General features: G+C 51.5%; 113 protein-coding genes (2 of these 113 only partly in view). 59 read left to right on the top strand and 54 right to left on the bottom strand.

Annotated features, from left to right (window positions below):
• From cheD to RGU70_RS08160, 9 genes are all read left to right on the top strand, one after another.
• Positions 1–509: the 3' portion of a chemoreceptor glutamine deamidase CheD gene (gene cheD, locus RGU70_RS08120; RefSeq protein WP_322208892.1), read on the top strand. The gene continues 97 nt to the left of window position 1, outside the view; 509 of the gene's 606 nt are visible here — the last part of the coding sequence; the start codon falls outside the window, past its left edge; the stop codon is at positions 507–509.
• Between the two features lie 242 nt (positions 510–751).
• Positions 752–1,828: a chemotaxis response regulator protein-glutamate methylesterase gene (locus tag RGU70_RS08125; RefSeq protein ID WP_322208893.1), complete on the top strand. Its 1,077-nt coding sequence runs from the start codon at positions 752–754 to the stop codon at positions 1,826–1,828.
• 277 nt (positions 1,829–2,105) lie between these two features.
• Positions 2,106–2,510, top strand: a complete 405-nt coding sequence (gene cheY, locus RGU70_RS08130) for a chemotaxis response regulator CheY (protein WP_322208894.1) — start codon at positions 2,106–2,108, stop codon at positions 2,508–2,510.
• A 10-nt stretch (positions 2,511–2,520) separates the two neighbouring features.
• Entirely contained in the window at positions 2,521–3,174 is a 654-nt protein-coding gene (locus RGU70_RS08135) for a protein phosphatase CheZ (RefSeq protein WP_416186557.1), read from the top strand.
• Between the two features lie 394 nt (positions 3,175–3,568).
• Positions 3,569–4,768 carry a flagellar biosynthesis protein FlhB gene (gene flhB, locus RGU70_RS08140; protein WP_322208896.1) on the top strand — a complete coding sequence of 400 codons (1,200 nt, stop codon included), beginning with the start codon at positions 3,569–3,571 and terminating at the stop codon, positions 4,766–4,768.
• Complete coding sequence (gene flhA / locus RGU70_RS08145; RefSeq protein ID WP_322208897.1) at positions 4,768–6,858, top strand: flagellar biosynthesis protein FlhA; 2,091 nt, start codon at positions 4,768–4,770, stop codon at positions 6,856–6,858. Before flhB ends, flhA begins: the two co-directional genes overlap by 1 nt.
• Complete coding sequence (gene flhF / locus RGU70_RS08150; RefSeq protein ID WP_322208898.1) at positions 6,855–8,510, top strand: flagellar biosynthesis protein FlhF; 1,656 nt, start codon at positions 6,855–6,857, stop codon at positions 8,508–8,510. The genes flhA and flhF overlap by 4 nt, the downstream gene beginning before the upstream one ends.
• On the top strand, positions 8,503–9,348 hold the full coding sequence (locus RGU70_RS08155; RefSeq protein WP_322208899.1) for an antiactivator of flagellar biosynthesis FleN protein: 846 nt from the start codon (positions 8,503–8,505) through the stop codon (positions 9,346–9,348). Before flhF ends, RGU70_RS08155 begins: the two co-directional genes overlap by 8 nt.
• A 5-nt stretch (positions 9,349–9,353) precedes the next feature.
• Entirely contained in the window at positions 9,354–10,088 is a 735-nt protein-coding gene (locus tag RGU70_RS08160) for an RNA polymerase sigma factor FliA (RefSeq protein WP_322208900.1), read from the top strand.
• Positions 10,089–10,242: 154 nt separating this feature from the next.
• On the opposite strand, the gene RGU70_RS08165 is transcribed toward RGU70_RS08160, so the two are convergent.
• From RGU70_RS08165 to flgA, 3 genes are all read right to left on the bottom strand, one after another.
• A complete protein-coding gene (locus RGU70_RS08165) occupies positions 10,243–10,719 on the bottom strand; it encodes a flagellar protein FlgN (RefSeq protein ID WP_322208901.1) in 477 nt (158 codons plus the stop codon).
• A 98-nt stretch (positions 10,720–10,817) separates the two neighbouring features.
• Positions 10,818–11,171 carry a flagellar biosynthesis anti-sigma factor FlgM gene (gene flgM, locus RGU70_RS08170; protein ID WP_322208902.1) on the bottom strand — a complete coding sequence of 118 codons (354 nt, stop codon included), beginning with the start codon at positions 11,169–11,171 and terminating at the stop codon, positions 10,818–10,820.
• A gap of 272 nt (positions 11,172–11,443) precedes the next feature.
• Complete coding sequence (gene flgA / locus RGU70_RS08175; RefSeq protein ID WP_322208903.1) at positions 11,444–12,169, bottom strand: flagellar basal body P-ring formation chaperone FlgA; 726 nt, start codon at positions 12,167–12,169, stop codon at positions 11,444–11,446.
• Positions 12,170–12,370: 201 nt separating this feature from the next.
• Between flgA and flgB the strand changes: the two genes are divergently transcribed.
• From flgB to flgL, 11 genes are all read left to right on the top strand, one after another.
• On the top strand, positions 12,371–12,793 hold the full coding sequence (flgB, locus tag RGU70_RS08180) for a flagellar basal body rod protein FlgB (protein WP_322208904.1): 423 nt from the start codon (positions 12,371–12,373) through the stop codon (positions 12,791–12,793).
• A gap of 5 nt (positions 12,794–12,798) precedes the next feature.
• Positions 12,799–13,203 (top strand): flagellar basal body rod protein FlgC, encoded by a 405-nt coding sequence (flgC, locus tag RGU70_RS08185; RefSeq protein ID WP_322208905.1) that lies wholly within the window; start codon positions 12,799–12,801, stop codon positions 13,201–13,203.
• Positions 13,204–13,217: 14 nt separating this feature from the next.
• Positions 13,218–13,931, top strand: coding sequence for a flagellar hook assembly protein FlgD (locus tag RGU70_RS08190; RefSeq protein WP_322208906.1), 714 nt, complete (start codon positions 13,218–13,220; stop codon positions 13,929–13,931).
• 39 nt (positions 13,932–13,970) lie between these two features.
• Entirely contained in the window at positions 13,971–15,653 is a 1,683-nt protein-coding gene (locus tag RGU70_RS08195) for a flagellar hook-basal body complex protein (RefSeq protein WP_322208907.1), read from the top strand.
• A 131-nt stretch (positions 15,654–15,784) separates the two neighbouring features.
• On the top strand, positions 15,785–16,525 hold the full coding sequence (gene flgF, locus RGU70_RS08200) for a flagellar basal-body rod protein FlgF (RefSeq protein WP_322208908.1): 741 nt from the start codon (positions 15,785–15,787) through the stop codon (positions 16,523–16,525).
• Between the two features lie 28 nt (positions 16,526–16,553).
• Positions 16,554–17,336, top strand: a complete 783-nt coding sequence (flgG, locus tag RGU70_RS08205) for a flagellar basal-body rod protein FlgG (RefSeq protein WP_322208909.1) — start codon at positions 16,554–16,556, stop codon at positions 17,334–17,336.
• 105 nt (positions 17,337–17,441) lie between these two features.
• Complete coding sequence (locus RGU70_RS08210; RefSeq protein WP_322208910.1) at positions 17,442–18,113, top strand: flagellar basal body L-ring protein FlgH; 672 nt, start codon at positions 17,442–17,444, stop codon at positions 18,111–18,113.
• A gap of 85 nt (positions 18,114–18,198) precedes the next feature.
• Entirely contained in the window at positions 18,199–19,269 is a 1,071-nt protein-coding gene (locus RGU70_RS08215) for a flagellar basal body P-ring protein FlgI (RefSeq protein WP_322210738.1), read from the top strand.
• A 12-nt stretch (positions 19,270–19,281) separates the two neighbouring features.
• A complete protein-coding gene (gene flgJ / locus RGU70_RS08220; RefSeq protein WP_322208911.1) occupies positions 19,282–20,247 on the top strand; it encodes a flagellar assembly peptidoglycan hydrolase FlgJ in 966 nt (321 codons plus the stop codon).
• 79 nt (positions 20,248–20,326) lie between these two features.
• Positions 20,327–22,612, top strand: coding sequence for a flagellar hook-associated protein FlgK (flgK, locus tag RGU70_RS08225; RefSeq protein WP_322208912.1), 2,286 nt, complete (start codon positions 20,327–20,329; stop codon positions 22,610–22,612).
• 133 nt (positions 22,613–22,745) lie between these two features.
• A complete protein-coding gene (flgL, locus tag RGU70_RS08230) occupies positions 22,746–23,861 on the top strand; it encodes a flagellar hook-associated protein FlgL (protein ID WP_322208913.1) in 1,116 nt (371 codons plus the stop codon).
• Positions 23,862–23,964: 103 nt separating this feature from the next.
• On the opposite strand, the gene fliR is transcribed toward flgL, so the two are convergent.
• From fliR to fliF, 13 genes are all read right to left on the bottom strand, one after another.
• On the bottom strand, positions 23,965–24,762 hold the full coding sequence (gene fliR / locus RGU70_RS08235) for a flagellar biosynthetic protein FliR (RefSeq protein WP_322208914.1): 798 nt from the start codon (positions 24,760–24,762) through the stop codon (positions 23,965–23,967).
• 32 nt (positions 24,763–24,794) lie between these two features.
• On the bottom strand, positions 24,795–25,064 hold the full coding sequence (gene fliQ, locus RGU70_RS08240; protein WP_322208915.1) for a flagellar biosynthesis protein FliQ: 270 nt from the start codon (positions 25,062–25,064) through the stop codon (positions 24,795–24,797).
• A gap of 141 nt (positions 25,065–25,205) precedes the next feature.
• Positions 25,206–25,928 (bottom strand): flagellar type III secretion system pore protein FliP, encoded by a 723-nt coding sequence (fliP, locus tag RGU70_RS08245; protein WP_322210739.1) that lies wholly within the window; start codon positions 25,926–25,928, stop codon positions 25,206–25,208.
• A 52-nt stretch (positions 25,929–25,980) separates the two neighbouring features.
• Complete coding sequence (gene fliO / locus RGU70_RS08250; RefSeq protein ID WP_322208916.1) at positions 25,981–26,427, bottom strand: flagellar biosynthetic protein FliO; 447 nt, start codon at positions 26,425–26,427, stop codon at positions 25,981–25,983.
• Entirely contained in the window at positions 26,424–26,885 is a 462-nt protein-coding gene (gene fliN, locus RGU70_RS08255) for a flagellar motor switch protein FliN (RefSeq protein WP_322208917.1), read from the bottom strand. Before fliN ends, fliO begins: the two co-directional genes overlap by 4 nt.
• Positions 26,886–26,894: 9 nt before the next feature.
• The gene (fliM, locus tag RGU70_RS08260) at positions 26,895–27,890 is read right to left on the bottom strand and encodes a flagellar motor switch protein FliM (RefSeq protein ID WP_322208918.1); all 996 of its coding nucleotides are present in this window, start codon (positions 27,888–27,890) and stop codon (positions 26,895–26,897) included.
• A 109-nt stretch (positions 27,891–27,999) separates the two neighbouring features.
• Positions 28,000–28,536 (bottom strand): flagellar basal body-associated protein FliL, encoded by a 537-nt coding sequence (fliL, locus tag RGU70_RS08265; protein ID WP_322208919.1) that lies wholly within the window; start codon positions 28,534–28,536, stop codon positions 28,000–28,002.
• Between the two features lie 163 nt (positions 28,537–28,699).
• Positions 28,700–30,049, bottom strand: a complete 1,350-nt coding sequence (locus tag RGU70_RS08270; protein WP_322208920.1) for a flagellar hook-length control protein FliK — start codon at positions 30,047–30,049, stop codon at positions 28,700–28,702.
• Between the two features lie 51 nt (positions 30,050–30,100).
• On the bottom strand, positions 30,101–30,556 hold the full coding sequence (gene fliJ / locus RGU70_RS08275) for a flagellar export protein FliJ (protein WP_322208921.1): 456 nt from the start codon (positions 30,554–30,556) through the stop codon (positions 30,101–30,103).
• Between the two features lie 35 nt (positions 30,557–30,591).
• On the bottom strand, positions 30,592–32,004 hold the full coding sequence (gene fliI, locus RGU70_RS08280; RefSeq protein ID WP_416186490.1) for a flagellar protein export ATPase FliI: 1,413 nt from the start codon (positions 32,002–32,004) through the stop codon (positions 30,592–30,594).
• Positions 32,001–32,732 carry a flagellar assembly protein FliH gene (locus RGU70_RS08285; protein ID WP_322208922.1) on the bottom strand — a complete coding sequence of 244 codons (732 nt, stop codon included), beginning with the start codon at positions 32,730–32,732 and terminating at the stop codon, positions 32,001–32,003. Before RGU70_RS08285 ends, fliI begins: the two co-directional genes overlap by 4 nt.
• Complete coding sequence (gene fliG / locus RGU70_RS08290) at positions 32,732–33,724, bottom strand: flagellar motor switch protein FliG (protein WP_322208923.1); 993 nt, start codon at positions 33,722–33,724, stop codon at positions 32,732–32,734. Before fliG ends, RGU70_RS08285 begins: the two co-directional genes overlap by 1 nt.
• Positions 33,717–35,522, bottom strand: coding sequence for a flagellar basal-body MS-ring/collar protein FliF (fliF, locus tag RGU70_RS08295; protein ID WP_322208924.1), 1,806 nt, complete (start codon positions 35,520–35,522; stop codon positions 33,717–33,719). The genes fliG and fliF overlap by 8 nt, the downstream gene beginning before the upstream one ends.
• Before the next feature lie 370 nt (positions 35,523–35,892).
• Here fliF and fliE point away from each other — a divergent pair, with 370 nt between their 5' ends.
• Entirely contained in the window at positions 35,893–36,204 is a 312-nt protein-coding gene (fliE, locus tag RGU70_RS08300) for a flagellar hook-basal body complex protein FliE (RefSeq protein WP_416186491.1), read from the top strand.
• Positions 36,205–36,298: 94 nt separating this feature from the next.
• Here the strand turns inward: fliE and RGU70_RS08305 are convergent, their stop codons facing one another.
• The 10 genes from RGU70_RS08305 to lexA all read right to left on the bottom strand — a co-directional run bounded on the left by RGU70_RS08305 (position 36,299) and on the right by lexA (position 46,485).
• Positions 36,299–37,051 carry a flagellar brake protein gene (locus RGU70_RS08305; RefSeq protein WP_322208925.1) on the bottom strand — a complete coding sequence of 251 codons (753 nt, stop codon included), beginning with the start codon at positions 37,049–37,051 and terminating at the stop codon, positions 36,299–36,301.
• Between the two features lie 81 nt (positions 37,052–37,132).
• The gene (locus tag RGU70_RS08310) at positions 37,133–37,417 is read right to left on the bottom strand and encodes an EscU/YscU/HrcU family type III secretion system export apparatus switch protein (RefSeq protein ID WP_322208926.1); all 285 of its coding nucleotides are present in this window, start codon (positions 37,415–37,417) and stop codon (positions 37,133–37,135) included.
• Positions 37,410–38,600, bottom strand: coding sequence for a flagellar hook-length control protein FliK (locus tag RGU70_RS08315; protein ID WP_322208927.1), 1,191 nt, complete (start codon positions 38,598–38,600; stop codon positions 37,410–37,412). Before RGU70_RS08315 ends, RGU70_RS08310 begins: the two co-directional genes overlap by 8 nt.
• A 1-nt stretch (position 38,601) precedes the next feature.
• The gene (locus tag RGU70_RS08320; protein ID WP_322208928.1) at positions 38,602–38,943 is read right to left on the bottom strand and encodes a flagellar protein FliT; all 342 of its coding nucleotides are present in this window, start codon (positions 38,941–38,943) and stop codon (positions 38,602–38,604) included.
• A gap of 38 nt (positions 38,944–38,981) precedes the next feature.
• The gene (gene fliS / locus RGU70_RS08325; RefSeq protein WP_322208929.1) at positions 38,982–39,419 is read right to left on the bottom strand and encodes a flagellar export chaperone FliS; all 438 of its coding nucleotides are present in this window, start codon (positions 39,417–39,419) and stop codon (positions 38,982–38,984) included.
• 26 nt (positions 39,420–39,445) lie between these two features.
• Positions 39,446–41,206: a flagellar filament capping protein FliD gene (gene fliD / locus RGU70_RS08330; RefSeq protein ID WP_322208930.1), complete on the bottom strand. Its 1,761-nt coding sequence runs from the start codon at positions 41,204–41,206 to the stop codon at positions 39,446–39,448.
• A 251-nt stretch (positions 41,207–41,457) separates the two neighbouring features.
• On the bottom strand, positions 41,458–41,856 hold the full coding sequence (locus RGU70_RS08335) for a flagellar protein FlaG (RefSeq protein ID WP_322208931.1): 399 nt from the start codon (positions 41,854–41,856) through the stop codon (positions 41,458–41,460).
• A 99-nt stretch (positions 41,857–41,955) separates the two neighbouring features.
• A complete protein-coding gene (locus RGU70_RS08340) occupies positions 41,956–43,044 on the bottom strand; it encodes a flagellin (RefSeq protein ID WP_322208932.1) in 1,089 nt (362 codons plus the stop codon).
• A gap of 609 nt (positions 43,045–43,653) precedes the next feature.
• On the bottom strand, positions 43,654–45,618 hold the full coding sequence (locus RGU70_RS08345) for a tetratricopeptide repeat protein (RefSeq protein ID WP_322208933.1): 1,965 nt from the start codon (positions 45,616–45,618) through the stop codon (positions 43,654–43,656).
• 207 nt (positions 45,619–45,825) lie between these two features.
• Positions 45,826–46,485 (bottom strand): transcriptional repressor LexA, encoded by a 660-nt coding sequence (lexA, locus tag RGU70_RS08350; protein ID WP_322208934.1) that lies wholly within the window; start codon positions 46,483–46,485, stop codon positions 45,826–45,828.
• A 256-nt stretch (positions 46,486–46,741) separates the two neighbouring features.
• Here lexA and rpsF point away from each other — a divergent pair, with 256 nt between their 5' ends.
• From rpsF to RGU70_RS08385, 7 genes are all read left to right on the top strand, one after another.
• Positions 46,742–47,110 (top strand): 30S ribosomal protein S6, encoded by a 369-nt coding sequence (rpsF, locus tag RGU70_RS08355; protein WP_322208935.1) that lies wholly within the window; start codon positions 46,742–46,744, stop codon positions 47,108–47,110.
• 26 nt (positions 47,111–47,136) lie between these two features.
• On the top strand, positions 47,137–47,466 hold the full coding sequence (gene priB / locus RGU70_RS08360; RefSeq protein WP_322208936.1) for a primosomal replication protein N: 330 nt from the start codon (positions 47,137–47,139) through the stop codon (positions 47,464–47,466).
• 15 nt (positions 47,467–47,481) lie between these two features.
• Positions 47,482–47,766: a 30S ribosomal protein S18 gene (gene rpsR / locus RGU70_RS08365; protein ID WP_322208937.1), complete on the top strand. Its 285-nt coding sequence runs from the start codon at positions 47,482–47,484 to the stop codon at positions 47,764–47,766.
• Between the two features lie 37 nt (positions 47,767–47,803).
• Positions 47,804–48,256: a 50S ribosomal protein L9 gene (rplI, locus tag RGU70_RS08370; RefSeq protein ID WP_322208938.1), complete on the top strand. Its 453-nt coding sequence runs from the start codon at positions 47,804–47,806 to the stop codon at positions 48,254–48,256.
• Between the two features lie 226 nt (positions 48,257–48,482).
• Positions 48,483–49,871: a replicative DNA helicase gene (locus RGU70_RS08375; RefSeq protein WP_322208939.1), complete on the top strand. Its 1,389-nt coding sequence runs from the start codon at positions 48,483–48,485 to the stop codon at positions 49,869–49,871.
• Positions 49,872–50,034: 163 nt separating this feature from the next.
• Positions 50,035–50,661, top strand: a complete 627-nt coding sequence (locus tag RGU70_RS08380; RefSeq protein WP_322208940.1) for a DUF47 domain-containing protein — start codon at positions 50,035–50,037, stop codon at positions 50,659–50,661.
• Positions 50,662–50,777: 116 nt separating this feature from the next.
• Positions 50,778–51,785 carry an inorganic phosphate transporter gene (locus RGU70_RS08385; protein ID WP_322208941.1) on the top strand — a complete coding sequence of 336 codons (1,008 nt, stop codon included), beginning with the start codon at positions 50,778–50,780 and terminating at the stop codon, positions 51,783–51,785.
• Between the two features lie 176 nt (positions 51,786–51,961).
• Here the strand turns inward: RGU70_RS08385 and RGU70_RS08390 are convergent, their stop codons facing one another.
• From RGU70_RS08390 to RGU70_RS08435, 10 genes are all read right to left on the bottom strand, one after another.
• Positions 51,962–53,644, bottom strand: coding sequence for a PhoH family protein (locus RGU70_RS08390; protein ID WP_322208942.1), 1,683 nt, complete (start codon positions 53,642–53,644; stop codon positions 51,962–51,964).
• 392 nt (positions 53,645–54,036) lie between these two features.
• Positions 54,037–54,540, bottom strand: coding sequence for a peroxiredoxin (locus tag RGU70_RS08395; protein ID WP_322208943.1), 504 nt, complete (start codon positions 54,538–54,540; stop codon positions 54,037–54,039).
• 20 nt (positions 54,541–54,560) lie between these two features.
• Positions 54,561–55,505 (bottom strand): polysaccharide deacetylase family protein, encoded by a 945-nt coding sequence (locus RGU70_RS08400; protein WP_322208944.1) that lies wholly within the window; start codon positions 55,503–55,505, stop codon positions 54,561–54,563.
• A 111-nt stretch (positions 55,506–55,616) separates the two neighbouring features.
• Positions 55,617–56,672, bottom strand: a complete 1,056-nt coding sequence (locus tag RGU70_RS08405; RefSeq protein ID WP_322208945.1) for a bifunctional UDP-4-keto-pentose/UDP-xylose synthase — start codon at positions 56,670–56,672, stop codon at positions 55,617–55,619.
• A gap of 88 nt (positions 56,673–56,760) precedes the next feature.
• Positions 56,761–57,678, bottom strand: coding sequence for a formyltransferase (locus RGU70_RS08410; protein WP_322208946.1), 918 nt, complete (start codon positions 57,676–57,678; stop codon positions 56,761–56,763).
• Positions 57,675–58,622, bottom strand: a complete 948-nt coding sequence (locus RGU70_RS08415; protein WP_322208947.1) for a glycosyltransferase — start codon at positions 58,620–58,622, stop codon at positions 57,675–57,677. The genes RGU70_RS08410 and RGU70_RS08415 overlap by 4 nt, the downstream gene beginning before the upstream one ends.
• Before the next feature lie 82 nt (positions 58,623–58,704).
• On the bottom strand, positions 58,705–59,826 hold the full coding sequence (locus tag RGU70_RS08420) for a DegT/DnrJ/EryC1/StrS aminotransferase family protein (protein WP_322208948.1): 1,122 nt from the start codon (positions 59,824–59,826) through the stop codon (positions 58,705–58,707).
• 58 nt (positions 59,827–59,884) lie between these two features.
• Positions 59,885–60,256 (bottom strand): EamA family transporter, encoded by a 372-nt coding sequence (locus RGU70_RS08425; protein WP_322208949.1) that lies wholly within the window; start codon positions 60,254–60,256, stop codon positions 59,885–59,887.
• Positions 60,253–61,980, bottom strand: coding sequence for a glycosyltransferase family 39 protein (locus tag RGU70_RS08430; RefSeq protein ID WP_322208950.1), 1,728 nt, complete (start codon positions 61,978–61,980; stop codon positions 60,253–60,255). The genes RGU70_RS08425 and RGU70_RS08430 overlap by 4 nt, the downstream gene beginning before the upstream one ends.
• Complete coding sequence (locus tag RGU70_RS08435; protein ID WP_322208951.1) at positions 61,977–62,372, bottom strand: Mth938-like domain-containing protein; 396 nt, start codon at positions 62,370–62,372, stop codon at positions 61,977–61,979. Before RGU70_RS08435 ends, RGU70_RS08430 begins: the two co-directional genes overlap by 4 nt.
• 213 nt (positions 62,373–62,585) lie before the next feature.
• Between RGU70_RS08435 and RGU70_RS08440 the strand changes: the two genes are divergently transcribed.
• Positions 62,586–63,815 carry a pyridoxal phosphate-dependent aminotransferase gene (locus RGU70_RS08440; RefSeq protein WP_322208952.1) on the top strand — a complete coding sequence of 410 codons (1,230 nt, stop codon included), beginning with the start codon at positions 62,586–62,588 and terminating at the stop codon, positions 63,813–63,815.
• A gap of 92 nt (positions 63,816–63,907) precedes the next feature.
• Positions 63,908–65,218 carry a homoserine dehydrogenase gene (locus tag RGU70_RS08445; RefSeq protein WP_322208953.1) on the top strand — a complete coding sequence of 437 codons (1,311 nt, stop codon included), beginning with the start codon at positions 63,908–63,910 and terminating at the stop codon, positions 65,216–65,218.
• A 210-nt stretch (positions 65,219–65,428) separates the two neighbouring features.
• On the opposite strand, the gene RGU70_RS08450 is transcribed toward RGU70_RS08445, so the two are convergent.
• From RGU70_RS08450 to RGU70_RS08490, 10 genes are all read right to left on the bottom strand, one after another.
• Positions 65,429–65,857, bottom strand: coding sequence for a surface-adhesin E family protein (locus tag RGU70_RS08450; protein ID WP_322208954.1), 429 nt, complete (start codon positions 65,855–65,857; stop codon positions 65,429–65,431).
• 181 nt (positions 65,858–66,038) lie between these two features.
• A complete protein-coding gene (locus RGU70_RS08455; protein ID WP_322208955.1) occupies positions 66,039–66,635 on the bottom strand; it encodes a hypothetical protein in 597 nt (198 codons plus the stop codon).
• 108 nt (positions 66,636–66,743) lie between these two features.
• Positions 66,744–67,547 carry a hypothetical protein gene (locus RGU70_RS08460; protein ID WP_322208956.1) on the bottom strand — a complete coding sequence of 268 codons (804 nt, stop codon included), beginning with the start codon at positions 67,545–67,547 and terminating at the stop codon, positions 66,744–66,746.
• Complete coding sequence (locus RGU70_RS17670; RefSeq protein WP_416186492.1) at positions 67,504–68,079, bottom strand: hypothetical protein; 576 nt, start codon at positions 68,077–68,079, stop codon at positions 67,504–67,506. The genes RGU70_RS08460 and RGU70_RS17670 overlap by 44 nt, the downstream gene beginning before the upstream one ends.
• On the bottom strand, positions 68,069–68,842 hold the full coding sequence (gene sctJ, locus RGU70_RS08465) for a type III secretion system inner membrane ring lipoprotein SctJ (RefSeq protein WP_322208957.1): 774 nt from the start codon (positions 68,840–68,842) through the stop codon (positions 68,069–68,071). Before sctJ ends, RGU70_RS17670 begins: the two co-directional genes overlap by 11 nt.
• Before the next feature lie 2 nt (positions 68,843–68,844).
• On the bottom strand, positions 68,845–69,135 hold the full coding sequence (sctI, locus tag RGU70_RS08470; protein WP_322208959.1) for a type III secretion system inner rod subunit SctI: 291 nt from the start codon (positions 69,133–69,135) through the stop codon (positions 68,845–68,847).
• 65 nt (positions 69,136–69,200) lie between these two features.
• Positions 69,201–69,467 carry an EscF/YscF/HrpA family type III secretion system needle major subunit gene (locus RGU70_RS08475; protein WP_322208960.1) on the bottom strand — a complete coding sequence of 89 codons (267 nt, stop codon included), beginning with the start codon at positions 69,465–69,467 and terminating at the stop codon, positions 69,201–69,203.
• A gap of 96 nt (positions 69,468–69,563) precedes the next feature.
• Positions 69,564–70,781, bottom strand: coding sequence for a PrgH/EprH family type III secretion apparatus protein (locus RGU70_RS08480; protein WP_322208961.1), 1,218 nt, complete (start codon positions 70,779–70,781; stop codon positions 69,564–69,566).
• A 125-nt stretch (positions 70,782–70,906) separates the two neighbouring features.
• Entirely contained in the window at positions 70,907–71,575 is a 669-nt protein-coding gene (locus RGU70_RS08485) for a response regulator transcription factor (protein WP_322208962.1), read from the bottom strand.
• 56 nt (positions 71,576–71,631) lie between these two features.
• Positions 71,632–71,826: a hypothetical protein gene (locus tag RGU70_RS08490; protein ID WP_322208963.1), complete on the bottom strand. Its 195-nt coding sequence runs from the start codon at positions 71,824–71,826 to the stop codon at positions 71,632–71,634.
• 362 nt (positions 71,827–72,188) lie between these two features.
• Between RGU70_RS08490 and RGU70_RS08495 the strand changes: the two genes are divergently transcribed.
• From RGU70_RS08495 to RGU70_RS08510, 5 genes are read left to right on the top strand one after another with little or no spacing between them, the layout of a single operon-like run.
• Complete coding sequence (locus RGU70_RS08495; RefSeq protein ID WP_322208964.1) at positions 72,189–72,932, top strand: helix-turn-helix domain-containing protein; 744 nt, start codon at positions 72,189–72,191, stop codon at positions 72,930–72,932.
• Positions 72,929–74,656, top strand: coding sequence for a type III secretion system outer membrane ring subunit SctC (gene sctC, locus RGU70_RS08500; protein WP_322208965.1), 1,728 nt, complete (start codon positions 72,929–72,931; stop codon positions 74,654–74,656). Before RGU70_RS08495 ends, sctC begins: the two co-directional genes overlap by 4 nt.
• Complete coding sequence (locus tag RGU70_RS08505) at positions 74,643–75,143, top strand: HrpJ domain-containing protein (protein WP_322208966.1); 501 nt, start codon at positions 74,643–74,645, stop codon at positions 75,141–75,143. The genes sctC and RGU70_RS08505 overlap by 14 nt, the downstream gene beginning before the upstream one ends.
• A gap of 8 nt (positions 75,144–75,151) precedes the next feature.
• A complete protein-coding gene (locus RGU70_RS17675) occupies positions 75,152–75,505 on the top strand; it encodes an HrpJ domain-containing protein (RefSeq protein ID WP_416186558.1) in 354 nt (117 codons plus the stop codon).
• A gap of 17 nt (positions 75,506–75,522) precedes the next feature.
• Positions 75,523–76,668: an IS30 family transposase gene (locus tag RGU70_RS08510; RefSeq protein WP_416186493.1), complete on the top strand. Its 1,146-nt coding sequence runs from the start codon at positions 75,523–75,525 to the stop codon at positions 76,666–76,668.
• Between the two features lie 32 nt (positions 76,669–76,700).
• Here the strand turns inward: RGU70_RS08510 and RGU70_RS08515 are convergent.
• Positions 76,701–77,788 (bottom strand): IS3 family transposase gene (locus RGU70_RS08515; protein WP_322208968.1). Its coding sequence is split into 2 segments (ribosomal slippage): positions 76,701–77,536 and positions 77,536–77,788, totalling 1,089 coding nucleotides; the frame shifts between segments, so codons are not numbered across the junction.
• 113 nt (positions 77,789–77,901) lie between these two features.
• Here RGU70_RS08515 and RGU70_RS08520 point away from each other — a divergent pair.
• The 16 genes from RGU70_RS08520 to RGU70_RS08595 all read left to right on the top strand — a co-directional run bounded on the left by RGU70_RS08520 (position 77,902) and on the right by RGU70_RS08595 (position 96,471).
• Positions 77,902–79,047, top strand: coding sequence for an IS30 family transposase (locus RGU70_RS08520; RefSeq protein ID WP_322208969.1), 1,146 nt, complete (start codon positions 77,902–77,904; stop codon positions 79,045–79,047).
• Positions 78,980–80,743, top strand: a complete 1,764-nt coding sequence (locus tag RGU70_RS08525; RefSeq protein ID WP_322208970.1) for an FHIPEP family type III secretion protein — start codon at positions 78,980–78,982, stop codon at positions 80,741–80,743. Before RGU70_RS08520 ends, RGU70_RS08525 begins: the two co-directional genes overlap by 68 nt.
• 21 nt (positions 80,744–80,764) lie before the next feature.
• Positions 80,765–81,172, top strand: a complete 408-nt coding sequence (locus tag RGU70_RS08530) for a hypothetical protein (protein ID WP_322208971.1) — start codon at positions 80,765–80,767, stop codon at positions 81,170–81,172.
• Positions 81,169–82,458 carry a type III secretion system ATPase SctN gene (sctN, locus tag RGU70_RS08535; RefSeq protein ID WP_322208972.1) on the top strand — a complete coding sequence of 430 codons (1,290 nt, stop codon included), beginning with the start codon at positions 81,169–81,171 and terminating at the stop codon, positions 82,456–82,458. Before RGU70_RS08530 ends, sctN begins: the two co-directional genes overlap by 4 nt.
• Positions 82,448–82,912: a hypothetical protein gene (locus tag RGU70_RS08540; RefSeq protein WP_322208973.1), complete on the top strand. Its 465-nt coding sequence runs from the start codon at positions 82,448–82,450 to the stop codon at positions 82,910–82,912. Before sctN ends, RGU70_RS08540 begins: the two co-directional genes overlap by 11 nt.
• Complete coding sequence (locus tag RGU70_RS08545) at positions 82,891–83,871, top strand: hypothetical protein (protein WP_322208974.1); 981 nt, start codon at positions 82,891–82,893, stop codon at positions 83,869–83,871. The genes RGU70_RS08540 and RGU70_RS08545 overlap by 22 nt, the downstream gene beginning before the upstream one ends.
• Positions 83,868–84,800 (top strand): FliM/FliN family flagellar motor switch protein, encoded by a 933-nt coding sequence (locus tag RGU70_RS08550; RefSeq protein WP_322208975.1) that lies wholly within the window; start codon positions 83,868–83,870, stop codon positions 84,798–84,800. The genes RGU70_RS08545 and RGU70_RS08550 overlap by 4 nt, the downstream gene beginning before the upstream one ends.
• 6 nt (positions 84,801–84,806) lie before the next feature.
• On the top strand, positions 84,807–85,487 hold the full coding sequence (locus tag RGU70_RS08555) for an EscR/YscR/HrcR family type III secretion system export apparatus protein (RefSeq protein WP_322208976.1): 681 nt from the start codon (positions 84,807–84,809) through the stop codon (positions 85,485–85,487).
• A gap of 13 nt (positions 85,488–85,500) precedes the next feature.
• Complete coding sequence (locus tag RGU70_RS08560) at positions 85,501–85,758, top strand: EscS/YscS/HrcS family type III secretion system export apparatus protein (protein ID WP_322208977.1); 258 nt, start codon at positions 85,501–85,503, stop codon at positions 85,756–85,758.
• Between the two features lie 17 nt (positions 85,759–85,775).
• Positions 85,776–86,552, top strand: a complete 777-nt coding sequence (gene sctT / locus RGU70_RS08565) for a type III secretion system export apparatus subunit SctT (protein WP_322208978.1) — start codon at positions 85,776–85,778, stop codon at positions 86,550–86,552.
• A gap of 1 nt (position 86,553) precedes the next feature.
• Positions 86,554–87,621, top strand: coding sequence for an EscU/YscU/HrcU family type III secretion system export apparatus switch protein (locus RGU70_RS08570; RefSeq protein ID WP_322208979.1), 1,068 nt, complete (start codon positions 86,554–86,556; stop codon positions 87,619–87,621).
• Between the two features lie 194 nt (positions 87,622–87,815).
• Positions 87,816–88,382: a type III secretion system translocator chaperone SicA gene (gene sicA, locus RGU70_RS08575; RefSeq protein ID WP_322208980.1), complete on the top strand. Its 567-nt coding sequence runs from the start codon at positions 87,816–87,818 to the stop codon at positions 88,380–88,382.
• A gap of 36 nt (positions 88,383–88,418) precedes the next feature.
• Positions 88,419–90,257 carry a type III secretion system translocon subunit SctE gene (gene sctE, locus RGU70_RS08580; protein WP_322208981.1) on the top strand — a complete coding sequence of 613 codons (1,839 nt, stop codon included), beginning with the start codon at positions 88,419–88,421 and terminating at the stop codon, positions 90,255–90,257.
• Positions 90,258–90,319: 62 nt separating this feature from the next.
• Positions 90,320–91,570, top strand: coding sequence for an IpaC/SipC family type III secretion system effector (locus RGU70_RS08585; protein ID WP_322208982.1), 1,251 nt, complete (start codon positions 90,320–90,322; stop codon positions 91,568–91,570).
• A gap of 93 nt (positions 91,571–91,663) precedes the next feature.
• On the top strand, positions 91,664–93,025 hold the full coding sequence (locus tag RGU70_RS08590) for an IpaD/SipD/SspD family type III secretion system needle tip protein (RefSeq protein ID WP_322208983.1): 1,362 nt from the start codon (positions 91,664–91,666) through the stop codon (positions 93,023–93,025).
• A gap of 128 nt (positions 93,026–93,153) precedes the next feature.
• Positions 93,154–96,471 (top strand): hypothetical protein, encoded by a 3,318-nt coding sequence (locus RGU70_RS08595; RefSeq protein WP_322208984.1) that lies wholly within the window; start codon positions 93,154–93,156, stop codon positions 96,469–96,471.
• 290 nt (positions 96,472–96,761) lie between these two features.
• Here RGU70_RS08595 and RGU70_RS08600 read toward each other — a convergent pair whose 3' ends face one another.
• From RGU70_RS08600 to RGU70_RS08610, 3 genes are all read right to left on the bottom strand, one after another.
• Entirely contained in the window at positions 96,762–97,904 is a 1,143-nt protein-coding gene (locus tag RGU70_RS08600; protein WP_322208985.1) for a hypothetical protein, read from the bottom strand.
• Positions 97,850–99,193: an IS1380 family transposase gene (locus RGU70_RS08605; protein WP_322208986.1), complete on the bottom strand. Its 1,344-nt coding sequence runs from the start codon at positions 99,191–99,193 to the stop codon at positions 97,850–97,852. The genes RGU70_RS08600 and RGU70_RS08605 overlap by 55 nt, the downstream gene beginning before the upstream one ends.
• A gap of 116 nt (positions 99,194–99,309) precedes the next feature.
• Positions 99,310–100,278 (bottom strand): hypothetical protein, encoded by a 969-nt coding sequence (locus RGU70_RS08610; RefSeq protein WP_322208987.1) that lies wholly within the window; start codon positions 100,276–100,278, stop codon positions 99,310–99,312.
• Between the two features lie 315 nt (positions 100,279–100,593).
• On the opposite strand from RGU70_RS08610, the gene thrC reads away from it, so the two are divergent.
• The 5 genes from thrC (at position 100,594) to RGU70_RS08635 (ending at position 105,456) form a co-directional block, all read left to right on the top strand.
• Positions 100,594–102,102, top strand: coding sequence for a threonine synthase (gene thrC / locus RGU70_RS08615; RefSeq protein WP_322208988.1), 1,509 nt, complete (start codon positions 100,594–100,596; stop codon positions 102,100–102,102).
• Between the two features lie 14 nt (positions 102,103–102,116).
• Complete coding sequence (gene glp, locus RGU70_RS08620) at positions 102,117–103,340, top strand: gephyrin-like molybdotransferase Glp (protein WP_322208989.1); 1,224 nt, start codon at positions 102,117–102,119, stop codon at positions 103,338–103,340.
• Positions 103,340–103,594 carry a molybdopterin converting factor subunit 1 gene (moaD, locus tag RGU70_RS08625; RefSeq protein WP_322208990.1) on the top strand — a complete coding sequence of 85 codons (255 nt, stop codon included), beginning with the start codon at positions 103,340–103,342 and terminating at the stop codon, positions 103,592–103,594. The genes glp and moaD overlap by 1 nt, the downstream gene beginning before the upstream one ends.
• Before the next feature lie 12 nt (positions 103,595–103,606).
• Positions 103,607–104,056, top strand: coding sequence for a molybdenum cofactor biosynthesis protein MoaE (locus tag RGU70_RS08630; protein WP_322208991.1), 450 nt, complete (start codon positions 103,607–103,609; stop codon positions 104,054–104,056).
• Between the two features lie 83 nt (positions 104,057–104,139).
• On the top strand, positions 104,140–105,456 hold the full coding sequence (locus RGU70_RS08635) for an Nramp family divalent metal transporter (protein WP_322208992.1): 1,317 nt from the start codon (positions 104,140–104,142) through the stop codon (positions 105,454–105,456).
• Here the strand turns inward: RGU70_RS08635 and RGU70_RS08640 are convergent.
• The 4 genes from RGU70_RS08640 to RGU70_RS08655 form a co-directional block, all read right to left on the bottom strand.
• Complete coding sequence (locus RGU70_RS08640) at positions 105,441–106,334, bottom strand: HlyD family secretion protein (protein WP_322208993.1); 894 nt, start codon at positions 106,332–106,334, stop codon at positions 105,441–105,443. The two genes, RGU70_RS08635 and RGU70_RS08640, sit on opposite strands and share 16 nt — an antisense overlap.
• Before the next feature lie 178 nt (positions 106,335–106,512).
• On the bottom strand, positions 106,513–106,713 hold the full coding sequence (locus tag RGU70_RS08645) for a DUF1656 domain-containing protein (protein ID WP_322208994.1): 201 nt from the start codon (positions 106,711–106,713) through the stop codon (positions 106,513–106,515).
• Positions 106,703–108,943 carry an FUSC family protein gene (locus tag RGU70_RS08650; protein WP_322208995.1) on the bottom strand — a complete coding sequence of 747 codons (2,241 nt, stop codon included), beginning with the start codon at positions 108,941–108,943 and terminating at the stop codon, positions 106,703–106,705. Before RGU70_RS08650 ends, RGU70_RS08645 begins: the two co-directional genes overlap by 11 nt.
• A complete protein-coding gene (locus tag RGU70_RS08655; RefSeq protein ID WP_322208996.1) occupies positions 108,940–110,427 on the bottom strand; it encodes an efflux transporter outer membrane subunit in 1,488 nt (495 codons plus the stop codon). Before RGU70_RS08655 ends, RGU70_RS08650 begins: the two co-directional genes overlap by 4 nt.
• A gap of 319 nt (positions 110,428–110,746) precedes the next feature.
• Between RGU70_RS08655 and RGU70_RS08660 the strand changes: the two genes are divergently transcribed.
• The 3 genes from RGU70_RS08660 to RGU70_RS08670 all read left to right on the top strand — a co-directional run.
• A complete protein-coding gene (locus RGU70_RS08660; protein ID WP_322208997.1) occupies positions 110,747–111,679 on the top strand; it encodes a LysR family transcriptional regulator in 933 nt (310 codons plus the stop codon).
• Between the two features lie 119 nt (positions 111,680–111,798).
• Positions 111,799–114,384, top strand: a complete 2,586-nt coding sequence (gene clpB, locus RGU70_RS08665; protein ID WP_322208998.1) for an ATP-dependent chaperone ClpB — start codon at positions 111,799–111,801, stop codon at positions 114,382–114,384.
• Between the two features lie 226 nt (positions 114,385–114,610).
• Positions 114,611–115,343, top strand: partial view of a diguanylate cyclase gene (locus RGU70_RS08670; RefSeq protein ID WP_322208999.1) — the 5' end (the start) only. 950 nt of this gene lie beyond the right edge of the window; the window shows 733 of its 1,683 coding nt (coding positions 1–733); it begins with the start codon at positions 114,611–114,613; the stop codon falls past the right edge of the window.

Consider the following 115,343-nt stretch of genomic DNA (forward strand, 5'->3'; position numbering starts at 1 on the left):
TCACGCACAAGGACATGATGATTGTCACGGTGCTGGGCTCCTGCGTATCGGCTTGCATCCGCGATCGTGTCAGTGGCATCGGCGGCATGAACCATTTCATGCTGCCCGATGGCGGTGACGCCGATAGTCCGGTTTCCGCATCGATGCGCTACGGCACCTATGCGATGGAAGTGCTGATCAATGATTTGCTCAAGGCTGGCGCACGGCGTGAAAATCTGGAGGCCAAAGTATTCGGCGGCGGCAATGTATTGCGCGGTTTCGTCGCTATTAACGTCGGGGAACGCAACGCCCAATTCGTGCGCAGTTTTCTGCGGGCGGAGCAGATTAAAGTGGTTGCGGAAGATCTGAACGATATCCATCCACGCAAGGTTTATTTTTTCCCGCGAACCGGCAAGGTACTGGTCAAGAAGCTCAAGCAGATGAACAACAATACTCTGGTCAACAGGGAACAGGATTACGCCAGCCGTCTGCAAACCAAGCCGGTTGGTGGCGAGGTCGATTTGTTTTAGCGGCGGTACGATGATCCGGCACTGCGAAGCTGTCCTCGGGATATGAAATTTGGCCCTGTCAGTTGATTCTTCTGGTGTCGCTGAAGTTACGGCTTCCAGGCATCAGGCGCGGTAAAAAATAAGGTCCCCTGCTATTGCTGGCAGGCATTCACCGTATTGCTAGAAATAACAACCAAACCCGGCAGCAGGCAAAGCAATAAGCAGCGCCTGCTGTTCACAGAACGAATGAAATAACACGCACAATGAAAATCAAAGTACTGATCGTCGATGACTCCGCATTGATCCGCGGCTTGATGAAAGAAATTATCAGTAGCCAGCCTGATATGGAAGTGGTCGGCGTTGCGCCTGACCCGATCATCGCGCGCGAACTGATCAAGCAGACCAATCCGGACGTATTGACGCTGGATGTTGAAATGCCAAGAATGGACGGTCTGGATTTCCTCGAAAAACTGATGCGTTTGCGGCCTATGCCGGTAGTCATGGTGTCTTCTCTGACCGAGCGAGGATCGGAAATTACCTTGCGTGCGTTAGAGCTGGGAGCAGTCGATTTCGTCACCAAGCCCAAGATGTCGATTCAGAGCGGTATGAAAGACTATACCGACATGATCGCAGACAAAATCCGCGCCGCCGCCAAAGCCAGTATTCGTCCACGCAAGTTGCCGTCGGCCAGCGACAGCAAGTCCGGCGACGGACCCTTGCCACAAATGCGCAACCTGCTCGCCAGTAGCGAAAAACTGATCATCATCGGTGCCTCCACCGGCGGTACCGAAGCGATCAAGGACGTGCTGTTAAAGATGCCGTCCGATTGTCCGGGGATTCTGATCACGCAGCATATGCCGGAGGGGTTTACCCGATCGTTCGCACAGCGGCTGGACAATCTTTGCAAGATCTCCGTCATCGAATCCGCCGGCGGCGAACGGATACTGCCCGGACATGCCTATATTGCTCCAGGACATTCGCATCTTAGACTGGTTCGCAGCGGTGCCAATTACATGACCCAACTCGATCAGGGGCCGCCAGTCAACCGGCACCGGCCGTCGGTCGATGTTTTGTTCGAGTCAGCAGCAGCGCATGCCGGTAAGAACGCGGTGGGAGTGATTCTGACCGGGATGGGCAAAGATGGCGCACAAGGTATGTTGAGTATGCACAATGCGGGTGCCTACAATTTTGCGCAGGACGAGGCTTCCTGTGTGGTGTTCGGCATGCCCAAAGAGGCCATTGCCGCCGGCGGTACCAATGAAGTAGTGCCACTGCAAAACATGGCGGCCAGGGTGATTGCGCATCTGAACGAGCATGGCGGCCGGGCCTTACGCGTTTAGGATAAGTCCGAATGGAAATGGGCGATTATTCTAAATAATTACTTCTAAACATGTGATTTGTGCGAAATAAGTTTTTCTTTTTAATTTTGACCGCATTATTCACGTTTCTGGCGTGTTCAAGTTTCCATTCCGGCGCGCCGATGAGATAAAATCTCGTACATTGACTAAATAATGTAGCAATGCTCAACCGGCACGAATGCCGTAGCCAAGCTGATGCTGTGTACGCCGCAATTGGTTTTTTGAGTCCCACCTAATTTGAACACTGGAGTTAACCGCTATGGCCGGTCCGAATACTAAATTTTTAGTGGTTGATGATTTTTCCACTATGCGACGCATTGTCCGCAACCTGCTCAAAGAACTTGGCTATACCAACGTCGATGAGGCAGAAGATGGCGCGATGGGCTTGTCCAAACTCAGAGCCGATCAGTTCGACTTTGTGATTTCTGACTGGAACATGCCAGTCATGGATGGCTTGACCATGCTCCAGAATATTCGCGCTGATCCCGCGTTATGCAAATTGCCGGTACTGATGGTGACTGCTGAAGCCAAAAAAGAAAACATCGTCGCCGCTGCACAAGCGGGCGCCAACGGCTACGTGGTCAAGCCTTTCACTGCGGCAACGCTGGATGAAAAGCTCGGCAAGATTTTTGAAAAACTCGCTGCGGCCGCTGCTGCTCGCTGACATGGTAACGCTGCCAGAGGTAACCATCGCTCCTGCTTCGGCTTCAGAGGGTTTGGACGCCGCTGGTAAGGGTGCAACGCAAGCCGATCTGGTGATACGGGTTGGCCAGATGACCCGTAATCTGCATGAGAATCTGCGCGGGCTGGGTTTCGACCACATGCTCGAAAAAGCCGTTAACGACATGCCCGACGCGCGTGACCGGCTCGAGTATGTGGCGCGAATGACGCAGCAGGCTGCAGAAAAAGTATTGGGCGCTACCGAAGCAGCTTTGCCGTTGCAGGACGATATCGGTAGCGGAGCGAGCGCATTGATTGATGCCTGGCAAGCCGCCGGCGCATCCGGTGCGCAGTCGGACCTGGCAGTCAGGACCGTGCAATATTTGCAGCAAGCACGGGACAATGCACAGCAAACCCGTCAGCAGTTGCTCGATATCATGATGGCGCAGGATTTCCAGGATTTGACTGGTCAGGTGATCAAACGGATCACTGAAGTGGCGCATGGCATTGAGCAGCAACTGCTGCAATTGCTGGTCGACTATTCGCCTCCCGACGCCCGACGCGACGACACTGGATTGCTGAACGGGCCGCAAATCGACCCTCAAGGCAAGGATGTGATTGCGGACCAAGGTCAGGTCGACGATTTGCTGGCCAGCCTGGGGTTTTAAGGCATTGCTCCGCAATATTCTTGTCGACTTTTCCCTTGCCTGTTGCATGCGCGCTTAGCCAGAATCGACGCTGATCGGCATGCATGAAGGTCTGCAAACTGCAGACCGGGCCGTCGCTCCAAAAAAAATCCCACCATATTGCATTTTTCTCTCGCGAAGAGCGGGGCGTTTTGCGCCTTATTCACTCGATGCGGACTTGGCATATCAGCGATAATCGTATCTGATGACCTAAGGGACACCTGCTTAAGCTGTGCATGGCGCAATATCAGGGCTGTGAAGTTTGTCGCACTGAATGCGATCTTACTTTTTGCCTTACTTTGCAGCACTCGTCAGACTTCAGCAGAGGTTCCCCAACATGAATCAGAAGCAGGGCATCGAATAAAGGGAGTCGGCAATGGCCGGAGATAGCGATCAGGAACGGACCGAAGCCCCCACGAGTAAGCGCCTCGAAAGCGCCCGCTCCAAGGGCGACATCCCTCGTTCGCGCGAAATGGCTACTTGCGTGCTGCTGCTCATCGGCGGAAGCGCTGTCTGGATGTTTGGCGACAAACTGGCGCTGAGTCTCAACCACACTTTGGTATCCATGCTGTCGTTTGAACGGGAGCAGGCGTTTGATACCGGCATTTTGTTCGGGCGGATAGGTGGGGATCTGACAGAAGTCATGGTCGCCTTAACGCCATTGGCGTTCCTGATGTTGCTGGCGTCGGTCGCATCGCCGCTGATCATGGGGGGCTGGCTGTTTTCTACCGAGGCGCTGGCACCCAACTTTGGGCGACTCAATTTTTTCAATGGCGTCAAAGGCATCATCTCGCTCAACTCCTTAGTCGAGTTAGGCAAGAGCGTGCTCAAAACCGTTCTGGTCGGCGGTGTCGCCTGGTTGGTGATCCGCAACAACATGGATGCCGTCATGGGTCTGGCCGTCGAGCCACTGAAAACCAGCAGCTCCCATATGGGAGATCTGCTGTGGCGCTGCTTTTTAACGATGGCGGCGGCATTGCTGGTGATTGCCGCGATCGATGTGCCTTACCAGCTCTGGAGTTACGCAGAAAAGCTGAAAATGTCGCGTCAGGATGTCAAGCAGGAACAAAAAGATGCGGATGGTAATCCGGAAATCAAAGCCAAGATTCGTGCGGCACAACGGGCCATGGCGCGCCGTCGCATGATGTCCGAGATCCCGACTGCCGACGTTGTTATTACCAATCCAACTCACTATGCCGTCGCGCTCAAATACTCCGATGGCGAGATGCGCGCGCCAAAAGTGATTGCCAAGGGTTCCGATGCAGTCGCTGCGAGAATTCGCGAACTGGCCGGCGAACACCGGATACCGCTGATGGAAGCACCGGCTTTGGCACGGGCCTTGCACGCCCATGCTGAAATTGGCGATGAAATTCCCGAGGCCTTGTACACCGCTGTCGCCGAAGTCCTGGCTTACATCTTTCAATTGCGCACGTTCAGCCAGTACGGCGGTAATCGCCCTAATGAACCAGGTGAACTGGCCGTGCCTCCCGAACTTGATCCGCTGAATCCGGCCGCAATCGCTGCCGCTGCTGCCACTGCCGCCGCTATTGCAACAGCTACCGGGCCTGTCCGCTAATGGCAACTCGCCGCCTTACCCTCCCGACATGGATGCCGCCGCTCAAGGGCGGCAAGCAACTCGCAGCGCCGATACTGATCATCATGATGCTGGCAATGATGATCCTGCCGCTGCCCGCATTTGCGCTCGACATCCTGTTCAGCTTCAATATCGCCTTGTCTGTCATCGTGCTGCTGACCAGCCTTTACACGGTCAAGGTACTGGATTTCATCGCCTTTCCGGCAGTATTGCTGATCAGCACCATGCTGCGACTGTCGCTCAACGTCGCCTCTACCCGTATTGTTCTGACCGAAGGTCACACCGGGCCGGACGCCGCCGGTAAGGTGATTGAGGCGTTCGGCCATTTCCTGATCGGCGGTAACTACACCGTCGGTATCGTCGTCTTTATCATTCTGACCATCATCAACTTTACCGTCGTGACCAAGGGTGCGGGTCGTATCGCCGAAGTGGGCGCACGCTTCACGTTGGATGCGATGCCAGGTAAGCAGATGGCAATCGACGCCGACCTGAACGCCGGCCTGATCGGTGAACCGGAGGCGCGGCTGCGCCGCAAGGAAGTCTCGCAAGAAGCCGAATTTTATGGCGCGATGGATGGTGCCAGTAAATACGTGCGTGGCGATGCGGTCGCCGGCATTATCGTGACCGTCGTCAACATCGTCGGCGGGCTGGTGGTCGGGATGGTGCAGCATGACCTCGACTTTGCGTCGGCGCTGAAAAATTACACTTTGCTCGCCATCGGTGATGGTCTGGTCGCGCAAATTCCCTCGCTGATTATTTCGACCGCAGCCGGTTTTGTGGTCTCGCGCGTAGCCAATGATGAAGACGTCGGCGGCCAGCTGGTTAATCAGTTATTCGCCAAACCGCAAGTGCTGTACATCACGGCCGCGATCATCGGCGGCATGGGCTTGATTCCAGGAATGCCGCACATTGCTTTTCTGTTGTTGTCGATGGCGATTGGCGGTTCCGCCTATCTGGTCGGCAAGCGTATCGCCGCAAAAATCGTGCCGCCTCCGGTCGCACCCAAAGCGGCTGCGCCTGAAATGGAAGACGCCACATGGGAAGACATCGTTCCTATCGATACGCTCGGCATGGAAGTCGGCTACCGTCTGATTCCGCTGGTCGACAAAGCGCAGGGCGGCGAGTTATTGCGCCGGATCAAGGGGATTCGTAAAAAATTCGCACAGGAAGTCGGCTTCCTCTCGCCGCCGGTGCATATCCGCGACAACCTGGAACTGAAGCCCTCGGCGTACCGTATTTCGCTCAAAGGCGTGGAAGTGGGTAAGGGCGAGGCCAATGCCGGCCAGTTTCTGGCGATCAATCCGGGGATGGTGACCGGACCCTTGCCGGGCGTCACGACCACCGATCCGGCATTCGGTCTGCCTGCCATCTGGATCGACAATAGCTTGCGCGAACAAGCGCAAACCATGGGCTATACCGTGGTCGATGCCGGCACAGTGATTGCCACCCATCTGAATCATTTGATCAATAGCCACGCAGCAGAATTGCTGGGGCGGCAAGAAGTGCAGCTACTGATGGACCATCTGGCCAAGGATTCGCCGAAACTGGTGGAAGATCTGGTGCCGAAAATGCTTTCGCTGGCGACCTTGCAGAAGGTACTGCAAAACTTGCTGATCGAAGGCGTGCATATCCGCGACATGCGCACCATCATCGAAACGCTGGCCGAAAACGCCGTGCGTGTGCAGGACCCGAACGAGCTGACCATGCTGGTGCGGATTGCGCTGGGACGAGCGATCGTGCAGCAGATTTTCCCGAACGAAACGGAATTGCCCGTGATGACCCTGGATATCAAGCTGGAGCGATTGCTCCTGCAAGCCCTGCAAGCCAGCGGTGCTGAAAGCGGTGGTATCGAGCCTGGATTGGCCGACACGCTGATAGTGCAGGCCGAACAGGCAATGCGTAAACAAGAGGGATTGGGACATACCCCAGTATTGCTGGTGCCCGGACCGCTGCGACCATTGCTGGCCAAGTTCTTGCGTCGCGCATTACCACAAGTAAAAGTGTTATCTCATTCCGAACTTCCTGATTCAAAAACGATTAAAGTGACAAGCCTAGTTGGAGGCCCTGCATGAATGTTAAGAAATTCGTCGCAAATTCGTCGCGAGAAGCATGGCGGCATGTTCGCGAAACGCTGGGCTCCGATGCGGTGATTCTGTCGAATCGCACCAACGAAGACGGCGTGGTTGAAATTCTGGCCATGGCCAATGAAGACATGTCGTCGTTCGTGGTGCCGGCGATGGAAAAAGCGCAAGTTTTCCGGCGCGCCACACCCGGCGCGGAGCAGAGCGCCGCGAGTGCTGCTGCGGCGGCCAAAGCCGCAGCACTGACGGCGGCAATCGAACCTGCATTTACCCAGCCGCCGGTTTCTGCCGCTTCGGCTGTGGCAAAAATCGCCGCTGCCAAAATTGCCGGTGCATTCATGTCCTCGCCTAGCCGTGTTGAAGAGCGCAATGCACAGGCCGCGCGCGCGGAAGAGAGCGAAAGGGCGGACGTATGGCGCAGCCGGGGAGCCAGCCGGGCGGCGCAAGAGCAAGCGCCTGTGCAGAAAACACCGATGCAGCAAACGCCGCTGCAACAGGCTTTCTTATCTCAGGCTCCTGAACCAGTGATCCCGGCGCAGGGAGAGGCGCGACAACACATCCCTTTACAGCAAATGGCCGCAGAGGCCGCACCGGTCGAGACCGCTGGCGCGGCGCTGAATCTGGCGGCGCAACTGGCAGCGGCTGCGCTGTCGCCTAGCAAGGATTACGACGGCAATTTCGGCGAAGTGATGAGTGAAATCCGCTCCATGCGCGGGGCCTTGGAAACGCAGCTGGCGGAAATTTCCTGGGGCACGACGCAAAAACGCGAACCGCTCAGAGCAGCGATTCTGCGCGAAATGCTGGCAGCCGGGTTTAGCGCCAGCCTGTCGCGTTTGCTCACTGAAAAATTGCCGGTCGATTTCCAGATGAAGGATGGTTTGTCGTGGGTCAAGACGATCTTGGCGCGCAATCTGCTGACCTTGGATAACGAAAGCGACATGCTGGAAAAGGGCGGCGTCTTCGCGCTGGTCGGCCCCACCGGTGTCGGTAAAACCACGACCACGGCCAAGCTGGCGGCGCGTTGCGTCATGCGACACGGACCCGGCAAACTGGCCTTGATTACCACCGATGGTTATCGTATCGGCGCTTACGAACAATTGCGCATTTACGGCAAAATCCTCGGCGTGATGGTGCATTCGGTGAAAGATGAAGCCGACCTGCGCATCGCGCTCGAAGAGTTGCGCAATAAACATACGGTGCTGATCGATACCGCCGGTATGGGACAGCGCGATCAGATGGTGCCGGAACAGGTGGCAATGCTGTCGGCTGCCGGCATGGGCGTCAAACGCTTGCTTTGCCTGAATGCGACCGCTACCGGCGGCACCCTCAACGAAGTCGTGCGCGCGTATCAGGGTAATGGTCTGGCCGGTTGCATCGTCACCAAACTGGACGAGGCAGCGACCATCGGCAATGTGCTCGATATCGTGATCCGTCAGAAGCTCAATCTGTTTTATGTCGCTAACGGCCAGCGTGTGCCGGAAGATTTGCATGTCGCCAACAAGTTGTATCTGGTGGATCGCGCTTTCAAACTGAAACGCGAAACCGCGCCGTTTGAATTTCAGGATGCTGAATTGCCGGTGATTGTCGGCCCGACCGCGCGTTCCATGCAGGATAAAAGTTTGCGCGAGGTGAATCTTGGCTAACATCGTGATCGATCAGGCGGAAGGTTTGCGGCGCATGTTGGAGCGTCCCAAGCCACGTATCTTCACTTTTCTGTCGGTCTTGCCGATTGCAGAAAAAAATAGCACGCTGATTAATCTGGCGGGTTCGCTGGCGCGTTCTGGCAGCAATGTGCTGCTGGTCGATGCGCTGGATTCGGGCATTGCCAGCAGCGCTTTATCGCGGCTCAGCCATCCGGCACCAGCGTCTTTATTGGACGTGGCCACACAGCGCCACGCGCTTGACGATGCCGTGCGCATGACACCGCAAGGTTTTAATATTGCCCGTCTGAGCGGGCCGGTGGCATCGCTGGGTACGCATCCGCTGGCGCTGCGTTTGTCGCAGATATTCAATACCCTGGTGGATCGTGTCGATCTGATGCTGGTCAATGCGGAACTGGATGAGGAAGATGGACTGCCGCTTTCCACTATGGAAGCGGGTGAAATCATTATCCAGGTCACGGGCAATTCGGCATCGATCAAAGCGGCCTACGTTTTGCTGAAGCGTCTGAACGAGAAACTGGGACGGCGGCCAGTGAGTTTGCTGGTGACCGGTAGTTCGGATCGGGATGCGCAAACGGTGTTTGCCAATATGTCCAAGGCGGCCAGCCGGTATTTGGCGTCGCAATTGCGGTTTTTGGGGTCGGTACCGGCCGATATTCACTTGGCGCGTGCTGCGGTATTGGGCCGGTCGGTGGGGGATGCGTTTCCTCGCACGGCGGCGGCGCTCGCCTTCAATCGTCTTGCGGAGCAATTCAGTGCGCCTTTTATCGCCGCATCGGCTTATGACATGGACCTCGGCCCTGTCTCTATCGGAGTATGACGTTCATGTATAACGTCAATGGCAAGGTGGGCAAACCTAATCTGCTGGAGCAGCATGCTCCTCTGGTAAAAAAACTCGCCCATCAAATGAAGGCCAAGTTGCCGCCCAGCGTTGAGGTAGACGATCTGATTCAGGCCGGGATGATCGGTCTGCTGGATGCCGTTAACCGTTATGAAGATACGCATGGCGCGCAATTCGAAACCTATGCCGTGCAGCGCATACGCGGTGCCATGCTCGATGAGTTGCGCAGTACCGACTGGCTGCCACGGAGCATCCGGCAAAATACGCGCAAGATCGAAAATGCAATTCAGGCGCTGTTGCAGCAGCTTGGTCGTCCACCGCAAGAGCAGGAGGTGGCCGATCACCTCAAGATGCCGCTGAAAGACTACCAGGAGTTGTTGGGCGATTGCGGTGGCCACCAGTTAATTTATTACGAAGATTTTCACGATGGCGACGGTGGTCATGAGCATTTTCTGGATCGACATCAGACGGGGGAATCCGATGATCCCTTGCAGAGTCTGGTTGATGAAGGTTTCCGCGAGGCAGTGGTCGATTCCATTCGGGCCTTGCCTGAGCGCGAAAAAATTCTGATGGCACTTTATTACGAGCAAGAGTTGAATCTGAAGGAAATTGGTGCGGTGATGGGCGTGTCGGAGTCGCGCGTCTGTCAATTGCATAGTCAGGCGATTGCCCGCATGCGAAGCCAGTTGCGGCAAGACGCCTGGACCGGCGCAGCTTAACGACTCGGTGCTGTTTGCTGGATGGATTGAGCGCGGCCTGCCACATCGAAGCAGGGACATGCTGGTTTGATGTATTACGTGAGTGGCAGCTTGCGATGGATAACAAAAAAGAGCGCAATGCGCTCTTTTTTTATGCTGCTTCGGTATGGGGGGTTTAGCCTATGCCCAAAGTGCGACCACCCGGTTTCAGGTTGGATTGCCCGTCTGGACCGTAGAAATTGCTGCCGCCGAGGGGTTTGCCTTGCAGAATGTCGAGGGTGTTTTGATTGAATGCCAGTTGCTTGCTGATCAGCATGCCATTCAAACGATTCAGTTCACGCGCAGCGGTCGCTGTTTCCAGAATTTGCTTCCAAGTGGAAAGAATGTCGGCGTTGCCATCCTGATCGATCCAGCTTTGCATGCCTTGTTCAGACGCTTCGAAACCCAATGATTCCAGAATGGTGTGGCGCTTTTCCGCGAAGTGCGCCATCAATGAGATCGTTTCTGCCTTGATGGTGATGATTTCCGGCGTCAGTGCATTGTTTGACTGCAATAACGCGACTTGCTCTTGTTGCAAAGAGGACAGTAAACCCAGCGTCGCTTGCTGTTCTTCTTTTAATAAGCTGGCGGGGGTGTCTGTCTTATTGGGCATGGCTAAAAGGGAAACCTATGACTAAGGACTAAGTACTATTGCCGAATGACTATTGACGAATAACTATTGCCGAATGACTATTGCATCCGTCGCATCCTTCAGGCGCGCGCGCCGATCAGATCCTTGACTGTTGAGAGCAAACCAGCCGCTACTTTTTCAGGATCAATCTTGAATTCACCGTTAGCAATGGCGGTCTTGATCGCAGCGACTTTTTTCGCATCGAAACTGGTGCTGCTGGAAACCTGGCTACCCAGCGCCTGATACTGGCTCGATAACTTAACGCTATCTTTCGCAGGTTCTTTGGTGTCAGTCGTTTCCGGCGCGGAGGATGCAGCCGCAGCTGGGGCGTCGTTGCCGACGGGCGCATTTTTGGCATTGTTGCCGTTGATGCGAACCTGAGCTATCCCGGACTGCGGATAACTGGTGTTTTGGAGGGAATTATCAATGCTCACAGCGTGTCCTTGTCTGGTTAAAAGGTAACCAAGCTACGTATTGTCTTTTTTATCGACCAGTTTAACGAGAACTTTAGCATTAATCTGGATTTACCCAATATAAAACAGAGGGTTACAGCAATATTCCACGCACAATTTCATACCTGCATCATACCAGACATTAAGATACGCCAGAATTTGCTCACCCCATGCGTTAAACAGAGGCTCTTTTCTGCTCAATTTTGAGATGTATGTATTCCAGAAATGGAAGCTGGCCTATTTTTACCGAATTCTCAATAAGGAATTTCGATGATCCCGCCGGGACGGACGACACCGCTGATGACTTGTCCGTTGGGAGTTCTGACCTGCGCCGACTGGCCTTCGACGGCGTTCGATATGGCGTGTCCCTCCACCGTGATTTGAAAACCGGGGCCGTTGGACACAATGTGAACGGACTGGCCCTGCTGCACTGCCCACTGTGTGCGCAATGCATCTTGTCGCAACGGGGTGCCGGCGTTCATGGAAATGGTGGTAGTGCGTCCGATTGCCTGAGTTTCGTCAGTCAGCACGTTGTTCGGCAGGACTGCCAGATCGCCCTTGAGGCGGCTAATGTCGCGCTCCGTGATCATTTGTCCTTGTCCCAGGGAGGAGGTGGTCACCAGATATTCGGAGATGACTTGCACATTGGCCGTCATAAAAATGGTCCATGTTGCCGACCCTGTGCAGCGGATGCCAACCGTGGTACGTCCCCAGGGGCGACTGCCGTTGGGTGAAAAAGCGTCGGGCGCAGTGCATGGCGGCAAGTTGCGTCGCGCGTCGACAGGATTGACCGTGACTTTGACATCGCCGGGTAATCCAATCGATTTATTGCGCAAAAAACTTTCTGCGATGCGTTGCAATTCGGCCAGATCCTGCCGGGGTGCCGGGTTGTTTTGCGCCATCAATGCCGGCGAAAGCAGGGCCAGAAGTATCCCGAAAATGGGTGATTTCAAGCGCAGCGGAAGAGTAATTAATTTCATATGACGAGCCTTGGCGATCAATAACCTGGCCCCATGGTCAGCCAGGAGAATGGTACTTATCGGCACAGTTGTTTAAACCTTGAACAGGACATGCTTTTCTACCTTTATCCAGCGATCACTTCCGAATGTGGCTTGTATGATCCAACGTATATAAATCCACATGAATGACGATATTGTCAGTTGCTGGTATGGGAGAGTGTGATGGTGGCAAAGCTAGATAGTTATTTGCAATTCAATGAAAAAGCGCTGAATCTGCGCGCAGAGCGCCAGCAGATTCTGGCGTCCAATATCACCAACGCCGATACGCCGAACTATAAGGCGCGTGACATTGATTTTTCCAAGGCTTTGCAAAATGCCATGACGCCGCCCGCTAATACTTTGCCGCCGGTTGAGATGACGCGCACCTCGAGCGCGCATTATGCCGGCAAGCCGACTGGCGACGGTAGCATTGACGGATCGCCCTTGTTGTACCGGCCATCGGCACAGGGCAGCATTGACGGCAACACCGTGGACATGAACGTGGAAACGACACAGTTTGCTGATAACGCTATCCGCTATGAGGCAGCAGTGACCGCCGTTAGCGGGCAGATCAAAACTCTGACCAGCGCAATTCAACCGGGTTAATCCTCATGTCTCTTTCCAATATTTTCAATGTCGCCGGTTCCGGCATGAGCGCGCAATCGCAGCGGCTTAACGTCGTCGCCAGCAATCTGGCAAATGCCGATAGTACAGCTGGCCCCGATGGGCAAGTGTACAAAGCCAAACAAGTCGTGTTCAGCACGCTACCGTTTGGCAGCATTCAATCGAGCGGTGTGCAGGTCGATAAAGTCGTGGAAGACCAGTCTGCACCAAAGATGGTCTACGACCCCAAGCATCCTCAGGCGGATGAAAATGGTTACGTTTCGATGCCCAATGTTAATCCGGTCGAAGAAATGGTCAATATGATTTCCGCTTCGCGCTCGTATCAGAGTGATGTTGAGATCATGAATACCGCCAAAACTCTGTTGATGAAAACACTGACCATCGGTCAATAACCAAGGATTTTCCCATGTCATCTGTTTCCAACTCCCTGCTGGCTAGTGTCAACAATACAAGCGCTGCAGCCGCTACGAGCGCTTCGACTAGTTCCAGCAACGCTGTTCAGAACGAGTTTCTGACCTTGCTGACGGCGCAACTGAAAAATCAGGATCCGAGCAATCCGATGTCCAATTCAGACCTGACTACGCAAATGGCGCAGATGTCCACGGTCAGCGGCATCAGTCAGCTCAATACGACGCTGTCTTCGCTGATGACGAATCTGCAATCCTCGCAAGCGCTGCAAGCCACCAACATGATTGGTCACGGCGTATTGGCAGCAGGTTCATCGGTCGCGTTGACGACGAACACCACAACAGCCACCGACGGCACAAGTACCAGCACGCAGCAGGGCATCATGGGCGTCAATCTCGCGGGCAGCGCTGACGCTGTGACGGTGAGTGTTCAGGATGCTAACGGCAAGACGATTCATACTGCGAATCTCGGTCAGCAATCTGCGGGCGTATTGCCGATTACCTGGGATGGCACCACGGACAGCGGCACCAAGGCTGCGTCAGGCAACTACACGTTCACCGTAAAGGCAACCTCTGGCAGTACCGCAGTGGCTGCAACGCCACTGTCGTACGGAACGGTGGCCAGCATCTCTCAAAGCAGCACCGGCGGCGCCAAGCTGAATGTCTCGACGATCGGCTCCATCAACATTTCCGATGTCCTTCAAACCTTTTAATTTGGCCATCGTGATAACGAGCGTCAAGGGGAAAAAATAATGAGCGGTTTTCAACAAGGTTTAAGCGGCGTCAATGGCGCAGCCCAGCAGCTGGATGTGATTGGTAATAACGTTGCCAATGCCAGCACGGTCGGTTACAAATCATCGGCAGCGCAGTTTGCCGACATGTATGCCAATTCAGTCAATCTTTCCGCCAATAGCGGTGTGGGTATCGGGGTTGCTAATGCCAACGTGGCGCAGTCGTTTACCCAGGGTAGTCTGACCAGTACCAGCAACCCGCTCGACATTGCCATCAACGGCAACGGTTTTTTTCGGATGGTTGCCAGCACGACAGACCAAACACCTCTGTACGCCCGTAACGGCCAGTTTCAGCTGACCAAAGATGGCTATATCAATAACCCGACCGAAAAAGGCGCACTGCTGACCGGCTGGGCGCAAGGCGTGACAGGCGGCGATCCGACCCCCTTGCAGATCAACACCGCCAATATTCCGGCAACGCAAACGACGAAGGTCACGACATCGCTGAATCTGGATTCGCGTAACTCCACGCCGACCACCTCACCTTTCAGCGCCACCGATCCGACCAGCTACAACAGCACGACCGGCGTGACCTTATATGACAGCCTGGGCAATACCTATAATGCGCAGACGTATTATGTGAAAAATCCCGCCTCTAACGGCACCACAACCTGGGACGTTTACACAACGGTTGACGGTACGGCTTATCCGGCGGCTGGTACTGCGGCAGAAACCACCTATAACGCGAATAACCTGAATCTCAGTTCCAGCGCGGCGGTGATTACACCTGCCTCGCCGTTTCTCGGAACGACCGCCGGTACCGATTACAACAACGTTCATCAGACGGTTGTCTATGACAGTACGGGAACTGCGACAACCCTCAATACATTCTTCGTCAAGACCAGCGCTACGACATGGAAAGTATATGGTTCTACCGGCACCACCTTGCCCGGCACCATATTGAATGCTGGCGCGGCGCTCGGTACGCTGACCTTCGACAGCACCGGCGCGCTGACCTCGTCCACCGTCGCCAATCCCCAATTGGGCGGGAGCTTTTCGACGAACGGTATTGCCATGGACTTTACTGGCAGCAAACTGTCGACCGGCGCTTTTTCCGATACCGTCACGCAGAACGGTGTTGCTACCGGCGGCACGGCGCAGGCCCGTACCGGACAGCTGACCTTTAACTCCTCCGGCCTGATGACCTCGTCTTCGATGGCCAATCTGCAACTGACTCCGCGTGCCGGTGCCTCATTTGCTCCGGCCGGTATCGCGCTCAATTACACGGGTACCACGCAGACGGGTGCCGCTTTTGCGACAGTGGCGCAAGCGCAGGATGGTACCGCCCCAGGCGTGCTGAGCGGTTTCAATATCGGGCAAGACGGTGTCATCACTGGTTCTTATTCCAACAGCCAGACCAAGGCGCTGGGTACTGTGCTGCTGGTCAACTTTGCCAATCCCAACGGCTTGCAGTCACGAGGCAATAACTTGTACGGCGCTACTGCCGCTGCGGGCGTCCCCCTGATTGGCCAGCCGACGGCCGGTGGACTGGGAGCGTTGCAATCGAAACAAACTGAAAGTTCGAATATCGATCTGACTTCCGAACTGGTCGGACTGATTGTCGCGCAGCGTGTGTATCAGGCCAATGCCCAATCGATCAAGGCGCAGGATACGGTATTGCAATCGGTGATCCAGATCGCATAAAAAGGCGACGCATAAGAAGGCGACGCGTAAATCAGCGTCGTCAGGGCAGAGTGCTTCATCCCATTTTTTCCGCAGGATCGACCAATGGCGAAAGCTGGTCAGCTTGCTTAGCCTTGAACAGGAAATAAACAATGGATCGTTTGATCTATACCGCCATGACGGGTGCCAAGCAAACGCTGGAGATGCAAGCCAATGTCTCGAACAATCTGGCGAATGTGGCGACCAACGGTTTTCGGGCCGAACTGAATACTTTTCGTTCCGTACCGATTGTCAGCGATGGTTTGCCAACCCGCGCTTTTGTGGTTAATGCCACGGTCGGTTCCGACTTTACCGGCGGGCCGATACAGCAGACCGGACGCGCGCTGGATGTGGCAATACAGGGTGATGGCTGGCTCGCAGTAGAAACGTCTAATGGTTCAGAAGCCTATACCCGTAGCGGCAGTCTGAAAATCGATGCAACCGGCGTGTTGCAAACCACCGCAGGATTAAATCTGGTGGGTGAAACCGGGCCGATCACTATTCCACCCGATGTGAATGTAGCAATCGCTGCAGACGGTACCGTCTCTTCGATTCCTAATACCGGTGTGCCGAATGCCGTCAATATTCTCGGCCGCATCAAAATGGTCAATCCCGATCCTGCCACCCTCAAGCGCGGCGATGATGGTTTGTTTCGCGTCGATGGCCCCGACCCGGCTGATTCCGATCCCAACGTCACGCTGGCATCCGGCGCATTGGAAGGCAGCAATGTCAACACGGTCGAGGCGATGGTCAACATGATCAATTTGTCGCGTCAGTTTGAAATGAACATGAAAGCCCTGTCAACCGCCGAAAGCGATGCAGCCAAGGCTACACAATTATTATCGCTGAGCTAATGAATGCCCTGCATTCTGGAGAAATTTTATGATTCGTTCCCTGTGGATTTCCAAGACCGGTCTGGATGCGCAGCAAACCCAGATGGATGTGATTTCCAACAATCTGGCCAACGTCAGCACGAACGGTTTCAAGAGCTCGCGCGCCGTATTTGAAGATTTGCTTTATCAGACAGTGCGTCAACCCGGCGCACAATCTTCGCAGCAGACGCAATTGCCTTCCGGTCTGCAATTCGGTACCGGTGTACAGCCGGTCGCGACAGAGCGGATTTTTACCCAAGGAAATTTACAGCAGACCAGCAACTCCAAGGATCTGGCCATTAACGGCGCAGGTTTTTTCCAGGTGCTGTTACCGGACGGCACCACCGCCTATACGCGCGACGGTGCTTTTCAGACAGATAGCCAGGGCCAACTGGTCACCGCCAGCGGCTATACCGTTCAGCCGGTCATCACGATTCCCGCCACCGCGCAATCGCTCACGATCGGTGCCGACGGTACGGTCTCGGTGACTTTGCCCAATGCCATTACCAACACCACTGTCGGTTCCATTCAGTTGGCGACCTTCATCAACCCGACCGGCTTGTCCAGCAAGGGCGGCAATCTGTATCAGGAAACGGCGGCTTCTGGCACGCCGAATACCGGCACGCCAGGTACCAACGGCGCAGGCACGCTGACTCAAGGCTATGTGGAAACATCGAACGTCAACGTGGTGGAAGAGCTGGTCAATATGATCCAGACCCAGCGTGCGTATGAAATCAACAGCAAGGCGATCACCACTTCCGATCAAATGCTGTCCAAGCTGTCGCAGATGTAAGTAGTGATTCAGGCAATCCGGGAAATGCAGACAATTCAAATGGCCACCTTGCGTGGCACCGCAGCGGCGAGGCACAGTATGAGCAAACATCTTTCTACGACATGCATGAACGGCAGGCAGCGCGCTTGCGCTGTAGCGGTCATCGCACTGACAACGATGTTGCTCGCCGCCTGCAATACCGTGCCGGAATCGATCGTCACTTCCGAACGCACCGCCAAGCCATCGCCTTCATCACTGGCACCCGCCAACAATGGCGCGATTTTTCAATCCGCCGCTTATCGCCCGATGCTGGAAGACCGGCGCGCACGGCTGGTCGGCGATACGCTGACCATCGTCATTGCTGAAAACACAACGGCCGTGAAGGCCGCTGGTAGTTCAGGCAGCAAAACGGGTTCCGTCGTCGCCGCTGCACCGTCCGTGTTGGGCATTCGCATCAATGAATTGAGCGCGTCCGGTTCGAGCGCCAACTCGTTCGCCGACAAGGATGCCACCTCGTCCAGCAATACGTTCACCGGCACCATTGCCGTGACCGTGATCGACGTGATGAGTAACGGCAATCTGCAAGTGGCCGGCGAAAAGCAAGTGGCGCTGGACAAAGGAGTGGAGTATGTCCGTTTCTCCGGCGTGGTCAGTCCCGACATGATCGGCGCAGGCAACACCGTGTCCTCGCTGCAGGTGGCCGATGCGCGAGTGGAATACCGTACCAATAACCGTATCGATGCTGCTTCTGTGATGTCATCGCTCTCCCGCTTTTTCCTGAGCGTGATGCCGTTCTAGTTTTTGAAAGACACTGATGAAATTTTCTGACCACAACGCATCGCTGCGCCGCATTCTTCTCTCTTTGCTGGTTTGCACAGGGACCATGCTCACCGCTGGCGTCAGCCAGGCAGAGCGCCTCAAGGATCTGGTCAGCATCCAGGGCGTTCGGGAGAATCAACTGGTGGGTTACGGACTGGTCGTCGGTCTCGATGGCAGCGGCGATCAGACAACACAAACGCCGTTTACCGTGCAGAGTGTGGTGAGCATGTTGCAGCAACTGGGCGTCAATCTGCCAGCGACCGCCACGGCCAGCATGCAACTCAAAAACGTGGCTGCGGCCATGGTGACGGCATCGCTTCCCGCCTTCGCGCAACCCGGACAGACCATAGACGTGACGGTGTCGTCGCTCGGTAATGCGAAAAGTCTTCGTGGCGGTACCTTGCTGATGGCCCCGCTCAAAGGTGCCGATGGTCAGATCTATGCGATTTCGCAAGGTAACATTCTGGTCGGTGGTGTGGGTGCCGCAGCGGCCGGCAGCAGAACAGTAGTCAACCATCTGAGTGTGGGACGCATCACCGGCGGCGCGACAGTTGAACGTGCAGTGCCGACTCAGTTGGGCCAGTCCGACATCATCAATCTGGAATTGAAGGACAACGATTTTTCTACTGCCAGCCGGGTGTCGGACGCGGTGAATCAGCGCTTCGGTTCGAGTACCGCCATGGCACAGGATGGCCGTGTGATTCGGGTGCGCGTACCGCCCGGCAGTGGCGAACGGGTAGCCTTCCTCGGCGCGCTGGAAAGTATCGATGTGACGCCTGGTCGCTTGCCCGCCAAGGTAATTCTCAACGCACGCACCGGCTCGGTGGTGATGAATCAATCAGTCACGCTGGATACCTGTGCGGTATCGCATGGCAATCTCTCCGTCGTGATCAACGCCGATAACAGCGTGAGCCAGCCGAATGCACTCGCCGGCGGTCAGACTGCGGGCGTGCAAAATGCTTCGATAGCCATCACCAAAGATCCAGGCAAGGTACTGCTGCTCAAGGGCGGTGCTTCGCTCAATGACGTCGTCAAAGCGCTCAATGCGATTGGTGCCTCGCCACAGGATTTGCTGGCCATACTTGAGGCAATGAAAGCGGCCGGGTCCTTGCGCGCCGAGCTGCAAGTCATTTAACCGGGGTTTGCCATGGTCAATAACATTAACGATAACAAGGCGCCAGAAAGTCTGGCCATTGATGCCAACGGATTGAATAAACTGCGCTTGTCGGCGCAGCAAAATTCTCCTGAAGCCATCAAGGGCGTGGCCAAGCAGTTCGAAGGCATGTTCCTGAACATGGTGATGAAAAGCATGCGTGACGCGACGCCACAGGATGGTCCTTTCGATAGTCAGCAATCGAAAATGTTTACGTCCATGTTAGACCAACAACTGAGCCAGTCTCTGGCGCAGCGCGGCGTGGGTCTGGCCGAAGTATTGATCAAGCAACTTTCCAATAAAGCGAACATGCCGACCGGACTGGAGCAGGGCGATGAGCCGTCAGCTTCCACGCCTTCGCTGCTGGATCACCATACGATGAGTGAACTGGACAAAGCCCGGCTGACACCGCACTCCGGTGCCATGACCGGTAATGGCAGCGCCGACGCCGACGGCAAAAACAATGCGCATCAAGGCCGCAAAAAAAACCAGCCACGGGCCGCGCATGTCGAAGCTTTCCAGTCCCGGCTGCAAGCCGATGCGGAAGAAGCGAGCCGTACGACGGGCATTCCCGCCACGTTCATGCTGGCGCAGGCCGCGCTGGAAACAGGTTGGGGAAAACGTGAAATTTTTACGCGTGATGGCGGTACCAGCCACAATCTGTTCGGCGTCAAGGCGACCGGTAACTGGACCGGCAAGGTTGTCGAAGCGAACACGACGGAATACGTCAATGGCGTGCCGCATCGCAAGCTGGAAAAATTCCGCGCCTACGATTCTTACGCCGATGCCTTCCGCGATTACGCGCAGATGTTGCGCAGTAATCCCCGTTATGAAAAAGTCCTGGCCAACGCTCAGGACATCAATGGCTTTGCTCACGGCCTGCAACGTGCCGGATATGCAACCGATCCGCATTACGCCGACAAATTAACGCGCATCATCCGCCAGTCGCTGGCGGTGTAAGTTTTTGTATCGGCGCTCAAGTTTTGCGCCGATATGCCGTTAAAACAACCACATACGTCACGTCTGAAAAGAAATAATTATGGGTACAAATATCCAGGGCATTGGTATCAGTGCGCTTGCAGCAGCGCAGGCAGCCATTGCTACGACCAGCCATAATATTTCCAATGCAACTGTTGCCGGTTACAACCGTCAGGTGGTCGAGCAAAGTTCCGCTGGCGCCATCAACTACGGTTCTGGTTTCGTCGGACAGGGTACGCAAATTGCCGACATCACACGGGTCTACGATCAGTTCACCAGCAAGCAGGTATTGACATCCCAAAGCACCTCCAGTGCGCTGAGCGCCTATGGATCGGAGATCGGTGCGATTGATAATCTGTTGGCCGATAGCTCTGCCGGTCTGTCGCCTGCCCTGCAATCTTTCTTTACCAGTTTGCAAGATCTGAGTTCCAATCCGAATGCTGCTGCTTCGCGCCAGTCGGTACTGTCGAACGCCCAGACGCTGACGGAAACGCTGCACAGCCTGAACGATCAGATGGTGCAGAGCCGTAATAGCATCAACAGCCAAATCACTTCCAGCGTCACTTCGATCAATTCTTACGCGCAGCAGATCGCACAACTTAATACCTCGATTGCACAAGCCACCACGAGTGGCGGTCAGCCGCCTAACGATTTGCTGGATCAGCGCGATGCGGTAATCGCCAGTTTGAACAAGGTCGTCAAGGTCAGTACGGTCGCGCAGGATAACGGTGCTTATAGCGTCTTTATCGGTACCGGACAGCCACTGGTGCTGGGAGCGAGTGTTTCAACCCTGACCGCAACGCCTTCGATCGCTGATCCTACCCGCCTTGAAGTCGCCTACAGCACAGGCAATAAAAATGTGATTTTGCCCGATGCCAGCATCTCTGGCGGCACACTTGGCGGATTACTGGATTACCGCAGCAGCACGCTGGATGCCGCACAAAATTCACTGGGACGGATTGCGGTCGCTTTGACGCAATCATTCAATGCGCAAAACAAGTTGGGTCTGGATCAGAATGGCAACCCCGGGGGAAATTTCTTTACGGTGGCCGATCCGGCTGTCACTGCTGGAACAAACAATTCCGCAGGAGTGCTGACGGCTAAAGTGACTAATGCCAGCCAGCTCTCGACCAGCGATTACACCATGAAGTTCGACGGTACGAACTTCACGATCAACCGCACCAGTGATGGCACTAAGACCATTTTTGCCGCACCGGTGTCTGCGCCGACAACCTTCTCACAAGTGGTTGATGGCGTCACCTTTAGCGGTGATGCAGCGACCATGAGTGCCGGCGACAGCTTTCTGGTACAACCCACCATCAATGCCGCCGGTTCCATGACAGTGGCGCTAGCCAGCACGCAAAATATCGCGGCTGCAGCGCCTATTACTACCGGCATAACGGCGGTCAGCTCGATCAACTCGACCAACGGAACTCCGGGAACGCCGAATACCGGCACGGGTGTGGTGAGTGGTGGCGCGGTGGATTCGACAGTTTTGTCGCCCGGTACCACTTTCACCTACACCTATGCTTCCGGGACCGGTACTCTGGCATTGACGCAAACGCCGGCGACGCCTGTTCCCGGCGCGGTTACCGTGACGGACACCAGCGGTAATGTGACTAATTTTGCCGCCGGCGCTGCCATTACTTATTCCGCCGGTGCGACGATCAGTTCCGGCGGCGCCAGTTTTATCCTGAGCGGCACTCCGGCCAATGGCGATACGTTCAATCTTGCGCCGACCACCGCCAATACTGGCAATGCGACCATTAGCGCAGGCAGTATTGATAGTTCTTATCTCAGCGCACCTTTAACGTCGACCTCGACATTTCGCTTTAACAGCACTGCCAGCACATTGATCCTGACCCCGTCCGCTGCGACCAGCGTGAAGGATGTGAATGGCATCGTAACGAACTATGCTTCCGGCGCTGCAATTGCTTATTCGCCCGGCGCAACGTACACCACCGGCGGTGCCAGCTTTACTATCACCGGCCAGCCCAGCAATGGCGATACGTTTACTTTGGGGCCCAATGTCAGCGGCGTGAGTGATAACCGGAATTCAGAATTGTTGTCCGGGCTTCAGACCAGTAATCAGATAGGCAATACCACATTCCAAGGTTCTTATTCGCAACTGGTGAGCCAGATTGGTAATAAAACCAATCAAAATAATGTGATGCAGACCGCTGAAACTACCCGCTTGAAGTTGCTGACTGCGGAGCAGCAATCGATCAGTGGAGTCAATCAGGATGAAGAATTAGCCAAGCTGGTGCAGTATCAGCAAGCCTATCAGGCCGGTGCCAAGATCATTCAGGCCGCCAGCGACATGATGACGACTTTGTTTAATCTGTAAGTGAAGTAAAGCGGAACGAAAAATGTGCGGTGCTGTTTTTTGCCCGGCAATTTTCTGATCGTTGCCAGGATCCTCGGGAGTGTTGAAATTTTTTCCCCGCAGGCGGCTCGAAATCTGTTTCAAGGAAAATATCATGCGTATCAGTACCAACATGCTGTATCAATCCAGCATCAGCGAAGTCAACAGCCTGCAAGCGTCCATCTTGAGGCTGACGCAGCAGACCACTCAGGGCAAGGTGCTCAATCCTGCTGACGATCCTGTGGCTTCGGCGCGTGCGCTGGACTTGTCGCAGACGCAGGCCTTGAATGACCAATACAAGACCAACCGACAAAATGCAACCAGCTCATTGGCGCAAGTCAGCAGCACGCTGACCAGCGTTACCAGTTTGCTCACCGACATTCACAGCTCCGTTGTGAATGCAGGTAATGCCTCCTACTCGAATTCTGATCGCCTCACGCTGGCAAATCAGGTGACGGCCAACATGCAACAAATGATGGGTTATGCCAATACCACAGATGGATTGGGTAACTTTTTGTTTTCCGGTTACAAAAGTACGACGACACCGTTCGTCACTGATTCCACCGGCGCGGTGCAATATCAGGGCGACCAGGGTTCGCAAACCCTGCAAGTCGATTCCACCCGCCAGATGGCGGTAACAACGTCGGGACAATCGATCTTTCAGGCGAACGGTCAGGATACGTTCAAGACGATCAATAGTTTGATCAAGGTATTGTCGACCCCGGTGACGGCAGCGGCTAATTCTGCCGATGCCGCCGCAGCCGCCGCATTGCCTACCGCAGTGACCTACCAGACAGCGCAGGCCGCAGTCGATGCGAAAGATCCGGCAGATTTGACTGTGCCTACCTATGACACCTTATTTTCGCAGGCAGCTACGGCCAAAGCGGCGGCAGACCTTGCCGAAGCGGCGCGCACGCCGGTAGCCGGCAGCAACACGGCACTGACCCGCGCCCTCGGCAAGATAGGCACCAGTCTCGATGCGCTTTCCACCAGCGTGAGTGCAGTGACGGCAGGAGTGGGGTCGAATCAAAAAGAACTGGCGACGCTGGATGAAGTCGGTAGCGCCAAGGCAATTCAATATCAGGCCACCGTTAATAATCTGATGGGTTTAAATCCCAGCGATCTGACGGACACCGTAAGCCAGTTGTCGCTGCAGCAGACTTATCTGCAAGCGGCGCAGAAAGCATTCACCACCACGAGCAGCCTGACGCTACTGAATTTCCTGAAGTAATGGTCTGAAGTAAGGGCCTGAAATAAGGGTCTGAAGTAAGCGTCTGAAGTTCTTGGCTTGATCCGGTGCATCCCAGGCAGTATCAGGGATGCATTTTTTTTGTTCAGGGCTTGAAGACAATCGGTGGCACCGAACCCAGCATGCGCACCATCTCTATGCCGCTTTGCAGGAAGTGTTCCAGCGGCGTAATCATGTAAGGCAAGGCCAGCGCAATCAGCGTAAATCCCGCCGATAGGGTGATAGGGAAGCCGACCCCGAACAAATTCAGTTGTGGCGCAGCGCGCGTCAAAATGCCCAGCGCCATGTTGGTGATCAGCAGTGCCACGAGGACCGGTAACGATAATTGCAAGCCCATACTAAATACCAGTCCTCCCCATAATGCGAGCTGATGGAAACCCTCCGCAGTGACCGGTGCGGCGCTGATCGGCAGTGTCTGAAAGCTGTTGGCCAGCGTTGCCAGCAGAACCAGATGGCCGTTGATGCTCAAAAAGACCAGTGTTGCCAGCAGCGCGATCACCTGGCTGATGGCGGAGGTGCGGCCTTGTGTGCTCGGATCGAAAAATACGGCAAAACCCAGACCCATGGTGGAACTGATCATTTCGCCGGCCCCTTCGACGGCGGCAAAGACGATGCGCATCGCCATTCCCATCGACAGGCCAATCAGAAATTGCTGCGCCATGATCAGCAAGCCCGCCATCGATCCCGGTTCTATTGCTGGAAAGCTGGCGATGGTAGGGGAAATGATGAGGGTCAGCGCCACGCCTAATAACAACTTTACTTGCATAGGCACGGTGCTGTTGCCGAACGGCGGTGCCAGTGCGAGCAGGCCGAGGATGCGTGTGAGCGGCCAGACGAATGCCGCAACCCATGCGTACAGTTGGGCGGTAGTGACGCTGATCACGAAGGGGGCCGGGCGGTAGGTGTCAAAGCCGGCTACTGCACCATGGCGGGGATGCCGCTAAACATCAGTCGCATGTAGTCGAGCAGTAGCGATAGCATCCACGGCCCGGCCACAATGAGCGCGATAAACACGCACACCAGCTTGGGAATGAACGACAGGGTCGATTCATTGATTTGCGTAGCCGCCTGGAAAATACTGACGGCCAGACCGACAACCAGTGAAGTCAGCAGCATGGGTGCCGCCACCATCAAGGTGACTTGCATGGCCTGACGGCCCAGTGTCATGACGCTCTCGGGGGTCATAAGAATCCTTGATCGTTAATAAGACTTACAGGACTACAGGATTTACGCAAAAGACCGCTGACGTTGTTGCCTCGCCTTGCCGCACCACTTGTACTGCCTGCGGCAATGCGCCTAGTCCGCAGCCTTTTGCGTAAGTCCTGGTTAATAAAAACTTTGCGCCAGCGAGCCGATCAGCAATTGCCAGCCGTCCACCAGCACGAACAGCATCAGTTTGAATGGCAGAGAAACAATGGCCGGCGACATCATCATCATCCCCATCGACATCAGAATACTGGCGACCACCATGTCGATAATCAGAAAGGGGATAAAGATGGAAAAGCTGATCTGGAATGCCGTTTTTAATTCGCTGGTGACAAACGCCGGGATCAATATTCGCAGCGATACATCTTCGGGGCCTTGCAGCGCCGGCGTGCGAGACAGCTTGGCATACAAGGCCAGATCTGCCTGACGCGTTTGCTTCATCATGAATTCCTTGAGCGGCGCAGAACCCTTATCCATCGCCTGGAGCATGGTGATTTTGTTGTCGGAAAACGGCAGGTAGGCGTCGGTATAAATCTTGTCGAATACCGGTCCCATCACGAACAGTGTGAGAAACAGCGACAGTCCGACGATCACCTGATTAGGCGGTGTGCCGCCGGTGCCCAGTGCCTGACGCAGCATCGAGAGGACGATCACGATGCGGGTAAAGCTGGTCATCATCAGGAAGGCTGCCGGGATGAATGACAGCGAGGTCATCAGCAGCAGTGTCTGAATGCTCAGGCTGTAGGTTTGTCCGCCGCCGGCAGTCGGGTTGCTGGTCAGTGCCGGCAGACCCTGTGCTGCCGCAGTCATGGGCAAACTAAGCAGCAGGGCAAGCCCTGCCATAGCGATCAGCTGGAGAAAAAGAGGTGCGGCAGAGCGGTGGGAAAACGGCGTGCTAACGGTTGGCATTGCGTTTTTCTATGGTCTGTTTCAGCCAGGCTGAAAAATTATTTGGTGCCGCTGTCGATGCTGCCTCGGCTGCCGGTGTGGCACTGCCGCGCGGCATGGTGCTGAGGAGATTGACCTGGCCCTGGGCGACGCCAATGACGATCCATTGATCCGCGACTTCGATGACCATCACGCGTTCGCGCGTGCCGACGCTGGCTCCGCCGACTACTTTGACGATGGCAGTGCCTTGCAGTCTGGTGATGCCGGAGCGTTTGAGCAGCCAGGCGATTCCGGCCATTAAGGCCAGCACAATCGCCAACCCCATCAACATCGTGAGCAGGCTGGTGGTCTCGCTGGGTGCGCTGGCATCGGCGGCGCAGGCACTGCCGGCGGCCAGTGTGAACAGCAGGGCACTATTGATACAAGACGTGCAGCGCAGTACAAACGGCTTCATCTGTTGATTTTCCTAATCCGTTCAGCAGGAGTGATGATGTCGGTCAGGCGGATACCGAACTTGTCATTGACGACGACGACTTCACCTTGTGCAATCAGGCAGCCATTGACCAGCACATCCATCGGTTCACCCGCCATGCCCTCGAGTTCCACGACAGAGCCCTGCGCCAGTTGCAGCAGATTTTTGATCGCAATTTTGGTGCGCCCCAATTCCACCGTCAGCTGTACCGGAATATCGAGGATGAAGTCGATATCGTTGGGCGCATTGGTTTTGTAATCCGAGGCGGCGAAATCCTTGAAAACAGTCGATTGGGCCGCCTGTGCCTTCATGACCTGAGAGTCCATTTCTTCGGCGTGCGTTTTCTTTTGCAGCTCTTCAGCCTGCGTCTGCTCGGCAATCGCGGCGCCCCATGGGTCGTCTTCGTCGATTTCTTCTTCTCCGACAATATTGTCAGCCATGCTTCTCTCCTAGAGATCTTCTTCCGGTGAATCGTTATGATTGACGGATAATAATTTTTCCACACGCAGGGCATATTGCCCGTTCAATTGCCCGTAGCCGCATTCCATGACGGGGACGCCATCCACTTTTGCGGTCACTAATTTTTCAGTGACGAGCGGGATGACATCGCCGACTTGCATGTTGAGCAGATCGGTAAAGGTAACGCGTGCGGTGCCAAAATTGGCGATCAGTTCTACTTCCGCGGTCTGAATCTGCTGTTTCATCAGGCGCAGCCAGCGTTTATCGACTTCCAGTGCCTCACCTTGCAAGCTGGTGGTGAGGCGGTCGCGCACCGGTTCGATCATGGAATACGGGGTGCAAATATGCACTTCGCCGCTGACCGGGCCGAGTTCCACCGAGAAGGTGGTTGCCACCACGACTTCATTGGGGGTAGCGATGTTGGCGAACTGGGTATTCATTTCCGAGCGGATGTATTCGAATTCAATCGGGTACACCGGCTCCCAGGACTTGGCATAGGTTTCACAGCAGATATCGAGCACGCGCATGATGATGCGTTGCTCGGTCGGCGTGAATTCACGCCCTTCGATCCGGGTGTGGAAGCGGCCATCGCCGCCAAACATATTGTCGACCAGCAAAAACACTAACTGGGGATCGAACACGATCAGACCGATGCCGCGAAAGGGTTTGATGTGGACCAGGTTCAGATTGGTGGGTACCACCAGATTACGGATGAATTCGCTGTACTTGATGACTTTGACCGGGCCGACTGAAATTTCCGATGTGCGGTGCAGGAAGTTGAACAAGCCGATGCGGAACAGTCGGGCAAACCGTTCGTTGATGATTTCCAGGGTCGGCATGCGACCACGGACAATACGTTCCTGCGTTGCCAGGTTGTAATTGCGGACCGCAGACGGATCTTCCTCGACGACAACGTCGTCGCTCTCGCCGCTGACTCCTTTGAGGAGTGCATCGACTTCTTCCTGTGAAAGAAAATGTTCTGCCATGATGCCGCTGCTGCCTACAAGTTAAAGTCCGAATCGGAACTGGCTAGCTCTCAATGATCGCTGCACAGCGCATATTGAGAGGTGGCTCAGGTTACAGCAGTTAATCCCCTTACTGTTGCTGGACTACAAAAGAGGTGTAGAACACGTCGTTAATGCCAGGGCCTTTGGTCGCGCCGGCAAAAGGCTTGTTGAGAACATCAAGGATATCTTCGGTCAGTTTTTCTTTGCCTTCGTTCGTCAGGATGTCGGACGCTTTTTTGCTGGACAGCACCATCAGTAAACGGCTGCGTACTTGCGGCATGAATGTTTTGAGCATTTCGCTACCTTCTGCTGTAGCGACCTGGAGGGTGATTGCCACTTGCAAAAACTGGTCTCCGTTTTCCTGCTGTAAATTGACGACGAAAGGTTCGATCACGGCAAACACCGGAGCCTGACTTTCCCCTTTCTTTTCTGAGGCGTGTTCTTCCGCGCCTTCTTTCTTGTCTTTCCCTGATCCCATCATCATGAAGGCAGCAGCGCCGCCGCCGGCGAGTACAACCACCAGGCCGATGATGATGAAAAGTAATTTTTTACTCGATTTTTTCGGGGCGGCATCATCGCCTTCGCCACCCTTGGATGCTGTTTTTGCTTTCGGGCTGGTGGCCATCTAACTATTTCCTTTCATGCGGGTTGGCGAATGCAATCACTCGTTTCGTTATTTGATAACGGCAAGGAATTGCAGATATTGAATAATCTTCAATAATATTCAATATCCCGCATGGCCATGATGTTTTTTTTCTTCGATTTTGACATGTCGATACAAGGCATCATCATACAAATGTATCTACCAATCCCAGCCGGCTATTAATCGGTTGTTGCGTCGTGATGATTGTGTCGTCATCACCGTCCGCATCCGAAGAGCCGCGGCCGGATGAAGATTGTCGCGCTTGCTGCTGATTGCCCGAACCTTGTTGTTGGTTCGGCATGCCGCTGCTGACGGTGGCTTGCCCGAGCTGAATACCAGCCTGGTCGAGCATTTCACGTAATTTGGGCATGGCGGCTTCCAGTGCCTGGCGTACTTCTGGCTGGGCGGCGGTAAAAGTGGCGTCGGCCTGAGAGTTGTTGACGTGAATCACGACTTGCAGCGGGCCCAGATCCGGTGGGTTGAGCGTCAGCGATGCGCTTTGCATTCCGCCACTGGTCATCCAGACTATTTTTTGGCCGAGCGCCTGATCCCATGCAGGACTGCCGACGGTGGGCGTGAGCTTTTCAGTCGGTTGATTGAGTGCCTGACTGAGTCCGCCTGAGGCTTGCTGGAATACCGGGATCATTGTGGCGTTGCCAGGTGTGGTGTCCGTTAGATTCGCTGTTGGCAGTGCGGCTTCGCTTGCGAGGCTGGCGGTGGCTTTGGCGCTGGCAGCGGCAAAGTCTTGCAATCCGCTGTTGGCGACGGCGGTCGCTGTCGCTAATGTTGCTGCTGGTAATGCGGCGCTGTTTTTGGCATTGGTGGCGCTCAGATCGGCGGTGCTTGGCATGAGGTTCTTGGCATCCGTGGGCGCGGCAAGCAGAGTCGGATCGGTTTTTCCTTTGCCCGCCTCTGCACTGGCGGCCGCGGCCGCAGCTGCGGCCAGACTCGCGCCGTTTAACGCTGCCGGATCCGGAAGGCCAGCTTGCGCAAGTGCATCACCGGTTTTTGGTGCGGGCGCGGTAACCGGGTTATTTGTCAGATTGGCCACCAGCGCAAGCATTTGCGCGGATGCTGCCTCGGCAGTTTGCGCATCCGTTGCAGTGCTGTTGGTTTTGTCTGCCGTCGAGGCGGATTTGTCAGACGCCGATTTTGCAGAAGTGCTGGCACTACCTGTCTTTTGATTGCTGCTCGTGTTTTGCGCTGTGCTGTTGTTGGTGGTCGCGTTATTGTTTTTGTTGGCATTCGCGGTGGCGCTGTTGTTTTGGTTGTTGTTGACGGCGGTGTTGTTGTTTTGGTTATTGTTGTTCGCGTCGTTATTGTTGTTGCTGTTGTTATTTGCGTTTGCGCTGGCGTCGCGTTGGGTGGATTGAGTCGATTGGTTTGACAGTATCTGTGAAAAGCTCGCCTCCGGCGCAATTGCCGGGCTGGATGGTGCCGTGCTCGTAGCAGAAAAATTAGCAACGATATTCAGGAGCGGTGTAGTGGTAGTCATGGTGGTCGCCGTGGCAAATCCTGCCGTTGAAATTGGTGTCGCGCTCAGGCCTTAGGCCTGACGGTTCTTGCTGCTGTAAAACGCCATTCTTGAAGCGTGCTCGTCGGTTTGTTTCTGGTCCAATTTGGATTCGCGCTGTTGCGCGCTCAATCGTGCTCGCGTTGCCAGAGTGTCATAGGACATGCGTTTTCGTTCGCATCCTTGCCAGACTGTGCGCGCCTCACTAATCCTTAGTTTTGCCGTTTCCACCAGGCTGTTTTGCCCGTTGATCGCCACTTCTATCTTTTCGATGAAGAGCTGGAAATTGCGGTATTGCATCGGCGTCAATCCCGCCTGCATGCTTTCCTGGAAGCGCAGGCCATAGTCATCCCGATATTGTTGCAGGACAGATAATTTTTGCTGCGCTTCATCCGCTGCGCGAATACATCTGCCGAGCCGTTTAGTGGCTTCGTCAGTGTCTTTGGTCGCTAGGTCTATCAGCGTATCGAGTGTGGAAAGGGCTGCCATGGTGCTGCAATTATAGGGGAGCGCTTCCGCCTCGATCACTGGAACAGAGAGGTAAGTTGCCCCAAGCTCTCGCTAACATCGGCACGCTCCGAGATCGCTTGTTGCAGGAATGCTTCAATTTTTGGATGCAGGGCAATAGCCTGATCCAGCAGCGGGTCGCTACCCGGGCTATAGGCGCCGACGCTGATGAGGTCGCGGTTGCGTTCGTAGCGGGAATACAGCTGCTTGAGCCGGCGGGTTGATGCCTGGTGTTCCGGTGAGGTAATGGTGTGCATGGCCCGGCTGATCGATTGTTCGATATCAATGGCGGGATAGTGCCCGCTTTCCGCCAGGGTACGGTTGAGAACGATGTGGCCGTCGAGAATGGCGCGGGCGGCATCGGCGATGGGATCTTGTTGATCGTCGCCTTCTGTCAGCACGGTATAGAACGCGGTGATGGAGCCGCCGCCGGTAATGCCGTTCCCGGCACGTTCGACCAGCACCGGTAATTTGGCAAACACCGAGGGTGGATAACCTTTGGTAGCGGGCGGTTCGCCGATGGCGAGGGCGATTTCACGTTGCGCCATGGCGTAGCGGGTCAGCGAATCCATGATCAGCAGCACGTTCTGTCCCTGATCGCGGAAATACTCGGCGATGGCGGTGGCGTAGGCCGCGCCTTGCAGACGCATCAGCGGCGGGGTATCGGCCGGGGCGGCGACTACGACAGAACGGGCCAGTCCTTCGTCGCCCAGAATCTGTTCGATGAATTCTTTGACTTCGCGACCGCGTTCGCCGATCAGGCCGACAACGATCACATCGGCGCTGGTATAGCGCGCCATCATGCCGAGCAGCACACTTTTGCCGACGCCGGAGCCGGCAAACAGGCCCATGCGCTGGCCACGGCCGACGGTGAGCATGCTGTTGATAGCGCGCACGCCGACGTCGAGAATGTCGGTGATGGGAGCGCGCAAGAGTGGATTGGCGGCACGCACGCCCAGCGGTGCGGAGACTTCGGTGTGCAGCGGGCCGAGTCGATCCAGAGGGCGGCCGGCACCGTCGAGCACGCGTCCTAGCAGTTCAGGGCCGACGGGCAAACGCCGGCTATGCTGATCAGCGCGCTGGGTGCTGTGGGTCATGGGTCCGGTACGCGGCGGCGGTTTTTGTGGTTCTACCGCATAGACCGGAGTACCCGGAACGATGCCTTCGACGTCGCTTTGCGGCATTAAAAACAGCCGGTCATTCTGGAAGCCGACCACTTCGGCTTCAATCAGCGAGCCGTTGGGCAGCGGTACGGTGCAAGGGCTGCCGACAGGCAGTTTGAGTCCTACTGCTTCCATCACCAGTCCGGCCACGCGCGTGACCCGACCGCAGATTTGCATGGTTTCAGTCATTTTGGCGAGGCTGCTGCAGTTGTGCAGATAAGCCTGCCAGCGGCTGCTGTGTGACAGTACCGGTGACTCCTGGCTCATGGGCCAAGCCAGTCGGATTCTTTGGAGAGGGAAGTGGCCAGTCTTTGCCAGCGGCTAGGCAAGCTCGCGTCGATGTGGTTGCTGGGCGTTTCGATGCGGCAACCGCCTCGTTCCATGTCGATGTCATCGGCAATGCGCCAGCCGGTTTGCAGCAATTCTGCACCCATGTGTTCGCGCACCAGTACCGCATCTTCGGGACTGAGATAAAGCAGGGCGGGTTGTTGCAGGATGGGAATGGTTTGCAGCGCGGCGCTGATCAGTGGCAAGACCAGTTCAGGTCGCACTTTGAGCGCTGTTTTCAGCATGGCTTTGGTGAAGTCGAGCGCCAGGTCGAGCATGTCGGGCGCGATCATTTCGCTGCAATGGGCGACTTCGCTGCTGAAGGTGTTGGCGATATGACGGAAGTGCTGGAGGATTTCGTCCATTTCCATGCGCCCTTGCGCCATGCCTGCTGCGTAGCCTTCTTCGTAGCCGTTGGCATTGCCTTGTTCCATGCCCTGAACATAGCCGAGCTGGCGCGCCTCATCGTGAATGGCGGCGATTTCTTCTGCGGTAGGAGCGGGCAGGGGTGGTTCAACGACTTGTTCTGCAAGCAGTTCGGCAGCGTCTTCCGGCGTGACTTCTTCCTGTGTTCCTGCTTCGGGTTTTCCACTCTCTTCCAGCGACGCCATTTCCCAGCGCTGATAGGGTGTCATCAGTTCTTTGGAGAGGATGTTGGGTCCACGCATTAGACGAAGGAGTCCTCACCTTTGCCACCCAGTACGATTTGTCCTTCATCGGAAAGGCGACGTACGATTTGCAGGATGGCTTTTTGCTGGATATCGACTTCGGACAGGCGTACCGGGCCTTTGGATTCCAGATCTTCACGCATCATTTCCGCTGCGCGTTGCGACATGTTGCTGAAGAATTTTTCGCGCAGTTCCTGGGAGGCGCCTTTGAGCGCGACGATCAGCGATTCGGATTGCACTTCGCGCAGCAGCAGTTGGATGCCGCGACCGTCGATGTCGATGATGTTGTCGAAGACGAACATCTCATCCATGATTCTTTGCGCCATTTCTTCGTCGTAGGCGCGCAGATTTTGGATGACCGAGGTTTCGTTTTCGCCGCTCAGGAAGTTGAGAATTTCGGCTGCGGCGCGCACTCCGCCCATTTGTTGTTTCTTCAGACTTTCATTGCCGGTCAGTAATTTCGTCAGCACGTCGTTGAGTTCGCGCAGGGCGACCGGTTGCACGCCGTCCAGCGTGGCAATGCGCAGCACAACGTCGTTGCGCAGGCGTTCGGTAAATTGGTTAATCACATCGCAGGCGTGATAGCGTTCCAGATGGACCAGGATGGTGGCGATGATTTGCGGGTGTTCGTTGCGAATCAGGTCGGCCACCGATTGCGCATCCATCCACTTCAGGCTTTCGATACCGCTGGCGTCACGGCCGCCGAGAATCCGGTTGAGCAGGGAGGAGGCCTTGTCGTCGCCCAGAGCCTTGGTCAGTACGCTGCGGACATATTCGTCCGAATCGAGTCCTATCGACGATGCCTGGCCGGTTTTTTCGACGAATTCGATCAGTACTTCATTGATTTCGTCGTAGCTGATGCTTTTGAGGGTCGCCATGGCGGCACCCAGTTTTTGCACCTCGCGCGGCCCGAGATGCTTCATGACTTCGGAGGCCTCATTTTCGCCTAAGGCGAGCATGAGGATGGCGCCTTTTTGAATACCGTCACTCATTATTCACCCATGCTTTAATGATGCTGGCCACCAGTTTTGGATCGGATTTCGCCAACTCTTTTACCTTCTCCATGTTGTCTGCATACGCATTGCGTTCATGGGCGGCTTCTACTTGCTCTTCACTCAGTTCGACGATGGCGTCAGGTTCCTCTTCTCCCCGTTCGCGTGCCAGTTGCGCGGCGACAGCGGCGGCTTCGGCGGCTGCCTTGGCCTTGATGTCTGCGGCTTCTTTGCCGCTGATTTTGTAGATCAGCGGTTTGAGCATACCAAAGTACAGATAAAGGAGTACGGCACCGATCAGGATGTAGCGGCCGATTTCCTTGGCCATCTGAATGTTGTCAGGTTGTTTCCATAGCGGCACGTTCGGTTCTATCGGGCCGGTGAACAAAGTATTGACGACGTTGAGGGAGTCGCCGCGTTCTTTGTTGAAGCCCATTGCTTCCTTGACCAGATCGGTGATCTGGGTTTTTTCAGTGGCGCTCAATGGCTTCATCGTCACTTTTCCGTTGGCGTCGACATCGCGTTTGAAATTGACGACGACGGCGACGGTCAGGCGTTTGACGCCGCCCATCGGTTGCTGGATGTAGCGGACGGTTTTGTTGACCTCGTAATTGACCGTGGCGTCCTTGCGCGTATTGATTGGTACGCCCGTAGCGCTTGAGGTGGCGATGGTGCCAGGGGCTGCAGTAGCAGGAGTAGCAGGGGTGCCATTGGGGTTGGGCGGTGTGGTGACTGGCGGGTTGACGATGGGTGCCGTTGCGTTGACCCCGGGCTGATTGGTCAGCGCGCCCGGTATGCCGGAACTGGATTGGTTGAGGCTTTGTGCTTCGGTATTTTGCTTGCTGCGAACGGCAGCGCTGTCCGGCGTCTGGTTCGGGCCGTAGGTTTCCGCTGCTTGTTCGCTGTGCGAAAAGTCGACATCGGCGGTGGCTTCGGCGCGGACGTTTTCATTGCCGACGATAGGGGCAATGATGGATTCCACGCGTTTGACGATGTCTTGCTGCAAGTCCTGCAAATATTTCAATTGCGTCGGATCGAGGCCGTTGACTGGTTTTTTGGAGGTGTCCGAGAGCAGATTGCCGTTTTGATCGACGATGGTGACGCTTTTCGGTGACAGCTCGGGCACGCTGCTGGCGACCAGATGGACGATGGCGCTGACTTGTTGCGCGTCCAGCATGCGGCCGGGGTAGAGGCTGAGAATGACGGAGCAGGTGGGGCTTTGCTGGTCGCGGACAAAGACCGATGCTTTGGGCAGGGCCAGATGAATGCGCGCGGATTGCACAGCGGCCAGCGATTCAACCGAGCGCGCCAGTTCGCCTTCAAGGGCGCGTTGAAAATTGACTTGCTCCAGAAACTGCGATACGCCCAGTTTCTGGTTTTCCATTAATTCAAATCCGACATTGCCGCCTTTGGGCAAACCTTGGGAGGCCAGTTTCAGACGAGCGTCATGCACCATGGTCTCGGGGACCAGAATGGCGCTGCCTCCCTCGGAATATTTGTAGGGGACGTTCATTTGTTGCAGTGAGGCGACAATGGCACCGCCGTCGCGATCCGTGTAGTTGGAGAACAGGACCCGGTATTCGACTTTCTGGCTCCAGAGCCAGACGGAAATCATGACGGCAATCACCGCGGCAGCGGCTACGACGAGCAGTATTTTGCGACCTTGTGGGGACTGAGCAAAACCGAGCAAGCCAGTGGCTTCGGCCGGCGCAGGGATAGCACCGCCAGTCTGTTCAGTTGTATTTTCGAGGGGGGCATTGCCGTCGCCGGTCAGGGTGCCGTCAGCGGTCACAGCCATACTTTATCCTCGTGACTTGCGCCTAGTTCCATTATTTGCTTCACTGCTGACCCTCATCCATCGTCGAATACCCTTTTTGGCTTAATACAGATTGTCCTGCAGCACGCTGGATTTGATAGCCTGAACAGACCCGCAATTCTATCTTTTATCAGTGTCAAAAGCGCGTCGGTGCGTGATATCTTGTCTGGGCAATAAGCGTTATTGCGATTTTTTGACAGTATTTTTAGAAATTCTCTGTTTTCTTCCGGTTCAAAGCTTGCTTTGATCCGCCAATAGCAAAGCGTATTGGTCAACAGCGAGGTGTATTGTGGTGCAAAGTGTAGGAAGCATAGGTGGCGTTACTGCCATCGATACCAGTCAGATCGAGGCGATGGTTGCCCAGCTCAAAGCGGCAGCTGCGCGCGCGCAAGGCAATGTGGCGCCGGTGGATGCGCAAAGTGCGCAGCAGGCAGCACCTAAAGTCGATTTTGCTGATGTCTTGAAATCGTCGATCGACCAGGTCAATGATTCACAGCAAAAAGCCGAGAAAATGTCCCAGAGTTTTGCGCTAGGAGATGACAACGTGAATTTGTCCGACGTCATGATTGCCATGCAAAAAGCGAGCCTTTCGTTTCAAACGACGATTCAGGTTCGCAATAAGCTTGTCAGTGCCTATCAGTCGATGATGACGATGTCGGTGTAAGCCGGGCTTTGCCGGATGCGTGTTCTGAGGTGGGTATCGTGGGGTAGGGACTTGTCCAGCCGTCATCGGAAATCTGATGCGGCCGGGCACGGAATTACAACATGCCGGAAGCTTTGGCGTTTTGCTCGCGTTCCATTTTGGTAATGAACCTCTGTATTGCTGCTTCTACCGCGCGAGACATATTTTTGAATTCGCAGCCCATGCGATTGACTGTTTTGCCGCTGGCCAGTTTGACTTCCTTGCAATCCCGAATCTGCAGCATGACCGGCACCATGGTGTTGTCGGTCAATTCCAGCTGGCAATGTTCAAAAACCTTCCCCAACGTGGTATCCAGCAATTTCTGATCGTCAGTGATACCTATGCCGCCGGCACTGATGTTGTTGAGTTGTGTGTGCACAAGCAAAACTGACTCATCATCTTGTGGGATGCTGAACGTGCAACGTAAAGGCTTGGATATAGGAGTGTTGACGCGAAAATATTCACGTCTTTGCAGTCGCACCAGGCTTTCGGGAATTTCTATGCGGAACGCAGGACGCCCCTGATAGGTGTACTCGGTGGCGCTATCGGCAGTAAAGTTAATGCGAATATTGTTGTAGAGCACTTCAAACAGGATGCGATTGCTTTCCAATATGCTCTTGTTGAGATCGGCGCTCGGTGCGGAATCGACGATGATGCAATTCTCATCCTCATCGAGTTCCAGTATGGAGGTGATGACGGATTCCGAGCCACCTTTAATGAGCAGACTGAGTAGTTGGTTGCGATCCATCATGCTGGTCAGCAATCCAACAATTTCCTTGCGTGAATGCACGCGGTATTGGCTGGTGTCCGGAGTCTTGTCGTTGAGCATCTTAAACTTCTTTTTTTAGGGCATCTGCTATTGGTCGTAACCAAGCGATTGCGAGTCAATAAAATATAGCGAATCATAACATCACTGCTTGAGCGATTGTGCTGTTTCCATTTGGTAAAGCCAAGCCAATAATTCCGCAACAGTGCGATATAGAGTAGGTGGAATTTGTTGATCCAATTCAACCTGCATCAGCAAGGACACCAACTCCTTGGATTCGTGTACAAACACACCATGTTCTTTCGCCCGGGCAATGATTGCCTGAGCGATTAGCCCACTACCTTTCGCCACGATTTTCGGCGCAGATTCATTCGAATTGTAGGCAAGGGCGACCGCATTTTGCAGCGGCATGACGGGCTTCTTATCCATCCTGTTTTACCAGAAAGGCGTCCAGAGAAGCACCGGCAGCTTCCAGTGAATTTTTCAATTGTTCGCCGTGGTCGCGCAGGGTAGTGGTGGCGTCATCATTCTGGGTGCGTAATTGCATGTGGATTTTATCGCCGGTAAGGCGGATGGCCGCCGACACTTTGCCTAAATTCGGGAAGTCGAAACGCACCACAGTCTGCCACGACGCGGGCTTGGCTTCGCCATCGGCTTGTCCGTTTTGCGAGCCATCTTCCTCTTGCTTTTCAACTTCCCATTCCATCTGCTGGCCTGGCCAGACTTCTCCGTTCCAGACAATCCTTTGCTGCTCCAGTGCATTGAGTTGCAGATTGACGATTTGTCCGAGCTGGGCATTGGCCACCCCGGCTTCCGGGCCTGGCAATAAGCTACTGCCGTTTTGCAATTGCGGGCCTAGTTGCGCTTGCGGCTCTCGCCGCAAATCGGTCAGGGTGACTTTTCCTTCCGTCCAGCCGGCAATGTGCGACTCATAAAATACGCCGCTGAGATTGACGGTTTCACGCAGCGCGGCAGTGAGTTTCGTAGTGTCAACCGGGCCTGCGTTGGCCGCAGCGATAAGCGGGGTCTTGGCCTGGATGGCATTGGAAATGTCACCCTGCTTGGCCGCTTGCAGCAGATTATCGATCATGCGGCCGGTCGTGCTGAGCTGGGTGGTTGCATTTTTTTGTGTGCCGTCGGCATTGCCCTTGGCGTCTGCCGCGATGGTCGGGTCTTCTCCGACGGAATAGGGCAGACGTTGTTGCACGCTGCGCAGAAGTTGCTGATTTTTATCGGTTTGCTGGGTAATGCCGGCGCTGTGTGCGCCTTCGCTGCTGATGTCGACACTGTCGGTCGTGGTGGTGTCACCGTTATGGTCGGTGACCGTAAAAGTAGGGCGCGGATCTCTGCTGGTGAGCGTCAGGATGACATCGCTGCCGACCTTGGTGCCGGCCGCAAGGCTCATGCGTGCGGCGGTATCTGCCAGACGGACCAGAAAAGTGCCGTCATTGAATTGGGATAAGACCTGGCCCTGCAATTGCTGACCGACAGCGATTTGATTGAGACGGGAAAGGCTTTCTTGCCGCAGATCGGCAACCGGAGCGACCGCAGCGACCGAGGCTATCGGGGAAACAGGTGTGACTGAGTTACCGATATCGGTCGGGGATACCACGTCAAGCTCTTGAGTTCGGGCTCATTCCATAAGTCTGGACAAGTTTGCGTTCATTGCCGGTACTTTTGGCCATCGATGCCAGATGGTTGAGCCAGGGTTCGGTGAGGGAGCGGATATCTTTGTCGTCGGCAAGTATTTTCTTGATGATCGTAATCTTGCGTTCGCGGGCAGCTTGTTCCAGCGGGACCGCGCTTTCATTGGCGCGCAAACGATCAACATACTGGGCGCACTGGGCTTCCAGCGACGATAGCAGTTGCCAGTCACTGGAGCGCGCAGCGGCCAGCATCTGGTCGGTGACAGTGGCAATCGATTCATACAAAGAAATGGCTTCTTCGCTATTCATTATGTGTGTGCTTTCTCAAAATGAGCGAGACGATCGCTTCAGGCTGCGGACTGGTTACGGGTGATGGCAGCGATGGCGACAGGATCGCCGATCGCTTCCCATGCTTCCTTGAGTCCACTGAGCAATTCATGGACTTCATTGAGGATAGCTGGATCATTATTCACATTGGCTTCAAACAGACGTCGGCTCATGTAGTCGTAAAGAGCGTCGAGGTTAAGGGCCATATCCCGCCCCGGGCTTTCGCTCAAATCCAGACTGGCACGCAAGCCGTTTTCGACGATCAGGATGGCTTTAGTAATAGCTTCGCCCTTATCCTTGATGTTCATCGAGCGCATATGCATTCCGGCCATGGCGATGGCCGTCATCGCCCCCTCAAACAGCATGATGATGAGTTTGTGCGGGCTGGCGGCGACTACGCCTGTTTCTATGCCTATTTTTGCATAGGTGCTTGCGCCACGTTGTGCAGAACCAAACATGATACGAACTCCCTGATAAATGATGGTTAGGCCGTAGTCAGCGATGCCAGCTGTGCGGTCAGATAGCTTTGGGTGCTTTGCAAGTTCGCCAGAGTCAAGTCCAGCGCATTAAATTGCGTCGTGTAGTTCGTCTGTATGACGGTTAACCTGGCCTGCAGCGCCGTTTGCTGAGCGCTATTGCTTTTCAGGCTGGAATTGAGTCCGTCAGTTTTGGTGGCGATGATGCCGCCGGTGCCGAGCATATTGGTTGTGAGCGCGCTGAGCAGGGGCACCATACCGCTGGTCGAGGTGAACAATTGGTTGATGCCAGAAAAATTGGCCGTCATTGCGGTAGTTAATTTTCCGGAATCCAGGGCAAGTGTGCCGTCTTTCTGGAACGCTACGCCGATATCCGAGAGCGTGGCGATAGAGCCTCCGCCGGTGACTGCCTGTGTCAGCGTATTGCGTAACTGGGTCATCATCGCTAACACATTGGAGTCGCCCTGCAAGGCGCCACCGGTCTTGCTGGTGGCATTGTAGGCAGTCATGGTGGCTAACGTCGATTGGAGCGAGTTGTAGCTGCTGACGAAGCTCGAAACGCTTGATTGTACGCTGGAGATGTTGTTCGTGATGGCCAGGGTCAGATTGTCAGTTGCTGTCGTGACGCTCGTGGCATTGAGGGTCACACCGGAAATAGCGGTAGTGATCGTATTGCTCGGACTGGTGACTTCGACGCCGTCAACGGTCACTTTCGCATCTTGGGCTGCCGTCATCAGGGTCATACGGTTGCCGGCGGTACTGCCGCTGGCCGGCGGATAAGCCAGCTTGGCGAAGTCGCCGGTAGCGGTGATGGTGGTACCGTTGGCTGCACCGCTCAACAAGGAGGTCAGCACGAGATGGTTTTGCGTGCCGTCGCTGACGATGGAGGCGGTCAGCCCTGTGTCTGTACTGGCATTGATCGCATCCCGAATACCGGCCAGGGTATTGGTGAGCGGCTTGATCAGTGTCGTTGAGTTGGTGCCGGTTTTGATCGCCATGACGCCGGTGCTGAAACTGGCGGTGGAGTCAAAGCCTGACGATTGCAGTTTTTGCGCTTGCGCCAGTTGCGTCACGGCAATGTTATATGAAGCCGATGCCGCAGTCGTTTGATCTTGCGGCGCCTGCGTCTGCTTCATGGTGCTGGCAGTTGGGTTGGCAGGATCGTAGGCAAATCCTGCCAGGCTGCCATTGGCGGTAATTTTGACAGTGTTTGCAGTGCCGGCGGTATTGGATTCGAATACCAGATGTTTGCCGGTGCTGTCGGTCTTAATGCTGGCGCTCACGCCGGTATTGCCCGCGTTGATTTTGTCGCGCAGCATTTCCATCGTCGAATTGGCGGTCAACGTCACGAAGGTGGTGGTATTGTCCCCCACTTTGAAGGCGATACTGTCGCCGCTAGCGTAGGGGGTGGCCGTTCCGGTCGCTGAACTGCCAGCGGACGTCAGAATCTGGCCCTTTGCCGCGACACTGGAACTGGAACTCACGGTAGCGGTGACTGCGCCGGTGGTGACGCCAGTACCCGTGCCTGAGTTGGTCACGACAGCTTGTTGCGCGCTGAAGGTGGCGCTGGTCATGGCCGTCAGGCTGCTGGCAAAGCTGGTGACGGCGCTTTTCAGCTGACCGTAGGCGGAAATTTGGGAATTGAAGCTACTCGCCGCATTGGTCAGCGGAGTCATTGCCTGGTTTTCGGCGGCCATCAATTTTGAGACCGTACCTGCTACGTCGAAACCTGAACCTGCGCCGGAGCTGGTGATTGCGGCTGTAACCATTTAATTCTCCTTGATGCTCTGGACCTGTTGCGGAGAAAGTGAATCGCCAGGCAAAGGCTGCTTTCTCACCCGGTTTGGATAGTTACCAATAAGAGCGTGTTTGCATCGCACTGTTTGCGTTATGCACTGCCCTGCGGGACCTGCTATTCAAATTCATACCCGATTGTACGGGCGTAAAGAGACATGCATAAAGACGAATATGCAGATATTGCCGTTCTACTTCAAGCATTCGCTAGAAAACTTGCGAAACTTCAGGCGCTGTGATTGATGAGCAAGCCTTGCAATTTATCCATCGATTTGGCAATCGATACTGCCTCTTCGCTTGGAATCTGGCGGATGACTTTATTGGTTGCTGTGTCGACTACCTTCACGATCGTCAAGCCAGTGTCTTTGTCTGTCGAAAAATTCAGATCGGACGCAGCATTGGCAGCGAAATCGTTCAGTTTGCTGACGGCATCAGCGATTTGACTGGCTGTCGGCTTCGCGGCATTGGCATTGGTCGGAGCGCCAGTGGAAACGATTGGATCAGGTTTTGTTGCGCCGGCTGTAGCGGCAGTACCACTTGGAGTGGTCGTTGCTGGTGGGGGTGTCTGTGTTGCATATCCTGTCACATCATTCGATGTGGAGGCATTCAAGGCTGAAATAGACATGGTATTACCTCTTTTTTAAAGGAATGTGCGAAGAATATTCTATCTACTCTTCGCACATTATCCTAGTACATCAAGAATTACTTTGATTACTTTTGTTGATTATTGCAGCAGTGTCAACACAGATTGCGGTGCGGAGTTGGCTTGTTTCAACATCGCCGTACCAGCTTGTTGCAGAATCTGGGCTCGGGTCAGTTTAGCTGTTTCCGCCGCGAAGTCGGTATCCATGATTCGACTTTGCGCCGCAGTGATGTTTTCCGACGACGTTTGCATGTTGGTGATCACGGCGGTCAGACGGTTTTGAATCGCGCCGAATTCAGCCTGTTTCGAGGAGATCAGGCTAATCGCCTTATCCAGGTTCTTGATCGCCTTTTGTGCATCGCTTTGTGCTGCTGGTGCGGCAATTGCCTTATCCAGAGACAGTTTGGCGCTGTCGATCTTCGTTTGCAGCGTGACTGCCGATGCGGCCAGCGCAGTGGCTGTAAGCGAGGATGCGCTAGCGAACAAGGTATCCATTGCTGCTTTTGCCGATGTGTAAGCAGTCTGTTTGACCGTCACGGCAGAGGTGGAACCCAGGCCGATCAAACCCTTGGCGCTGGAACCGATGACGTTGGCAATCGTGGCGTTGTTCGACAGATCGTTCAGCGAGATGCTGATTTGATCGGAGTTTTTGTGATCGACGACGTTGGCGCCGACCTGGAAAGTCAGGGTCAGAGCAGCAGACACGTGTGTCGAGCTAGAAGCAACACCGGCGCTGGCGCCTGAGCCGACACCAGTGAACAGGTTTTGGCCGTTGAAGTTGGTGCTATTCAGAACGCGGAAAACTTCCGACGACAACTGTGTGTATTCATCGTTCAGCGTCTTGCGATCTTGTGCGCTGTTCGAACCGTTGGTTGCTTGCACGGCCAGTTCCCGCATACGTTGCAAGTTGTTTGTCACGGTGCTGAGCGAGCCCTGAGCCGTTTGCGCCAGCGAAATACCATCGTTCGCGTTACGTTGCGCAACAGTCAGACCCTTGATCTGGGAATCCATCCGTTGGGAAATCGACAAACCCGCTGCATCATCCGCTGCGCTATTGACGCGCAAACCGGAAGACAGACGTTGAATCGAAGTGTTCAACGAGGCTTGTGACATTGTCAAATTGCGTTGTGTGTTGATCGACGCAATATTGGTGTTAATTACTGATGCCATGATTAATTCTCCTAAGATTTTTGACCGATAAATCGAGTTTCAGTGCTTAACTTTGGTCTTTTACCTATGCGCCTCAGGCGTTTTAACCGCTGTTATGTATGCTATATCGGACGGTATCGGGAAAAGTTTAGTACTTGTCGAAAATACTTTGCCGCTACTGCCAGAACTAAAACTGCATGACGTGAATACCTCTTGCCAGTCTTATTTCGACGGCTTCCACAAAAACTTTAATTTTTGTGGGTGAAATATCATTTTTGGACAGGGTGGGTGCTCGCTATGCCTTGGGTTTGCATCCATTCCCGAATGATCCCCCCCTTCAGAAAGCACTTTTTAGCGCACTTTCTGGAGGAAACGCATCGCACAATTGGAATGCCGGCAGCCCCGAAGGGCTTGGTAGTGCCAAGATGGGATTTCGACGGAAAGGAGTGCCGGAGGTGGCCGGGCGGGAGGGGGAACTGCGCAACAGGCCTCAGCTTGCCTGTTGATGATTTTAAAAACAAGAGAGTGTGACCCGACCTGTTTATCCGCACTTCGCTTATATATATAAGCGAAGTGTCATCTGGAGTCTTTATTGCCAGGTTTAGGGTGAATTTGCCTAATTTGTAGTTATTAAGCGGGGCGCTGGTCCCGCAAAGCTTTCAGATCGGTTTCCATGCGGGCAATGACCGCCGCCCAGTCACCTGCGATGGGCTGACGATAGAGCTGCATGCTGGGATACCAAGGGGAATCCTCACGTTCCTGCAACCAGCGCCAGTCCGGCATGTACGCCAGCAGTGCCCAGGTGCGTTTGCCGAGCGCGCCGGCCAGATGCAATACCGAGGTGTCGACGCTGATGACCAGGTCGAGATTGTCGATGGCGGCGGCGGTATCGGCAAAATCGTTGAAATCGTCCCCCAGATTGATGACCGGATTCTGGCTGTTGAGCGCGGTCATTGCGGCAACCGGCGCTCCTTTTTGCAAGGAAAAGAACTGAACTCCCGGGATATCGAACAAGGGTGCTGCGTTTTCCAGCGGCATGGAGCGGCGTCTGTCGTTGCCGTGTTCCGGATTGCCGGCCCAGACGATGCCTACCCGCAAAGTGCCCTTCGGCAGGTTCATCGTCCTGATTTTTTCGCCCCAGTGCAGGCTGTCGTTGAGACTGGCCGACAGGTACGAGGGGAAGGTCGGAATTTCTTCCGGCGTCGTTGTGCCCAGTCCATACGGCAAACTCATGATCGGATAGGCAAAATCGGCAGCCGGAAGTTTGTCATTTTCGCGGACCAGCGTGATTTTTCCTGGGAACGAGGCAAACAGACGCGCCAGAGGATCCTTGACGTGCAGCGCCACGCGCGCGCCACGCTCAAGCAGCATAGGGACATAACGCAAAAACTGAATACTGTCGCCGTAGCCTTGTTCATGCATCAACAGGATTTGTTTGTCTTTCAGGGAGGCTTTGCCGTCCCACTTGGGAATGACTTTGAACAATTCGAGCGCCAGTTCATAAATGTAACGTCGCTCCGGGAGTTCCAGCCGTACTTCATGATTGGCCCAGCCATTGACGAAATCGCCTGCCAGCAGTTGCACCAGGCACATATTGTGGCGCGCCATCATGTAATTGGACTTGAGTTTGAGGGCGGTTTCGAAATGACCTAGCGCTTCTTCGCACTCACCATGGTCATGCATGATGACGCCGATATTGTTATAAGTGATCGCGTGTGATGGATCGATAGTTAATGCTTTTTTCAGCATCGCTATAGACTCATCATATCGGTCCTCGTTATCGTAATAGCTGGAACCCAGACGGGCGTAGCTATTCGGATCGTTCGGTGCCAGTGCGATGACTTTCTTGTAAAGGTCGTAGGCGTTCTCGTAATCATGCAGTTTGGTGTGGGTATCGGCCTTCTGATTGATGGCGTAGATATTGTCCGGCTCCAGCAGCAAGGCGGTGATATGGCATTCGAGCGCTTCCTCAAGCATGCCCATTTCCTGGAAGGCGTGTCCCAGATTGGTATGCGCGGGAGCAAAATTGATCTGAAGCTGTAATGCCTGCATCAATTTTTCTACGGCTTCCTTGTAGCGTTTGGCGTCGATCAGCGCTTTGCCTAAATGGGAGAGGGGGCCGGCGGCAGTCGGTGCGCGCCGCACAGCTTCCTCGAAATAGGCAATGGAGGCATTCGGATCTTTTTTCTCATGCAGGGCGTCGGCCAGTCCGATTCGACCGGGCAAATGTTCTTCGTCAATGGCAATCGATTGCTCGAACAGGCGTATGGCATCGTCGATACGGTCTTGCTTGAGGACGGCCATGCCCAGATTGGACAGGTATTCGGCATTGCCGGGTTCGAGTTCAACCGCCTTACGGAACCAGTGTTCTGAGCGGAGATAGTCCTTGGCCTGCAATTCCACCAGACCCAGAGCATGAAGAGCGAAGACCAGATCGGGCGCTTTGGCGATCACGCTTTCGCCCAGCGTTCTTGCTTCCGCAGTCTTGTGTTCGCTGACCAGATCCAGCACTTTCCTTACGGTAAGTAAAGTTTGAATTTCTGGTGTGGTTTTGCTGGCTGGGTTGACGACAGGCTTCTTATTGCGCTTTGACATCTAAATTCCCTTTAAGGGCCTGTTCCGAAAAATGGAGCCGGAGTGGCATGCCGCCTGCATGATATGCCGCTACGGCGTATTCCCATCGGAAAAACAAATGGAAGAAGTCCTTGTAATAAAGGGTTTTGATCTGGGGCCGGGCTGAGTAAGTATCCCATCCCTGCTGTCTTGAGCGTCGCTATGAAAGTTGACTGGCCTTATCAGAATCTAATGCCAGCTACGCAGCAGGCCGACGACCAGGCCTTCGAGCGCGAAGCCGGTTTCTCCTGTGGTCACGTGTAGCGTCTGGAAATCAGGATTTTCGGGAATGAGTTCAATGGCGCTGCCGGTTTTTCGATAGCGCTTGACGGTGACATCGTCGCCCAGCCTTGCCACGACGATTTGTCCGTTGCGTGCCGTGGCGCTTTTTTTGACTGCGAGCAAATCGCCCTCAAGAATGCCGGCATCACGCATCGACATGCCGCGAACTTTCAGCAAATAGTCTGGTTTCGCGGAAAACAAGGCGGGATCGACCTGATAGCTGGCTTCAATATGTTCCTGCGCCAGGATGGGCGAACCTGCGGCGACGCGTCCGACCAGCGGCAAATTCAGTTGCATCAATGCCGGATGCGGCAATACCAGTTGCCTGCCGCTTTGCGAGGAGGCAAGGGTGTCGCTACTTCGTAAGCGTATCCCGCGTGACATGCCGGGCGACAGTTCAATGGCCCCCTTGCGTGCCAGTGCTTGTAGATGCTCTTCGGCGGCATTGGCGGAGCGGAACCCTAGTTCCGTGGCGATTTCCGCTCGGGTGGGCGGGAATCCGGTGTTTTCTATGGCCTCTTTAATCAGGTCGAGGATTTGCTGCTGGCGGGCGGTCAGTTTGATCATGGCAGTGCGCCGGGTCGGCGGGTGATGGATTGGTGTGGAAGTTATGCGTTATGCCGCATATAGTGTATGCGTGAAATTAACTGTATTTTTATACAGTTGTATGGGGAATGCAAGCAAATGCTGGCGATGCCGACTAAATCCCTGAATTCATTGAATTTTTTCGATTTCCGCTGTATGATGCTGGGTTTTCCTCTTCCCACACTCGTCTTGACGCCGGGGTGGGCAATTTTTTAAACAAGTCCATAAAGGAGTTTGCATGCGTCATTATGAAATCGTATTTATCGTCCATCCGGATCAGAGCGAGCAAGTGCCTGCGATGATCGAGCGTTACAAGGGCATCGTCACTACCCGTGGCGGCCAGGTACATCGCGTTGAGGATTGGGGCCGTCGGCAACTGGCGTATCAAATCCAGAAGCTGGCAAAAGCACATTATGTCTGTCTGAACATCGAAGTCGACGCCGAAACGCTGACTGAAATCGAAACAGGCTTCAAATTTAACGATGCTGTCTTGCGTCATCTGACCGTCAAGTTGAAGAAGGCTGAAACAACGCCGTCTCCAATCATGAAGGCGACTCAGAAAGAAGATGCAGGCAAGAGCTCGCGTAGCGAAGCACCCGCAGCGTAAATGCTGCGTTGAGCGCGTCGCAGAGATTGAGCCAAGAACCGACTCAAGGATTAAACCGGTTTGAACTGATTGCCACCATCGTAGAGCGCGACGTACTGCGTTATACACCCGCCGGCATCCCCATCGTGGCAGCGAAACTGCTCCACAGTTCGGAGCAGCGCGAGGCAGGGGTGGTTCGATTGATCGAATTTGAAATGCCGGCGCAGGCTGCGGGCGAAATTTCAGGTCGAGTCAATCAGGCCGAACTAGGTAAATCTTTTCACTTCAGTGGCTTTCTGGCGCGCAAGCATCGCAATAGCAAGAGCCTCGTGTTTCACATCGTTGAGTTCGAGGACTGTTCGTTACCAAATTTATAAATTCAGGAGCCAAAAATGGCATTCGGCAAAAAATTCGACAAAAGTAAATTGAAGCAAAAGCGTCAACAGCAAAATCCATTGTTCAAGCGGAAGAAATTCTGCCGCTTCACCGCTGCCGGTGTGGAACAGGTCGATTACAAAGACGTGGATACGCTCAAGGACTTCGTTCAGGAAAACGGCAAGATCATGCCAGCACGCCTGACCGGTACTAAAGCCCATTATCAACGTCAGGTTGACACTGCAATCAAGCGCGCACGCTTCTTGGCTTTGCTGCCGTACACAGATCTGCACCACGCTTAATTGACGACTGAAAAGTCCTCAAAATTCGGAGAAAAACATGCAAGTTATTTTGTTAGAAAAAGTTATTAACCTGGGTGCCCTGGGTGAAGTCGTGCGCGTCAAAGACGGTTATGCACGCAATTTCCTGATCCCGCAGCGCAAAGCGCGCCGTGCCACTACTACTGCTGTTGCCGAGTTCGAAGCCAAGCGCGCCGATCTGGAAAAAGCAGCCGCAGTGAAGCTGGTTGCCGCGCAGGAACAGGGCGAGAAGCTCAACGGCGTGGTCGTACTGATCGCGCAAAAGTCGGGTGTGGATGGCCGTCTGTTTGGTTCCGTGACCAATGCTGACATCGCCGCTGCGCTGACCAAGCAAGGTTTCCCTGTGGACAAGATGCAAGTGCGTCTGGCACAAGGTCCACTGAAGATCGTTGGCGACCATACTGTCTCGGTGTCTTTGCACACTGACGTCATTCTGGACGTGACGGTGACAGTTTCTGGCCAGCACGCCTAAAACTGACTGCATCGGGCAATCGATGCGGTAGTGGTCAACGTAGTCATGCTGAAAAAGCCGGGTTCGCCCGGCTTTTTCACGCCTGTTGTTGCATTCCTGCATAGTATTGGAGGTTTATTTTTTGACCCCGGCAGAAGCCGAAACGCCCGGCGTTGAGCTGATGCCGATTTGTCTAATTTGCTAGTAACGGGGGAAGTACTAGTTCTTAGACGGTATAATGCGCGCCATGAACGTATCCCCCGACCCGCAGTTTGAATCACTCAAAGTTCCCCCGCATTCCATAGAGTCAGAGCAATCCGTTCTGGGTGGCCTGCTGCTCGACAATGCCGCCTGGGACCGCATCGCCGACTTCGTCAATGCCGACGATTTTTATCGCTACGATCACCGCATCATCTTTCAGCATATCGTCAAACTGATTAATGCCACCAAGCCGGCCGACGTCATTACCGTGTTTGAAGCGCTGACCAGTACGGGCAAGGCGGAAGAAGTCGGTGGCATTTCCTACCTGAATGCGCTGGCTCAAAATACCCCTTCGGCCGCCAATATCCGGCGCTATGCAGAAATCGTCCGCGATCGCGGCGTGCTGCGCAAGCTGATTACGGTTGCCGATGAAATTTCCGGTAATGCGTTCAATCCGCAAGGCAAGGAAGTCAAGCAGATGCTGGACGAAGCCGAGTCCAAGATTTTTGCGATTGCCGAAGAGGGATCGCGCGGGACGCAGGGGTTTCAGGAAATTCAGCCCTTGCTCACGCAGGTGGTGGAGCGTATCGACGAGTTATATAACCGCGACAGCACCAGCGATATCACCGGCGTACCGACCGGATTTGCCGATCTTGATCGCATGACTTCCGGCTTGCAGCCGGGCGATCTGATTATTGTCGCGGGTCGGCCATCGATGGGGAAAACAGCGTTTTCACTCAATATCGGTGAAACCGTCGCGATTGAAAGCGGCTTACCGGTCGCCGTGTTTTCGATGGAAATGGGCGGCACACAACTGGCCATGCGTATGCTCGGCTCAGTCGGTCGCCTCGATCAGCATCGTTTGCGTACGGGCCGTCTGGTGGATGAGGATTGGCCGCGCCTCACGCATGCCATACAAAAAATGAACGACGCCCAGTTATTCATTGACGAAACCCCCGCCCTGAACTCCATAGAATTGCGCGCCCGCTCGCGCCGCCTGGCGCGCCAATGCGGCAAGCTGGGTTTGATCATCATCGATTACCTGCAACTGATGTCCGCCAATTCCTCGGGCGAAAACCGCGCCACTGAAATTTCGGAAATTTCACGTAGCCTCAAGGGTTTGGCCAAGGAATTGAATTGCCCGGTGATCGCCTTGTCGCAGCTCAATCGCTCGCTGGAACAGCGTCCCAATAAACGGCCGGTCATGTCCGATTTGCGCGAATCAGGCGCGATCGAGCAGGATGCCGACGTCATTTTGTTTATTTACCGCGATGAAGTTTACAATCCCGATTCGCAGGATAAAGGCACGGCTGAAATCATCATCGGTAAGCAGCGGAATGGCCCGATTGGCAGCGTACGGCTGACTTTCCACGGTCAGTTCACCAAGTTCGACAACTATTCCGGCGGTCTGGCCTCGCCGTATGGTGGTGATTAATGCAGAAGAATGCAGAAGTCGCGGTGTCGGTCTGAACAAGACGAAACCGTAGTTTCATGCCGTAACCAGGTTCCTCGCAGCATCCCGGATACAGGCCAGCAGATTGTTCCGGTCTGCGAAAACGATAGACAAAATGCCGCGCTAATTGAAAAGTGAGTGAAATATGTTTGGACGTTTGATGCCGACAGAAGGTAAATTTTTTGATCTTTTCAATCAGCACGCCGAACTTGGCGTGAAATGCGCCAAGGAAATGGTCGCGTTGATGACCAATTTCGACGATCTGGAAATTCGGGTGCATGCCATTGAATCGCTGGAAAAGCAAGCTGACAAGATTACCCACACCGCCATCGACCTGCTGCACAAAACCTTCATTACCCCGATTGACCGCGATGACATTCACCAGCTGATCACCCGCATGGACGATATCCTCGATTTGCTGGAGGACGGCGCACAAACCATTTCCCTGTACGACATCAAGGCCATCACGCCGGAAGCAAAGCGTCTTGCAGAACTGTGCCTGGCGTGCGCTGAAAAAGTTCAGGCGGCCGTGATGCTATTGCACAACATGGACAACGCCCCCAAAATCCTCGCGTTTTGTCTGGAAATCGACCGACTCGAATCCGATGCCGATCATGTCATGCGCGCCGCCATGTCGAAGCTGTTCCGCGACGAACCGGATGTCCGTACGCTGATCAAGCTCAAGGCCATTTACGAGATACTGGAAACCGTGACCGATCGTTGCGAAGATGTTGCCAATATCATCGAAGGCATCATTGTCGAAAATGCCTGAAGCTGAGAGGCCGAGCAGCTAGCCACAAGCAAGGCAAGCCCCGCTGTAACAGTTTCCTCCTGATTGCAGCCCGGCACAGCATCCGATTTCGTTTCTCCAAATAGCCAGATTCCTCCATGCACACTGTTCAGATCAGTATCTATATCCTCGGCTTTTTGATTGTGTTGGCCTTGCTGTTCGATTTTATGAACGGCTTTCACGATGCTGCCAATGCGATTGCCACCGTCGTATCGACCGGAGTATTGAAGCCGCAGACGGCGGTTGCGATGGCTGCTTTTTTCAACTTCGTTGCTGTCCTCGTATTCCATCAACTCAATGTTGCGGCCTCGGTGGGCAAGGACACGATTGACCCTATGGTGGTCGATCAGTACGTGATCTTCGGCGCGCTGGTCGGTGCCATTTTCTGGAATCTGGTGACCTGGTATTACGGCATTCCCTCCTCCTCTTCGCACGCGTTGATTGGCGGGCTGGTCGGCGCTGCCGTGGCAAAAGCCGGTACCGGTGCCTTGATTGGATCCGGTCTGATTAAGGTGGTCCTTTTTATTGTGCTGTCGCCGCTCCTGGGATTTTTACTCGGCTCGCTCATGATGCTGCTGGTGTCCTGGGTCTTCGTGCGTGCCACGCCGCGCAAGATCGATAGCTGGTTCCGGCGCGCGCAACTGGTTTCGGCATCCATGTACAGTCTGGGACATGGCGGTAACGATGCGCAAAAAACCATCGGCATTATCTGGATGTTACTGATTGCGACAGGCCATTCGGGAGCTGATACACCGCCGCTGTGGGTCATCATCGCCTGCTACTGCGCGATCAGTTGCGGCACGCTGTTCGGCGGCTGGCGCATTGTCAAGACCATGGGGCAGCGGATTACCAAGCTCAAGCCGGTCGGTGGCTTTTGCGCTGAAACCGGGGGCGCGATTACTTTGTTCATCGCCACCTGGCTGGGTGTCCCGGTATCGACCACGCATACCATTACCGGCGCTATCGTGGGCGTAGGAGCGGCACGCAAGATGTCGGCGGTACGCTGGGGTGTGGCCGGCACGATCGTCTGGGCCTGGATTTTCACCATTCCGGCGGCGGCGTTTGTTGCTGCGCTGGCCTGGTGGATTGGTACCAAAATATTGTAGGTCGTCTCTGATTGAGTGAGACTGCGAGTCGCTTGTTATTGCAGGCCTTGCCCAAGGTATAAATCACCAATTTCAGTAAAAAGGCCCGGATCACGTTAATGATCCGGGCCTTTACTTTTGCGCGGCATCCCTTTTGTTGTCAGGGACCGCCGCCTTAGTGCAATTGCGTACAGCGCTTACAGAACCTCGCTTGCATGATCTGCCAGACGCGAGCGTTCGCCGCGCGCCAGAGTCACATGGCCGCTATGCGACCACCCCTTGAAGCGATCGACCACATACGTCAGTCCGCTCGATCCTTCGGTCAGATAAGGCGTATCGATTTGCGCGATATTGCCCAGGCAAATGATCTTGGTTCCCGGACCGGCGCGGGTGACCAGAGTTTTCATTTGTTTCGGCGTCAGATTTTGCGCTTCGTCGATGATCAGGAATTTATTGACGAAGGTGCGACCGCGCATGAAGTTCAGGGATTTGATCTTGATGCGTGAGCGGATCAGGTCTTGCGTTGCGGCACGACCCCATTCGCCGGCTTCGTTGTCGGATTTGTTCAAGACTTCCAGATTGTCGTCAAAGGCACCCATCCACGGGCCCATTTTTTCTTCCTCGGTGCCGGGCAGGAAGCCGATGTCTTCGCCCACGGGGACGGTGACACGGGTGACGATGATTTCATTGTAGGTCTTGGTTTCCAGAACCTGCGCCAGTCCGGCGGCCAAGGCCAGCAGTGTCTTGCCGGTACCGGCCTGACCCAGCAGGGTCACGAAATCGCATTCCGGGTTCATCAACAGATTGAGCGCGAAATTCTGTTCGCGATTACGCGAAGTGATGCCCCAGACACTGTTTTTGGCATGGCCGTAGTCGCGCAGCGTTTGAAGTACCGCTGTTTTACCGTTGATCTGGCTGACCTGGCCATAAAACGCCGGTTCGCCATTTTTAGGTTCGATGAAGACGAACTGATTGACCAGCAGCGAGGGGACATACGGCCCGGTCACCCGATAGTAGGTATAGCTGGTGCCGAGTTTGCTTTCCTGCCAGGACTCCAGGCCCTTGCCGTGTTTGTTCCAGAAATCATCCGGTAGCTGTTGGATGCCGGAATACAGCAGGTCGGTATCTTCCAGCACATGGTCGTTAAAGTAATCTTCGGCCGGCAAGCCGATGGCACGCGCCTTGAGGCGCATGTTGATGTCTTTGGATACCAGCACTACCGGCTGCTCGGGATGCAGCTTGGCGAGGGCCAGAACGACGCCCAGAATCTGATTGTCGGCCTTGCCTTCAGGCAAGCCCTCGGGCAGGCTGGCATTTTGCAGACGCGTCTGGAAGAACAGACGGCCACCGGCATCCTTGTTGCCCAGTTTTGCCAGCGGGATACCCTGGTCGATCGCGTTTTCGGCGATATCGTGGACCAGTGCATCGAGTGAGCGAGAAACCTGACGGGCGTTGCGCGCAACTTCCGTCATGCCCTTTTTGTGATTATCCAGCTCTTCCAGCGTGATCATCGGCAGGTAGATGTCATGCTCTTCAAAGCGGAACAAGGAACTTGGATCATGCATCAGCACATTGGTATCGAGCACGAACAGCTTGGTGACGCCCAGTTTGTCGGCGTTACGGCTGGTGCGGGACTTGGCTTGCGAGGCGCGCGAAGCACCGGTTGCCAGCGCCTGGCGCGGTTTTGCCGGCGCGGCGGGCTTGTCGGCGATTTTGCTGCGGGACGCGGGAGCGGCTTTGATGGGGGCGACCTTGGCCGGGGCAACAGGACGCGGCTCGACTAAAGCGATATGCGGTTTCGGTTTGCCGTTGTCGGCTTTCGGATAATCGCTGGGAGACAGGAGTGCCGCGGGTTTGCTAGGCAGTTTGGGCAGGGGCATAGGACCTCAATGATAAAGAGAAATACATCCTTGGAAATGCCGCTTTGTCAGAGCGAACGAGTACTTGTGCAGCAACAACAATAATGCAACTGGCGCAACAGCATGGTGATTACGGAATTAACTACGGGATTACCTGGGCCTGGATGCATAGGCCTGTTCAAAAAATAGTGACGTCAGAGAGCCAAAAGTAAAAAAGCCGTTTCGGTAGGTCCAGGACCTTAACCAAAACGGCTTTCGAAATACAGATTTTTATTTGAATTCAATGGCTTAATTAAATTAGTCGCATGACAAAGAAAAAACCCGGGATTGCATGGCTTCCATTCTGCCACAGCTTGGCAAGGGCAGGGACAGGCTATGCAAAGAATACCTGTGGAAGCGACGCGTCTACTGATTTATACGGCCACCAGTTGTGATGCCGGTGTGAGCGCTTGGATGAAGCCCAAGACGTCCTGAGCATGATTCGGTACCTTGAGGCCGCGCCATTCTTTGCGCACTGTACCGCTGGCATCGATGACAAAGGTGCTGCGCTCAATGCCGCGCACTTTTTTGCCATACATATTTTTTTGCTTCATGACATTGAACATCAGACACAGCGTTTCTTCGGGGTCAGAAATCAACTCGAACGGTAATCCCAGTTTGCTCTTGAAGCCTTCATGCGAACGCAGGCTGTCACGGCTGATACCGACAATTTCAGTATTGTGTTGCTTGAATTGCGGGTGCAGATCCCGGAATTCCATGCTTTCAGCGGTGCAACCCGGTGTGTTGTCTTTGGGATAAAAATACAGGACAAGATTTTTACCCAAAAAATCGGCCAGATGAAATTCGGTCGTGCCGGTCATTGCCGCAGAAAAATCCGGCACGTTCATGTTCAGTATGGATGCGTCGTTGCTCAACATATTGTGCCCCAAAGGTAGTTTTAGACTGCTTGCTGTACGATCATTTCGCCGGAGCGTCCTGGTAATTCGCCCCAAGTAACCGGACAATCAGGGAGTACGTCGTCCTTGATGGTCTGGTAGTAATCCCCCATTCCGATTAACTCATACCCTTGCTGTTTCCAGCCATTTAGAAGTTGTTCGAAAATGGGGGCAAGTTTCTGCCCTTCAAGCTCTGCATGCAAGGTAAATACATGATCGCGTGGATTTTGTGTCAGATCCAGCAGAAATGACGCCACATTCCCGGTATCGAGGGTGATGCCGTTCATGGTTCGACCCAGCAGTTCATCGAGCGTCGGCAGGGTGGTGGGCATCTGAATACATTTAAGTGTACGGCCTGCTACCTTGAGCCGATGCGCTCCCGCAGACGCATCAAGCAGCGAACCGTCTTCCTTGAGCAAGGCGCGGCCGTCCGACGAATAGGCAATACCGAAGTTATCAAGTTGCGCAAAAGCATCGTCATTCATCTGCCAGCCAGCCGCACCGTGGGTGAGCGGTGCGTGGCCGAAAATTTCCTGAAAGCGCTGGTAGGCGCGTTGCATGACGGCTTGCGTCCATGCTTTATCACGGATACGCACGCTGTCCTGCCAGACTCTATGGTCCCAGGTATGGATGCCGCATTCGAAACCGGCGGCTTCAGTGGCGCGCATGGTGTCCGCAGCGGCCTTGCCGATGTCGGGTGCGGGCAGCAGCACGCCATACATCAGGGTTTTCAGACCGTAATGCTCCACTACTGAGGTGCGCGACACTTTGCTAAAGAATCCGGGGCGGAAAATTTGTCGCAAGGCCCAGCCGGTGTGGTCGTATCCCAGCGAAAACAGGAAAGTCGCACGGGCGTGATGCCGCTGCAACTGCTTGATCAGGTTGGGAACGCCCACACGCGTACCGCGTAAGGTATCGGCATCGATTTTGAGGATTAATTTAGGCAAGGTAGGCTGGGGAGAGGGCGAGGAAAGGAGGTAGTGCGGGCAGTATCGTCAGTATCGTTAGTATTCGAAGCAGCGCGGCCCGGTTTGCCGGACGCGCTGCTTCTATCCATCTCAATCCATCAATGCGCGCGCTTCTGCAACCTGGCCGCGATAGGCGTCGAAAATATTACGCAGCGTTTCTGGCATCAAAATGCTGGGCTGCCAGTTCAGTTCTTCGCAAGTATTGGTGATCTTGGGCACCCGGTTTTGCACATCCTGATAGCCTTTGCCGTAGTACTCGGCCGAGGTGGTTTCCACCAGCTTGACCTGCGCTGCCGACTCTGCGTACTCGGGATATTCTGTGGCGAGCGTGAGCATCATGTGCGCAAGTTCGCGGATCGAGAAATTATTCACCGGATTACCGATGTTATAAATTTTTCCGCTGGCGATACCGTTTTCATTGGCGATAATTTTCATCAGCGCATCAATGCCATCGTCGATATAGGTGAAAGCACGTTTTTGCTCACCGCCATCGACCAGAGAAATATTTTCTCCGCGCACGATGTGGCCGAAGAATTGTGTGACGACGCGCGAACTGCCTTCTTTCGGCGTGTGGATCGAATCCAGACCGGCACCGATCCAGTTGAAAGGGCGAAATAGCGTGAAATTCAGGCCCGATTCCATGCCGTAGCCCCAGATGACACGATCCATCAATTGCTTGGCGCAGGAGTAGATCCAGCGCGGCTTGTTGATCGGGCCGCAGATCAGTTCGGATTGTTCCGGATCGAATTCATCGTCGTGGCACATGCCATAGACTTCCGACGTCGATGGAAACACCAGATGTTTATTGTATTTCGCTGCCGACCGCACGATAGGCAGGTTGGCTTCGAAATCGAGCTCGAACACGCGCAATGGCTGTTTGACGTAGGTGGACGGTGTCGCGATCGCCACCAGGGGCAAGATCACGTCGCATTTTTTGACGTGGTACTCGACCCATTCCTTATTGATGGTGATGTCGCCTTCGAAGAAGTGCATGCGCGCCTTGTAGGCGGGATCGTCGAGCAGATCGCGGATGCGGTCAGTCATCATATCCATGCCATAGACGTGCCAGTCGGTGGTTTCGAGTATCCGCTTCGATAAATGATGACCGATGAAGCCGTTGACGCCAAGGATGAGGACTTTTTTCATAATGTTGTGCTTGTTCAGAGTAGGAGCCGGAGCTCTTGTTTGTAATAGTGAATCTTGCCGCCGTTGAGTATCTCGGCGTATCAGGAAATCAGGCGGTTTTATAGTTCAGATAATGTTCCAGCGGGACTTCCTTATCGTTGATCAGAATGTGCCCGATCTGTAAATAATTGCCATCGCCGCAGCGGGCATACAGGCGGCCCTCGTCTAATAATGCCGCTAGCCCTGCGTACTGCTGCGTCAGCTTCTGACTCAGTGCAGCGGGAACCCGCCGGGTTTTTGTTAGCGTGATTTTATCACCTGCGATTTGTTCGAAGGCTCCCGGGTAGGGCGGAGCCACTGCGCGGACCAGATTATGGACGTCCTGCGCCGACTTGTTCCAGTCCAGACGGCCGTCTTCCGGCTTGCGTCCGCCGAAGTAGCTACCCTTGCTCAAGTCGTTCGGCAAGTGCGGTGTTTGTCCCGCCAGCATCGCCGGCAAGGCTTGCCAGAGCGTTTGTTCTGCGGCGACGACGACCTTGCCGAATACTTCATGCGCAGTATCGTCGGGCAAAATCGGCACAGCGGTTTGGGCGACGATGAAGCCGGCATCGGGCTTGGCGGTCATCGCATGCAGGGTGGCGCCGGTTTCGGTCGCGCCTTGCAGCACCGCCCAATTGATAGGCACACGTCCCCGATAGGCCGGCAGCAGCGAACCGTGCATGTTGTAAGCACCCGACTTGGCGAGTTCCAGCAATTCGACCGGCAGCATGTGGCGATAATAAAAACTGAAGATGAAATCGGGCTGCGCTGCGCGGATCTGCGCAATTACTTCCGGAGTGGAAGGATCTTCCGGCGCGATATAGGGAATCCCCTCTTCACGGCAGAGCGCGGCAACCGAGCCGAACCAGATATTTTCTGTCGGATTGTCCTCGTGCGTTATCACCAGACTGATTTGCACACCGCGCGCGAGCAAGACCTTCAGGCAGCGCACACCGACATCGTGATAAGCGAAAACGACGCAGTTCATGGCAACTCGCTGGTTTTTTGTTCCAGTACCGCCTGGATCACGTAGCGCGGCCGTGCGCGCACTTGCAGGTAGATGCGGCCGATGTATTCACCGAGCAGGCCGATGCTGAACAAAATGACGCCCATCAGGAAGAAGGTAATAGCGAACAGGGTAAACACACCTTCCACTTCGGAGCCCAGCACGAAGCGACGAATCATCAGAAGGACGACCAGCGCCGCCGAGGCGAAGGCAAGCAGGATGCCGAGCAATGAGAAAAATTGCAGCGGCACCAGCGAAAAGCCGGTAATCAGGTCGAAATTAAGGCGAATCAGGCTGTACAGAGAATATTTGGATTCTCCCGCTGCGCGCTCTTCATGTTCGACAATGATTTCGGTCGGATTGCGCGCAAACGTGTAGGCCAGCGCCGGGACAAAGGTATTGATTTCCTGGCACTGATTGACCAGATCAATCACATTACGGCTATAGGCGCGCAGCATGTTGCCCTGATCGGTCATCTTGATATGCGTGATTTTTTCGCGCAGACGGTTCATTGCTTTCGAAGCGATACCGCGCCATGCCGCATCCTGGCGTGCGCGACGGATGGAACCGACGTAGTCATAGCCTTCACGGATCTTGGCGACCAGATTGCCGATTTCTTCCGGCGGATTTTGCAAATCCGCATCCAGCGTAATGACCGTATCGCCGCGCGTTGCTTCAAAGCCCGCCAGTATCGCCATGTGCTGGCCGTAATTGCCGTTGAATAAGACCACGCGTGTGACGTCAGGCCGCAGGCGGAACTGCTCGCCCAGAATGGCGGCGGAGCCGTCGCGGCTACCGTCATTGACGTAAATGATTTCATAGGGGATGCCCAAGGCATCCAGCGCAGGGTAGAGCCGGGCGAACAGCTTGGCCAGGCCGGATTCCTCGTTATAAACAGGAATAACGACAGAAATTTCTGGTTTCATCAAATTACCGTAATCAAGGGGGAGAGTGCATTTGTGTGTCCCGGACGATGGTAGCTGCCCGGGACAAGTCAGGCGTAGATTGTTATTGCAGCACGGATTTTACCGCGCTCACTGCCCGCTCAACGTCATCCTTGTTCATGGCGTTGAACATGGGCAGCGAAACGATCTGTCTGCCGACCTGTTCCGCGATGGGGAACATGCCTTCTGTAAAGCCGCGTTCGCGGTACAGGCTCAGCAAATGAATTGCAGGATAGTGATAGCCGATGCCAATCTGCAAGGCCTTCATTTGTTCCATGAAGCTGGCGCGGGTAATCCGGTCCGGCAAGACCAGTTGAAACATGTGCCAGTTTGAATTTTCAAAATCGGCCACCGGCAGTTGCGCTCCGTATTGCGCTTCAAAGGTCTTGCCCAGCGAGACGAAGTAATGCTTGGCCAGCATCCGGCGTTTTTCCGTCACGGCTTCGATATGCGCGAACTGGCCGAGGCCAATAGCGGCGGCTACATCGGTCATATTGAATTTACCGCCGAGTACATCGACATCCAGACCGTCGAAGCCGCTGCGGGTGACGCCTTGCAGCCGGTATTTCTCGGCCAGCCGGGCTTCCTCTTCATTATTGAACACCATGCAGCCGCCTTCGCTGCTGGTGATGTTCTTGTTGGCCTGGAAGCTGAACGAGACCAGATCGCCGAAGGCGCCTATGCGTTTGCCATGCCAGCTCGATCCCAGCGCCTGCGCCGCATCTTCGATTACCCGCAATCCGTGTCGGCGGGCGATATCGTACAGGCGGTCCATATCTACCGGCAGACCAGCCAGATAGACCGGGATGATGGCCCGGGTGCGGGGGGTAATGGCGGCTTCCAGCTTGTCCAGGTCGATATTGCGTGTCACCGGGTCGATATCGGCGAAAACGGGCGTAGCGCCGGTTTCGAGAATCACATTCGCTGTCGCCACCCAGGAAATCGGCGTGGTGATGACTTCGTCACCCGCACCGATACCCGCCACGCGCAAGCCGATTTCCATGGTGCAGGTGCCGGAATTGAAGGTGCGAACCGGACGACCGCCGAAATAATCGCTCAGGGCTTTTTCAAACGCCTGCACTTTGGGGCCGCTGGTGATCCAGCCTGAGCGCAAGACGTCGCCCACAGCGGCGATGGTTGCTTCGTCTATCGTTGGTCGGGAAAAGGGGAGGAATGTTTGCGTCATCGCTGGTTCGCTATAAAAAAGAGAAATACGGAGTCGGCCAGTTGGGGAGCAGGGCGTTTCAGCTACGGGTCAGCAATACGACGCCGACAATGATCACGGCGATGGCCAGCAGGCGTTGCACACTGACTGCTTCACCCAGAAAATACCACGCGCCGATGGCATTGATGACATAACCGATCGAGAGCAGAGGGTAGGCAATAGTAACGTCTACCCTCGATAAGCCGATAATCCAGACCCCGACGGAGAGTACATAGCAGGTCAGTCCGCCGAGAATCGGTACTTGCGTCGCCAGTTTGACGCCGGTGGCAAACCAGTTTTCCGCAGTCAGGTGGATGGCTCCGACGGCATTCGTGCCTGCTTTTAGCAGCAACTGGGCGAGGGCATTGAGGCAAATGCCGACGAAAATGAAACCAAAAGTAGTGATATTCAATGCGTTTCCTGTTTTTCTGGTGTGGGCAAAAGTGCCGGCAGCATATCGTTGGCGACGATGACGCGCCGCGGGTCTTGTCCCAGCACGCGCATTGGCAGGCCTTTTTTCTGGAGCCGGAGATAAATGTCAGGCTCGATGAAGGCGATATCTTTTTTGCCGGCAGCCTGGTCGGCGCGCCACAGAACGGCAAATGCGTCGACTTTGGGAATCCATAGCTGCGGTTCCTGCCCTAGTCCGAATTCCATCTCATCCGCATGTTCAACCAATGTCATGGTTCTGCGCAGATAAAACGGTAAGGACTGTTCATAAAGACCGACCATGAACAGTGCGGTATCGGGCTTTATTTCTTGTTGCAGCATCGGTACATAAGCAACACCAGCAGAGTATGCACCCTGTTTTTCGTGTCCGAGAATCAGCAATTGTCCAGCCAGGAATGCCGTCAGCGCGAGGACGGCAATGGACACTTCTTTGTAGCGACGCGCAAAACGCATGGCGAACAGGCCGCCCAGCAAGCCGATGATGGCGGCGGCGTAAATCCAGGGTACATGGGCTTCAATCAGCGGTTGCGAAAAACCATCTTTCGCCATTTCAGGGATACGTGCGATGAACGGCAGGCTGACTGCGCAGGGGATGGCCAGTAAGGCCGCGCAACCTATGACGGCGCGGTAGCTTGCCTTGTCCAGGTAGCAGGCGATCAGCAGCGCTACGGCGGGAAAGATCGGCAGGATGTAGGACGGTAGCTTGGAGCCGGAAATACTGAAGAAAATAAAAATGAATGCTGCCCATACCAGTAGCATTTTGCGCGGCTGGAATCCATTCCGACTGTATCCCTGATCCTGATCCCGACGACCGTGCCAGAGACTCTGCACCAGCACACCCAGCCAGGGAATGATGCCTAGCAGCAGGATGGGAAAAAAGTAATACCAGGGACCTGCGCGGTGATGGATCTTCGAGGTGAAGCGTTGCAGATGCTCATGGATGAAAAAGAAATGCAGAAATTCGGGATTTTTTAGCGACACCAAGACAAACCAGGGCGTAGTGATGAGGAAAAAAAGGCATAGCCCCTTGCCCAGATGAAGACGCTTCCAGATCGCCCAGTCGCTTGACACCAGCGTGTACAGCACGAGCACCGCGCCGGGGAGCACGATGCCGATCAGTCCTTTGGACAGCACCGCCAGCGCCATGCCGGCCCAGCAGATGAGCATCCAGTTGCGATTTTCCGCAGTGCCAGCGTCGCTGCGTTGCGATAGCAACAGGCCGCACAGCGTCAGCGTCATCATGCCGGCCAGTCCCATGTCCAGCGTATTGATGTGGCCCAGTCCGGCCCAGAAGAAGCTGGAGCCGAGGACCAGTGCGGCGTACAAGCCGATGCGGCGGTTGAATACGCGGCGACCGGTGTGGGCAACCAGTCCGATGCCGAGCAGGCCGCAGAGGCCGGTCCAGAGCCGTGCCTGCCATTCTCCCAGACCGAACAGTTCGAACGTGATCGCGTTCATCCAGGTTTGCAGCGGCGGTTTTTCAAAGTACTTGATGCCGTTCAACCGAGTGGTGACCCAGTCGTGACTGAACACCATTTCCCGCGCCATTTCAGCGTAGCGTCCTTCATCGGTCGGAACCAGAACCCGGGCACCAAGCATGTAAAACCATACTGTCAGGAAGAGGATAAACAGTATCCAGCCCAGTTTCCGTGATTGATGCCATTCGCGCCCGTGGCCGGTCGTCATAGACTTTTTCCTGATTCTTGGGGTTCGAAAATCAATGCCAGGGCGACTTTGCGTCCTTCTGCCATCAAAATATTGTAGGTGCGGCAGGCGGCTTGATTGTCCATGCATTCGACGCCGATGCGCCTTTCAGTCAAGGCTGTCATTAGTTTGGGATGGGCGAAACGCTGGCGTTGCCCGGTGCCGAGGATGACAACATCCGGTTGGGTGGCATCGATTTGTGCGAAATGCTCCGCCGTGAGCGAGTCAAAGGCGCTGACCGGCCACTCTGCCGGGGCTATTTCGGGGAGTACCAGGAGACTGTATCGATAGCGTTGGGCATTAAACTCTACGCCGTCGTCGTCGTAGGCGGTCACGGTCTGGTATTGCTGTGTGGCATTAGGATGCAGCTTCATCAGTAATTGGCCCTGCGTATGTGATTAACGCACCGCCTCTGCTGGCGATCGTATAAAGTGGAGCATTGTAGCGTTTTCCGTTGAGAATCGACGCGTAGAGATTTATAATTTAAGTTCCATCCGGCACAATACACGACCACCTCTCTGCGCCAGAACAAGCTTGCTCAAAAGAAAATGGCGCTGGTTAATGCATTTAAAACTGGGAATTCCGTCGTGCGACCTATTCAAAAATCAAAGAAACTGGCGGATGTCTGCTATGACATCCGTGGCCCTGTGCTGGAAAAGGCACGTCAAATGGAAGAGGATGGTCATAAGATCATCAAGCTCAATATCGGTAATCTGGCCGCCTTCGGTTTCGATGCGCCTGACGAAATCGTGCAGGACATGATTCGCAATATGGGCAATGCCTCCGGCTATACCGATTCCAAAGGGATGTTCGCGCCGCGTAAGTCGATCATGCATTACTCTCAGCAAAAGCAGATAGAAGGCGTCGGGATTGAAGATATCTACCTTGGCAATGGCGCCTCGGAACTGATTGTCATGAGCGTCAATGCCTTGCTTAACAGCGGTGATGAGGTGCTGGTGCCGTCGCCCGATTATCCCTTGTGGACCGCTGCGGTCAGCCTTTCGGGCGGTAAACCGGTGCATTATGTGTGCGACGAACAAGCCGGTTGGCAGCCAGATATAGCGGATATTCGCAGCAAAATCACGAGCAATACCAAGGGCATCGTCGTGATTAATCCGAACAATCCGACCGGGGCTCTATATACAGTCGATGTACTGAAAGAAATCGTCGAACTGGCGCGGCAGCATCAATTGATTATTTTTGCCGACGAAATTTACGACAAAGTCTTGTACGACGGCAATACGCATACTTCCCTGGCGTCGTTGGCGAATGATGTCTTGTTCATCACCTTCAACGGTTTGTCGAAAAATTACCGGTCTTGCGGTTATCGCGCCGGCTGGATGGTGGTGTCCGGTGAGAAAAAACATGCCGGCGACTATATTGAAGGCCTGAACATGCTGGCTTCGATGCGGCTGTGCGCCAATGCGCCCGGACAATTCGCGATTCAGACCGCGCTAGGGGGGTATCAGAGCATCAACGATCTGGTTGCTCCTGGGGGGCGTCTTGCCAAGCAGCGCGATCTGGCGCACAAATTACTGATCGATATTCCCGGCGTGACCTGTGTGAAACCAAAATCGGCGCTGTACATGTTTCCTCGGCTGGATCCGGAAATTTATCCGATTGTCGACGATCAGCAATTCGCCTACGATTTGCTGGCAGAGGAAAAAGTATTGATTGTGCAGGGAACGGGCTTTAATTGTCCTACTCCGGACCATTTCCGTGTCGTTTTCCTGCCCAATACCGATGACTTGACCGAGTCCATGGGGCGCATTGCCCGTTTTCTGGATAATTACCGGCGCCGTCACGGTACGGCCTGATACGGCGACTGGTCCTAATTCACCCGCTCCCTGTTTATAACGTAGCAACGACGCCGCATCCGCGCGGCGTCATCATTTTTAGTGACGATTACATGAAACCCATCAAAGTAGGCTTGCTCGGCATCGGCACCGTCGGTACCGGTACATTCAACGTACTCAAACGCAATCAGGAAGAAATTTCCCGTCGTGCCGGTCGCGGCATAGAAATTACGATGGTGGCGGATCTGGATACCGCACGCGCTACTGAGCTTACGCAGGGGCTATGCAAGGTGGTTTCTGACGCCAATCTGGTGGTTTCGGACCCCGAAATCGATATCGTCATCGAGTTGATTGGCGGTTATGGGATTGCGAAAGATCTGGTGCTCAAAGCGATCAGTAACGGCAAGCATGTCGTTACGGCCAATAAGGCGCTCATTGCCACGCATGGCAATGAGATTTTCAAGGCGGCGCAAGAAAAAGGCGTGATGGTCGCGTTCGAGGCGGCAGTCGCCGGCGGTATTCCTATCATCAAGGCCTTGCGTGAAGGTTTGACGGCTAACCGGATTCAATGGCTGGCGGGAATTATTAACGGCACGACCAATTTCATCCTGTCCGAAATGCGCGACAAGGGTCTTGATTTCGGTACCGTATTGAAAGAAGCGCAGCGTTTAGGCTACGCGGAAGCCGATCCGACTTTCGATATTGAAGGTGTCGATGCAGCGCACAAACTGACCATCATGGCTTCCATTGCTTTCGGTATTCCGGTGCAATTCGACAAGGCTCATGTGGAAGGGATAACCAAGTTGCAGGCCATCGATATTCGTTATGCCGAACAACTGGGTTACCGGATCAAGTTGCTCGGCATTACGCGACTCACACCAAAGGGTATCGAGTTGCGGGTACATCCGACGTTGATTCCGGCCAGCCGCCTGATCGCTAATGTGGAAGGCGCAATGAATGCCGTGGTCGTGCATGGGGATGCGATCGGTGAGACGCTGTATTACGGCAAGGGAGCGGGCGCTGAGCCGACGGCTTCCGCAGTGATTGCCGACCTGGTCGATATCACTCGTCTGGCAACCGCTGATCCCGGTCAGCGGGTGCCGCATCTTGCATTCCAACCGGATTCGATGGCGACCACGCCCGTGTTGCCGATGTCCGAAGTTACCACCAGCTACTATTTGCGTATGCATGTGGCTGACCAGCCCGGCGTATTAGCCGATGTCACGCGGATACTTGCCGATTCATCGATATCGATAGATGCGATGCTGCAAAAAGAACCTGCGTCGGGTGAGACGCATACCGACATCATTATTCTGACCCATCAAACGCAGGAAAAAAATATTGATGCGGCGCTGCTTCGGATAGAAGCCTTGTCGACACTGGTCGGGAAGGTGATCAAAATCAGGCTGGAGCAATTAGATTAATTAGCGAAAATTCCGGTCGAAAAAAAGCCAGGCTAATCCAAGTTAGCCTGGCTTTTTTTTTTTCACAAGGGACTCATCGAGTGTGGCAGGCCTTGGAAGGGATACGCACTGCGTAAATTGCTCAACGTCTTGCTCTGTATTTTAGCCGCTGGCCCCAACTATTTTTTCCAACCGGAGCAGTTTCCTCGGGCGCGCACACAGGATTTCAGTTTATTTACTGTTTTTCGAGGCAAGCTTATAACCGCAAACCAATTGCAACATTATATCCCCCACTGAATTAGCGGCTGGCTTAGCGTAGGTCATGCCTTTCAGTGCATCTGAGTGGTCACGTTTGTCGCCTTTTGCATCATTTTCTGAGTAAATGACTTCTTGCGTCAGACGCATCGTTTTTTCATTGCAGTTATAGGTGTGCAGATCTTGATACGATTTCAGGAACGGAAACGTCGAATCGTTGCTGTTTGCGCGTGGTTCGGTGAAATTCCACATTGACAAAGCCTGACGCATCGAACCGGCATCTTTGATGGATTGCACATCGATTGTGAGTTGGGACTTGTCAGTTCCCCCGACCACTTGCCAGTCCGCAGCGTAAGCGGACAAGGAAAGTAGGGGCAACAGGGTAAGCAGGAGGAATTTTTTCATGGGGCATGTGTCCGCGTCGGAGGTGAATATGACTAAAGATACCAGCCGACAATTGTACACAAGCTGAGATTGCTTAACGGGGTGTGTTTTTTGTATGAGGCACGCCGTCAATGGAAGTGGGTATGGGTGAGCTTGCCAATATGCATTACTGAGAGAGGTAAATGTAAAAAAACTGTTCTGTTCACGATGACGCTGATGATTTAATTTCGCTCAGGTTTGGATTCTCATAAGAAAACACAAAATTTGAAAATGCAGAAATCGCCATTTTTTGCGCAAATATCCGTTGAAATGCCGTTTCTGAATAAGAAATAAGAGCTTCCGTTTTTTTTAGTTCCGCCATATCGCCAAGTGGCTGCGTGATATTTTCAGCGAGTAATTTTTCGCGGCGTGTTTGTAAATTCAGGATCACCATTTGAAGTGCATCCGAACGCTGCCGAAGGTTGGAAAAGACCGGAGTACCGTCCGCGCCTTTGAAGTCGTTCAGTTTGTTGAGAACGCGACGGCTGGAGTCAACCGAATCTGTTAACAAGGAATCAACGAAGGCAGCAATATTTTGTATGGTGCTATTCGTTGTAGGTAAGCGGGATCGAGTTGCTGATGCCGTAGAGGACGGTATAGACGTCGTGGTTCGGATATTGGATGCTCTTGTTTCAACCGGAAGTTCAATTCTGGATAATGCCGCAGCATTCTGCACACGAGAATGTAATGTCACGACAGCGTCTGCTGCCGTGGTGGTGGCGTATGGGGAGGAGTGCAATACCTGTTTAATAGAACTCATTTCAATTCTCTATAAAGGTTCCTGATTACGTTACAGAACGGTGAGAACTCTCAGGCCTGCCGTTTCGATATTGACTTTAAGCCGGCAGCGGCTGTTACTCAAAGGTTCTCATATATTTTTTGGGAAATAGACTTCGCTGAGGTCGGACGAGTGTCCTGACTGATCAGAAAATTCATCCTCAGCCTCACTCATTGCAGCCTGATCAGCATTGTTTTTGTCAGTAGTAGGATATTCATGGGGGGTGCTGGAGCGGTCAAGATGGCGCAGAAACATATCTACTGATTGCCGAGATAACTCTTCCACTGAGCCACGCAAATTAAGTTGCTTGAATGCTCCCACTACTTCTGGATACATCTCACCCATAAATTTTTCGGTATCGAATTCATGGACAAATTCTCCATATTCAATGGTAATTCTTGGCTCATCTGTAATCACCACGGAAGGCATAAAACCCATCCAGTGTTGTATGCATTCGATAAAATCATCACGTCGTTTTATCAGTGCGGTAGGAAGAAAAACAGTCATTTTTTTTTCTTCCAAGCAAGGCTGCTCCGATGCCCACTTGCTGAGTAATAAATTGATAAATTCAGATTGGCCAAGCAAATTAGTCAGTTCGTGTTGAATTATGTGCAGCAAGCGCTTTTGAATATCATGATGCAATTTTTCCGCATTGTTTAAACGGGCCAGAAAATCACCAAGACATTGCAAGAGAGTATTTGAATAGGCATCAACATAAGCTTGTCGTTGAATTTCTGAGGCTGATTTTTCAGCAATTGCCACAATTTTTTTAGCGCGAGCTTGTGCGTATCGTAAGAGTCGATATGCATATTGACCCTCTTGAAGCGCACTGCGCGGTATCAGTACCCCTTCAATCCTTGGAGCTGGATACGCTAATTGAATAAGTTTTGGCATGAGAAATTGCGAAGGTAATCAGAGACTTGTCAGGTTGAGGAATATGTATTGGCGTGGAGCCGTAATCTGGAGGGGCATCAAGGACTAGCGCTAACCGAGATCCAAAAGATTTTGGTACGAAATCGCGTAACTGGAGCAGGTAGTGGCACCCTGTCTGAAATAGAAAGTCAGCATCAATCGAGTCGTTTGAAATGGCAATTCGCTTACTCGGGAAGGGTAAACATAAAAATCGGCGAGTGTGTTTATTCAGGGAGCAATAAAATCCTTGCCTGACAATATTGTCCCGATATAACCAGCAACCAATTAGATGAGCTGCTTCAGGCAAGTAATACCAGCCATCAACTAATAGTCGGGCGTAGGGAGTGTCTAGAAAGCCGATATCTCCCATTTCTGGCAGAGAATGACGGCTTATTAAAAAGCGATTCACTGCACTTCGGCGCCGCAACTCTCGTAAGTCCTCAGCTGGCACAGCATGGAAAGAGGGATATGACAATATGTCATAAAAGATGCATCGTAACGTATCAGAGTGCACGGTCGACAACGCTTAGCGCGCGCTCATTGGGTGCCGAAGGAAATGAAGACAGGGACTTATTCCGTGAACGAAAAAAAACAAACAGCAGAAATCCGATGGAGATGCTGAACAAAATGAATACGCCAAAAGCGATAAAAACTTGACTGTCGCGCCAACCGGATTTGGCACTTACATTAGTCGTGTGTTGCAAGACGGCTCGCCTTGTAGGAACAATTGAAATATTGTCGTAATCGATTTGAGTAAATGAGTTTTTTAAGAAGCGTTTGCTCGTATTGATTAATTGCTGTTCATCAAGGTCTTTATTGTAGGTAATCAAGGCTGAAACATGAATCGGCCCCGACTTTTTGCCACCATCACCATCAATGTCATAACTAACATGGACGCGAGCCGAACTAACGCCGTCCATGGTTGCCAGCGATTGTTCAAGGCGTTGCTCGATCGCCGAGTAAAGCCGGGCTTTTTCTCCGCGCGGAGATGTTACTAAGGTGTCCTTGGGAAACATATCCGCGATTTGAGTGCGAGGAGGTGACGGTAATTCGTTGATTTTCAGCAAATCGACTGCAGTCGCCATGTCCTCTCCATTTACTTTGACTGAGTATCCCTTCTTACCGTTATTTTTTTTATCAGCACTAATATTGCTGCGTTGTAGTGCAGCCAAAACTTCATTAGCTTGCCGCTGATCAAGTCCTTCCAGCAATTCTTTATCACAACCAGTCAAAATAATTGCGAAGAGGGCTATCGATAGCGAGGAATAAATACGCATGGTTAGGACTTGACGACAGTTTCAACCAAGGCAACGGCCTTGTGAGTCAGAGAGGAGATTAGTGCCACATGATTTGAATAACTTTCAACACGCACTTGCAGATTAGCAAGCGTTTTCGGATTGAATAAATCAGTCTGTGATGTATGAAGAATCGCGTTTTTAGTTACAGCTGAATCAACTGCTATATCAGCGATAGCAGCGGCTGCACGTGATTCAAGTGATATCGGTTCCGATCTTTGCAGGGTAGTTGTTGCACTAAATGAAATATCAGGACGAAGAGAGGTGATTTGCATGAGAAATAAAAATAATTTGTGGTGCTAATGACTATGTTTGTGGGTTGATATAGTCAAATTAGATATTAAATTTTCCGAATAATTTCGGCATCAACATCGCCAATTTTTTTTACTAAACTAGATTGCAGGCCGGCCACTGTTCCAAAGGTAGTGGTTGCTGTTTGAAGCTCTGACAATAATTTTGGATTCGTAGCATCACCTTCAACCGCTTTAATAGCGAGACTCATATTGGCCATTGCTTTCGTAACACTCGCGTCCATACTACGAGCTAATGTGGAGATATAATCATTTGTGCCGAGTCCACTTGTGCTTGATGTAATTGCTTCGCTCATTTGATATTCTTTCAAATATTCATACAGTTAAAAATATTAAAAACACATATTATTACAATTAATAATACTTTATTGGCATATTAATGATTTATTTTTTTAATTAATTAATTTCGGTATTTTTGAAAAATCCCAATGATTTTTGTTCATAACAATGTAGCTGTCGGATCCATATTTAAATGAATTATTTTTAATAAAATCATCTTTTAATAATATATTTATATTTATAAATTGAGAGCCAAATTTAGAGTAAAAATCTTTTATGAATTGATAAACTTCTATGAGCATTACATCATCAATTGGCCCAGTATTTGTAAGGCTAACTCCAGAAGAGCTATCACGATAATGATAATCTAGTCCAATTTTATCAAGTCCATCTTTTGCAGCTTTAATCACATCGGAATCTTCAATTAAGACAATGTTAATTTTATTTGCATAAGGCGTTATTTCTAGTATTTGTTTTTTTAATGAATTAATAAATTCAGTTGTTATAACATTTCTATTTGAGCTTATTAAAATTTCTGGTTCTTTAATATTGTTGAGATGGATAACAAAGAATGCGACATTTATATTTTTTAATAATTCGCTAATACGGTCTGATTCAAAATTACGTGAAGTTATTATAACTTTTCTACTGACGTTAGTTTTAATAACGGCCTGTCTGGCCCACTCTAGATCACCTTCACTATTAGCAATAATGTAATGAATATTATCTCGACCAGTTTCAATTTCATAAGAAATGGAAGCATCTTTAAATAATTTATTTAAAGATGTAACCTCATTATCTTGATATAAAAAAAGTAAGGCGTAAATGGCAATTAATGCGGATATTAAACATATTATTGAAATAAAAAAAAGTCGATAACCACGGCTTGCAATATTAAATTTATTTTTTATATTGGTGATTTCTTCAGTCAATTCTATTTTTTGTGGTGAAATAAAATTTTCAATTGCTTCCTCCCAAGCTGTCCCAGCTAACTTAACGGAAAAATAAATATTTTCAATTGCAATAACTTCATTAAATGAAAATTTAATAGTTTTAGTGTTATTTTTATTGTGAACTAAAGCGGTAATTTGATCTTTTATTTTTTTTTTATCCGCCACAAAAATCGTAAAATTTACACCATCGGTTTCGGTTGGCAAATAAATTACTCGTTCATCTAATTTAAGTGTATCAGCTACGTTATTTATATCTAAAAATCTTTCTGGTTTTGCACAAAATAAATACTCACCAGGACCAATTGAAAATTCAAAACCATTTAATGGCCCAGAAAGTAGTCTCATAACATATTCATTACCGCAGTCATACTTTTTCATTTGAAACTCATATTTATTTATCTATGCTAAAAGTTGACTAATATTATAAAATATGTTTTTTAATAAAATTAAATATTTACTGTAAATAAAAATTTTTACAGTATTATTTCATTGAAAATAAAAAATTAATTAGAGCTGGTCGAAAATGCTAATAATCCTGTTTCCATTGCATATTTATATAAATCTGCATCACGTTGAATGCCTAATTTTTTCATTGCGCTTGCCTTTTGCGAGCTAACAGTTTGTTTACTTCGCAATAAACTAGCCGCAATTTCATTAACAGTTAGCCCAGATACAAACAGTCTAATTACTTCAACTTCACGCTTTGTTAATTGAGGCTCACGGCTTTTTCCGTCGGAATCAAGATTTAATAATTTTGATATTTGATTCGCAGCGGGCGAGAGATATTCTTTTCCCAAAAACGCAGCAAATACCGCGCATATTACATGGCTCGGATCGTCAGATTTACTCAATACACACTTAATATTTAGCTTTAATATTGATCTCAATACACTAGGATTGTCGATCATTGTCATGATGACAGTTTTAAGCTTGGGATAGCGGCGACGTATAAACGTCAGTAACGCGACACCATCCCCATAAATACCCCCTGGCATTGCGTAGTCAGATAATAAAACATCACATTGACGAGTCTCAAGAAGCTTAGTTAACTCAGTAGAATTTGAGGCTGTGCCTACTATGTCAATTTCTTGAGCTTCGGCAAGAAGATGACTGATACCAAGAATCACCGTCGGGTGATCATCAGCAATTATTACCCGTATCATTTTTTGCATATATATTTTGATGCCGAATTAGTCGTTATTTGTTTGATAAAAAAGAAATTAAAAGATCACATATCCGGATTTTTTATTTCGATTTCTTTTTCAAATTTTTCAATCATCAATCGTTTTTGAGCAGGAGATAAAAATATATATTTATTTAAATAACCAATAAATTTCTTGATTTCCCGATCAGGTAAATATGCCAGTGTTATCAATACAATTTCAGCTTTTTCTGAATTTTTTTTTCCAATATTAGTAGTCATTATTTCGAAGGCGATTAGCGTAAAATTTACACCTCTCGTTTTTAATGTTATCGAATGTAATTACTATAAATAAAATAGTCCCGGTAGAACATCGTACGAGTATGAAATATAAATTAATTAAATAAATTATCCGGGAGTAATTTTTAAAAGAATATTTTGCGCGAAATTGCTTAAGTGCCATATTTAGTACTGGTCCTATGGACACCAAAAACATCATCACATATTGTTTGCCTGGATTCTATTTTATAAAAATATATATTTAAAAATAATTTTTATATCTTAAGGAAATCTCAATAGAACATCAATTTTTATCGTAATTTTGCGATTAATTTGATGTTAAGTCGGAGCGAACCAATCGACCTATGAAGACTGCAAATGGAATCAATATGGAGCATTGTCCGCACCTGCTTCTTTTAAAACCTGGAATGAAATACTCTAAGTGTGAGGTGCGAATCGGAAGCGAAATACTTCATTTGGAAATATTGTCATTGGATACGGCTTTATGTTTAATTACTGCAACAAAAATTCACGGACAGTTAAATATTGGTGATGCCAAAATAAAAATTATTTCTTGTAGTCGCTTAATAAAATTACTGGCATTTATAGACCATAATAATTTGGCCCCTCAATCTTCATTTGGAATTAAAGAGTCGATTATTCAAGTGAGTATCCACGATGATCGATCAATTACTCCTTCCGGTTTGGAAAAATGGTTCTTATTGGGCATAATTTCTGGTGACTCGGCAGTCATGAGGGTGGCGCAGATGCTACGGAGATATGAGGATTACAGCTTAGTAAAGTTTTTATTGCTCAATCGCGACTGCAGCAGTATCGAAGTTCTAGGTAGCCGTTATGGCCTGTCAATTTCGCATTTTCGACGAAAATGCAAACGTGCCTTGGGGACATCTATAAAGCGTGAATTCAGGATATGGCGAGCAGCGGGAGCGTTGCTGGCAACAGCAGGTCACCAGTTTGGGTTGACTAATATTGCCTTGGATCATGGTTATGCATCGTCTTCTCACTTCTCAAGAGATATAAGGGATTTATTTGGGTTTTCTCCAACAGAACTTTATATGGAAAAAATTTTAAAGCGAATTAATAAATGAAAAAAATAATTATGGTCGCCATACTACTATTCGTGGCGGGAATAAGTAATGGATGGGCGCAGAGTAGTGATGGTGAGAACGGGAAAAAAAATACAGAAAATGCAGAGATATTCGCTGGTGGGTTTGTTGCGAGGGGAGAGAGTGTACAGCAATTGTTTCAAGGGTTATCGTCAAAGATACACAAGCCAATTATATTAAGTTTGCGTGCACAAAAAAAAATTGTTACAGGTAATTTTGATTTTTCACGCCCTCGAATATTGTTAGAAAAATTGAGTGAGCAGATTGGCCTTATCTGGTTTGATGATGGTCAGGCAATTTATATTTATGACTCTGCAGAAATGAAAAATGCAGTCATTTCATTAAAAAATTCATCATTACCAACATTAATTGAATTCTTGAGAAAGTCAAAAATATTAGATTCCCGTTTTCCAATCCGAAGTGATTTTTCAACAAACACTTTTTATTTAGTCGCTCCACCAATATATATAGATTTAGTAACGGAAATTTCGGCTCAGATCGATGCCGCACATAACAACACAGAATATGCTGGGGAAATTAAAGAAAAAATTGAAATAATAAAATTGCATAATACTTTTGTGGATTCCCGGACATTTGAATTGCGAGAGAAGACCATAATAATCCCTGGCATTGGTTCTGTTTTGACTAATATTTTAACGAGGGATCCTGGTTTGGCGGCCGCCACTAAGGTGACTATGACGACAGATGATGGCGGTCCCTCTGTTCAACGGGAAACGCCATCAGGTGGAATTGTTGTGGGAAAAGATATACCAGTAATGCAGAAAATAAGTGCGGGCAGCGATGGCGAAAACTCGCAGGTCAAAATTATTGCTTATCCTGAAACTAACAGTCTTTTGATCAAGGGATCGGATAAGCAGGTTCGATTGATACAAAATCTGGTATCAAAGCTGGATGTTCCTCGCCGACAAATTGAGTTGTCATTATGGATGATTGATATTTCAAAAAACGATCTGGATCAGCTCGGGGTTAACTGGCAGGCTGGAGTGAGTATCGGTAATGTTGGGAAAATAAATTTTAACAATGATCCGATTCGCGTTACATCGCTGGATGGTAATCGGTTCCTGGCGGCGGTAACCGCTTTAAGTCAGAAAGGTAATGCGCAAGTCGTATCACGTCCCATTGTATTAACTCAGGAAAATATCCCAGCTATTTTTGACAGTAACCATACCTTCTACAGCAAGCTGGTTGGGGAGAGGAATGCTGTTCTTGAAAAAGTAACATTCGGGACCTTGATTAGTGTTTTGCCGCGCATATCAGGACAGTCTGGTGATATTGAAATGATTTTGAATATCGAGGATGGTATGCCATCGAAATCCTTAGGTGATACCGGTTTAGTTGATGGCTTACCAGTCGTAAGCCGAACCAAGATCAATACCGTGGCTCGTGTACCGCAAAATCTGAGTCTATTGATTGGGGGTTATTCGCGTGATCAGACAAATGCTGAGGTTTCTAAAATTCCTTTATTGGGTGACATCCCTTTTATTGGTAGTTTTTTTAGATTCAGTAATAAGAATATCCAGAAGCTGACTCGCGTATTTCTGATCCAACCGCGAGTGATTGATGCTTCGGATGGATGGGACGCCATCCAGTTTGACAGAGAAAATTCTACCGGGCGCGATATTTCCTTGCCGAATACATTGGAAATCATGAGTAAGCGTTTGGAGGATAACGTTGGCTATCGATAATTCACTGCGCCTACAATCTGCGCGTTCAATTTTCAGGAATGAGGCAAGGAATAGCAAGTTGGCCACTCAGGCGGATATCAAGCTTACTTCACTCCCATCGACTACCCATTCAAAGCACATTGCACAACCAGATGTGAATATGCTGGACGACATGTCGATGTTGATGGCATCAATGAGTCGACGCGTAAATCGAGAGGATAGAAAATTAACTGCGATTAACGACAGGTTTTCAAAATTACTAGAAGAAAATAGTGAGACCGGTCTGCAAGAGATAGGCGAGATAGTCTTGTTAAGAGAGATTTCCGCTAGGGATTTACTACAATTTTCCATGCAGCGATTCCCTGATATCAGCGATCTTATTTTGGCATTGGAACACTTGCTTGAGCAGTATGGGCAAGAAGAGTTAGAGAGGTCGAAAGAACTCGAGCGTCGGAATATCGCCGATGCTCTGGCATTGGCACGATTGGATGGAGACAAAAAAAAATAAATAGCGGGATCAATGTTGCAGTCAATGCAAAATTATTTAGCGCAAAGCTACATTTAAATCCAAAAGTTTTACGGCGCTTGTATCGAAACTTCCTTGAAAATAGCGAAGATGCGTTGTTTATCTACCGGCAGTGGATCGAGGAATATGGCTTAGAAAGACGTCATGCATTAGTCGACTTTGTTAGTGCTGCACTTGTCAGCGATATTTACTCACTCGATCCTAGTTGCTCCAACATAGAATTTAATTCTCTACTTTTTTGCAATGTTCGCTTGAGATTAATCCGATCATCGGGTAATCCCCCCATTTTTAAGCTTGGCGGATTCAAGCGGTCACTGCAACACCTGATTTTCATCATAAATTAAAATCGATGAGGTGTGCGATGCCAAGTATTTACGGAGCAATGACCGATGATCGCAAAGCCATCATCTGGCGAATGTGGCAACAAGGATATCCGATGAGCGAAATAGCCAGGGACATTGAGAAGCCAGCGGCAACCATATACTCCTACCTGCTCTATCACGGTGGCATCACGCCACGAAAGAGGCAGCGTCGAGCGACTTACCTTACTCTTGAAGAGCGCGAAGACATTTCTAGTGCACTAGCCAAAGAGTGCAGTATTCGCAGTATTGCCAGAGAACTTAATCGTTCACCATCGACAATTTCCAGGGAAATATCCCGGAACGGTGGCGTCGTTAAATATCGTGCCAGTATTGCTGAACAAGCTTTTCTTAAACGAGCGAAGCGACCAAAATCATTCTTACTTGCAGAACGTCCCGCCCTAAGATGTCTTGTAGAGGAAAGGCTCGCCTCAAACTGGTCTCCAGAGCAAATCGCTGGATGGCTAAAGACCAGGCAGACCGACACGAGCAAGGAGATGTATGTGTCCCATGAAACGATATACAAATCTTTGTTTATTCAGACACGGGCCTTATTTCGGGAAGAGCTGAAAAAACATTTAAGAACGAAACGGATGTTTCGCCATGCCAAAAATCATAAGGCCGGTAGTAGAGGGCAAATTTTGGATGCTATCTCGATCAGAGATCGTCCCGCTGAAATCGAAGACCGAGCAATCCCTGGGCACTGGGAGGGCGATCTGATTATCGGTGCCAATAACAGCGCCATAGCCACCGTAGTTGAGCGTCAGTCTAGATTTACCGTCTTGTGTAAGTGTGAAGGCCGCACAGCACCAAGTGTGGTGCACTCACTGACGGAGCAGATGAAAAAACTTCCCTATCAGATCTGCAAAAGTTTAACTTGGGATCGCGGACAAGAGCTTTCAGCACATAAACAATTTACTATCGCAACAGATATGGAAGTTTATTTTTGCGATCCTCGTAGTCCATGGCAACGGGGCACTAATGAAAATACCAATGGTCTGTTGAGGCAATATTTCCCAAAAGGAAGCGGACTGGCCAAATATTCCCAACACGAATTAGATGACATAGCAGCAGAGCTCAATGCCCGACCACGAAAAACTCTCGGGTTTAGAACGCCGGCGGAAATTTTTAATAACGCGTTGCAGTGACCGCTTGAATCCGCCTTAGCTAAAAGTAGAGGTTATGCTGCAAGTGCTAATTTTTGTTTTGGGGTGATGCCGCCGAGCGCCATGTTCGGTCGCTCGTGATTGTAGGTCCATAGCCATTTGGTCGCAAACTCCTGCACTTCGTCGATCGATTCAAACAGATAATGGGCCAGCCAGTCATAACGTACCGTGCGGTTGTAGCGCTCGACATACGCATTTTGCTGCGGCTGTCCTGGCTGGATGTATTCGATCCGGATGCCACGCGTTTGTGCCCAAGTCGCCAGCGTCGCGCTGATGTATTCCGGACCATTGTCGCAGCGAATGGTCAGCGGCTTACCGCGCCATTCAATGATCTGATCCAGGCAACGGACGACTCGGGCTGCCGGCAGCGAGAAATCGATATCAATGGCAAGGCCTTCGCGATTGAAGTCATCGATCACGTTGAACAAACGGATACTGCGTCCATCCGACAATTGATCATGCATGAAATCCATCGACCACACCGCGTTGATCGACTCAGGCACGTTTAACGCTTCGGGCTTTTCCCTGACCAATCGCTTCTTCGGCTTGATCCGCAAATTGAGTTTCAGCTGGCGATAAATGCGATAGACGCGCTTATGGTTCCAGCCGAACCCCTTGACGTTGCGCAGATACAGAAAGCACATGCCGAATCCCCAGTTACGCTGATTGTTGGTCAGTCTTACCAGCCAGTCCGCAATCACCGCGTTCTCGTCCGACAACTTGGCATGATAACGGTAGCAAACCACGCTGATCGCAAAGGCCGCGCACGCCACCCGGATACTGCAGCCATATTGCTGAACCGCTTTTTTGGCCATCTCTCGCCTCAGAGATGGCCTCACCACTTTTTTTGCATCGCCTCCGTCACCATCTCCGCCTTCAATCGTTCTTCGGCGTACATCTTCTTGAGCCGGCGGTTCTCTTCCTCAAGTTCCTTCATCCGGGACATCATTGATGCATCCATGCCGCCATATTTGCTGCGCCACTTATAAAACGATGCCGAACTCATCCCATGCTCCCGGCAAAGCTCCGGTACTGGCGTACCGGCCTCGGCCTGCTTCAAGATGTTGATGATCTGACTTTCCGTAAAGCGTGATGTCTTCATGTAAAACTTCCTCAAAATCTCATTTAAGAAAATTCTACTTTTAAACGTGGCGGATTCAAGCGGTCACTGCAACACCTGATTTTCATCATAAATTAAAATCGATGAGGTGTGCGATGCCAAGTATTTACGGAGCAATGACCGATGATCGCAAAGCCATCATCTGGCGAATGTGGCAACAAGGATATCCGATGAGCGAAATAGCCAGGGACATTGAGAAGCCAGCGGCAACCATATACTCCTACCTGCTCTATCACGGTGGCATCACGCCACGAAAGAGGCAGCGTCGAGCGACTTGCCTTACTCTTGAAGAGCGCGAAGACATTTCTAGGGCACTAGCCAAAGAGTGCAGTATTCGCAGTATTGCCAGAGAACTTAATCGTTCACCATCGACAATTTCCAGGGAAATATCCCGGAACGGTGGCGTCGTTAAATATCGTGCCAGTATTGCTGAACAAGCTTTTCTTAAACGAGCGAAGCGACCAAAATCATTCTTACTGGCAGAACGTCCCGCCCTAAGATGTCTTGTAGAGGAAAGGCTCGCCTCAAACTGGTCTCCAGAGCAAATCGCTGGATGGCTAAAGACCAGGCAGACCGACACGAGCAAGGAGATGTATGTGTCCCATGAAACGATATACAAATCTTTGTTTATTCAGACACGGGCCTTATTTCGGGAAGAGCTGAAAAAACATTTAAGAACGAAACGGATGTTTCGCCATGCCAAAAATCATAAGGCCGGTAGTAGAGGGCAAATTTTGGATGCTATCTCGATCAGAGATCGTCCCGTTGAAATCGAAGACCGAGCAATCCCTGGGCACTGGGAGGGCGATCTGATTATCGGTGCCAATAACAGCGCCATAGCCACCGTAGTTGAGCGTCAGTCTAGATTTACCGTCTTGTGTAAGTGTGAAGGCCGCACAGCACCAAGTGTGGTGCACTCACTGACGGAGCAGATGAAAAAACTTCCCTATCAGATCTGCAAAAGTTTAACTTGGGATCGCGGACAAGAGCTTTCAGCACATAAACAATTTACTATCGCAACAGATATGGAAGTTTATTTTTGCGATCCTCGTAGTCCATGGCAACGGGGCACTAATGAAAATACCAATGGTCTGTTGAGGCAATATTTCCCAAAAGGAAGCGGACTGGCCAAATATTCCCAACACGAATTAGATGACATAGCAGCAGAGCTCAATGCCCGACCACGAAAAACTCTCGGGTTTAGAACGCCGGCGGAAATTTTTAATAACGCGTTGCAGTGACCGCTTGAATCCGCCGTTACTTTTTTGTGGGGGGATTACCAAGGGATCTGAACGGGTTGCTGAAGTTGCTGCTCGATTTTCCTTGGACGGGATGCCAGGCAAGCAGATGAGCATAGATGCTGATCAACGGGCTGGTGTTCTTGACACTGAAGGAGCGCGGGAGCGTCGTCATAGTTTGGAGCGTGAAAGTCAACTATATGGATCCTATGACGGGGCAATGAAATTTATAAAGGGCGATGCAATAGCCGGCATTGTGATTATTTTTGTCAATTTTATTGGAGGTATTTCAGTAGGAGTTCTTCAGCAAGGAATGTCTTTTTCTGATGCGTTGCAGATTTATACCTTACTCACTATCGGTGACGGTTTGGTTGCGCAAATACCTGCATTACTGATTTCAATTAGTGCTGGGTTTATCGTTACCAGGGTTAGCGGTTCCGGGAAAAATCTCGGGCAAAGTATTGTGCATGAAATGTTTGCGAATACTTTTGTTCTTGGCACTACCGCACTAGTCGTTCTTGCAATGGGATTATTACCCGGGTTTCCAATAGGAGTGTTCACTGTACTGGGAATCAGTCTTGGATCTTTTTGTTATTACAAAGAAAAAAAATCAAGAAAAATACCTGAATCCGGCAATGCTGATCATGGTGTTGTCGGCTCATACGATGAGCATCGAGAAGTCGGTTTTAATACTGACTCCATGATGGCTGAAACCGTGCCATTGATTTGCATATTGCCTAGCTGCCACCAAGCTCTTTGGAATACGCAGCAAGTAGAAGAGAAATACAGGCAACGTTTTTTTATGGAGTTTGGTTTCCGCATGCCGCAACTAGTGACTCGGTTCAGCGATACCTTAGATCCTGAGATTGTGCGCATCATGATTAACGAAGTTCCTGCCGGAGATTGCTCAATTTTGTTTGGTTCTAGTCAACTCGTTAATCCAAGTGATGAATTGTTGAGTATGGATCTACAGATAAAACAAATTACAGATAACACTGGTAAAACTTCATGCTGGGTTGTTGCTGATGACATTACACGTATCGAACAGCTTGGTTATCAGCTGCGCTCAGACATTGACGAGTTGTTTTGTAATATTTCCAGTTTGATATTGCGTAATGTGACTGAATTTTTTGGGATTCAAGAAACAAAAAATTTACTGGATGAATTAGAAAAAAAATATCCGGAATTATTAAAAGAAACTTACCGGTATGCGCCTGTACAGAGGATATCTGAAGTTTTTCAACGGTTGCTGCATGAGCAAATTTCAATCCGAAATATGAAACTTATTTTGGAGGCTTTGGCGCAGTGGGGCGGTCGGGAGAAAGATGTAATCGCACTGGTCGAACATGCCAGAAATGCTCTAGCTCGATATATATCAAATAAATTTTCTGTGGATGGAACGCTTCGCGTAGCAGTCATTTCTCCTCGAATAGAAGAAGTAGTGCGAGGCGGCATACGGCAATCACAAGGGGCTTCGTATCTCAATCTTGAGCCGGAACAAAAAGATGAAATTATCGATTTGTTGAGCGTTAGCCTGGAAGGATTACATATCTCATTGAAGGATATGGTTCTCCTCACATCAGTTGACGTCAGACGATTTTTTAAAAAATTGATTGAAGATCGATTTCCTGATTTGCAAGTCTTGTCGTTTGGTGAGGTTTCGGATTCGATTTCAGTTGATATCTTGAAAACAATTTAATAGGGAAAAGGCAAAAGGTGAATGATGAATCCGAGTTTAAATACCTTAGTTCGAGACGCATTGATAAGTCTTGATTGTGATAGTAGTTTGATCGGTGATTTTGATTCGCATTCCACGATTAATCTCGATTTTGACAACATGAGTAGCATCTCCATTAGTGAAATCGGTGGTTTTGTGTGGATGTGGAGTGAGCTATGTGATGACGACGATCATTTGTTGAAACAAGTGTCGTTTGATTTACTCGCACTGACTTGTGAGCCATGCGCCTTCATGCTGGCAGAGCATCCTGTTTTATACCGGCATGACGGAAAGTTAAAAGTTAAGGCCGTCGTGCATCCCGATTACCTAGAAGATTCTGAGATGTTTGCTGAGGCGTTAGATGGTTTTTTCGGGAAACTAACCATGCTTTATGAAACAGTACATCGATGAGAATTCCCCCTTTTTTTTGTCAACTCGCACATCCATTGTCTATCAATGGGGTCACTATCCATGCTCCGCTTTTGAATGTATTTATTGGAGAGCTATGTTTACTACGGCGCTCAGTCAATGACAGAACTGTGGTTGGGCGAGCGCAGGTTACGGGACTCAATCCGAAAGGGACGGTTCTTACTTTACTCGGCCACAACAAAGGTTTGGGAAGAGATATTGTTTTGCATCCGACTGGTGCTGCGTTAAGTATTACGGGATCAGATGCCTGGATGGGAAAGGTGATCGACTCAAGCGGACGCATAGTTGACCGGTTGTCGAATCATGAACTGCCGGAAGCGCCTATGTGCCATCTGAACATAAATCGTGCGCCCGTACCTTACCAGCTTCGCCAGCCACTTAATCGACCACTGACAACAGGGATCCGCGCTATCGACGGAATGCTTACATGCGCTTCTGGTCAGCGGATTGGAATTTTTGCATCGGCTGGCTGTGGGAAAACTGCATTATTACAAATGATCATTGCTCATGCCGACGCAGACGTATTCGTCATTGGCTTGATTGGTGAGCGGGGCCGGGAAGTTGCTGAGTTTGTCAATATCTTGCGCGAGTCAGAAAAGGCTGATCGGACCGTTTTGGTATTTGCCACCTCTGATTACGCCTCTGTTGACCGCTGTAATGCCGCGCTCATTGCAACAACCATAGCTGAATATTTTCGTGACAGAGGACAGCAAGTCGTTTTGTTGCTGGATTCGGTTACCCGTTATGCACGTGCTTTGCGTGATGTGGCGTTTTCAACCGGAGAGTTACCCTCGCGTCGAGGTTATCCAGCCTCGGTATTTGAGGCGCTACCTTTGTTGCTGGAACGGCCTGGATGCACGGTGACCGGGAGTATTACTGCCTTTTACACCATTCTTTTGGAAGATGAAGACGAATCTGATGCGATTGGCGAGGAAGTTAAGTCGATCCTTGATGGGCACATTTATCTGAGTCGGAAATTGGCAGGCCAGGGACATTTCCCGGCTATCGACATACTTAATAGCACTAGTCGTGTATTTACTCATGTGGCTGATGAAGCGCATCAGCACACTGCTACCGGGCTCAGGCGCTTGCTGGCCCGATTGGCTGATCTCAAACTATATAGAGATATTGGTGAGTATAAACCGGGGCTGGATAGGGACAATGACATGGCTCTTGAACGAGAACCCGCTCTTGAGAATTTTCTTTGCCAGCCGACAGACGAATGCAGTCGCTACGACGAAACATTGGAGAGCATGAATGAAGTTTAATAAAAAAAATATTACGATCCGCCAGTTTTTTGGAATGCGTACCGATCTTGCTCGGCAATTAGCGACAGCTGCTATGCAGGAACATGAAAAGACAATGGGTGAAGTTGAAAAAGAAACTGCCCGTAGAAAAAATTTAGACAGTGTGCTTGATGAATTACATGAGGCGCAGTCAGGTTTAAGCCGTTCCCAACTTTACGAACGAAGTAGGAAGGTCGCTATTGTTCTTGCTCAAATTAATGACACCTCAATAATTAAATTTGATTTGATGGAGAAAGCAGACGAATCAATGAAAGTCGTTAATTTCCAAAAAAATATCGCAGTAGAAAATCATAAAAAAAAATTGAAAATGGAACGGTGGATAGCAGTTCAGTCGCAATTAATGCGGACACAGAAGGAACGTATATCTGAACGTGAAACTCATGAAAGCTCAATATGTCGTCGAAAATCCAATTAACGAACAGTGCATCTTTAGGGCGTCCTGTAACTGATACTTATATTGGATCAGAGACGGTTGACTTATTTTCCCGCGCTATCTTACGGCTCAATACCTATTCAGATAAACGTCTGACACGTGAATGCAACTTCAAATGGAAGTCCGCTGAAACACAAAAAGAAACAGACAAACCAGATCCTATCCGCGTTTTGCAGGGCATGTTGCCCTTTCGTGTTAGGCCGGAGTTGCCTGAGAATGGTACGACGTCTGTGACTGATGGTTCTCATATTTCCGAATCGCTTAATTCTTCATCCTCTTTATCTGGCATCACAGAAAAGGTAGATTTGATATCGGAAACCGCATCTACAGCAGATCTGGGGCGGCATTGGGCATATTCTAAAAAGCATGGAGCACCCAACTCATCGGATAAGTTAGGTACGGAATCTGCATCTTCACAGTCCATTATTGCTAGTCCTGGAGGTCGGTTTCTTGATCGAGACTCCTTGCTCGGTATGTTGACGACGCTTAAAAAAACGGATCGAATTTCGGAATTTTCACGAAAAAAAGATGAGTCCGTTGGCGTTGAATCAGCAGTGTTTCCGGTCGTTTCGGGAACACGGCAAACTGTTAATGTCGATACTTCGGCCTTGCTTGCTGAAAAACAGCGGCAGGGTGAGCCTACATTTACTCATCCACAGTGGGTGCCAGAGCCAGTCGAACTTCAGAATAGCTCGAGCGCTCCACACAGCGGTTCGCAGTATGTATTTTCTTCATGGGGGAAATCGCACACAGTAAATCTGATGGTGTCTACCGATGGCCCTGCAATACGACTAAAACCATCTAATGTGGAGGTGGAAAGCGCACTCAAGAGCAGCGAGAAAAAAGATGCAGCATGGATTATCGAAGCCGCAGCGGAACCGGATGACCGCAGCGGGCTCCGTCGCCGTTACAAGCCAGAGCAAGAAGAACCCGCAGAATGATGAATCAGTTCCCACTTTTGCGCTGCGTAACTCAACGTGATGCCGGCATTGAGCGCGCACTACCCTTTTTTCAATCCATGAATATCGATGCATGGATTACGTCTGTTTTGCCGTGGGGGCGTTACTTTCGGTTTCGTCTTACTTATGAAAATTCTATTGCGAGCTGTCTTGTTGATGTTGATCAATGGGCGAATGTGCAATTTCCTGAATTAGGAGGGATCGCCTGGAGCGCAATGCCCGAGTGTGAACTACGACCTCTCGTCACTGCACTAGAAAAACCATTGATATTTGCACATCAATATTTCGATTATCGGAGTGCTGTTCTAATGGATATCGTTGATGTCACCGCCAATAATCTGGCTACAGAATCGGCATTAGTTTGTTATTCGCATGAGGCAACTGTTTATTTTGAAGAGTTGCCGAAAATAAATCAGGACTTTCAAGCAAGTACCGTCCTTCCTTATTGTCTTACCGTCCCGGTCGAATTTTTAATTGGGAAAAGTGTTATATCGACTCAGCTATTTAAACGTATAGCTATAGGCGACGCGCTGTTGATCGAAGAAAAAATACAAGTTGCTCGAACATCGAATCAACATTTATTTACGTTTTCTCTTACTGGAAACGATATCACTATCAAGGAAATTATTATGCGTCAATACAATGCGCCGAGCGCCGTTTTGGAAGGGGAATCCGATTTAAATACAATTCATTTGGATCAACTTAAATTGGTAGTTGAAATTGTACTGGCACGCAAAGAATATACTGCGGCTGAACTGGTCACATTACAGAAAGGTGAGTTGATCACATTACCAGCAGATTCTCATCAAAAGGTCGATCTTGTCGTTAATAACAAAATAATTGCCTCAGGGGAGCTCGTACAAATCGATAATATTCTTGCTGTCCAGGTGCAGAGTTTGCAAAGAAATTAATCCGATATGAATGATATGTCTTTGATTGCAATTCTTGCGATTGCATCACTATTACCCTTTTTGGTAGCAGCCGGAACCTGTTATATCAAATTTTCGATCGTATTCGTTTTGTTACGTAATGCGTTGGGCTTGCAGCAGGTCCCTTCAAACATGGTGCTTAATAGCATTGCGTTAATGCTGTCGATGTTTGTGATGCAGCCGGTGATGCAGGATACTTATAACCATTATGTCAGTAGCCATGCAACACTTAATAGTGTTTCATCAGTAAAAAATTTCATAGAGACTGGCTTAAATAGTTACAAGGATTATCTTCGTAAATACAGTGATTCAGATCTGACCCAATTTTTTGAAAAAGCACAGAAGTCTCGAATTGAAGACCTTGGCCCTGCCAATAAAAATAGTTATTTTTCAGCGAAAGACGATCAAGACGATGCATCACTTTTCTCTCTTTTGCCTGCTTATGCGTTGAGTGAGATAAAGGATGCTTTCAAAATTGGGTTTTATTTGTATTTACCATTCGTTGTTATTGATCTTGTCGTCTCGAGCATCTTGTTAGCACTGGGGATGATGATGATGAGTCCTGTGACGATATCTGTTCCGATCAAGCTGATTTTGTTTGTGGCGATGGATGGCTGGACCATGCTCTCAAAAGGACTGGTTATGCAGTACCTCGATCTGGCGCACTGATGGCGGGTAAATTATGGACAACTTACTTTTCGCAGGAAACAAAACCTTGCAATTGGCACTGCTGTTATCCGCACTCCCTGTCGTGGTCGCAACGGTGATCGGATTGCTGGTCGGCTTGCTTCAAACAGTAACGCAGCTGCAAGAGCAAACTTTGCCATTCGGTGTCAAGTTGCTGGCAGTAGTGATTTGCCTCTTGTTGACTACAGGATGGTATGGCGAGCATCTACTTAATTTTGCGGAACAAACCATGAGGTTTGCACTGAGTCGTTAAGCTCAGGCATATCGTTGATGTCAATGATGGCGTTTTTAAATGAAATTTCACAGGCATGGGGCGGAGTCATGCTTGCTTTCGCGCGCATCAGCGTCTGTTTTTATATCTTGCCATTCTTAAATAAAAGCGTCTTGATCGGAGCTGCCGCTCGTAATTCAGTGATCGTGATCGTGATTGTTGGAATATGGCCAATGATTGCGGCACCGTTGCCGGCGTTGGATGCAATAGATCTTTTGTTTCTCGGATTGAAAGAAGCCCTCGTCGGACTAGGAATGGGCATGGTACTCGCGATGCCGTTTTGGGTGTTTCACGCTATGGGTGCCTGGATCGATAATCAACGTGGGGCAACAATAAGCAGCAGTATTGATCCGTTGAATGGCATTGATTCAACAGAGATGTCAAATTTTCTTCACTTGTTTTGCATTGTTATATTTCTTGAAAATGGAGGCATGCTGAACGTGATAGAGGCAATTTCAGACAGTTATCGGCTTGTCGGTTTGTTAGAGTGGAATGGCATTGATTTTAATAAATGTGTGCAAGTCATTCCTAGACTGATATCAAAATCGCTCTCGTTATCAGCGCCTATCTTATTGGTCTTATTTCTTAGTGAAATTCTTTTGGGGATACTGTCACGATTTACACCTCAGTTGAACGCATTTTCGATTTCACTTGGAATCAAGTCAGTCATTGCATTGACAGTTTTGTTAATGTACTTCGTCCCCCTTTTGTCGGTCCAGATTGTTGAATTAGGAAGAGCAGGTGTGGCAGTTGAACTTTTTAACGGGGTTCAATAACATGTCATCAATGAAAACAGAGCTACCAACACAAAAAAAATTACGCGATGAGGCCAAAAAAGGGAAAACATTCAAAGCTCATGATCAGATTGTAGCTGCAGTACTGATAATTGGCGGGGCCTATTTATATTGGGTGTTCAGTTTATCGACTATCAGCAATTTATTACAAGCAACGATTGCTAGTGGTTTTAGAATATATCCAGAAGAGTATTTCTCTGAATTGGTCTGGATATTTTTGAAGCTAGTCATGCCATTTATCGTTATTTGTACAATTCCCATTATTGTGTTTTCAGTTTGGCAAAGTGGATTTACTTTGGCTTTTGAAGCACTACATCCAAATATATCAAACCTTAATCCAGTAAATGGTTTTAAAAAATTATTCAAAATTAAAACAATAAAAGATACTTTCAAGGCCTTACTATATTTGCCCGTTGTGTTTGTATCAGGATATGTTTTTTGGAAAATATATCAAGAATGGATTTTTTCTCAAATTTACATGAATGGGGCAAATATAGGCCTCACCTGGGTCAAGTTAGCTTTTTTTTTATTAGTATTTTATTTGATAATCGGACTTCCAATTTTGCTTGTAGATGCATTTGTTGAATATCTCTTATTTATTAAAGATATGCGAATGGAAAAGCGAGAAATAAAGCAAGAACACAAGCAAAGTGAAGGGGATCCAGAGGTTAAAGAAAAGCGACGTTCTTTGCATACCGAATTGCTTTCAACTCAGGTCAAGTCTGATATCAGTAATTCCCAATTTATATTGGCGAATCCAACTCACATTGCAATGGGTGTTTTTTATCAGGAAAAATACATGCCTATGCCGTTTGTTTCAGTTCGTGAAATAGATCACCGTGCGCGTGCCGTCATTGCATACGCTAAAGAGATCGGTATCCCCGTCGTCAGAGATGTTCCTTTGGCTCGTAAATTATATAAACAGTGTGGCATTTATACGTTCATTCCAAGTGACGCGATAGATTCTATATGTCGCATCCTTGCCTGGTTGAAAGAGGTGGAATCTGCAGGATTGCCATATTTTGCTTCAGAAATATCAGATGGTTCTTAATTTATTTTTTAAAAAAATAAGTAATTAATATTCTATAGAAATAGTAAATATACGATAAATTTTCAATCGAATAATATTTTTTTTAAAAATAAAAACTATAAAGTGATCGAAATATTAGTTGGTTATTGAAAGTCAAATTTACCGATCAATGATTAAATATCAATAAATGAGTGTCTTATTTGCATGAGGAATAAATGAAAAAAAAACATGGATATGATAGCCCCAAGGTAGAAAAACAATCTGATACTAAAAGTAGTGGAACACCCAGTATGGGTACGCTTGATGCTGAAAACACAATTTCTAAAATGCTATTTGATGCCGTAATGGGTGGGGCTACACTAAAAGACGTTCGAGGTGTTTCTGATGATTTAATGAGTGGCTTATATGCATATGCCTATAAATTTTATGAGCAAGGTCGCTTAGATGAGGCGGAGACTTTTTTTCGTTTTCTATGTTTGTACGATTTTTACAATCCTGAATATGCAATGGGGTTGGCCGCCGTACATCAATTAAAAAAAGAGTATCAAAAAGCTGTCGATGTTTACGCATTGGCATTCGCTCTTGGCAATAATGATTACAGAGCAATGTTTTATGTAGGTCAGTGTAATTTATCTTTAAGAAAACCCGCCAAGGCCAAGCAGTGTTTTGATCTTGTTATTCAAAATTGCAGCGATGATGATCTTAAAAAGCGCGCGTTTATTTACAGAGATGGAATAACAGACACGACAGTTTCTGATGAAATAGAAGAATGCAAAGACTAATTTTTTATTCACTGCCATCTGATAAGGAATAAATATATGACGATTACTGTGCAGGGTATGTCCCATGTAAATTTAAATTTTCCTCGGGCCGATGCCGTAATTCCATTGCCTGGAGGAGTAGGAATTAAATTAGAAACTACTGTGGACGAAGCACTGGTAAGGCTTGTACAAGTTAAAGACAATATTAAGAATTCTTTTGCTATTGCTAACGAAGGTAGGCCTAGATTAGTTGCCCCTGACGCTAATGCGTTGCCCCAGGCATTAGGTGATGAATCAAAAATATCAGATCCTTCTGCCATGCTGGTATTACTGATATCAAGGATTGAAAAAATATTATCGACGGACAGTTTTCAAACGCAATTTGAGCGGTTGACACACATTCTTGATCGTCAGGGGATACGTGATGCAGAGCTACAGCTGACCGTTGATCGTTATGAAAAATTGATTGATGAAAAATTAAAACAGACTGCCGCCTTACGATCTGCCTCTCAAGAAGTATCGGATGTTTTGAATGAATTAAAAAAAGCTAATTTTGAACTTACTTTATCGAGGGAAAGATTAAAGCAAGTTGTTTCTATGGAAATAGAATTGGCAAACTTGCCCCTAAACTCGCTTGAGTATTTCGATGCTCTCAAGAGACTTGATGATGTTAAGCGGTCCAATCCTGATGCTCAACAGTCAGCCTTGATTGCGGAGCGCCAAGTTGCTCAGTTAAAAGCACGCCTGGAAAATGGGTCACATGTTGTTGTAAATTTAGGTGAGGTATTGCTCACGAAAAATAACCAGCTAGCCGAACTAGATAAAAAAACAAACTTGAGTATTTTATTGCCACCGGAGGGAATAGTACGTAATCGCTCAGTTGAAGAAAAAATAGATGAATTGATGGCACTTTTATCGGAAGTAATGGCAAATGTAAGTGAAAACGATTTAAAAGAAAAATTACATATTTTCAATAAACAGCTTGAAGCACAACAATTAGCTGCGCGGAAAAAATCTGATGAGTATGAGGCCCGTGTTGCGGAAGAGAAGAAGAAACGTGATGCCCTTGGTATTTTCGGGAAAATAATGGGATGGTTATTAGCTATCGCATCATTGGTCGCAGGGGTCTTTACTGGCGGCGCTACTTTGATTGTAGCTGTAGCCATGGTTGCAGTATTGGTTGCTGAAGAAGCTGGTTTTTCGCTGATGAAAAAAATCATGGACCCGCTTATGGAAAACGTGATTAAGCCATTGATTAAATTAATTAGTAAGGCAATTGAAGAGTTTAACTTAAGCATGGGTGTTGACTCTGAAACCGCTCGCCTGCGTGGAACAGTTGCTGCCAGTATTCTTTCCGTACTGCTTGTGGTTGCCGTTATTGTTGCCGCAGTATTGGTTACAAAAGGAGCTGCTGGAAAAAGTTTAAAAAACTTCACTGAACAAATATCGGAAGCGATTACAAAAATGTTACCGAAAGTGATTGGGACGGGAATGAAAAATATGAATTCAGCACTCACAAATTTACCTACTTTATTACGCTCCCCTCTTATCAAGTCTGGTTTGATTACTGATGCCAATATTTCTCGTTTAGTTAGTGGCGTGCATATTGGGGCTCATTCTACTCAGGCTGGCGTTGCGGTAGGCACCTCTATTTTAGATATCGACCTTGCTAAAGGCGGAGTTGATGCTGCAAAAATAATGGCTGAAATTGAGTTATCAGGTACTTTGCGACAGATTTTTCAAAGCATGGTGCCGCAGGCATTGGAAGAATTTGCTTCTACAAGTCAGCAGATTAAAGCGATGCAAGAAAAACTTCTTGAAGTAAAAAATATTGAAGATAGTGTGATGAAGTTTATTTTTCAAAAAATAAATTCTAATAGCATTAATCGAGCTTGACTTTATAAATTTGATGCTTATTAAGTAAAATTTTTATAACACTTATGGATGGAATATTTAACATGTCTATATTAACGAATACAAATTTTCCTATTTTTAGAAATTCTAAAATTTTAAGCGACATAACAGGGACTGAATCGGTTGTCGGAAGCAACGATAATTTAAATCCGAATGAAAAAGTGGCTACTCGTAGTAATAAATTTTCTGGGATTGAAAAAAGTCCCCATTTAAATAATCTTTATTTTAATGAATCGGGATTATCAGGACGGAAAAATGACGCTTTTCCTCTTTTACTTACTCCGTCAAAGGGAGTTTTGCCATCTGCAAATATGATAGTCGACGGTTTGAATCTTACAGATCAATCTGGGACTATTTCAGTGCCAATTAATAAGTCTATTATTGATGATGATATATTACAGCCTGAATTTTTCATTTCTTTAGAGTCGAAATTAAATGGTCTGATTAACTTAGATAATAAATCCGATCCGACTATATTGCACATGAGTAAAAATGAACTTAATTCAAATCAAATTGATTTTAAAACGGATTTATTGTTTGATTTGCTTCTTTTAGTTTTTAATTTGCAATTAAAAATGTCAGCAGCATCCCGTGACGTTAGTTCTATTTTAACAAAAATGGCTTGGTTCTCGGCCGTAGCACAGGGCGGAAAAATGGTTTCAGAAGCACAAGCCCGTCTCTTTGGTTCTATAGGTAACTTAGCTGGTACTTTAGTACTTTCTGGCGCTGGATATTCTAGGTCATTAATGGCACAAAAGAAAGTATTAAATCACTCAATTCCAACCAAAGATGGTATGAATTTACGTAGCGAAAAAATCAAAATATTAAAAAAACGAGAAGCCAATCCTTCAGAATTAAAAAATAATGAAGGAAAAATAATTGGTGAAAAATCTTTGAACGGCGAGCAAACTGAAATCAAATTCGCTGATCCTCGAATGGATAAATTAAGTAATGACAAAGATGTCTTACGCAAGGAAATTAACACCTCTAGTATTAAGTACGATGAGATTCAATCAAAAGTCGTAGTAATGCAATCACAGGGACAACTTCTTTCTGCAACGGCAATGCCGCTCGGAAATATGTCTAATTCTATAAGTGAAATTAGTGCTGCGAGTCACCGGCAGGATCAACGACTATTTGAGATGAGTGGTCAAATTAATAATCAACTCGCACAGGATCAGATTTCCGGAGCGGTTAAAGAAGTTGAGTCCCGCGAAAAAATATTACAAATAATGAATCAAATTGCTGAATCTCAAAGGTCATTAATGGATTCATTCTCGAATAGAAGATCATAATTAATAGCAATAAATACTTATATGATGTTTTATGTTTCATGAATTTCTAAGTAACTAATGAAATTTATTATTAATTAATATCGAAAGCTAGTTTTGCAAATATTATCTATTTCGCATATTCCTACTTCAGTCTCCGTCCCTGATCAATTGATTTCTTCTTCCTTAGCGGCAGAGGCAATAAATCCGGTTAATGACAATTCTATACTTACGAACGCCAGAGCAGCGCAAGCTATTTTTGATGCCCGTGCCTCAGATTTTCTTGCGCTCGCTAAATCCCCCAAAAATTTAGACACATTAAATAATAATTTTAATGAAATAGAATGCACTAAAAATAGTTTAAATATTGCTAAAAAAAATGTTGATGTTACAACTCGTGCTTGTCTCTCGGATTTAGATAAAAATTTAAGACGGGACTCGTTTCTTGGTGATAAGTTAGTTCCCGCTATTGAGGAGAAATACCCTGGATCTATGGATATTATCCGGAAACTAGGTGTGCAAAGTGGTGACGATAAATCAGAAAACTCCGCTTCAATTGCCATGTTATTTGAGACATTTGGCGATACCATGGCCAGATTAAAATCTGATTATCTAGGTGCTTTTGAATCAGCCGCCAGCACATATACAGAGTTCCATAAAAAATTTACCGATGTAACTATAGATATAATGAAAGACTCCAAAGAAGGAGACGATAATAAAACTATATTTTCAACTACATTAATAGAGAGAAAATTAAAAAAATTAATACTGGAATATATGGATTATATTCCAGTATTTAAATACAGTTATCCATTAAATGTAGATAGTTTTAAACCAAATATATCAAAATCACTATATGTTGCAAATAACAAAGATGATGCCGAAAAGTGGGCTAAAAATATTGGCATTGATAAAGACTTAATTAATAAGCAGGTTAAATTTATTGACGGAAAATATCACGTTGTAATTGATATGAGCCCAGTATTCGATATTTATAATTCAATTCCTGGAATTGAAAATTTATTGAGGAGTATGGATAATAAATTACAATTTCAAATGTTTTATAACTTGATTGCCAATTATTTACGTGAATATTATAAAGTTACCCAAATACCAAATGATATTACCCCAGGATTTGTGTATGAACTAGTTTTAAATAATGGTGGTAAATTCCCTGACGAAAAAACTTTCACAGAATATATCAATAATCGATATGATATTTCCCCACTTTGGGTGTCGACTTTGTATTTAATGCTTTTTCCACCGGATATTTTTAATTATTCATTCGAACAATCCCCTGCCAAATACCAGGAGTGGATTAGGACATTAGATTCAAAAAAAGAAAAAACTAATGGTCAGTCACAACTTATGGTGGAAAAAACAAGCCGTGCTCTCAATACATACTCAAGTCTTTCAAAAATAATTAGTAATGCTTATGAGGCAATGTCTGGAGTTCTGAAGGGTTATATTGCATATTAAATGCAAATAATTAAATAAATATTTATTATTAATATTTCATAATATTCAATTTAATTTTAAAAAATAATTAATACTTTACAAAATTTTGAATTTTATTCGTTTCTGACTTTATTTTTAACGAGAGTTAAATGCCAAAAATTTCCCCAGTTAATAGTTCTTCTGTTGCCCCCACTTCTATACCTCCTGCTGGCAGGTTTCCGTCCCTGACTCGATTCATCTCTCGAATCAGCCCCAATTTCAGGGGGGCCAGTCAATCATCCAGTTCGGTTACGGTTTCAGGCATAAATGAATCGAACTCTAATCAAGTGGCTAGTGTGGAGAACGATGCCGCGCAAAGTCAAAGTACTGAACCTTTTATTGCGCAAGCGGAAATATCCTCCCTGCCTCTTTGCAAAATGACACCGCAAGAACATGTGATAGCGCAGCTTAATTTAAGCCCGCGTGCGATTCAGTGGCACTCCAACATGGAGGATGATCTTGGCGATCTGCGGAGGATTATGTTGATGCTTGAATCTGGGTGGCAGTTGTATGGTCCTGATTCTAGTGCCACCGCTGCTGAGAAAGATCAATATAAGAACCTGCTTGCTGATTTTTCAAGAAGGTTTGAAAAATTTGCCATATGTAAAACAAAATTCAGTCTTACATATCCTGATACGCATAGGACATCAAAAAAATCTCTTGAGGATAGGCAGTTCAAGAAATTCAAATTAGCGAGAGATAGTTTGACAAAAATGTTTGTCGCGACAATGTTGAATAGGAATGAAAATCGACTAGAAAAAGTACTTGTTGAGCAACAAGTTCGTGAGGCGATGAATAAGAAATTAGCTTCAGCCGGAATCGCAGGGGGAGTTCAAGAGGGTGATAATTACGTAGATATGGTGATTCCACGCGACTATCAAAATACAAAAAATCTTGTGGATTTACTATCCAAGCAACCAGCTCGGACGATTGATTATATGGACATAGGCATGGTGCTGAACGAATATAACTTGATGCCTGAGTGTCTTGTAAATGTCGGACCTGTCAAAGAAGTTCCTCAGCCAGAAGACGCTGCAGGTCCTTCTTCTGGAAAGGATAATTCCATTAGTGATGGTATCAATACAAAAAAAACTACTACCGACACATCCGTCCAGACAACCGGAGAAAAAGAGCTCTTTGGTACCGTTGATACGCCGGATTTACAACCCACTACGTCTGATGCTTCTTCACAAGTGGATGATGATCTGATCCCCAAGACGCGTTCTCGTGCTCGCAGGAAAAAGGCCGGCGTTAACCACAGAAAATCACCTAGTCGAATCTATAATTTCACGCACCACCACCACATTCATATACATTTTGGTTCGAATCATATTAGTACAGACGGGCCTCCTAAACGTCCTACTGCAGATTTCACCCAGCAAGCAGATATTGATGCGAACAACAATCCGCTTTTAATGACTGCCGATCGAGCATTGACAGTGTCTGCTTCCGGCAATAGTTCGACGGTTGCGACGCAATTTCCCGATATGAATGCGATTTCATCCTTGGGTGTTGCAACATCCGGTATTCGTACGAGCCTGGATGTGCATTCTCAGGCGATCGATTCACCCGTTCTGCAAACTAACATCGTTAGCCGATTCCGCAACGACCCCTTGAATAGCTCATATGACACTGCAGTTTTTGATTCAAATTCCGAAATAAGACAACAAGCCCGCGCGGTCAATATTGTTCGTCAGGCGGGAACGGGCGATAGTTTTGCCAACATGCTCGTTAAGAATTCAAGAAAAAACGAGGATGCATATCGCTCCAATGCAGAATTTGAGAATGTTTACAGGATTTTGGAACGGAGTGATATATCTCTGAAATCAATGGATATTCTTCTTCGTAACGCTAGCCAGAGGACATCCCTTGCTGGTCATGAGCTCGGATTTCAGGCTAACACTACTGTTGATTCCCATGACTGGTGGGATGGCGATCTTGACTCACTGTCAGATTCATCCCTTTCCCAATCGGATAGTGTTTATGATCGTTCAGGCCCCGAAAGTATCGTAGGCAGTGACGATGATCGTTATCTTTTTCCTGCGAGGCTTCGTACGTCTTCTATGGGGTCGTCTGTTTCGTCGACAAGTCAATTATCAAGCGTCTCTACTTTTGCCGTTCCTGAGTCAGCGGTACTTTCTCGTTTTCAATCTCAGGCACATCCTCCTTCCATAGTGAGGAGGATGGATACATTTGACGGCGGTTACGAAACTCAATCCGTAGACATGATTTTGAGTGAGGAAGATGCGGATGAAACAACTGTTTCAGCGTCTGCGTTAGAGCAGGTGCAAGCTAATGTGCATAAAGACTCGATTGAGTTCTCATCGCCTCAATCTTTTTCAATGCGAGGTAATGCGCTAGTTAAGTCGAATAAAGGCCAAGTTCTTGGATCAACTCATACCGATTTACACTCAGAGATGGACGTTTTGAGCGGTAAAAAAAATCGTCTGCCTGTATCTTGGGTCAGCGAGGTAACAGAGGCCCGCAATGCTTCAGCTGAAGAATATGGAATCGCAGACGCCAATGTTGGAAACCGGGGCTTGGTGCAGATTTCGGCCGCTTCTCTTGCCGTATCCAATATGGCATCAACGTTCGTCAAGCGCGGGAATGACAAGTCAGCGGTTTTATTTTCTTCACCAATGAACCAGGCCAATGCGATTGAGCCGCTTGTTCACGTCAATAAGCTTGTTGTCGACGACAATCAGTTCCGGTTCCATTCTTCTTTTCCAAGTGCCGAGGCGCTGCTTCAGATGAAGTTTGATCCTCAAGGTGCGTGGGGCGAGTCTATTGGTAATGATCCAATTAACGCTGATTTGGATAGGCGTGCATCCATCTTTTCGGACTTCGTATCAACGTCGACTATTCAAACTCCGCCCGAATCAGAAAGCATAAATCGCGGCATGAGCTTTTTCTCTCCCACCCGATCCCAGCCATTTTCTTCTTCCCGTTTTATGGAGCTCTATGCTGCGGAAGCCCAGGAACAACGTGACTCTGAGATAGAGGTAACTACGAAACGTAATTTGGCGTCGAGGTTGCCGCCCGCAGATTTTCATCAAGATAGTATTTTTAGCGATGTGAATGTGGCTGATGCTGCGTTGTCTGTGCGTTCATACGCACTTCAGGAGATCGATGAGTTGCTTTCTCCCGAAATTGATCGCAAAAATACAATGACACCATGGACTTTTTGGTCGGAGCTGGATAAAAAGGCAAGTCAATCTTCGACTCTTGCTAAGTCCTCCTTATTAAATGCACCGGCTGCGACTCCAAAAAAATGGGAAGTACGCTCTTCGCCTCAAGTATTTCTTACTCAAGGCAGATCGGTGTCTGAGGGAAATCTGAATCACGTTGTCGGTACATATCGCCCAGACCTGCCGCAAAAAACGAAAGTCAACCCATCGCATTGGATGAATGGTGTTCGTGTTGCTTAGAAAAACATTGACCGGCATGATGCCCATGCGACACTTTGCCGGTATTTTTTGTGGTCCGATACGAATGAATGTTCATATCCCTCATACAAATTTTGAATACATGTTGTGAGCGAAACAAGCCCAGGACATGAAACGCATCGTCTTTCGGCACTGCGAACATCACTGTCCTGGGATGCGTTTAGCGGCATAGCTTAGTCAGCGTTTCCTTGATTTTTAATTGTGAAGCTGTGATGGTCATCGATGTTTTTTTATTACATTCGTTGGCCTTTGCAGCGATACGAAGGAAGCAATTACTCATTGAAGTCCTGATCCGACATACTTGATGAGCGGCTAAGTACCTGATTCTCATACGCACTTCTCTTTAAGTCGACCATTGATTTTCGACGAAGGGCTACTTTCTTTTCGTGCGCATCCCTGAAATGACGTTTTTCATCATCGTTTCTACTGGCGGTTTTATTGAAGGCGTCGAGATTCGTTTCCATCATTTCATCTTCTGCATACAGCTGAAATTCATTCAGTGAAAGACTGCCCAGTGTATCTAATTGCACAATCGATGGACTGGTACTGAGTCCAGGGTTGCTCATTTCTATCTCTCGCGTTGCAGGGTTGTTCGGATCAAAGCGCAGGCTATGATCGAACATGTGATATTGCGCAACGAGCGCAGTTGCTCCTGCGAGATTACTTAAAAAATCGGCAGTAGTCTGATTAAAGTAGCCTTCATTACTTGCTTCCTGAATAGCGGTACCCATCAGCACCGATGCCAACACGACATTGACAAAGATAGAGGTTCGGGTTGCCAGTCTGGAACCTGTATCGTTGATCATACTGTCGAGGCTAGGCAAGCCGGCGCGTATGGTCATGTGCAATTGGTGTAATGGCGGGAGTGGCATAGTGACCAGCTGCTGTTCGATATCGGTACCGTAGTGCGATTTCCAGCGCGCCATCATGGTGGGTAGCATCGGCACCATGGCGTAAGTAGCGGCATCGGCCGCTTCGCCCAAAGTATTGATTGCGCTGCGCCACAAACCATTTTCCCACGGCATATCGGGCAATGTTCCGGCGGATTGTCCCGACGGACTGGCCTCTCCCATGACTGCGTTGACCGTGAGTTGATTGAACAGGTAGGCCGTAGCGATCATCGTCAGTGATTTTAACGAAACGCACGACAGTGGACGTCGTGCATGGGCCGGGCCGTAAAAGACATTGAGCTTGAACACCGATTGCAAAATATCGCGCAGCCCGCAATAAAAAAATACATTGGCCGTCAATGCGGTGGCGTTGGGCAATAGCAGCCGATAGTTAAGCGCAACGGATGCCATTGATGCATTAAGAAGGGTCAGTATTCCGCGCGAAATATTGGTTGAACCGAGATTGTCCATTAGGAATTTGATGGGCTCGGCGTGAGCTTCACTGGCTCTCCCGCATTGGCCCACAAGCCCTCAAACCACGGTCTTCGTTTGCGCGCCACTGCCAGACGGAACGTCTGCTTGGTGTTCTTCGTGTTGTCATCCCACAGTGCCCCCACAGCCAGCACCTGGTGGTGCAGCGTTGCCAGCGTGTGATGCACCTTTTGGCGCATCACCGCATGGCGAAATACACTCATCAAGTTGTAGGCCAGCATCGTCACCCCCAGTGCCGCCTCGGTAGCCCAGAAGTCGCGCAACACAAAGCTGCCCAAGCCAAAGTCCGCCTTGAGCTCCTTGATCCGGTTCTCGCAATCTGCACGCCCGCGGTACAGGCGCCACACCTCCAGCGCCGGAATGCTCAAGTCGGTGAGCATGGCACCATAGCGCCAGCCCTGCAGATCCGGGTCATCGGCAAACAACGATAGCGTCTTGCCCGCCACCGCACCATTCTTGCGTTTGATATGCTGGCGCACCACCACCAGGCGCTGTGGTGTCCCCCAGCCCTGCGGCTGGTAGCTCAACTCGGAGACTTCCAGACCCACCTCGACTTGCTGCCACTTGCACTGATCTACGATAGATTGCTGTAGTGCATGCGTCAGTCGGGCGCTGATGATGTGGCTGATCTTCTTGGCTTTGAGCAGGGTCACTATGGTCTTGTCATAAAAACCACTGTCGGCGCGAAACAGGCCCACCTTGGTGGCCCCCAGGTTCTCCAGTGTGGACTCAATAAAACTCTCGATGTTGTTGCTCGATGCGGTGTTGCCCGGGCGCAGCCAGAAGTTGGCCACCAGGCGCCAGTCTGCTACGAACGCCAACAACGGGTGGTGGCTGGCGCGACCCTTGTTCTTGGGGTTGTAGCCCTTGGCGCCGCCTTCGATCTGGCTGCCCCAGCGGGTCAATACGGTGGAGTCCACATCCAGGGTGATGGGGTTGAGTTGGAGTTTGTCGAAGAGCCAACGGTAACTGCTGCTTTGCACTCGACTGGCGCTGGGTTGGTCAAAGCGCTGGAATAACCTGACGATGGCTTTGTGGCCTGCGGCTTTGCCCCAGCCGAACAGGCGCACCAGGGTGCTGTCCAGGCGGGTGATGTCGGCATGGGCAAAGCGCGCCGCGCCGCACCAGATACTGACGATCATTTGTTCAATGAGTTGTTCTGGCGCATAGCCCCGGTTGGAGCCGGGCTGGGGTAGATCCCAGCTTTTCAGAGCTTCTTTGAAACCCATGCCGTCAAGCATGCGCTTCAAAAGGGCCAGGCCACCCCAGGCGGTGACTTCGCGGGATGTGAATTTGAGATCGAACGGCGTTTCTGGGGGCATGGTCACTCCAAATTGCACTGAGCTCGTTGATTTCATTGGGGATTTCTAATGGTATCCATTAGAAATCCGGGCGTATCCGGGACACACCGGACTGGTGCACGATAGCAGTCCGGGGTCTAATGGACAATCTCGGTTGAATAGGTAGCGCTGCCGTTTCTGTTGGATCGCAGTAAAACCGCGAGCTGCATCAGGATAGGGGTCGTGACGGCGCAGGTGGCAAAAATGATCCGCTTCGTCGTTTCACCTTCTTTGTTTTTATCATCACGAATGTTTTTTTCAATGAGATAGCCGATTGCTTCCCTAATGAAGGTACTCATTCCGACGCAAATAATGGTGCGCAACATTAAATGGAGCGCATTCGATGCGTGCCTCGCATAATGATTGCAGGAGGCATTCGTCAGCAGATTTCTGAACGATTGCATGACCATTTCCAGGCGCGACAAGGGCGTGTCCGAGCTGGGCGACGATGGCAATGGCGACGGGGAACCGGAACTATCGGCTTCCTTTTGAAATGCCCCGCAACTATCGATTAATTTGCGCAACTCTTCCGCTAATCCGGGTGGGTCGCCCAAGCCGTCGAGCGAATGCCCCTGTTTATTGGGATTGATTAATCGGTGATCGCTGATATAGGCGCCCAGCTTTTTGATTGCATCCAGTCCCGAAGCCGTCAGCTGCGTCCTTTCCACCGTCATCATTTTCTCTACCTGATCCAGCATTTTTATCAAGTCCTTGAGCGGCTCACTACGCACCTGTTCTTTGCTGATGGTACGAATACTACGAATGGCGCGAACGATCTCTTTTAGTTGCGGTAGCGAGGAAGTCGTCGGGTGCGCGCAGCACATTGACGCCGGATGGATTTCATCGTTCTGTGAGCTGGCACTCGAGGTGCCGGAAGATTGTGACTCTTGTTGCGAAGGTACCGGCATGGACAACATTTCAGCACGGGGACGATAATAGACAGCGGTGATCGGCATGGCGGGGTTCCTGAAAAAGCGTCCTGGCACCAAGGAAAATCGCATTGACACAGCAAGGGCGTGCCAAAGCAATCCTTGCCTTGAATAAGTCTGGGAAGCGATTTGTTTCATAGTGAGTGGAGGAGTGCAGGTGACTGCGCTTGAAATGAAAGTGAGGAGAAGGAGGGGCCACGAGTGAATGAAAGTTGTTTGCGTGGGTTTCTCTCTCTGTTATTTCAAGCAAGAAGGTATCAACGAAGACCTTAATGCGGCAATGGCGATTGTTCTAAAAGTAGTCTTGAATAACGCGATAATGAAAAATCAGCGACGATAGCAGCATAATGACACCGATACAGCGAAGTTTGCCTGGAATTGGGAGTACAGCGACCTGCTTTATAATGTCACTCTCTCGCAAACTACGCGCCCGTGCGCCACGAAGCCAACGCCATGCAATACGTTTCCACTCGCGGCCATGCCGCCACCCCTTCTTTTTCCGAAATTCTGCTGGGTGGCTTAGCCCCTGATGGGGGTCTTTATTTGCCCGCCATCTATCCCCAAGTCACTCCGGCTGAACTGGATCAATGGCGCACACTGTCGTATGCCGATCTGGCTTTTCAGGTACTCAGAAAATTTGCTACGGATATCCCCGAAGCCGACCTGCTGGCAATGACCCACGCCACCTATCGCGCTGACGTGTATGGCAATGTCCGTTCCGGCGCGGATGCGGCACAAATTACACCGATGCATGTACTGGAAGACAGCGACGACAAGAAGCTGATTCTGCAAGGGCTCTCGAACGGCCCGACGCTGGCGTTCAAGGACATGGCCATGCAATTGCTCGGCAATTTGTTTGAATACGCACTCGATCAGCGGCATGCCGAACTCAATATTCTCGGCGCAACGTCAGGCGATACCGGCAGCGCCGCCGAATATGCCATGCGCGGCAAACACGGCATTCGCGTTTTCATGCTGTCGCCGCATCTGAAAATGAGCGCCTTCCAAACCGCGCAAATGTTCAGTCTGCAAGACCCGAACATTTTCAATCTGGCGGTGGAAGGCGTGTTCGACGATTGTCAGGATATCGTCAAGGCCGTCTCCAACGATCTGGAATACAAAGCGCAGCAAAAAATCGGCACCGTCAATTCGATCAACTGGGCCCGCATCGTCGCCCAGGTGGTGTATTACTTCCGCGGTTATCTGGCCAATACTAGCCATAACGACCAGCAAGTCTCGTTTACCGTCCCGTCCGGCAACTTCGGCAATATCTGCGCCGGCCACATCGCCCGGATGATGGGTTTGCCGATCGCCAAGCTGGTCGTCGCGACCAATGAAAATAATGTGCTCGACGAATTTTTCCGCACCGGCATCTACCGCGTGCGCAAATCAGCGGAAACCTTCCACACCAGCAGCCCGAGCATGGATATCAGCAAAGCCTCCAACTTCGAGCGCTTTATCAGCGACTTGCTGGGACGTGACAGCGCCCGGGTCAAACAATTATTCGCGCAGGTTGAAACCCAGGGCAGCTTTGATCTTTCCGGCGCGCCAGGCAGCGACGGTGATGAGTTCTCCGAGGTCGCGCGTTACGGCTTCGCTTCCGGCCGATCGACGCACTTCGATCGTCTGGCAACCATCCGCGACGCCGAACAGCGCTACGGCATCATGATCGACACGCACACCGCCGACGGCCTCATGATTGCGCGTGATCATCTGGAACCCGGCATCCCCATGATCGTGCTGGAAACGGCGCAGCCCGCCAAGTTCAATGAAGCGATCCGCGAAGCGCTGGGCCGCGACGCCGAACGGCCTGCCGGATTTGCCGATCTGGAAACGCTGCCGCAGCGTTTCGAAGTCGTCGCCGCCGATGCCACACTGATCAAGAACTTCATTGCTGCGCACACCCAGCTGCCAATCGCGTCGGCAACTTCAATCACGTCAACCACGCCAAGCTCACGTTGAACAAAGGGTAATCCATGCAAGAAAAGGCCCCCCTGCTGAGTGTTGCCGATGCGCTGGATTTCCTCCTGAACGCGGTGAAACCGCTGACGGCGCAGTCCCTGATCGCGACTGAACACGCCAATGGCCGCGTGCTGGCAACTGCGCAAGTAGCCGACATCGATGTGCCCGGCATGGACAATTCCCAGATGGATGGCTACGCCGTGCGCGCTGCCGATTGCCTCCGCGGTAGCGCCCGGCTGCCGGTATCGCAACGCATTCTGGCCGGTCAGCAAGCCTTGCCGCTGGCAGCGGGCAGTGCCGCTCGCATTTTTACCGGAGCGCCCATGCCTCTGGGTGCCGACGCTGTCGTCATGCAGGAAGCCTGCGTTGCCGACGAAACGCATGTCTCGATTCAGCAAATTCCCCAAGCCGGAGAGTGGGTGCGCCGCCGCGGTGAAGATATCGGCACCGGTGATGTGCTGTTAGCCGCCGGTACCCGCTTGCGGGCGCAGGAGCTGGGACTGGCCGCCTCGGTCGGACTGGCGCAGCTGCCGGTCGTGTCCCGCCCGCGTGTGGCGGTATTTTTCACCGGCGATGAACTAGTCATGCCGGGCGAGGCTTTGCGGCCCGGCACGATTTACAACTCCAATCGCTTCTTATTGCGCGGCTTGCTGGAAAACCTCGGCTGCGAGATCACTGACTACGGCATCGTCGAAGACAATCTGGAATCCACACGCGCCACCCTGCGTAGGGCCGCACAAGAACATGATGTGATTATTACTTCCGGCGGGGTTTCCGTCGGCGATGCCGATCATGTCAAGCCAGCGGTACAGGCGGAAGGCCGCCTCAATCTGTGGCAAATCGCCATGAAGCCCGGCAAACCGCTGGCCTTCGGCGAGGTGGATCGGGCAACGGGCGGCTTCGCCTGGTTTTTCGGCTTACCGGGCAATCCGGTCTCCAGTTTCGTCACTTTCCTGATACTGGTGCGGCCCTTCTTGCTGCGCCTGCAAGGCGTTACTGACGTGGCTCCTCACCGCTACCCATTGCGCGCCGATTTCACCTGGGCCAAGCCCGACCGCCGTCAGGAATTTCTGCGCGCCCGGCTCAATGCCGATGGTGGGCTGGACTTGTTCCCGCAGCAAGGTTCGGCCGTACTCACCTCGACCGTCTGGGGCGACGGTCTGATCGATAACCCTCCCGGCCACGCCATTGCACAGGGCGACACCGTAGGTTTCATTCCCTTTTCGGAGCTGCGTTGATGAAGATAGAACTCCGTTTTTTTGCCGCCGTGCGCGAAGCCTTGCAGGTCACGCAGGAAAGCGTTGAATTGCCGGCCGACATCTACACCGTCGGTGCCGTACGCGACTGGCTGCGCGCACGCGGTGGTATCTGGTCTGAAGTACTAGGCCAGCCCTCAGTGCGCATGGCCTACGACCATGTGATGACCGAGCCGGAAACCGCAATCGCCGAGGGTGGCGAAGTCGCCTTTTTCCCTCCGGTGACCGGCGGCTGAGCCGCCTCCGCCATGCCGGTACGTATCCAACACGCCGATTTCGATCTGTCCACGGAAGTCGCGCAACTGCGTGCGGCGGATGCTGGCGTGGGGGCCATTGTCTCTTTCGTCGGCACCGTGCGCGACTTCAGCGACGGTAGCACCGTCGCCGGCATGGAGCTGGAACATTACCCCGGCATGACCGAAAAAGCCTTGCAGCACATCATCGACGATGCCGCCGCACGCTGGACTATCGCCGACGCGCTGATCGTTCACCGTATCGGCGTATTGCAAGCAATGGAACAAATCGTACTGGTCGCCGTGACTTCGGCCCATCGGGGCGAGGCGTTCGCCGCCTGTGAATTCATCATGGATTATCTGAAAACCGCCGCCCCGTTCTGGAAAAAAGAACACACCGCCGAAGGTGCGCGCTGGGTCGATGCACGCACGACCGATACGCAGGCGCTGGATAAGTGGTCATGATAACGAAGCAGACGCCGACGCTTCGCCTTTCCCGACCGCCAATCCGTTCGCTGTCTGCACCTCGTTGCGGGCAGCCTTAAACGATGTTTGGCCTGCCGGTCGTTGCCACCGCCCCCTTTTGTCCTTCCGAAGTCAGAGGCAGCGTCACTGTGCCGCCGGGTGCCAGCGTCTGGCAAAAACTCAAAATCTATGTCGGCCCCGGCTTGCTGGTATCGATAGGCTATATGGACCCCGGCAACTGGGCGACCTCAATTCAGGCTGGTTCCCAGTTCGGCTATCCCTTGTTATTCGTCGTCCTGTTGAGCAGTCTTGCGGCCATCGTCCTGCAATGTCTGTGCGCCCGACTGGGGATTGTCACCGGCAAAGATCTGGCCATGCATTCGCGCCAAACCTATGCGCCCGCCGTCAGCAAAAGCATGTGGGTATCGGCTGAAATCGCAATTCTCGCCACCGATCTGGCCGAAGTGCTGGGTTGCGCGCTGGCGTTCAAGCTGCTGCTCGGGGTATCGCTGCCGGTGGGGGTGTTGCTGACTGCTTTCGATACGCTGTTTATCCTCGGCTTGCAGGGTCGCGGTTTCCGCCGCATCGAAGCCATCATGCTGGGACTGGTGGCGACGATTGCCATCTGCCTGTTCACGCAACTGGCTTTCGTGCATTCCGACTGGCCCGCCGTATGGCAGGGCTTCATCCCCTCGCTGCAAGCCTTGTCCGGGCGCGAACCGCTCTATCTGGCTATTGGCATCCTTGGCGCGACCGTAATGCCGCATAACCTCTACCTGCATTCTTCCATCGTCCAGACGCGCGCAGTAAGGCGCGATCCCGCCAGTCTGCGCGAGGCGATCCGCTATACGCGTTTCGATACCATCCTCTCGCTGTTCCTGGCGATGGTCATTAATGCCGCGATACTGGTGATCGCCGCTTCGGCCTTCCACCTGACCGGCCATACCGAAGTGGTTGATATCGACGTCGCCTACCACTTGCTCGATCCGATTACCGGCAGCGCGCTGGCAGCGATACTGTTCGGCGTCGGTTTGTTCGCCGCCGGGCAAAGTTCCACCTTTACCGGCACCATCGCCGGGCAAGTGGTGATGGAAGGCTTTCTCGACTTGCGCATCCCTTGCTGGCAGCGACGCCTGATTACCCGCGGACTGGCCTTGATACCGGCGCTGGCCGGCGTGCTGATTCTCGGCGAACACTCGGTAGGGCGCTTGCTGGTGATGAGTCAGGTCGTACTGAGCCTGCAATTGCCGCTGGCAATGTACCCGCTGATCCGTCTGACCAGCCGGCGCGTGGTGATGGGAGAATTCGTCAACTCGGTCTGGACGACAGCGCTGGCATGGTCCCTGTTTTTTGGTATCAGCGTGGCCAATGTGTGGCTGCTGATTCAGCTTTCCGCCTGACTTTCCTCTTTCTTTAGCGTCCCCGGTTCCAGCACCACCGTACAGGTCAGCCCGGCTGCCAGTAGCACGCCTTTAGGTACCTCATCGATATGGATGCGCACCGGTACCCGTTGCGCTAGTCGCACCCAGTTGAAGGTCGGATTGACGTCGGCCAGCAATTCCTTGCTTTGCAGATTGTCGCGGTCGTAAATGCCGCGGGCGATGCTGTCGACGTGTCCCGATAAAAGCGCGCCGCTGATCAATTGGATTTTTGCATGGTCGCCAACGTGCAGATAAGGCAGCTTGGTTTCTTCAAAGTAGCCATACACCCAGAAAGAGTGACTGTCGATGATGGCGATCTTGGCGACGCCGGCGCTGGCGTAATCGCCGCGTCGTGCGTTGAGATTGGTGACGTAACCATCCACCGGAGCGACTAATTTGGTGCGCTCAAGATTGAGTCTGGCGCTATCGCGCTGCGCCACGGCAGCCTGATATTGCGCTTCGGCGGCGCTGGCCTGGGTATCGGCGTCTTCCCGCGTTTCACGCGATACCACCAGACTATCCATATCGGCGCGACGACGTGCCTGCGCGCGGCGCATGTCGAGCCCGGCCTTGCGCTCCATGACGGCGGCTTCCGCTTGTTGCAGCGCGATCTGGTATCGCGCCGGATCAATCTGCATCAGCAGCTCGCCTTTGTGTACCAACTGATTGTCCCGGATAGGCAAGTCGATGATCTGGCCGGAAACATCCGGCGCGACATTGACGACTTCGGCGCGGATGCGGCCGTCGCGTGTCCATGGGGACACCATGTAATGCTTCCATAGAGACCAGCCCAGCAGAATCGCTGCGGCAAAAATGAGGGCCGTGACGGCCACGCGCAATAGTGATTTGACCTGCATGATGGAACACTCCCTGATTGAATTCGTTTGTAGGTTCTGCGCTACTGCGTGTTTTGCTCAGAACATCCCTTTTTATTGAGGACTTACGCAAAAGGCCTCTGGCTAGGCGCATTGCCGCAGGCAGTGCAAGTTGCACGGCAAGGCGATGCAACAACGTCAGCGGGCTTTTACGTAAGTCCTATTGATAAACCCACAGGCCGGACAGCGCGGCCAGACAGACAAACAGACTGATGCGAAACAGCGCCGGATGCCACACCAGTCGATACCAGCCGATATGCACCAGCAGCCGGTCTATGGCCATGGTCAGTAAGCCCGTCGCAATGACAATCAGCAGCAGGGTCGGTATATAAGCACCGAAAAGCGATATCTCACGCGGCATGAGGTTTTCCTTCGATGTTGTTGTTATTGTTGGCCGAGCGGTCGTGCAGCGGTTGCAGCGGCGATTGTTCGTCGAGCAGGGCGGTGCGGATGAAATGCAGATAACTCAGCGTGCGTTGCAGCCGATGGCGTTCGCTGCGTTCCCGATAAGCCGGGCCGATGGTGGCATGGACTGCGTTGATGGCGCGGTTGTTGGCATGGAAGGCGGCGGCCAGCGTGCGCGCATTCGGATCGGCGAACAGCGCCGGCAGGTAGTCGCGTAATTCCTTGAGCGCGAGCTGGGCGGACGACGGCAGCAGCTTGGGCCAGTCACGTTCGATGAGTTCCAGTTCCAGTCGCAATTCAATCACGGCGTGGCCGATTTCCAGTGTGGCAAACATCCAGCCCAGCGCCGATTTTTGTAATGCCGCCTGTTCGCTGGTCAGCGCATTGATCTGATGCATCAGATCACGGGTACCGCTCTCGAAACTTGCCGCCAGTTGCGGCAGTTTGCCGAAGCAGGCTTGTACCACTTGTTTGCGCAATTGCTTTTCCATGTGTCTTACCAGCCAGGCGGTGGCGGGCGGCAGCAGCACCTGGAAGGCGATGGTGGAGACGATGATGCTGGTCATCAGCGCGGCGGACTGGTTGAAATACGTCACGGCGTTGAAATGCGCCTGATTGTCCGGCACCGCCAGGAAGGTGAAGAAAATGCACATGCCCATACCGATACCGGCAGTCGCTGGCCGTGTCGTCATATACACCGCCAGCAGCAACACCGGCAGCAAGGCGCTGGCCAGTAAGAGAAATCCGTCCAGATGAGGAAAGATATGGAAGGCGTAGACGTAGCCAAGTCCGATGGCGATGGCAATGCCGTAAGCCATTTTTTTAGTGGCCGCCGCCGGATTGGGCAAGGCCGAGACGATGGCGCAGATGGCGGCGGCGTTGAGGGCGGCAAAGTCACCGCTAGGCCAGCCGCTGGCGATCCAGAAGGCAGAGAGGATGAGCAACACGATGCCGGCACGCACACCGGCGATGGAGGCTGTCAGCAGACTGGTCTTGGGCACATACGCGGGTTGTCGTTGTTCGCGTTCATGCGTGCGCGGCACCAGCGAGGCATAGGTGGCGGTGTAGGCATGCAGTTCTTCGATCACGCGATAGAGCAGCTCGCTGGCGGTATCGAAGTCGAGCAGGGCGCTGGCGCTGACTTGCGCATCAGCCAATTCGCCGCGTGTGGCGCGGATGCGTTTGGGCAGCTCGGCTTTGAAATGGAGGAGTTTTTCGGAGGCGTCGGCGGCATCGGTGGCGCTCATTACCGGCTCGCCGCCGCTGCGGGTGAGCAGCGGCCCGACTTCGCGGAAGTAACTTTCGATGGCTTCGACGATGACGGCATGGCTGTCGCCATGCATGCGGTTCATCAGTTGATGCAGCGCATGGACTCGCGTCGAGAGAGCCATGAATTCACTGTTCATGCGGGTCAGCCGGCCACTGCGCAAGCGCACATCGGGGTCTTCGAACACGGCGGAACTGCGCATTGCTTCCAGTCCGATGATGTCGCCGATGAAACGGGCGTTGGTGTTTTCCAGTTGCTGACGATCGACGCTGCCGCCCAGCGTGCCGCCGATCAGATCGACAAAGGCGGAGAAGCGACTGCGGATCGTGCGGATCAGCGCGGGGGTACTCCGTTGCGGAAAAATCAGCGCGCTGACTACCGCCGCGCACACAATCCCTAAGGACAACTCGGTCACGCGCGTGACGACCGAATCGAAGGTCAGGGCCGGATGCACCACGGCCGGTATGCCGATCAGCGCGACCGTGTAACCCGACAGAACAAAACCGTAGGAGCGGAAGTTACGGTTGTAGGCCGAGCCTGCGGTGCACAGGCCGATCCAGATCGCGGTGCAGAGCAGGAATAGTTCTGGCGTCTGCGCGAACAGCGCCACGAACAACACGACCGCCAGCGAGCCGACCAGCGTGCCGGCGATCCGATAAAAACTCTTGGCGAAAATCATGCCGCTTTGCGGCTGCATGACAATAAATACCGTGGTCATGGCGGTGCGCGGCGAGTCCAGATCGAGCCGCATGCCTATGCCCAGCGCGAGTAGCGCTGCAAAAACCATTTTGAAAATATAGATCCAGGTTGGCCGCTCGGTCTGATTCCAGCTGGTCGCGGCTTCTCTGATTTGCTGCCAGAGGGAGGCGGGCGGGGTCGATGGTGCCGATATGGCTGCCGAGGAATCCGACCCACTCATCGCACTTCACCTTGCGCCGAGGGGGGTATTGGCTCTGACTGGGCCAGCTCAAACCCGCCGCCCAGCGCCGTTGCCAGCGTGGCATAGGCAGTGAAACGGCGCGCCTGCAATTGCTGTGTGATCTGTTGCTGACGCAGCAATTGCGTCTGCGCAGTGAGGACGTTGAGGTAGCCGGTCAGCCCGCGCTGATAAGCGTGGGTGGCGTTGTCGAGATTGCTGCGTGCTGTGCTGACGGAAAGTTCGGCGTCCTGTTTCTGCAACTGTAGCGAACGCAGCGTCACGACCTGGTCGGCAATGCTCTTGAGCGCGCCGGTCAGCAACTGTTTGTAGTGTTCGACGTCGATGTCGTAGCCGGCAGCGGCAACGCCGAGCTGGCCGCGCAGTCGTCCGCCGTCGAAAATCGGCAGCGAGATGGCTGGCCCGAAGGTGGTGCTGACATTGCTCGCTGTCAGGAATGACAACATCCCGCCGCCGGCGGCCATGGGGCCAATGCCGGCCAGCAGATTGATATTGGGGTAGAAGGCGGCTTTGGCGATGCCGATATTCTGCGTCGCTGCCTCGATGCGCCAGCGCGCGGCCGAGATATCGGGGCGGCGTCCGATCAGCTCGGCCGGCAGCACGCTGGGCAAACCGAAGGCGACGTCCAGTTGCAGGGTGGGGCGGGTGATGCTGTCGCCCGCGCCGGGACCTTGGCCGATCAGCGCAGCCAGTTGATTGCGCGCCAGGGCGATATTTTCCTGCAGCGCTTCCATCTGACGCCGGGTTTCGGGCAGCGGAACCTGCGCCTGGCTGATTTCCATCTGCGTGCCGAGACCGCCTTGCAAGCGGCGCTGGGCCAGACTGACGATTTGCTGTTCGTGCTCCAGCATGGCGCTGGTGCTATCGAGCAGGCCGTATTCCAGTGACAGGGTGACATAGGCGCGCAGGACGTTGGCTTCCAGATCGAGCTGGGCGGAACGGCCGTCGGCGGCCACCGCACGCAGCTCGTCTTCAGCGCGAGCGGTGGCGTCGCGGCGCTGGCCCCAGAGGTCAGGGTCATAGGACAGGTTCAGTTGCGCCGTGTTGTTCCAGGTATCGGTACTGGCGTAGGCACCGCCACCGTAATAGGGATTGCCGGACCAGTTTTTGCGCCCCATGGATGCCTCCAGGCTGGCTTGCGGCATTTCGCCGGCGTGCGTCGCCGTGGCCATCGATTGCGCTTGTCGCACGCGGGCGGCGGCTACCGCCATGCCGGGATTGTCGGCAATGGCGGCAGCGATCAGGCGGTTGAGTTGCGGGTCGGCGTACTTTTCCCACCAGGCGCGCGTCGGCCAGCCGGCTTCTGCGCCGACCTGACGGATCGCGTTACCGACATCGAGGGTGTTGGCAGGCTGCAAGCGCGCTTGCGGGGCGATGCCGCCGGTGTCGGCGCAGCCAGCAATGGCCAGGCAGAGTACCAGGATAGGGAAGGCAGCAAGCGCACGTTTGTCGGTTGGCATGGTCATGGGATTATGGAAAAAAATGCAAATATCGGGTAATGGACAACAATCTTCCTGCGGACGCTGCATTCGATACTGACTTGCCGCCTGCTCTGGGGGAGGGGGCCTGTTGTCGATTTTTCAGGGCTTATTGCTCTGTGAAGATTGTTGCCGGGTTGCGATGCTATCAAGTGCTACCGATTGTATTAGCTATCTAATGTGAGAAAAACCGCATTAAATACAATTAATCTTTGCGGATATTGCAACAATCATTCTCTCGAATTGAGTAACAATGAGGGCCAGATTATTGGGGCCAGATTAATAGGGGCCAGATTCGGGAAAGCCTATGGATACCTTGCAAAACATGCGCATTTTCATGCGCGTGGTGGACGCCGGCAGTTTTACGCTGGCCGCGCAGCAGATGGAGTTGACGACGGCGCATGTCTCGCGCGCGCTGGCTGATCTGGAGCGCCATCTGCGCACGCGCTTGCTCAATCGCACGACGCGCCGCCTCGCCATGACGGAGGCCGGCGAGCGCTACTTATTGCGTTGCCAGCAAATTATTTCTTATGTGGAGGAAGCCGAAGCCGAGGCGGGAGATGCCTATGTGCGGCCGTCGGGTCGTTTGCGCATCCATTCCATGACCAGTTTTGGTCAGCGTTATGTGATTCCGGTGATTTCCAGTTATCAGAAGCGTTATCCCGATGTCGCTATCGAATTGACCTTGGCGCAGCGGGTGCCGGATTTGCTGGAAGAGGGCTTCGATGTGTCGCTGGTGCTGGCGCGGGAACTGCTCGATTCCGGCCTGATTTTTCGCCAGATCGGCAGTATTTACAGCATTTTGTGCGCTTCGCCGTTTTATCTGGAGAAGCATGGGTCTCCTGAAAGACCGGTTGATCTTCTCGCGCATAGTTGTTTGCAGCTGGTCAGCCCGGTATCGCCGCTTAACGAATGGACGCTGGAGGGGCCGGGCGGCAAAGAAGTGGTGGCGATCAAATCCAATTTCCACGTCAATGTGGCCGAGGCCATGCTGTTAGGCATCAAGGAGGGCATGGGGATTGGCGTGCTGCCGATTTACTCTGCTGTCGATGCCTTGCGCGCCGGTACCATCGTGCGCGTGTTGCCGCCGTACCGGATGCAGAACATGGGCGTGTTTGCGCTTTATCCCTCGCGCCAGTATCTGGACGCCAAAATCAGCACCTGGGTGGACTGGATGCATGAGAGCGTGGGTAAGGCTTTGCTGGAGGATCACCAGGTTCTTGAGCGGTTCGGGATTTGATCCACATCAAATTTATACGGCATTGTTGCCGAATCCCATCTATGCAGACAAATCGTTTGCTTGAAATGCCTCTATTTAGCCCAAACTCCCCTTCATTGAATGACAACCTGGAGTAAAGCATGCGTATCGACAAACTCACGACCAAACTGCAAGAGGCGCTGGCCGATGCGCAAAGCCAGGCGGTCGGCAATGACAACCCCTCGATTCATCCGGTTCACCTGTTGAATGCCTTGCTGTTGCAGAGCGATGGCAGTACCGGTTCGCTGTTGCAGCGGGCCGGGGTGAATGTGCAGAGTCTGGGCAATGCGCTCAAGGCGGCGCTGGATCGCTTGCCCAAAGGCGGCGACAACTCGGGCGAAGTGCAGGTGGGCCGCGAACTGGGCGCTTTGCTCAATCTGGCGGACAAGGAAGCGCAAAAGCGCGGCGATGAGTTCATTGCCAGCGAAATGGTCTTGCTGGGCCTGCTCGACGACAAGTCGGACGCTGGCCGTGCGGCACGCGACAGCGGCATGACCCGCAAGGCGCTGGAAGCGGCGATTTCCGCCGTGCGCGGCGGGGCCGGTATGTCTTCGCAGCAGGACGAAGGACAACGTGAGGCGCTGAAAAAATACACGCTCGATCTGACCGAACGCGCCCGTGCCGGCAAACTCGATCCGGTCATCGGTCGCGACGATGAAATCCGCCGGGCGATTCAGATTCTGCAACGGCGCAGCAAGAACAATCCGGTACTGATTGGTGAACCCGGTGTCGGCAAGACGGCCATCGTGGAGGGGCTGGCGCAACGCATCGTCAATGGCGAAGTGCCGGACAGTCTCAAATCCAAGCGGGTGTTGTCGCTGGATATGGCGGCGCTGCTGGCGGGTGCCAAGTATCGCGGCGAATTCGAAGAGCGGCTCAAGGCGGTACTCAAGGAAATCGCGCAGGACGAAGGCCAGACCATCGTGTTCATCGATGAATTGCACACCATGGTCGGCGCGGGTAAAGCAGAAGGGGCGATGGATGCCGGCAACATGCTGAAACCGGCGCTGGCGCGTGGCGAACTGCATTGCGTGGGCGCGACGACGCTGGATGAATACCGTAAATACATAGAGAAAGACGCGGCGCTGGAGCGGCGTTTCCAGAAAATTCTGGTCGAAGAGCCTAGCGTTGAAGCGACGATCGCGATTTTGCGTGGCTTGCAGGAAAAATATGAAGTCCATCACGGCGTCGATATTACCGACCCGGCCATCGTGGCGGCGGCGGAATTGTCGCATCGCTACATCACCGACCGTTTTCTGCCGGACAAGGCCATCGATCTGATCGACGAGGCGGCGGCCAAAATCAAGATTGAAATCGATTCCAAACCGGAAGTGATGGACAAGCTCGACCGTCGGTTGATCCAGTTGAAGATCGAGCGCGAAGCGGTCAAGCGCGAAAAGGATGAGGCGTCGAAAAAACGACTCGGACTGATCGAGGAAGAAATCGTGCGTCTGGGGCGCGAATATGCCGATCTGGAAGATATCTGGAAGTCGGAAAAAGCGGCCGTGCAGGGCAGTCAGCATCTGAAGGAAGAAATCGAGCGTACTCGCGTGCAAATGGACGAAGCGACCCGCAGCAGCGACTGGCAAAAAGTGTCGGAACTGAAATACGGCAAGCTGGCGGAACTCGAACTGGCGCTGGAAGCGCAAAACAAGCAGGATGCGTCGCAGCCGTCGGTCAAAATGCGGCTGGTGCGCACGCAGGTTGGCGCGGAGGAAATTGCTGAAATCGTGGCGCGTTCTACCGGCATCCCGGTGTCGCGCATGATGCAGGGCGAGCGCGAAAAGCTGTTGCATATGGAAGACGAACTGCATCGTCGCGTGGTGGGGCAGGATGAGGCGATTACCGCCGTGTCGGATGCGATCCGCCGTTCGCGCGCGGGACTGGGCGACCCTGACCGTCCGTATGGTTCGTTCATGTTCCTTGGCCCTACGGGTGTCGGCAAGACCGAGTTGTGCAAAACGCTGGCAGCTTATCTGTTCGATACGCAGGAAGCCATGATCCGCATCGACATGAGCGAATTCATGGAGAAGCATTCGGTCGCCCGTCTCATTGGTGCGCCGCCGGGTTATGTCGGCTACGAGGAAGGCGGCTACCTGACGGAATCGGTGCGCCGCAAGCCGTATAGCGTGATCCTGCTCGATGAAATTGAGAAGGCGCATCCCGACGTGTTCAATGTGCTGTTGCAGGTGCTGGACGATGGCCGTATGACCGATGGACAGGGCCGTACCGTCGATTTCAAAAATTGCGTGATCGTCATGACCTCCAACCTCGGTTCGCACCGGATTCAGGCCATGGAGGGCAGCGATCCCGAAGTGGTGAAAATGGCGGTGATGGGTGAGGTGCGCGCGCATTTCCGTCCTGAATTCATCAACCGCATCGATGAAATCGTGGTGTTTCATTCGCTCGACGAAAAAAACATCGGCGCCATTGCCAAAATCCAGTTGCAGGTCTTGCTGCAACGACTGGCCAAGATGGACATCGGGCTGGAAATATCGGACGCGGCACTGCAAAAAATCGCTGACGCGGGCTTCGATCCGGTTTATGGCGCACGTCCCCTGAAACGGGCGATTCAGCAGGAAATCGAAAATCCGCTCTCCAAGCTGATTCTGTCAGGACGTTTCGGGCCTAAAGATGTTGTGCATGTAGGTGTGGCGAACGGCGAGCTTTCGTTTGAAAAAACTTGATTTGTTGCTCGTAATCATGCTATCTAGTACCCGAGATATTGAAGCCGCTGCTTTGGCGCGGCGGACGTATCCCGGGGGCTTTATCTGACGTCTTGCTTGGGGTTGCTGCGCACTGTAAAACTCGAATAGCGAATCTGTTGCGTTAAAGACAATAAAAAAACAGGATGGACTGATTGCGGCAGGGAGAGCAATTCTGAATCAATCTTCGCTACAGCGGCTCTTCATTTTGCCGTTTGTATTTTTGATGCTGTGTCTGGCGATAGTACTCGGGTGGTTTCTTTATAACGCGAGTGAGGATGCTACCGGCTTGCTGGCGCGCAACGCGCTTGTCAGCCTGACGACCCGCGTCAATCAGGAAACCGAATGGCAATTGAAGAGCGCGGAACAGGCGCTCAATGTACTTGCTCCTGAATTTGACGGTGCGGTAACGGGGGCTGGTGCGGCGTCCCTGCCTTTCCCAAAAACGGCGACGCAGCTGGAAGAACGCTTGTGGCTGGCAACGTATGTCATTCCTGATGATTACGGGAATGTCTATTTTGGCGCGGCCGATGGTAGTTTCATGGGCATCAAGCAAATCAATCGCACACATTTCAGGCTAAACAAGCGCGACCTCCGTACCGGGAAATTACGTATTTTTCTCAGTAAGGGCCCTGGCACGCCGACCGTCTTGTCCGGCATGGATAATTTCGATCCTCGTACGCGTCCCTGGTATCTCAATGCAATGCAAAAAGAAAAAGCGCTGTGGTCGCCGATCTATACGGATTTCCGTTCCAAATCGCTGGCCATTACTTTTTCTAAACCGGTCTATGAAGAGGGCCGTTTCATTGGCGTCGCAGGCAGCAGCATCAACCTGACCCAGGTCGATCAAAAACTCAAACTATTGCCCATCAACAAGAGTGGCGTCGTTTTTATCATGGAGCCTTCGGGCGTATTGATCGCGGCTTCGTCGGGCGAGGCGG

Origin of the sequence: Herbaspirillum sp. RTI4, assembly GCF_034313965.1 — a bacterium.
Classification (GTDB): domain Bacteria; phylum Pseudomonadota; class Gammaproteobacteria; order Burkholderiales; family Burkholderiaceae_D; genus Herbaspirillum.

What these genes read in the sequence shown, in the direction of transcription:
- RGU70_RS08165 (WP_322208901.1), bottom strand. Translation starts at nt 10,719, where the DNA reads ATGCCCAATAAGACAGACACCCCCGCCAGCTTATTAAAAGAAGAACAG.
- flhB (WP_322208896.1), top strand. Translation starts at nt 3,569, where the DNA reads ATGGCCGGAGATAGCGATCAGGAACGGACCGAAGCCCCCACGAGTAAG.
- moaD (WP_322208990.1), top strand. Translation starts at nt 103,340, where the DNA reads ATGAAGATAGAACTCCGTTTTTTTGCCGCCGTGCGCGAAGCCTTGCAG.
- glp (WP_322208989.1), top strand. Translation starts at nt 102,117, where the DNA reads ATGCAAGAAAAGGCCCCCCTGCTGAGTGTTGCCGATGCGCTGGATTTC.
- flgJ (WP_322208911.1), top strand. Translation starts at nt 19,282, where the DNA reads ATGGTCAATAACATTAACGATAACAAGGCGCCAGAAAGTCTGGCCATT.
- RGU70_RS08435 (WP_322208951.1), bottom strand. Translation starts at nt 62,372, where the DNA reads ATGAAGCTGCATCCTAATGCCACACAGCAATACCAGACCGTGACCGCC.
- rplI (WP_322208938.1), top strand. Translation starts at nt 47,804, where the DNA reads ATGCAAGTTATTTTGTTAGAAAAAGTTATTAACCTGGGTGCCCTGGGT.
- RGU70_RS08595 (WP_322208984.1), top strand. Translation starts at nt 93,154, where the DNA reads ATGCCAAAAATTTCCCCAGTTAATAGTTCTTCTGTTGCCCCCACTTCT.
- RGU70_RS08415 (WP_322208947.1), bottom strand. Translation starts at nt 58,622, where the DNA reads ATGAAACCAGAAATTTCTGTCGTTATTCCTGTTTATAACGAGGAATCC.
- RGU70_RS08510 (WP_416186493.1), top strand. Translation starts at nt 75,523, where the DNA reads ATGCCAAGTATTTACGGAGCAATGACCGATGATCGCAAAGCCATCATC.
- RGU70_RS08480 (WP_322208961.1), bottom strand. Translation starts at nt 70,781, where the DNA reads ATGAAAAAGTATGACTGCGGTAATGAATATGTTATGAGACTACTTTCT.
- RGU70_RS08125 (WP_322208893.1), top strand. Translation starts at nt 752, where the DNA reads ATGAAAATCAAAGTACTGATCGTCGATGACTCCGCATTGATCCGCGGC.
- flhA (WP_322208897.1), top strand. Translation starts at nt 4,768, where the DNA reads ATGGCAACTCGCCGCCTTACCCTCCCGACATGGATGCCGCCGCTCAAG.
- RGU70_RS08215 (WP_322210738.1), top strand. Translation starts at nt 18,199, where the DNA reads ATGCTCACCGCTGGCGTCAGCCAGGCAGAGCGCCTCAAGGATCTGGTC.
- RGU70_RS08530 (WP_322208971.1), top strand. Translation starts at nt 80,765, where the DNA reads ATGATGAATCCGAGTTTAAATACCTTAGTTCGAGACGCATTGATAAGT.
- sctI (WP_322208959.1), bottom strand. Translation starts at nt 69,135, where the DNA reads ATGCAAATCACCTCTCTTCGTCCTGATATTTCATTTAGTGCAACAACT.
- RGU70_RS08430 (WP_322208950.1), bottom strand. Translation starts at nt 61,980, where the DNA reads ATGACGACCGGCCACGGGCGCGAATGGCATCAATCACGGAAACTGGGC.
- RGU70_RS08485 (WP_322208962.1), bottom strand. Translation starts at nt 71,575, where the DNA reads ATGCAAAAAATGATACGGGTAATAATTGCTGATGATCACCCGACGGTG.
- RGU70_RS08630 (WP_322208991.1), top strand. Translation starts at nt 103,607, where the DNA reads ATGCCGGTACGTATCCAACACGCCGATTTCGATCTGTCCACGGAAGTC.
- sctJ (WP_322208957.1), bottom strand. Translation starts at nt 68,842, where the DNA reads ATGCGTATTTATTCCTCGCTATCGATAGCCCTCTTCGCAATTATTTTG.
- sctC (WP_322208965.1), top strand. Translation starts at nt 72,929, where the DNA reads ATGAAAAAAATAATTATGGTCGCCATACTACTATTCGTGGCGGGAATA.
- RGU70_RS08340 (WP_322208932.1), bottom strand. Translation starts at nt 43,044, where the DNA reads ATGGCATCAGTAATTAACACCAATATTGCGTCGATCAACACACAACGC.
- fliF (WP_322208924.1), bottom strand. Translation starts at nt 35,522, where the DNA reads ATGGCTGTGACCGCTGACGGCACCCTGACCGGCGACGGCAATGCCCCC.
- flhF (WP_322208898.1), top strand. Translation starts at nt 6,855, where the DNA reads ATGAATGTTAAGAAATTCGTCGCAAATTCGTCGCGAGAAGCATGGCGG.
- RGU70_RS08645 (WP_322208994.1), bottom strand. Translation starts at nt 106,713, where the DNA reads ATGCCGCGTGAGATATCGCTTTTCGGTGCTTATATACCGACCCTGCTG.
- RGU70_RS08585 (WP_322208982.1), top strand. Translation starts at nt 90,320, where the DNA reads ATGTCTATATTAACGAATACAAATTTTCCTATTTTTAGAAATTCTAAA.
- sctE (WP_322208981.1), top strand. Translation starts at nt 88,419, where the DNA reads ATGACGATTACTGTGCAGGGTATGTCCCATGTAAATTTAAATTTTCCT.
- RGU70_RS08495 (WP_322208964.1), top strand. Translation starts at nt 72,189, where the DNA reads ATGAAGACTGCAAATGGAATCAATATGGAGCATTGTCCGCACCTGCTT.
- fliG (WP_322208923.1), bottom strand. Translation starts at nt 33,724, where the DNA reads ATGAGTGACGGTATTCAAAAAGGCGCCATCCTCATGCTCGCCTTAGGC.
- RGU70_RS08210 (WP_322208910.1), top strand. Translation starts at nt 17,442, where the DNA reads ATGAACGGCAGGCAGCGCGCTTGCGCTGTAGCGGTCATCGCACTGACA.
- RGU70_RS08450 (WP_322208954.1), bottom strand. Translation starts at nt 65,857, where the DNA reads ATGAAAAAATTCCTCCTGCTTACCCTGTTGCCCCTACTTTCCTTGTCC.
- RGU70_RS08310 (WP_322208926.1), bottom strand. Translation starts at nt 37,417, where the DNA reads ATGGATAAGAAGCCCGTCATGCCGCTGCAAAATGCGGTCGCCCTTGCC.
- RGU70_RS08605 (WP_322208986.1), bottom strand. Translation starts at nt 99,193, where the DNA reads ATGCCCCCAGAAACGCCGTTCGATCTCAAATTCACATCCCGCGAAGTC.
- RGU70_RS08660 (WP_322208997.1), top strand. Translation starts at nt 110,747, where the DNA reads ATGGATACCTTGCAAAACATGCGCATTTTCATGCGCGTGGTGGACGCC.
- sctT (WP_322208978.1), top strand. Translation starts at nt 85,776, where the DNA reads ATGTCAATGATGGCGTTTTTAAATGAAATTTCACAGGCATGGGGCGGA.
- RGU70_RS08380 (WP_322208940.1), top strand. Translation starts at nt 50,035, where the DNA reads ATGTTTGGACGTTTGATGCCGACAGAAGGTAAATTTTTTGATCTTTTC.
- RGU70_RS08520 (WP_322208969.1), top strand. Translation starts at nt 77,902, where the DNA reads ATGCCAAGTATTTACGGAGCAATGACCGATGATCGCAAAGCCATCATC.
- flgL (WP_322208913.1), top strand. Translation starts at nt 22,746, where the DNA reads ATGCGTATCAGTACCAACATGCTGTATCAATCCAGCATCAGCGAAGTC.
- clpB (WP_322208998.1), top strand. Translation starts at nt 111,799, where the DNA reads ATGCGTATCGACAAACTCACGACCAAACTGCAAGAGGCGCTGGCCGAT.
- RGU70_RS08540 (WP_322208973.1), top strand. Translation starts at nt 82,448, where the DNA reads ATGAAGTTTAATAAAAAAAATATTACGATCCGCCAGTTTTTTGGAATG.
- flgB (WP_322208904.1), top strand. Translation starts at nt 12,371, where the DNA reads ATGGTGGCAAAGCTAGATAGTTATTTGCAATTCAATGAAAAAGCGCTG.
- sctN (WP_322208972.1), top strand. Translation starts at nt 81,169, where the DNA reads ATGAGAATTCCCCCTTTTTTTTGTCAACTCGCACATCCATTGTCTATC.
- flgG (WP_322208909.1), top strand. Translation starts at nt 16,554, where the DNA reads ATGATTCGTTCCCTGTGGATTTCCAAGACCGGTCTGGATGCGCAGCAA.
- fliE (WP_416186491.1), top strand. Translation starts at nt 35,893, where the DNA reads ATGGTTGCCCAGCTCAAAGCGGCAGCTGCGCGCGCGCAAGGCAATGTG.
- flgF (WP_322208908.1), top strand. Translation starts at nt 15,785, where the DNA reads ATGGATCGTTTGATCTATACCGCCATGACGGGTGCCAAGCAAACGCTG.
- fliL (WP_322208919.1), bottom strand. Translation starts at nt 28,536, where the DNA reads ATGGCCACCAGCCCGAAAGCAAAAACAGCATCCAAGGGTGGCGAAGGC.
- RGU70_RS08190 (WP_322208906.1), top strand. Translation starts at nt 13,218, where the DNA reads ATGTCATCTGTTTCCAACTCCCTGCTGGCTAGTGTCAACAATACAAGC.
- lexA (WP_322208934.1), bottom strand. Translation starts at nt 46,485, where the DNA reads ATGATCAAACTGACCGCCCGCCAGCAGCAAATCCTCGACCTGATTAAA.
- RGU70_RS08525 (WP_322208970.1), top strand. Translation starts at nt 78,980, where the DNA reads ATGCCCGACCACGAAAAACTCTCGGGTTTAGAACGCCGGCGGAAATTT.
- RGU70_RS08570 (WP_322208979.1), top strand. Translation starts at nt 86,554, where the DNA reads ATGTCATCAATGAAAACAGAGCTACCAACACAAAAAAAATTACGCGAT.
- cheY (WP_322208894.1), top strand. Translation starts at nt 2,106, where the DNA reads ATGGCCGGTCCGAATACTAAATTTTTAGTGGTTGATGATTTTTCCACT.
- thrC (WP_322208988.1), top strand. Translation starts at nt 100,594, where the DNA reads ATGCAATACGTTTCCACTCGCGGCCATGCCGCCACCCCTTCTTTTTCC.
- RGU70_RS08555 (WP_322208976.1), top strand. Translation starts at nt 84,807, where the DNA reads ATGAATGATATGTCTTTGATTGCAATTCTTGCGATTGCATCACTATTA.
- rpsF (WP_322208935.1), top strand. Translation starts at nt 46,742, where the DNA reads ATGCGTCATTATGAAATCGTATTTATCGTCCATCCGGATCAGAGCGAG.
- RGU70_RS08560 (WP_322208977.1), top strand. Translation starts at nt 85,501, where the DNA reads ATGGACAACTTACTTTTCGCAGGAAACAAAACCTTGCAATTGGCACTG.
- fliS (WP_322208929.1), bottom strand. Translation starts at nt 39,419, where the DNA reads ATGTTTGGTTCTGCACAACGTGGCGCAAGCACCTATGCAAAAATAGGC.
- RGU70_RS08410 (WP_322208946.1), bottom strand. Translation starts at nt 57,678, where the DNA reads ATGAACTGCGTCGTTTTCGCTTATCACGATGTCGGTGTGCGCTGCCTG.
- RGU70_RS08285 (WP_322208922.1), bottom strand. Translation starts at nt 32,732, where the DNA reads ATGCGTGGACCCAACATCCTCTCCAAAGAACTGATGACACCCTATCAG.
- flgC (WP_322208905.1), top strand. Translation starts at nt 12,799, where the DNA reads ATGTCTCTTTCCAATATTTTCAATGTCGCCGGTTCCGGCATGAGCGCG.
- RGU70_RS08640 (WP_322208993.1), bottom strand. Translation starts at nt 106,334, where the DNA reads ATGCAGGTCAAATCACTATTGCGCGTGGCCGTCACGGCCCTCATTTTT.
- RGU70_RS08305 (WP_322208925.1), bottom strand. Translation starts at nt 37,051, where the DNA reads ATGCTCAACGACAAGACTCCGGACACCAGCCAATACCGCGTGCATTCA.
- RGU70_RS08545 (WP_322208974.1), top strand. Translation starts at nt 82,891, where the DNA reads ATGTCGTCGAAAATCCAATTAACGAACAGTGCATCTTTAGGGCGTCCT.
- RGU70_RS08390 (WP_322208942.1), bottom strand. Translation starts at nt 53,644, where the DNA reads ATGCCCCTGCCCAAACTGCCTAGCAAACCCGCGGCACTCCTGTCTCCC.
- RGU70_RS08375 (WP_322208939.1), top strand. Translation starts at nt 48,483, where the DNA reads ATGAACGTATCCCCCGACCCGCAGTTTGAATCACTCAAAGTTCCCCCG.
- RGU70_RS08550 (WP_322208975.1), top strand. Translation starts at nt 83,868, where the DNA reads ATGATGAATCAGTTCCCACTTTTGCGCTGCGTAACTCAACGTGATGCC.
- RGU70_RS08655 (WP_322208996.1), bottom strand. Translation starts at nt 110,427, where the DNA reads ATGACCATGCCAACCGACAAACGTGCGCTTGCTGCCTTCCCTATCCTG.
- flgA (WP_322208903.1), bottom strand. Translation starts at nt 12,169, where the DNA reads ATGAAATTAATTACTCTTCCGCTGCGCTTGAAATCACCCATTTTCGGG.
- fliO (WP_322208916.1), bottom strand. Translation starts at nt 26,427, where the DNA reads ATGAAGCCGTTTGTACTGCGCTGCACGTCTTGTATCAATAGTGCCCTG.
- fliD (WP_322208930.1), bottom strand. Translation starts at nt 41,206, where the DNA reads ATGGTTACAGCCGCAATCACCAGCTCCGGCGCAGGTTCAGGTTTCGAC.
- RGU70_RS08395 (WP_322208943.1), bottom strand. Translation starts at nt 54,540, where the DNA reads ATGTTGAGCAACGACGCATCCATACTGAACATGAACGTGCCGGATTTT.
- RGU70_RS08335 (WP_322208931.1), bottom strand. Translation starts at nt 41,856, where the DNA reads ATGTCTATTTCAGCCTTGAATGCCTCCACATCGAATGATGTGACAGGA.
- RGU70_RS08650 (WP_322208995.1), bottom strand. Translation starts at nt 108,943, where the DNA reads ATGAGTGGGTCGGATTCCTCGGCAGCCATATCGGCACCATCGACCCCG.
- RGU70_RS08610 (WP_322208987.1), bottom strand. Translation starts at nt 100,278, where the DNA reads ATGAAACAAATCGCTTCCCAGACTTATTCAAGGCAAGGATTGCTTTGG.
- sicA (WP_322208980.1), top strand. Translation starts at nt 87,816, where the DNA reads ATGAAAAAAAAACATGGATATGATAGCCCCAAGGTAGAAAAACAATCT.
- RGU70_RS08455 (WP_322208955.1), bottom strand. Translation starts at nt 66,635, where the DNA reads ATGAGTTCTATTAAACAGGTATTGCACTCCTCCCCATACGCCACCACC.
- fliQ (WP_322208915.1), bottom strand. Translation starts at nt 25,064, where the DNA reads ATGACCCCCGAGAGCGTCATGACACTGGGCCGTCAGGCCATGCAAGTC.
- RGU70_RS08385 (WP_322208941.1), top strand. Translation starts at nt 50,778, where the DNA reads ATGCACACTGTTCAGATCAGTATCTATATCCTCGGCTTTTTGATTGTG.
- fliI (WP_416186490.1), bottom strand. Translation starts at nt 32,004, where the DNA reads ATGAGCCAGGAGTCACCGGTACTGTCACACAGCAGCCGCTGGCAGGCT.
- RGU70_RS08345 (WP_322208933.1), bottom strand. Translation starts at nt 45,618, where the DNA reads ATGTCAAAGCGCAATAAGAAGCCTGTCGTCAACCCAGCCAGCAAAACC.
- RGU70_RS08420 (WP_322208948.1), bottom strand. Translation starts at nt 59,826, where the DNA reads ATGACGCAAACATTCCTCCCCTTTTCCCGACCAACGATAGACGAAGCA.
- flgK (WP_322208912.1), top strand. Translation starts at nt 20,327, where the DNA reads ATGGGTACAAATATCCAGGGCATTGGTATCAGTGCGCTTGCAGCAGCG.
- RGU70_RS08490 (WP_322208963.1), bottom strand. Translation starts at nt 71,826, where the DNA reads ATGACTACTAATATTGGAAAAAAAAATTCAGAAAAAGCTGAAATTGTA.
- fliJ (WP_322208921.1), bottom strand. Translation starts at nt 30,556, where the DNA reads ATGGCAGCCCTTTCCACACTCGATACGCTGATAGACCTAGCGACCAAA.
- RGU70_RS08445 (WP_322208953.1), top strand. Translation starts at nt 63,908, where the DNA reads ATGAAACCCATCAAAGTAGGCTTGCTCGGCATCGGCACCGTCGGTACC.
- RGU70_RS08270 (WP_322208920.1), bottom strand. Translation starts at nt 30,049, where the DNA reads ATGACTACCACTACACCGCTCCTGAATATCGTTGCTAATTTTTCTGCT.
- RGU70_RS08460 (WP_322208956.1), bottom strand. Translation starts at nt 67,547, where the DNA reads ATGCCAAAACTTATTCAATTAGCGTATCCAGCTCCAAGGATTGAAGGG.
- fliN (WP_322208917.1), bottom strand. Translation starts at nt 26,885, where the DNA reads ATGGCTGACAATATTGTCGGAGAAGAAGAAATCGACGAAGACGACCCA.
- fliP (WP_322210739.1), bottom strand. Translation starts at nt 25,928, where the DNA reads ATGGCAGGGCTTGCCCTGCTGCTTAGTTTGCCCATGACTGCGGCAGCA.
- RGU70_RS08195 (WP_322208907.1), top strand. Translation starts at nt 13,971, where the DNA reads ATGAGCGGTTTTCAACAAGGTTTAAGCGGCGTCAATGGCGCAGCCCAG.
- fliM (WP_322208918.1), bottom strand. Translation starts at nt 27,890, where the DNA reads ATGGCAGAACATTTTCTTTCACAGGAAGAAGTCGATGCACTCCTCAAA.
- RGU70_RS08405 (WP_322208945.1), bottom strand. Translation starts at nt 56,672, where the DNA reads ATGAAAAAAGTCCTCATCCTTGGCGTCAACGGCTTCATCGGTCATCAT.
- RGU70_RS08160 (WP_322208900.1), top strand. Translation starts at nt 9,354, where the DNA reads ATGTATAACGTCAATGGCAAGGTGGGCAAACCTAATCTGCTGGAGCAG.
- rpsR (WP_322208937.1), top strand. Translation starts at nt 47,482, where the DNA reads ATGGCATTCGGCAAAAAATTCGACAAAAGTAAATTGAAGCAAAAGCGT.
- RGU70_RS08635 (WP_322208992.1), top strand. Translation starts at nt 104,140, where the DNA reads ATGTTTGGCCTGCCGGTCGTTGCCACCGCCCCCTTTTGTCCTTCCGAA.
- RGU70_RS08475 (WP_322208960.1), bottom strand. Translation starts at nt 69,467, where the DNA reads ATGAGCGAAGCAATTACATCAAGCACAAGTGGACTCGGCACAAATGAT.
- RGU70_RS08320 (WP_322208928.1), bottom strand. Translation starts at nt 38,943, where the DNA reads ATGAATAGCGAAGAAGCCATTTCTTTGTATGAATCGATTGCCACTGTC.